At 66.6% G+C, this 86,648-nt stretch carries 68 protein-coding genes and 2 pseudogenes (1 of these 70 running past the window's edge); 33 read left to right on the top strand and 37 right to left on the bottom strand.

What is annotated here, in order from left to right; translation table 11 throughout:
* Positions 1-1,578, bottom strand: a 1,578-nt coding sequence (locus tag ACFUPX_RS08400; protein ID WP_383318041.1) for an MFS transporter, incomplete at its 3' end; no start/stop codon positions are given.
* 141 nt (positions 1,579-1,719) lie between these two features.
* Positions 1,720-2,142 (bottom strand): secondary thiamine-phosphate synthase enzyme YjbQ, encoded by a 423-nt coding sequence (locus tag ACFUPX_RS08395; RefSeq protein WP_383318023.1) that lies wholly within the window; start codon positions 2,140-2,142, stop codon positions 1,720-1,722.
* 101 nt (positions 2,143-2,243) lie between these two features.
* On the opposite strand from ACFUPX_RS08395, the gene ACFUPX_RS08390 reads away from it, so the two are divergent.
* The 6 genes from ACFUPX_RS08390 to ACFUPX_RS08365 all read left to right on the top strand — a co-directional run bounded on the left by ACFUPX_RS08390 (position 2,244) and on the right by ACFUPX_RS08365 (position 7,627).
* On the top strand, positions 2,244-2,327 hold the full coding sequence (locus tag ACFUPX_RS08390; RefSeq protein WP_349817350.1) for a putative leader peptide: 84 nt from the start codon (positions 2,244-2,246) through the stop codon (positions 2,325-2,327).
* 120 nt (positions 2,328-2,447) lie between these two features.
* Complete coding sequence (locus tag ACFUPX_RS08385) at positions 2,448-3,374, top strand: ABC transporter permease (protein ID WP_383318020.1); 927 nt, start codon at positions 2,448-2,450, stop codon at positions 3,372-3,374.
* Complete coding sequence (locus ACFUPX_RS08380; RefSeq protein ID WP_383318017.1) at positions 3,347-4,147, top strand: ABC transporter ATP-binding protein; 801 nt, start codon at positions 3,347-3,349, stop codon at positions 4,145-4,147. Before ACFUPX_RS08385 ends, ACFUPX_RS08380 begins: the two co-directional genes overlap by 28 nt.
* 55 nt (positions 4,148-4,202) lie before the next feature.
* Positions 4,203-5,246: an ABC transporter substrate-binding protein gene (locus tag ACFUPX_RS08375; protein WP_383318014.1), complete on the top strand. Its 1,044-nt coding sequence runs from the start codon at positions 4,203-4,205 to the stop codon at positions 5,244-5,246.
* A gap of 2 nt (positions 5,247-5,248) precedes the next feature.
* Positions 5,249-6,457 (top strand): LLM class flavin-dependent oxidoreductase, encoded by a 1,209-nt coding sequence (locus ACFUPX_RS08370; protein ID WP_383318011.1) that lies wholly within the window; start codon positions 5,249-5,251, stop codon positions 6,455-6,457.
* A gap of 60 nt (positions 6,458-6,517) precedes the next feature.
* On the top strand, positions 6,518-7,627 hold the full coding sequence (locus ACFUPX_RS08365) for an NAD(P)-binding domain-containing protein (protein WP_383318008.1): 1,110 nt from the start codon (positions 6,518-6,520) through the stop codon (positions 7,625-7,627).
* A gap of 58 nt (positions 7,628-7,685) precedes the next feature.
* Here the strand turns inward: ACFUPX_RS08365 and mltG are convergent, their stop codons facing one another.
* Together mltG and ACFUPX_RS08355 are read right to left on the bottom strand one after the other, a co-directional pair.
* Positions 7,686-8,543 (bottom strand): endolytic transglycosylase MltG, encoded by an 858-nt coding sequence (gene mltG / locus ACFUPX_RS08360; protein ID WP_383318038.1) that lies wholly within the window; start codon positions 8,541-8,543, stop codon positions 7,686-7,688.
* A gap of 46 nt (positions 8,544-8,589) precedes the next feature.
* The gene (locus ACFUPX_RS08355; protein WP_383318005.1) at positions 8,590-10,407 is read right to left on the bottom strand and encodes an ABC transporter ATP-binding protein; all 1,818 of its coding nucleotides are present in this window, start codon (positions 10,405-10,407) and stop codon (positions 8,590-8,592) included.
* A 136-nt stretch (positions 10,408-10,543) separates the two neighbouring features.
* Here ACFUPX_RS08355 and ACFUPX_RS08350 point away from each other — a divergent pair, with 136 nt between their 5' ends.
* The 3 genes from ACFUPX_RS08350 (at position 10,544) to ACFUPX_RS08340 (ending at position 15,594) form a co-directional block, all read left to right on the top strand.
* The gene (locus tag ACFUPX_RS08350; RefSeq protein ID WP_383318002.1) at positions 10,544-10,987 is read left to right on the top strand and encodes a MarR family winged helix-turn-helix transcriptional regulator; all 444 of its coding nucleotides are present in this window, start codon (positions 10,544-10,546) and stop codon (positions 10,985-10,987) included.
* 74 nt (positions 10,988-11,061) lie between these two features.
* Positions 11,062-13,980, top strand: coding sequence for an FAD-binding and (Fe-S)-binding domain-containing protein (locus tag ACFUPX_RS08345; protein WP_383318000.1), 2,919 nt, complete (start codon positions 11,062-11,064; stop codon positions 13,978-13,980).
* A 144-nt stretch (positions 13,981-14,124) separates the two neighbouring features.
* A complete protein-coding gene (locus tag ACFUPX_RS08340; RefSeq protein WP_383317997.1) occupies positions 14,125-15,594 on the top strand; it encodes a Gfo/Idh/MocA family protein in 1,470 nt (489 codons plus the stop codon).
* Here the strand turns inward: ACFUPX_RS08340 and ACFUPX_RS08335 are convergent.
* A complete protein-coding gene (locus tag ACFUPX_RS08335) occupies positions 15,533-16,960 on the bottom strand; it encodes a cation:dicarboxylate symporter family transporter (RefSeq protein WP_383317994.1) in 1,428 nt (475 codons plus the stop codon). The genes ACFUPX_RS08340 and ACFUPX_RS08335 overlap by 62 nt on opposite strands.
* Positions 16,961-17,119: 159 nt before the next feature.
* Positions 17,120-17,905 (bottom strand): annotated as a pseudogene (locus tag ACFUPX_RS08330) (peptide-N4-asparagine amidase); the annotation flags it as partial.
* Between the two features lie 223 nt (positions 17,906-18,128).
* Here ACFUPX_RS08330 and ACFUPX_RS08325 point away from each other — a divergent pair.
* Positions 18,129-18,302, top strand: coding sequence for a hypothetical protein (locus tag ACFUPX_RS08325; protein WP_383317992.1), 174 nt, complete (start codon positions 18,129-18,131; stop codon positions 18,300-18,302).
* 108 nt (positions 18,303-18,410) lie between these two features.
* Here ACFUPX_RS08325 and ACFUPX_RS08320 read toward each other — a convergent pair whose 3' ends face one another.
* On the bottom strand, positions 18,411-18,572 hold the full coding sequence (locus ACFUPX_RS08320) for a hypothetical protein (protein WP_383317990.1): 162 nt from the start codon (positions 18,570-18,572) through the stop codon (positions 18,411-18,413).
* Between the two features lie 673 nt (positions 18,573-19,245).
* Entirely contained in the window at positions 19,246-19,857 is a 612-nt protein-coding gene (locus ACFUPX_RS08315; protein WP_383317987.1) for a helix-turn-helix domain-containing protein, read from the bottom strand.
* A gap of 321 nt (positions 19,858-20,178) precedes the next feature.
* Between ACFUPX_RS08315 and ACFUPX_RS08310 the strand changes: the two genes are divergently transcribed.
* The 20 genes from ACFUPX_RS08310 to ACFUPX_RS08215 all read left to right on the top strand — a co-directional run bounded on the left by ACFUPX_RS08310 (position 20,179) and on the right by ACFUPX_RS08215 (position 52,378).
* Complete coding sequence (locus ACFUPX_RS08310) at positions 20,179-20,571, top strand: hypothetical protein (protein ID WP_383317985.1); 393 nt, start codon at positions 20,179-20,181, stop codon at positions 20,569-20,571.
* 138 nt (positions 20,572-20,709) lie between these two features.
* Entirely contained in the window at positions 20,710-22,014 is a 1,305-nt protein-coding gene (locus tag ACFUPX_RS08305; RefSeq protein ID WP_383317982.1) for a hypothetical protein, read from the top strand.
* Between the two features lie 58 nt (positions 22,015-22,072).
* Positions 22,073-24,190 (top strand): phage tail tip lysozyme, encoded by a 2,118-nt coding sequence (locus ACFUPX_RS08300; RefSeq protein ID WP_383317979.1) that lies wholly within the window; start codon positions 22,073-22,075, stop codon positions 24,188-24,190.
* Positions 24,191-24,386: 196 nt separating this feature from the next.
* Complete coding sequence (locus ACFUPX_RS08295) at positions 24,387-25,370, top strand: hypothetical protein (RefSeq protein WP_383317976.1); 984 nt, start codon at positions 24,387-24,389, stop codon at positions 25,368-25,370.
* Positions 25,367-26,068, top strand: a complete 702-nt coding sequence (locus ACFUPX_RS08290) for a hypothetical protein (protein ID WP_383317973.1) — start codon at positions 25,367-25,369, stop codon at positions 26,066-26,068. The genes ACFUPX_RS08295 and ACFUPX_RS08290 overlap by 4 nt, the downstream gene beginning before the upstream one ends.
* A gap of 113 nt (positions 26,069-26,181) precedes the next feature.
* Positions 26,182-26,931, top strand: coding sequence for a hypothetical protein (locus ACFUPX_RS08285; RefSeq protein WP_383317970.1), 750 nt, complete (start codon positions 26,182-26,184; stop codon positions 26,929-26,931).
* A complete protein-coding gene (locus ACFUPX_RS08280) occupies positions 26,928-27,638 on the top strand; it encodes a hypothetical protein (protein ID WP_383317967.1) in 711 nt (236 codons plus the stop codon). Before ACFUPX_RS08285 ends, ACFUPX_RS08280 begins: the two co-directional genes overlap by 4 nt.
* 63 nt (positions 27,639-27,701) lie before the next feature.
* Positions 27,702-28,226 carry a hypothetical protein gene (locus ACFUPX_RS08275; RefSeq protein ID WP_383317964.1) on the top strand — a complete coding sequence of 175 codons (525 nt, stop codon included), beginning with the start codon at positions 27,702-27,704 and terminating at the stop codon, positions 28,224-28,226.
* On the top strand, positions 28,226-29,272 hold the full coding sequence (locus ACFUPX_RS08270; protein ID WP_383317961.1) for a hypothetical protein: 1,047 nt from the start codon (positions 28,226-28,228) through the stop codon (positions 29,270-29,272). Before ACFUPX_RS08275 ends, ACFUPX_RS08270 begins: the two co-directional genes overlap by 1 nt.
* A gap of 94 nt (positions 29,273-29,366) precedes the next feature.
* Positions 29,367-31,655 carry a relaxase MobL gene (gene mobL / locus ACFUPX_RS08265; RefSeq protein WP_383317958.1) on the top strand — a complete coding sequence of 763 codons (2,289 nt, stop codon included), beginning with the start codon at positions 29,367-29,369 and terminating at the stop codon, positions 31,653-31,655.
* 139 nt (positions 31,656-31,794) lie between these two features.
* Positions 31,795-32,343 carry a hypothetical protein gene (locus tag ACFUPX_RS08260; RefSeq protein ID WP_383317955.1) on the top strand — a complete coding sequence of 183 codons (549 nt, stop codon included), beginning with the start codon at positions 31,795-31,797 and terminating at the stop codon, positions 32,341-32,343.
* Between the two features lie 217 nt (positions 32,344-32,560).
* Positions 32,561-32,707 (top strand): hypothetical protein, encoded by a 147-nt coding sequence (locus ACFUPX_RS08255; protein ID WP_383317952.1) that lies wholly within the window; start codon positions 32,561-32,563, stop codon positions 32,705-32,707.
* A 477-nt stretch (positions 32,708-33,184) separates the two neighbouring features.
* Complete coding sequence (locus tag ACFUPX_RS08250; RefSeq protein ID WP_383317949.1) at positions 33,185-34,423, top strand: acetyl-CoA carboxylase biotin carboxylase subunit family protein; 1,239 nt, start codon at positions 33,185-33,187, stop codon at positions 34,421-34,423.
* 269 nt (positions 34,424-34,692) lie between these two features.
* Positions 34,693-37,602: an AAA family ATPase gene (locus ACFUPX_RS08245; protein ID WP_383317946.1), complete on the top strand. Its 2,910-nt coding sequence runs from the start codon at positions 34,693-34,695 to the stop codon at positions 37,600-37,602.
* A gap of 143 nt (positions 37,603-37,745) precedes the next feature.
* Complete coding sequence (locus tag ACFUPX_RS08240) at positions 37,746-39,803, top strand: hypothetical protein (RefSeq protein ID WP_383317944.1); 2,058 nt, start codon at positions 37,746-37,748, stop codon at positions 39,801-39,803.
* A 136-nt stretch (positions 39,804-39,939) separates the two neighbouring features.
* Positions 39,940-43,980: a type IV secretory system conjugative DNA transfer family protein gene (locus ACFUPX_RS08235; protein WP_383317941.1), complete on the top strand. Its 4,041-nt coding sequence runs from the start codon at positions 39,940-39,942 to the stop codon at positions 43,978-43,980.
* Between the two features lie 177 nt (positions 43,981-44,157).
* Positions 44,158-49,710: a hypothetical protein gene (locus ACFUPX_RS08230; protein WP_383317938.1), complete on the top strand. Its 5,553-nt coding sequence runs from the start codon at positions 44,158-44,160 to the stop codon at positions 49,708-49,710.
* Position 49,711: 1 nt separating this feature from the next.
* The gene (locus ACFUPX_RS08225; RefSeq protein WP_383317935.1) at positions 49,712-51,454 is read left to right on the top strand and encodes a hypothetical protein; all 1,743 of its coding nucleotides are present in this window, start codon (positions 49,712-49,714) and stop codon (positions 51,452-51,454) included.
* Between the two features lie 41 nt (positions 51,455-51,495).
* On the top strand, positions 51,496-51,861 hold the full coding sequence (locus ACFUPX_RS08220) for a hypothetical protein (protein WP_383317932.1): 366 nt from the start codon (positions 51,496-51,498) through the stop codon (positions 51,859-51,861).
* Between the two features lie 133 nt (positions 51,862-51,994).
* A complete protein-coding gene (locus tag ACFUPX_RS08215) occupies positions 51,995-52,378 on the top strand; it encodes an HU family DNA-binding protein (protein ID WP_383317929.1) in 384 nt (127 codons plus the stop codon).
* Between the two features lie 91 nt (positions 52,379-52,469).
* On the opposite strand, the gene ACFUPX_RS08210 is transcribed toward ACFUPX_RS08215, so the two are convergent.
* The 3 genes from ACFUPX_RS08210 to ACFUPX_RS08200 form a co-directional block, all read right to left on the bottom strand.
* Entirely contained in the window at positions 52,470-52,712 is a 243-nt protein-coding gene (locus ACFUPX_RS08210; protein WP_383317927.1) for a hypothetical protein, read from the bottom strand.
* A 169-nt stretch (positions 52,713-52,881) separates the two neighbouring features.
* Positions 52,882-53,394 carry a hypothetical protein gene (locus ACFUPX_RS08205; protein ID WP_383317924.1) on the bottom strand — a complete coding sequence of 171 codons (513 nt, stop codon included), beginning with the start codon at positions 53,392-53,394 and terminating at the stop codon, positions 52,882-52,884.
* Positions 53,387-53,794 carry a hypothetical protein gene (locus tag ACFUPX_RS08200; protein WP_383317921.1) on the bottom strand — a complete coding sequence of 136 codons (408 nt, stop codon included), beginning with the start codon at positions 53,792-53,794 and terminating at the stop codon, positions 53,387-53,389. The genes ACFUPX_RS08205 and ACFUPX_RS08200 overlap by 8 nt, the downstream gene beginning before the upstream one ends.
* Before the next feature lie 229 nt (positions 53,795-54,023).
* On the opposite strand from ACFUPX_RS08200, the gene ACFUPX_RS08195 reads away from it, so the two are divergent.
* The gene (locus tag ACFUPX_RS08195; RefSeq protein ID WP_383317919.1) at positions 54,024-55,145 is read left to right on the top strand and encodes a hypothetical protein; all 1,122 of its coding nucleotides are present in this window, start codon (positions 54,024-54,026) and stop codon (positions 55,143-55,145) included.
* Positions 55,146-55,270: 125 nt separating this feature from the next.
* Here ACFUPX_RS08195 and ACFUPX_RS08190 read toward each other — a convergent pair whose 3' ends face one another.
* The 24 genes and pseudogenes from ACFUPX_RS08190 to ACFUPX_RS08075 all read right to left on the bottom strand — a co-directional run bounded on the left by ACFUPX_RS08190 (position 55,271) and on the right by ACFUPX_RS08075 (position 82,269).
* Positions 55,271-56,581: a PH domain-containing protein gene (locus ACFUPX_RS08190; protein ID WP_383317916.1), complete on the bottom strand. Its 1,311-nt coding sequence runs from the start codon at positions 56,579-56,581 to the stop codon at positions 55,271-55,273.
* Positions 56,578-57,084 (bottom strand): PH domain-containing protein, encoded by a 507-nt coding sequence (locus tag ACFUPX_RS08185; RefSeq protein ID WP_383317913.1) that lies wholly within the window; start codon positions 57,082-57,084, stop codon positions 56,578-56,580. The genes ACFUPX_RS08190 and ACFUPX_RS08185 overlap by 4 nt, the downstream gene beginning before the upstream one ends.
* 456 nt (positions 57,085-57,540) lie before the next feature.
* Positions 57,541-57,858, bottom strand: coding sequence for a hypothetical protein (locus tag ACFUPX_RS08180; RefSeq protein ID WP_383317910.1), 318 nt, complete (start codon positions 57,856-57,858; stop codon positions 57,541-57,543).
* Positions 57,851-58,561, bottom strand: a complete 711-nt coding sequence (locus tag ACFUPX_RS08175; RefSeq protein WP_383317907.1) for a hypothetical protein — start codon at positions 58,559-58,561, stop codon at positions 57,851-57,853. Before ACFUPX_RS08175 ends, ACFUPX_RS08180 begins: the two co-directional genes overlap by 8 nt.
* A gap of 345 nt (positions 58,562-58,906) precedes the next feature.
* A pseudogene (locus ACFUPX_RS08170) lies at positions 58,907-59,131 on the bottom strand (helix-turn-helix transcriptional regulator); the annotation flags it as partial.
* A gap of 697 nt (positions 59,132-59,828) precedes the next feature.
* Positions 59,829-60,296 (bottom strand): cell envelope biogenesis protein OmpA, encoded by a 468-nt coding sequence (locus ACFUPX_RS08165; RefSeq protein ID WP_383317904.1) that lies wholly within the window; start codon positions 60,294-60,296, stop codon positions 59,829-59,831.
* 330 nt (positions 60,297-60,626) lie between these two features.
* Positions 60,627-61,349 (bottom strand): hypothetical protein, encoded by a 723-nt coding sequence (locus tag ACFUPX_RS08160; protein WP_383317902.1) that lies wholly within the window; start codon positions 61,347-61,349, stop codon positions 60,627-60,629.
* Positions 61,350-61,391: 42 nt separating this feature from the next.
* Complete coding sequence (locus tag ACFUPX_RS08155; protein ID WP_383317899.1) at positions 61,392-61,544, bottom strand: hypothetical protein; 153 nt, start codon at positions 61,542-61,544, stop codon at positions 61,392-61,394.
* A 113-nt stretch (positions 61,545-61,657) separates the two neighbouring features.
* Positions 61,658-62,746, bottom strand: a complete 1,089-nt coding sequence (locus ACFUPX_RS08150; RefSeq protein WP_383317896.1) for a LacI family DNA-binding transcriptional regulator — start codon at positions 62,744-62,746, stop codon at positions 61,658-61,660.
* 145 nt (positions 62,747-62,891) lie between these two features.
* Positions 62,892-63,236 (bottom strand): HNH endonuclease, encoded by a 345-nt coding sequence (locus tag ACFUPX_RS08145; RefSeq protein ID WP_383318035.1) that lies wholly within the window; start codon positions 63,234-63,236, stop codon positions 62,892-62,894.
* 23 nt (positions 63,237-63,259) lie between these two features.
* Positions 63,260-63,448 (bottom strand): hypothetical protein, encoded by a 189-nt coding sequence (locus tag ACFUPX_RS08140; protein ID WP_383317893.1) that lies wholly within the window; start codon positions 63,446-63,448, stop codon positions 63,260-63,262.
* Positions 63,449-63,543: 95 nt separating this feature from the next.
* The gene (locus ACFUPX_RS08135) at positions 63,544-64,626 is read right to left on the bottom strand and encodes an AAA family ATPase (RefSeq protein ID WP_383317891.1); all 1,083 of its coding nucleotides are present in this window, start codon (positions 64,624-64,626) and stop codon (positions 63,544-63,546) included.
* Positions 64,627-65,030: 404 nt separating this feature from the next.
* The gene (locus ACFUPX_RS08130) at positions 65,031-65,444 is read right to left on the bottom strand and encodes an SsgA family sporulation/cell division regulator (protein WP_383317888.1); all 414 of its coding nucleotides are present in this window, start codon (positions 65,442-65,444) and stop codon (positions 65,031-65,033) included.
* Positions 65,420-65,692 carry a hypothetical protein gene (locus tag ACFUPX_RS08125; protein WP_383317885.1) on the bottom strand — a complete coding sequence of 91 codons (273 nt, stop codon included), beginning with the start codon at positions 65,690-65,692 and terminating at the stop codon, positions 65,420-65,422. The genes ACFUPX_RS08130 and ACFUPX_RS08125 overlap by 25 nt, the downstream gene beginning before the upstream one ends.
* A 100-nt stretch (positions 65,693-65,792) precedes the next feature.
* Positions 65,793-68,591 (bottom strand): UvrD-helicase domain-containing protein, encoded by a 2,799-nt coding sequence (locus ACFUPX_RS08120; protein ID WP_383317882.1) that lies wholly within the window; start codon positions 68,589-68,591, stop codon positions 65,793-65,795.
* A 314-nt stretch (positions 68,592-68,905) separates the two neighbouring features.
* The gene (locus tag ACFUPX_RS08115) at positions 68,906-69,157 is read right to left on the bottom strand and encodes a hypothetical protein (protein ID WP_383317880.1); all 252 of its coding nucleotides are present in this window, start codon (positions 69,155-69,157) and stop codon (positions 68,906-68,908) included.
* 297 nt (positions 69,158-69,454) lie between these two features.
* Positions 69,455-69,850, bottom strand: a complete 396-nt coding sequence (locus ACFUPX_RS08110) for a hypothetical protein (protein ID WP_383317877.1) — start codon at positions 69,848-69,850, stop codon at positions 69,455-69,457.
* 94 nt (positions 69,851-69,944) lie between these two features.
* The gene (locus ACFUPX_RS08105; protein WP_383317874.1) at positions 69,945-71,852 is read right to left on the bottom strand and encodes an AAA family ATPase; all 1,908 of its coding nucleotides are present in this window, start codon (positions 71,850-71,852) and stop codon (positions 69,945-69,947) included.
* A 172-nt stretch (positions 71,853-72,024) separates the two neighbouring features.
* Positions 72,025-73,713: a hypothetical protein gene (locus ACFUPX_RS08100; protein WP_383317871.1), complete on the bottom strand. Its 1,689-nt coding sequence runs from the start codon at positions 73,711-73,713 to the stop codon at positions 72,025-72,027.
* Between the two features lie 111 nt (positions 73,714-73,824).
* Positions 73,825-75,066: an AAA family ATPase gene (locus ACFUPX_RS08095; RefSeq protein WP_383317868.1), complete on the bottom strand. Its 1,242-nt coding sequence runs from the start codon at positions 75,064-75,066 to the stop codon at positions 73,825-73,827.
* A 332-nt stretch (positions 75,067-75,398) separates the two neighbouring features.
* A complete protein-coding gene (locus ACFUPX_RS08090) occupies positions 75,399-76,457 on the bottom strand; it encodes a hypothetical protein (protein WP_383317866.1) in 1,059 nt (352 codons plus the stop codon).
* 94 nt (positions 76,458-76,551) lie between these two features.
* The gene (locus ACFUPX_RS08085) at positions 76,552-77,502 is read right to left on the bottom strand and encodes a hypothetical protein (protein ID WP_383317863.1); all 951 of its coding nucleotides are present in this window, start codon (positions 77,500-77,502) and stop codon (positions 76,552-76,554) included.
* A 1,185-nt stretch (positions 77,503-78,687) separates the two neighbouring features.
* On the bottom strand, positions 78,688-79,206 hold the full coding sequence (locus tag ACFUPX_RS08080) for a hypothetical protein (protein WP_383317861.1): 519 nt from the start codon (positions 79,204-79,206) through the stop codon (positions 78,688-78,690).
* Between the two features lie 1,149 nt (positions 79,207-80,355).
* Positions 80,356-82,269, bottom strand: coding sequence for a helix-turn-helix domain-containing protein (locus ACFUPX_RS08075; protein WP_383317858.1), 1,914 nt, complete (start codon positions 82,267-82,269; stop codon positions 80,356-80,358).
* Positions 82,270-83,076: 807 nt separating this feature from the next.
* On the opposite strand from ACFUPX_RS08075, the gene ACFUPX_RS08070 reads away from it, so the two are divergent.
* Positions 83,077-83,538: a hypothetical protein gene (locus tag ACFUPX_RS08070; RefSeq protein WP_383318032.1), complete on the top strand. Its 462-nt coding sequence runs from the start codon at positions 83,077-83,079 to the stop codon at positions 83,536-83,538.
* A 75-nt stretch (positions 83,539-83,613) separates the two neighbouring features.
* On the top strand, positions 83,614-84,303 hold the full coding sequence (locus ACFUPX_RS08065; RefSeq protein WP_383317855.1) for a hypothetical protein: 690 nt from the start codon (positions 83,614-83,616) through the stop codon (positions 84,301-84,303).
* 49 nt (positions 84,304-84,352) lie between these two features.
* Here ACFUPX_RS08065 and ACFUPX_RS08060 read toward each other — a convergent pair whose 3' ends face one another.
* Complete coding sequence (locus tag ACFUPX_RS08060) at positions 84,353-85,543, bottom strand: cytochrome P450 (protein WP_383317852.1); 1,191 nt, start codon at positions 85,541-85,543, stop codon at positions 84,353-84,355.
* A gap of 523 nt (positions 85,544-86,066) precedes the next feature.
* Positions 86,067-86,648: the 3' portion of a hypothetical protein gene (locus ACFUPX_RS08055; protein ID WP_383317849.1), read on the bottom strand. Its footprint extends 15 nt past the window's final position; 582 of the gene's 597 nt are visible here — the last part of the coding sequence; its start codon lies beyond the right edge, outside the window — the gene reads right to left on this strand; the stop codon is at positions 86,067-86,069.

The raw sequence follows: 86,648 nt of genomic DNA, 5'->3' as shown, positions 1-86,648 counted from the left end.
ATCGGTGGAGTTCGTCGTGGCCGGGCTCTCGCCGACCGTGGTCTCGCCCCTGGCGCTCTCGTGCAGGTCGCGCGTGCGGATGAAGGCGAATCCCACGACCGCGCCGACGGCGGCGACGATCGCGCACACGAGCATCACGTCGGTCAGTCCGTCCACGAAGGCGGTGCGGGCCGCCGTTTCGAGTGCGGGGGCCAGCTCCGACGGCGCCCGGCCGGCGGCTTCCGCGCCGCCGCCCGCCGCCACCGCCTCGCCGAATTCGTGCGCACCCGCGCCCAGTTGGCGTCCGGCAGCGGACTGCACAAAGAGGTCACTCACCCGTCCCTGGAACGCAGCACCGAATCCGGCGATACCGATGGCGACACCCACCTGCTGGAACGTCTCGTTGATCCCCGATGCCATGCCCGCCTTGGACGGTTCCACGACGGCGATGGACAGCGAGGCGCGCGGCGGGTTGAACAGGCCCATGCCCAGGCCGATCCCGAACATGCTCGGCAGCAGCGCGGTCCAGGACGTGTCCGGGCCGGTGAGCGCGACGAGAAAGAGACCGATCGCGATGAGCGCGAGGGAGGTTCCCATCAGCAGCCGCTGCGGCACCCGCGTGGTCAGCGATCCCGATATCGCCGCGGCGACGAACAGCGTCCCGGTCAGCGGAAGGAATCGCAGGCCGGTCTCCCACGGCGAGTACGCGAGGACGTTCTGCACGTACGACACCAGAAGGAAGATCGCGGACATCGTCGCGGCGGCGCACAGCAGCGTCACGACCGACACCCCGTTGAACGTCCTGTTCCTGAACAACGACAGCTGGAACATGGCCCGTTCACCCAGACGCTTCTCCACGAGGCCGAACGCCCCGAGGAGCAGCACGGACGCCACGAACATGCCGACGATGGGCGCACTGCCCCATCCCTCGGCCTCTCCTCGCAGCAGCCCGAGGACGAGCAGGGTCAGCGCGCCGGTGAAGAGCACCAGTCCCCACCAGTCGACGGCGGGGGCCGACTCCGCACGGGACTCGCGCATCTTGAGCGCGCTCACGGCCATGGCGAGCAGTCCGACCGGAACGTTCACCAGGAAGATCCAGCGCCAGCTCAGACCGTCGGTGAGCGCGCCCCCGATGAGTGGTCCGAAGGCGATGGAAAGCCCGACGACACCGCCGAAGATCCCGAAGGCCTTGCCGCGGTCCTTGCCCTGGTACTCCTGCCCGATCAGCGCGGGCCCGACGGCGAACAGGACCGCTCCCCCGAGTCCTTGGACCCCGCGGGCCACGGACAGCACGGCGGCGTCGTTGGCGAGGCCACAGGCCAGTGAAGCCACCAGGAACACGACGAAGCCGACGTTGAAGACACGCTTGCGCCCCAGGCGGTCCGCCAGTGACCCGGCGGTCAGCAGAACGGCGGCGAGCCCGAGGGCGTACGCGTCGAGCACCCACTGCAGCGAGGTGAAACTCGCGTCGAAGGCGTCCCTGATGTCGGGCAGCGCCACATTCACCACGGTCAGATCGAGCAGGAGCATGAACGTGGCCACACAGACCACGGCCAGGGTCCACCCTCGTCCACCCGTCGATGTCGTTCGTCCGGACATCATTCCCCCGAATCCAGAATGATCGAGTACTCAAATCATCGATATTTCCAACGATTCGAGAAGCTACGAAGACACCGGACCCCTGTCAACGGCCCCCCTCGCGTCTCGGCCATGATCCGACCGGAAACCGCCGGGCGCCCCTCACCCGAGGAAGGACAGCCGGACCTCGCGCCGCGGGTTGTCCCGGTTCGTGTCCACCAGGCACACCGACTGCCAGGTCCCCAACTCCAGCCGGCCGCCCAGCACCGGCAGCGTCGCGTGCGGCGGCACCAGCGCGGGCAGGACGTGGTCGCGGCCGTGGCCGGGGCTGCCGTGGCGGTGCTGCCAGCGGTCGTCGGCCGGGAGCAGGGTGTGCAGCGCGGCCAGCAGGTCGTTGTCGCTGCCCGCGCCGGTCTCCAGGATCGCGATGCCCGCGGTCGCATGGGGAACGAAGATGTTGAGCAGGCCGTCGCGGCCTCCGGCCGCCTCCCGCAAGAAGCTCTCGCAGTCGTCGGTGAGGTCGAAGACCCGCTCGGCCGAGCCGGTGGTGATGTTCAGGACACGTGTGGTGAAAGCGTCGGACATGGGTCCATCCTCCCTCACGTCGCTCCCATGTACTGATACGTGACGTCCGCCTTTCGAGACGGCATTGACCGTACGCGGACGATCTGGCTACGTTCAGCGGCATGTTGCGTTCAGCTCTGCTCACCACGCGCGGTCACATCGACCTGCTGCGGGTGGCTTCTGCTGCGTGTCGTCGCGGCTGCTGACCCTCTCTCAGCCCGCTTTTCCCCCTTCGCTCCTCTCTGCCCCGCTGCCCGCGCGCGGTTGATCCCACCGCCTCGCGCGTAGGCCTTTCGGGCATCCCTCCCTCCTGCCGTGGAGCCCCCATGAGCATCAGCCATGCCCCGCCGGACTCCGCGTCCGACATTTCGGGTATATCCAAGTCCGGCGACCCCGCCCAGGGCGCCACGGACACCGATGGCGTCAAGGACGCCGAACGGGCGGCACCCGCCGAACTCGTCCCCATCGTCCCCTCCTCCACCCGCCGCACCCGCGTCCCCCGCTGGCTGCGCCGCACCTCCGGCCCCCTCGCACTGCTCGCCCTGTGGCAACTCCTCAGCTCCACAGGGGTGTTGACCAAAGACATCCTCGCCTCGCCGGGGACCATCGCCGGTGTCGCCCGTGACCTCCTCAGCGACGGTTCACTGACCTCCGCCATGGGGGTCTCCCTGCAGCGGGTCGCGGTGGGGCTGCTGCTCGGCACCGTCGTCGGAACGGCGCTCGCGCTCGTCTCGGGGCTCTTCCGCGTCGGCGAGGACCTCGTCGACGCCAGCGTCCAGATGCTGCGCACCGTGCCGTTCGTCGGGCTCATCCCGCTGTTCATCATCTGGTTCGGCATCGGCGAGGCGCCCAAGGTCGCCATCATCACGCTGGGCGTCTCGTTCCCGCTCTATCTGAACGTGTACGCGGGCATCCGCGGGGTCGACTCGCAGCTCATCGAGGCCGGGGAGTCCCTCGGGCTCTCCCGGTGGGGCCTCGTGCGGCACGTCATCCTGCCGGGCGCGCTGCCGGGCGCCATGACCGGCCTTCGATACTCCCTCGGCATCGCCTGGCTCGCCCTCGTCTTCGCCGAGCAGATCAACGCGGACTCCGGGATCGGCTTCCTGATGGTCCAGGCGCGTGACTTCCTGCGGACCGACGTGATCGTCGTCTGCCTGATCGTCTACGCCTTCCTCGGCCTCATCGCCGACTTCATCGTCCGCACCCTCGAAAGGCTGCTGCTGCAATGGCGACCGACGTTCACCGGCCGGTGACCCCCGACGCTCTCACGGCCAACGCCCCGACGAAGCGGCCCACTTCGGCCGTACGTGTCGAGGGGCTGACCCGCTCCTTCGACGGGCGCGCCGTCATCGACCGGCTCGATCTCGACGTCAAGCCGGGCGAGTTCGTGGCGCTGCTCGGTCGCAGCGGCTGCGGCAAGTCGACCCTGCTGCGCATCCTGGCCGGGCTCGACCGGGACATCGAGGGAACGGTCCTCGTGCCCCGCCGCAAGGCCGTCGCGTTCCAGGCACCGCGGCTCATGCCCTGGAAGCGCGTGTGGCGCAACGTACTGCTCGGGCTGAAGGGAAAGCCCGAACGAAGCGTCGCCGAGCGGGCGTTGGAGGAGGTCGGCCTGAAGCACCGTACGAACGCCTGGCCCAAGACGCTCTCCGGCGGAGAGGCCCAGCGCGCCTCGCTGGCCCGCGCCCTGGTGCGCGAGCCGGATCTGCTGCTGCTCGACGAGCCGTTCGGCGCGCTCGACGCGCTCACCCGCATCAAGGCACAGCGACTCGTCGACGAGCTGTGGCAGCGGCGCGGCTGCGCCGTCCTGCTCGTCACGCACGACGTCGAGGAAGCCGTGCTCCTCGCCGACCGGGTGCTCGTCATGGACGACGGGGTCATCGCGTACGAGACCCAGATCGATCTGGACCGGCCGCGCGGCATCTCCGATCCGCGCTTCGCCGAGCTGCGCGCCGAGCTTCTGCAGCGCCTGGGCGTCGACGCGGACCACGCCTCGCCGGAAACCGCTGCCGCTGCCGCTGCCTGAACCACCCGCACTCCCCCTCCCCGTGCACGGCACGAAGACACCGAACGGACTCACCATGCGACGACACCTCGCCGCCCCCGCCCTGCTCGTCCCCCTGGCCCTGCTGCTCGCCGCCTGCTCCGGCTCGTCCTCCGCCAACACCTCATCGGCCGGCTCGGGCGGCGGGACCGACGGCAAGGGCTCGCTCACCCTCAACGTCGGTGACCAGAAGGGCGGTTCGGAGGCCGTGCTGCGCGCGGCCGGCGAGCTGGACGACCTGAAGTACAAGATCCGCTGGTCCACCTTCACCTCGGGGCCGCCCCTCCTGGAGGCCGTCAACGCCAAGGCCGTGGACATCGGCGCCGTCGGCAACACGCCGCCCGTCTTCGCCGCCGGAGCGAACTCCAAGATCTCCGTGGTGGCCGCGACCCACGGCACCGCATCGGGTGAGGCCATCCTCGTGCCCGACGACTCGCCCCTGAAGAAGCCTCAGGACCTCAAGGGCAAGTCCGTCGCCGTGGCGCAGGGTTCGTCGGCGCACTACCAGCTGATCGCGTCCCTGAAGAAGGCCGGGCTCGGCCTCGAGGACGTCAAGGTCAAGTATCTCCAGCCTGCCGACGCGCTGGCCGCGTTCACCAGCGGGAAGGTGGACGCCTGGTCGGTCTGGGACCCGTACACCTCGCAGGTTCTGGAGGGCAAGCAGGGCCGCGTCCTGACCGACGGCGACGGCCTGGTCAACGGCCTCAACTTCCAGGTGGCGGCGCCCGACGCGCTGCAGGACAAGAAGAAGGCCGCGGCGGTCGACGACTACCTCAGGCGGCTGCGCAAGGCCCAGGCCTGGGTCTACGACCACCCGGAGGCATGGGCGAAGGTCTGGGCGAAGGACACCGGCCTGCCGTACGAGGTGGCGCTCGCGGCGGTCAAGCGCAGCAACGGCACGCGGGTCCCGGTGGCCGTGGACAAGAACGTGGTCACCTCCGAGCAGGAGATCGCGGACACCTTCACCGACCAGAAGCTCATTCCCCGCCGCATCGACTTCGGTGACTTCGTCGACACCCGGTTCAACGGCAGCCTGCCGCCCTCGACCAGCAAGCCGCGCACGTACAACAAGGAGTCCTGACGATGACCGTCCACCTCAACTGGTTCCTGCCGACCGGCGGCGACGGCCGCACCCTCGTCGACCGGCACGCCTACACCGACGGCGGCGTCAAGCGCTCCCGTGTCACCCCCGTCAGCGGGGTCCGCGCCCCCGACATCGACTATCTGATCCAGATCGCCAAGGCGGCCGAGCAGTTGGGCTTCGAGGCCGTGCTGACCCCGACGGGCACCTGGTGCGAGGACGCCTGGCTGACGACGGTCGCGCTGGCCCAGCACACGGAGCGGCTCAAATTCCTGGTGGCGTTCCGGCCCGGCGTCATCTCCCCCGTGCTGGCCGCGCAGATGGCGTCCACGTATCAGCGCATCACGCGCGGTCGGTTGCTCCTGAACGTCGTCACTGGCGGTGACTCGACCGAGCAGAAGCGCTTCGGCGATCACCTCGACCACGATCGGCGCTACTCCCGCACGGACGAGTTCCTGTCCGTCGTACGGGGGGTGTGGGGCGGTAAGCCCTTCGACTTCAACGGCGAGCACTACGACGTGGAGGGCGGGCTCACCGCGCTGCCGCCGGACCCGCTGCCCGAGGTCTTCTTCGGTGGTTCGTCGGCGGCTGCCGGTCCTGTGGCGGCGCGCCACGCGGACGTCTATCTGACGTGGGGCGAGCCGCCGGAGCAGGTCAAGCAGAAGATCGACTGGATTCGTGGGCTCGCCGAGGAGCAGGGGCGCACGGTCCGGTTCGGGATCCGGCTGCACACCATCTCGCGTGACTCCGCCGCCGAGGCGTGGACCACCGCGAACCGGCTGCTGGACGATCTCGACCCGGACACCATCGCCGCCGCCCAGCAGGCGCTGGGCCGCAGCGAGTCCGTCGGCCAGCAGCGGATGCTGGCGCTGCACGGAGGTTCGCGCGACGACCTGGAGATCTCGCCGAACCTGTGGGCGGGCGTCGGTCTCGTACGGGGTGGCGCGGGCACCGCGCTCGTCGGCAGCCATGCGGACGTCGCCGACCGGATCGAGGAGTATCACGCGCTCGGCGTCGAGCACTTCGTCCTTTCGGGCTATCCGCACCTGGAGGAGGCGTACTGGTTCGGCGAGGGCGTGATCCCCGATCTGGCGGCGCGCGGGCTGCTGCCCCGGATTCCGGCGTCGCAGCTGACCGGCGCCCCCGCGGCGAACGGGCGTCCGGCCTCCGCTCCGGGCGGCGCGCCGCTCCTGGTGGCGGGCGGGCGCTGATACCGCCGGGACGGACACCGAGGCGGGAAGATCCCGGGCCCCGATGGAGTTAGTAGAAGCGTGAACGACATCGGGGCACGGGACGCGGCCGCACACGAGGCGGCACAAGAAGTGGACGCAGTCGTCATCGGCGCCGGGCAGGCGGGCCTGTCCAGCGCCCATCACCTGCGCAGGGTCGGCTTCGAGCCGGACCGGGACTTCGTGGTCCTGGATCACTCGCCGCGCCCAGGCGGGGCCTGGCAGTTCCGCTGGCCCTCGCTCACCTACGGCAAAGTGCACGGGATGCACTCGCTGCCCGGCATGGAACTCACCGGCGCCGATCCCGCGCGGCCCTCGTCGGAGGTCATCCGGGAGTACTTCGAGGAGTACGAGCGGCGCTTCGACCTGCGGGTGCACCGGCCCGTCGACGTGGACCGGGTGCGGGAGGGCGAGGGCGGGCGGCTGCTGGTCGAGACGTCGGCGGGAACCTGGGCGACGCGCACGCTGATCAACGCCACGGGCACCTGGGACCGGCCGTTCTGGCCGCGCTATCCGGGGCAGGACACCTTCCGCGGGCGGCAGTTGCACACGGCCGTCTATCCGGGGCCCGAGGCGTTCAAGGGGCAGCGGGTGATCGTCGTGGGCGGCGGGGCCTCGGGTACCCAGCATCTGATGGAGATCGCTCCGTACGCCGCCGGGACCACCTGGGTCACCCGGCGCGAGCCCGTCTTCCGCGAGGGGCCGTTCGACGAGAACTGGGGGCGTTCGGCCGTCGCCATGGTCGAGGAGCGGGTGCGCCAGGGGCTCGCGCCGCAGAGCGTGGTCTCCGTGACCGGCCTGCCCGTCAACGACGCCATCCGGCAGGCGCGGGCCGACGGGGTGCTCGACCGGCTCCCGATGTTCGACCGCATCACGCCGAGCGGGGTGGAGTGGGACGACGGGCGGCGCGTCGATGCCGACGTCATTCTCTGGGCCACCGGATTCCGGGCGGCGATCGAACACCTGGCGCCGCTGCGGCTGCGCGAGACGGGCGGCGGCATCCGGATCGAGGGCACCCGCGCCGTCGCCGATCCGCGCGTCCATCTCGTCGGCTACGGCCCCTCGGCCAGCACGATCGGCGCGAACCGCGCGGGGCGGTCCGCGGTGCGGGACATCCAGCGGCTGCTGGAGCAGGCGCCGGTCGCGGTGTGATTCCGGGGCTGCCGCACGGTGCGGCGCGGGGCACACGGCCCCGCGCCGCCGCGGGCCGCTAGCCGTCCTGCTTGTTCTCGGCCTTGCCCTCGTCCTTGTTCTTGCTCTGGTTCTTGTTGAACTCCGCCACGTTCTTCTGCTGTTCCTCGAAGCTCGACGTGAAGCGGGTGTCCCCCGGCTTCACCGTCACGAAGTACAGCCAGCCGCCCGGTGTCGGGCTCGTCGCCGCGCGCATCGCCTCGTCGCCGGGGTTGCCGATCGGGGTGGGGGGCAGACCCATGCGCGTGTAGGTGTTGTAGGGGCTGTTGATCTTTGTGTCGCGGTCGCGGGTGTTCAGCGTCGAGCGGTTCAGGGCGTAGTTGATCGTCGAGTCCATCTGCAGCGGCATGCCCTGCTCGAGGCGGTTGTAGATGACCCGGGCCACCTTGCCCATGTCCGCCTTGGAGCCTGCCTCGGCCTCGATCATGCTGGCGATGGTGATCGTCTGGTAGACGTTCACCGCGTTGCGGTCGGCGCCCGCCGTGACCTGGCCGACGCCGAACTTCTTGGTGGCCGTGTTCACCATGTACGAGAGCACGGACGCGGGAGTCGACTTGTCGTCAAGGGGATAGGTCGCCGGGAAGAGATAACCCTCCGGGTTGCCGGCCGCGTCCTTGGGAAGTCTGAGAGCGGCCTTGGGAATGGCCTTCTTCGTGGTGCCTTCCTGCACGCCGAGGGCTTTGTCGACGGCCCCGTACACCTGGCTCGAGCGCCAGCCTTCCGGGATGGTCAGCGACTCGGGGCGTCCACTGTCGTCCGGGAGCAGCAGCGGCACCGTCACGGCGGTGACCGCCGCGACGGCTCCGGTCGCGATCAGGGCGATCCGCCCCCGACGCGTCAGTCGAATCGTGCCCCGGCGCGGAGTCTTGGTCTGCAGCATGCGGGCACATTATCTCGCAAATGCCGACATTCCGTGCATATCTTCATCTTGCTGGCTCCAGTTGGGCGTCTCTGCGCACCAGGGCGGCGTAACGGCCGTCCCTCTCCAGGAGCTCCTCGTGGGTGCCGCGCTCGGTGGTCCGGCCCGCGTCCAGGACCACGATCTGGTCGGCGCCGCGGACCGTGGAGAGCCGGTGGGCGATCGTGAGCGTCGTCCGGTCGGCGGACAGGGCGTCGATGGCTTCCTGCACCGCGTGCTCGGTGTGCGTGTCCAGGGCGCTGGTCGCCTCGTCCAGGATGAGCACGGGCGGATCGCGCAGGATCGTGCGCGCGATGGCCAGGCGCTGCTTCTCGCCTCCGGAGAAGCGGTGGCCGCGCTCGCCGACCACCGTGTCGTATCCGTCGGGCAGGGACGCGATGTGGTCGTGGATCTGGGCGGCACCGGCGGCCGCGATCAGCTCCTCGTCCGTGGCGTCGGGCTTGGCGAAGCGCAGGTTCTCGGCGACCGAGGCGTGGAAGAGGTACGTCTCCTGGGAGACGACGCCGACCGCGCGGGCCAGCGTGTCGAAGTCCAGGTCGCGCACGTCGACGCCGTCGATCGTCACGCGGCCGCCCGTCACGTCGTACAGCCGCGGCACCAGATAGCTGAGGGTCGACTTTCCCGAGCCGGTGGGGCCGACGACGGCCAGGCTGCCGCCGGCGGGGACGGTGATGTCGATGCCGTCCAGGATCGCGCGGCTCCGGTCGTCGTCGCCGTCGTAGCGGAACTCGACACCTTCGAAGCGGACCTCGCCCTTGATCTTGTCCAGGCGCACCGGGCTCCGGGGCTCGGTGATGTCGATGGGCAGGTCCAGATACTCGAAGATGCGCTGGAAGAGCGCGAGCGAGGTCTGGATCTGCACGCCGGTGGAGAGCAGGCTCACGGTGGGCCGGAACAGGCCCTGCTGGAGCGAGACGAAGGCGACGAGCGTGCCGATCGAGACCGTCGGGCCGCCCATCTGGAAGGCGAGTCCCGCGGTCCAGTAGATGACGGCGGGCATGGCGGCCATGACGATCGAGATGACGGCCATGCGCCAGCGCCCCGCCATGTTCGACCGGACCTCGAGGTCGACCAGCTGCTCGGACTCCTCGGCGAAGGACTTGGTGAGCGAGTCCGAGCGGCCCATCGTGCGGCCGAGCAGGATGCCGCTGACGGAGAGCGACTCGGTGACCGTCGCCGCCATCGCCGCCATCTGCTTCTGCCGCTGCGTGGCTATCTTCTTGCGTTCGCGGCCGACCCGGCGGCTGATCCACACGAAGACGGGCAGCAGGAGCAGCGAGACGACCGTGAGGCGCCAGTCGAGGGCGAGCATCGCGACGATGGTGGCGATCACGCTGGTGAGGTTCGAGACCAGGGAGGTGGCGGTGGAGGTGACCGTCGCCTGCATGCCGCCGATGTCGCTGGCGATGCGGGACTGGACCTCACCGGTGCGGGTCCTGGTGAAGAAGGCGAGCGACATGCTCTGCAGGCGGCCGTAGACCGCGGTGCGCAGGTCGTGCATGACGCGCTGGCCGACCGTCGTACTGATCAGGGTCTGCAGGACGCCGAAGACGCTGGTGACGACCGCGCTGAGGATCATTCCGAGGGCGAGCAGGCTCAGCAGGCCCGTCCGTCCCTGGGGGATGGCGGTGTCGAGGATTTCCTTCAGCAGGAAGGGGGTGGCGACCGAGACCAGGGAGGCGGCGCCGACCAGCAGGCCGACGATCGCGAGGCGGGCGCGGTAAGGGCGGAAGAGGCGCAGGATGCGGCGGATCTGCCGCGGCTGTTCCTCTTGGCCGGGGGCCAGGGGCTGCGGTGTCCACTTGGGTTCGTCGGGACGCATGGGCTCCTTCGGGAGGGGGACGCCGGTCCGCGCGCGGACCGGCGATGGCGGTCGGCGGACGGCCGACGACGATTGAGGGAGCATAGCTCACTGTTACCTATACTCACAATGCACTAGGTCCTGATAATGTTCCCGCATGAACACCCCGGACGCCGACGGACTGCTCGCCGAACAGCTGCTGCGGCTGACCCGCAGGCTGCACCGCATCCAGAAGCACCATCTGGTGCCGATCGACATCACCCCGGCCCAGTCGCGCCTGCTGCGCACCCTCGCGCACTACGACACGCCGCCGCGCATGGCCGATCTCGCCCAGCGCCTCGAAGTGGTCCCGCGCGCCGTGACGAGCCTGGTCGACGGCCTGGAGGCCAGTGATCTCGTGCGTCGCGTCCCCGATCCCACCAACCGCCGGGTGATCCGCATCGAGCTCACGGACGCGGGAGGCAAGGCGCTCAAGCAGCTGCGCAGCGCGCGCCGGGCCGCCGCGGAGGACATCCTGGCTCCACTGGACGCCGAGCAGCGCGAGCAGCTGGGCGGCCTGCTGACCGCGCTGCTCGACGTGCCGGACGTCCGCCGCTGCTGACCCCGGCGACCGTCCGAGCCGCTCGACCGCACGCCCGAAGCCGCTCGACCGTCCGACCTCGCCGAGGAGAGCTCATGCCGCTGCTGGAGCCCACGCCGGAAGCCCTGCGCCCCGCCGCGCGCCCCGAGGGCCCGGCCCACGACCGGGTGCCGGACCGGCAGGCCACCGGCACCCCCGAGCCGCTGCGCTCCGAGCTGACCGCGCTGCTCGGCGCCGACAAGGTCCTGACGAAGATCTCCGACCTCGTGCGGTACGCCTCCGACGCGAGCCCCTATCGCTTCGTGCCGCAGGTCGTGGTCGTCGCCGAGGACATCGACGACATCTCCGCCGTCCTGTCGTACGCGCACGGCAGGAGCCGCGAGGTCGTCTTCCGCGCGGCGGGCACCTCGCTCAACGGCCAGGCCCAGGGCGAGGACATCCTGGTCGACGTGCGCAAGCACTGGGCGGGCGTCGAGGTCATCGGCGACGGCGAGAGGGCGCGGATCGGCCCCGGCACGACCGTCCTGCGGGCCAACGCCACGCTCTCCCGGCACGGCCGGGTGCTGGGCCCCGACCCGGCGAGCGCCATCGCCTGCACGATCGGCGGGGTCGTCGCGAACAACGCGTCGGGGATGACGGCGGGCACCACCCGCAACTCGTACCGCACGGTGGCCTCACTCACCTTCGTCCTGCCGACGGGCACGGTCGTCGACACGGCGGACCCGGACGCCGACGAAGAGCTGGCCCACGCCGAACCGGCCCTGTGCGAGGGCCTGCTGGCGATCAAGCGGGAGATCGAGGCGGACCAGGAGCTCACGGCCCGCATCCGCGCCAAGTACGAGATCAAGAACACGAACGGCTACCGCCTGGACGCGTTCCTGGACGGCGCGACGCCCGTCGAGATCCTGCGCGGCCTGATGGTCGGCTCCGAGGGCACCTTCGGGTTCATCTCGGAGGTCGTCTTCGACACCCTTCCGCTGGACCGGCGGATCACCACGGGCCTGCTGTTCTTCCCCTCGCTGCCGGCCGCCGCGGCGGCCGTCCCGCTGTTCAACGAGGCGGGCGCACTGGCCGTCGAGCTGATGGACGGCAACACGCTGCGCGCCTCGACCAGCGTCGCGGGGATACCCGCCGACTGGGCGCGGCTCCCGAAGTCGACCGCGGCTCTCCTGGTGGAGTTCCGCGCACCGGACGAGGCGCGCCAGGAGGCGTACGAAGCAACGGCCGCCAAGGTCGTCGAGGGGCTCGAACTCGTCGCGCCGGTCGACTCGGTGACCAACGCCTTCACGCGTGACGCCAAGACGATCGGGGGCTACTGGAAGGCCCGCAAGGCGTTCGTGACGGCGGTCGGCGGCTCGCGGCCCTCCGGCACGACGCTGATCACCGAGGACTTCGCGGTCCCGCCGTCCCGGCTGGCCGAGGCCTGCCAGACCCTGCTCGAACTCCAGACCCGGCACGGCTTCGACGCGGCCGTCGCGGGACACGCGGCGCACGGCAACCTGCACTTCCTGCTCGCCTTCGACGCGGGCCTGCCGGCCGACGTGGAGCGCTATGCCGCGTTCATGGACGAGTTCTGCACGCTCACGGTCGAGCGCTTCGACGGCTCGCTCAAGGCCGAGCACGCGACGGGGCGCAACATCGCGCCGTTCCTGGAGCTCGAATGGGGCCCCAAGGCCACGGAGTTGATGTGGCGCACGAAGCAGGTCATCGACCCGGACTGCGTGCTCGCGCCGCGCATCGTCCTCGACCGGGACCCGAAGGCCCACCTCCGCGGCCTGAAGACGATCCCCAAGGTGGAGCTGATCGCGGACCCCTGCATCGAGTGCGGATTCTGCGAACCGACCTGCCCCAGCGAGGACTTGACGACGACCCCGCGCCAGCGGATCGTGCTGCGCCGCGAGATGATGCGCCAGGCACCCGGTTCCCCGGTCGAGGACCGCCTGGTCGAGGCGTACGGATACGACGCCGTGGACACCTGCGCCGGTGACTCGACCTGCAAGCTGGCCTGCCCGGTGGGTATCGACACGGGCGCGCTGATGAAGGACTTCCGCCACGCACGGCACTCGCCGCGCGAGGAGCGTGCGGCCGCCGTCGCCGCCAGGAACTTCAAGGCGGTCGAGGCCGCCGCACGGCTCGCGGTGGCCGCCTCCAGCCGGATCAGCGACCGGCTCCTGACCGGCGTGACACGCGCCGCGCGCAAGGCCGTGCGCCCCGACCTGGTCCCCGAGTGGCTGCCGGACATCCCGGGAGCGGCCGCCCGCAAGCTGCCGCGCACCCCACGCGTGGGCGCGAGCGCCGTCTACTACCCGGCGTGCGTCAACCGCATCTTCGGCAGCCCCGGTGACCGCTCTCTGCCGCAGGCCGTGGCCGCCGTCTCCGCCCGCGCGGGGCGGCCGGTCTGGATCCCGGACGACGTGGCGGGGACGTGCTGCGCGACGATCTGGCACTCCAAGGGGTACGACGAGGGCAACGCGGTGATGGCCAACCGCATCGTCGAGGCGGCCTGGGGCTGGACGGCCGGCGGCAGGCTGCCCCTGGTGGTGGACGCCTCTTCCTGCACGCTCGGCATCGCGCACGAGGTCGTGCCCTACCTCACCGCCGACAACCGCACGTTGCACCAGGAGCTGACGGTCGTCGACTCCCTCGTCTGGGCCGCGGACGAGCTGCTCCCCCACCTGACCGTGCACCGCACGGTCGGCTCCGCCGTCCTGCACCCCACCTGTTCCATGAGCCACCTCGGTGACGAGGCCCAGCTGCGCGCCCTCGCCGAGGCCTGCGCGGACGAGGTGGTGGTCCCGGACGACGCGGGCTGCTGCGCCTTCGCCGGTGACCGCGGGATGCTGCACAAGGAGCTGACGGAGTCGGCCACCCGCAAGGAGGCCGCCGAGGTCACCGCCCGCCCCTTCGACGCGCATCTCTCGGCGAACCGCATGTGCGAGGTGGGCATGGACCACGCCACAGGACGCGCCTACTACTCCGTACTTCTGGAGCTGGAGCGCGCCACGCGTCCGTGAGCTCCGGCGCCCCGCGAAAGACCCTCCCGACCCGGGGCGCGAAATAAATCCAACTCCCTGGCCACTTCGGTCCCTTGCGCCACGCCCGTCCCCCCATCAGGGTGGCATCCGTTCCAGCGCAGGCATCCAAGCCACGGAGGTCCGATGCACGACGAGCACGCCCTACCGAACCCTGACGGGTCCGCGACCCCTGACGACTTCGCCGACGGCGCCTCACGCCGCGCCGTGCTCCGCACCGCGGGCCTCGCCGGCGCCGGGCTCGGCCTCGGCGCCCTCGCCGGGGGCACGGCCCACGCCGACGCCCCGCAAGGCCCGTCCGCAGCGCCCGACGCGGCGGCGACGGCCGCCGAGGCACCGCCCCGCAAGGGCAAGACCATGATCGGCGTACCGTTCGAGCGGCGCTCCACCGTGCGGGTCGGCATCGTCGGGCTCGGCAATCGCGGCGGCAGCATGATCGACCTGTTCCTGGCGATCCCGGGGGTGAAGGTCGTCGCGCTCTGCGACCCGGTCAAGGACAAGACGGCGGCCGCCTCGAAGAAGGTCACCGACGCGGGTCAGCCCGCCCCGGCGACGTACACCAAGGGCGATCACGACTTCGAGAACCTGTGCAAGCGCGGTGACGTCGACTTCGTGTACGTGGCGACGCCCTGGGACTGGCACTTCGACATGGCCAAGACGGCGATGCTGAACGGCAAGCACGTCGGCGTGGAGTGTCCCATCTCCCTGCGGCTCGACCAGATCTGGGAACTGGTCGACCTCTCCGAGCGGACCCGCAGACACTGCATGCAGTTGGAGAACTGCTGTTACGGCAAGAACGAGATGCGTGTCCTGCGGATGGCCCATGCGGGCAAGTTCGGTGATCTGCTGCACGGGGCGGGCGCGTACAACCACGATCTGCGCGGCCTGATGTTCGACCCGGACTACTACGAAGGCCCGTGGCGGCGCCTGTGGCACACGCGGCTGCGCGGTGACCTCTACCCCAACCACGGCTTCGGCCCGGTCTCCAACTACATGGACGTCAACCGCGGCGACCGCGTCACGCACATCTCCAGCTTCGGCACGCCCGCCCTCGGTCTGGCCGAGTACCGCAAGGCGCACATGCCCGCGGGCGACCCGAGCTGGAAGGAGACGTACATCGAGAGCGACCGCACGATCAGTCTCGTCCAGACGGCGAAGGGGCGGGTGATCCGCCTTGAGCACGACGTTTCCACGCCCCACCCCTACAGCCGGATCAACAGCCTCGGCGGCACCAAGGGCGTCTTCGAGGACTACCCCGAGCGCATCTACATCGAGCCGGACCACACGAACGACGAGTGGGGCGACTTCGGCAAGTACGCCGCTGACTTCGACCACTGGCTGTGGAAGGAGCACTCCAACCCGCCTGGCGGGCACGGCGGCATGGACTACATCATGATCTTCCGTCTGATGCAGACCATGCAGCTCGGCCTCGTGCCCGACTTCGACGTCTACGACGCCGCGGTCTGGACGTCGCCCGTCCCCCTGAGCCATCTGTCGATCAAGGCGAAGGGCGCGCCGCAGGCGATCCCGGACTTCACTCGCGGGCTGTGGAAGAAGGCTCGGCCGGGAGTGGACTCGCAGAAGCCGAAGGCGTAAGGGACTTGGGCCCGGCGGTGCCCACATCGGCGCTGCCGGGCTCCTTCGCCCGCTCCGCCTGTTCCGGTATGAAGGCGATCTCTCCGGAGAGGACCTTCTTGGCCCGTGCTGTGTCGAGGGCGCCTTCCCAGCGCGAGACCACGAACACGGCGACGCAGTTGCCGAGCAGGTTCGTGGCGACGCGCATGGCGTCCATGATGCGGTCCACGCCGAGCAGCAGGGCCACCGCACCCGCCGGGATGACCCCGAGCGCGGAGGCGGTCGCGGACAGGGCGAGGAACGCCGAACCGGGCACGCCCGCCATGCCCTTGCTGGTCAGCATGAGGACGAGGACGACCGTGATCTGCTGGCCCAGGCTCAGGTCCACGCCCACGGCCTGCGCGATGAACAACGTACCGACGGAGAGGTAGATCGAGGCGCCGTCGAGGTTGAACGAGTATCCCGTCGGCAGGACAAGGCCCACCGCGTCGTCGCGGCAGCCCGCCTGGCGCAGCTTCTGCATCATGCGCGGCATGACGGCCTCGCTGGAGGCCGTGCCGAGAGCGAGGAGCATCTCCTCGCGCGTGTAGCGGACGAACTTCCACAGGCTCAGCCCCGTCAGGGCCTTCAGGGCGACGGCGAGCAGGACGAGGAAGATCAGAGCCACCGCGTAGCAGACACCGATGAGCTTGCCGTACGTCGACAGTGCGCCGAGGCCGTACTCCCCCACCAGATGCGCGGTCGCGCCGAACACGGCGAGCGGCGCCAGCCTCATGATGAAGCCGACGATCGCGAAGACGACCTCCTGGCCCTGCTCGATGGCGGGCAGGATCGCGGGGACCTTCGAGTTGCCCAGGTGCAGCAGCGCCGCGCCCACCAGGCAGGACAGGACGAGGACTTGGAGCAGTGAGTTCTCGGCGAAGGCGCCGATCGCGCTGTCGGGCAGCGAGTGCAGGAGGAACTCGCTGGTCGAGGGCAGTTCACCGCCGCCGGTCTTCGCGTCCACGGCGGACGCGTCGAGCGTGGCGGGGTCCACGTTCATTCCGGCGCCGGGGCTGACGAGGTTCCCGGCGAGCAGGCCGACGACGAGGGCGACGGTGGTCGCGACCTCGAACCAGATGAGGGCCTTGACCCCGATGCGCCCGAAGGCCTTGAGGTCTCCGGCCTTGGTGATTCCGGCGACGACCACGCAGAAGACGAGCGGGGCGATCATCGCCTTGATGAGACGCACGAAGCCGTCGCCGAGCGGTTGGACGGCGGTGCCCGCTTGGGGCCACAGCCGTCCGACGAGGACTCCGAGCACCAACGCGCAGGCGACCTGCGCGAAGAGTGAGGTTCGCAATGTGCGTGCTACGCGTCGCGGTAGGGACGGTACGGACTGCGGCACGGGCACTCCTGTGGTGAGGGTTCAACTTACTTCTGCCATACGGAATTTTCTTTCCGCGAGGCGCCACTATGGCGGAGTGCCCGCTTCCGCAAAAGACCTACAGATCACATCGGCGTAAATCTTGGATCTTGCTCCAATCGCCGCGGTGGAACGAGGGGATCAGCAGCGCAGCCGGTCCACCGTGAGGGCCCCCTGCTCGGTGGCCAGGGTGCGGTCGTGGCAGATGCCGTCGCCGTACACGCGGTAGCGCTCACGGGAGCTGCCGACGGCGTGCCGGTCCTCGCGCGGGACGTTGGCGGTGTACGTCGCATCGCCCTCGTAGCGGTCGTCGGTCACCGAACGGGCTGTGCGGCGCCCGTCGTTCGAGACAGCGGTCTCCGCGCGGTCGCCCAGAGCGATCTCGGTACGCAGCCGGTCGCCCGCGCCGAGTGTCGTCGTGCCGTCCATCGTGTACGTCCGCTCCGTGCGGGTCGCGCCGCCGTTCCGGGTGACCGTCTCGCGGTCGGTCCAGGTGGACTTGAGCGCATCGGTGGACTCGCCCTCGGTCCAGCGGTGGACCGAGGTGTTGGCGAGCGCGCGGGTGACGGTTGTCGCGACGCGGCCGTGGGAGGTGTCGACGTACCCCGAGACGCTGAGCCGGTGGCCGCCCCGGGTTTCGAGGCGGTGCTCCGGCGAACCCGGCGTGTACGTCGCCTCGTTGGCGAGGTCGCCCGCCTTGTGACGGGTCAGCTTGCCGGTGACGTGTTCGCGCTTCTCGTCCTGCCAGAGCAGGACGTTGGTCGGGGTGTGCCAGCCGCTCGTCGCCTCCGGTCTGCCCGCCACGGACACCTCGACCTGGTGCGGGCGGCCGTCGTTGAGCAGCCCGGCGAAAGGTGTCAGGTCGTACTCGATGGGCTTGATGTCGAAGGCGCGGGGGCCGGGGATCACGTACCACAGGAAGGGGTTGGGTAAATGTAAGGGAGAACGTCTGACCTGCGGTTTCACAGTGCCCCCTCGGGAAATCACCAGACTTGGTGTGCCCGGAGTAGCCCCAGGTCACCCCGTGGATTCCCCCCTCTCGCACACCGCCAGGTGCCCGGGAGTGCCCGAACTCTGACGGTGCGTCAGAACCAAGGGGCGCGTCCTCATGCCGCCCTGATGGGGCGGTGCGGGCCCGTACGATTCATCCATGTCCTCGCCCTCCCGGCCTCACGGCGAACTGCGCCCTGCTGCTGCGCGGATCAACGTGGCCATCCGCCGACTCATGGAGGAGCCCGACACCCCCAGCCGCGCGGCGGAGTACCAACGACTCCTGGTCGAGTGGGAGAAAGCGACCCGCGCCAACTTGGTCAAGGCCGCGTGACGCACAAGCGACCAATGCCTTCCGGCGGGGCGCTCGCTCATCCTCCGTACCGAGCGACATCAGCATGGGATGCGGCGACCATATGCCGTTGTCGTGTGTGTACTGCGGTCAGCGCAGGCCTTCTGAGTCGTCGTGCTCTTCTCCCACCGGGAGTGGCCGACGGTCAACCCCCGGGACCTCGCTGTAGATGACTGCGGAGACCAGGCCGTCGTAGGCATCGCTGAGGCCGTTGCCGCTTGTGTCGAGCATGTTCTCCCAGTCGAATCCCATACCTACGAGCCTAGCTGTACCGATCGAGAATCTCGGCGACGTGGGGGTTGCCCTCGTCCACCCAAGCGAAGATCGCAGCTTCCGCTTCAAGGGCGGTGCGCCCCTCAGTCCGCGATCGCCCGTACAAGAGCGGCGCGGAACCGACCATTCCCCACCTCGGCCGGGTCAACGACCGCTGGCCGTCGCCATGCCGCATCTGCGGCCAGCCTCGACCCCCAGCTCGCCGCGCTTCTCGCCGGCCATTCCCAGTGCATCTCCTGCGTCCGAACCGGGCGCGTGCCCGGCAACCGTGGAGGCGATCGCCCGACTACTGCCACCTGAGGGGGAACGTTCGGAGGACTCTCCAGGTACTCACACGCTGCGGCGGTGGACCTGCACATGCCGCGACATGAAGGTTATCCGGACATTGAAGGACGCCCAGGCCTTGAAGTCCGTCTGGCGCCGCTGCGCCATCACGCGCCGCGCCCAGACCCATCACTTCCCTCCGGCGGCAGCCGTCCAGGGGCTCCAGGCCACCGAGCTCGATCCGGCCAGAGACTAGGCAGACGGCTAGCGCGGTCGCGATCCGGTGCCGATCCCGTGGCCGCGAGTTCAGCCAGAGGCATCCTGTGGCGGAAGCCCGAGACGGTGAACGTCTACGACCGTGAGTTCAACCCTGCCGTCCGCAACAGCGTCATGCGCCTGAGCCTGTGACCTCTCCGGCCGACTTGTTGCGGACATCACGCATCCGGGCGTCGAGAGCGGCCTGGGTCTCAGGGTCGAGCTCGTAGTGGTCGGCGGTTTCAGGGTTGACATCCAGCGCGTGAGAGCGGAAGGCCTCCCGCTCGGCGGAGAGTTGCTGGATGGTCTGGGTGATCCGGTGGATCTTCCGGCGCAGCCTCTCCCATTCCTGCTCGGTGAGGGCGAGCTCGGCGAGCTGGTTCTGGATCTCAGCCTCGTTCTCCTGGGCGTAGTTGTCGCTGACCAGTGTGACCAGAGGGACCCCGAGAGCCTCGGCAGCGGTGACCGCCTCGTCGAGCCTGACCGCGCGGGTCTGCTGCTCGATGCGCGTGATGGCGGTGGAGTCAACGTTCGTACCGAGCAGTGCGGCCATACGGCGCGCTAGCTCCGCCTGGCTGATGCCGAGGCGTTCGCGTTCCTGACGAAGTCGGCGGGCGAAGAGGTCCCCGGGCAGTGCGTTCATGGCGGTTTGGTACTTCCTGGTCGAGATCGCGATCGACGGGGCGAGGGGGTGGCCTGCCTCGAAATCGAGCAGGTCGGCGCCGCAGCGGTGCTGGAGCGGCACATTACACATCTCGCACTGCGGATTCCACAGGCGTCCGCCACGGCCCTGCGGTCGCGCGCCGCGACGCCGATTCGTCTCGTTTCCGAGCACCTTTCGACTCTTTATCGATAGACCCTTTCACGCCTCTGCCGCCCGGCGATTGAGTGGGGTAGATTAGTCACTACAGATGCGCACTTATACGACCCTGCGGGGGGAGTCGATAGCATGTCGACGACCACCCCGGGCTTCTATCGCCGCCAATCCAAGTGGATGAGCTGCGCTTGTCGCCTTGTGACTCACCGTCATGCCAACCAATGACTCGAAAGGCGAGAGGAAAGAACCGTGCCGAAGATCCACGAGGCAGCCGTCCTCACACAGACCTCCCTGCCGAGCGCAGCCTGGGACCTCACGAGCTTCCTGGAGAACGCCAAGTCACAGATCCAGCTCTGGGGCGGTCTTCTGCTCATGCTGCTCGGTGCTGTCGGCCTGGTCTGGGGCGGCGTGCTCCTGATCAAGAAGTTGATGGCCAACCCACAGTCCGCGGGCCAGCAGCAGGGCTGGGGCACGATCGCGCTTCTGATTCTCGTCGGTGGAGCCCTGGGCACTGGCGGGTGGTCGCTGATCTCGACGGTCGGTTCCGGCGGCCAGCAGACCATCACGGACCTCGGCGGCGGCACGGTGATCATCCAGAGCACCGATCAGTTCAGCGGGTTCCTGAGCCGCCCTTCCAAGTAAGAGGTCGTCACAGACCGTGCACGCGATCGGAGACAACGGCGTCGAGCGAACCGGGTCGGTTGAGGTGCAAGGCCTCCTACGGCCCGGTTCGCCATATCCGGGCCCACAGCACGGTGCAGGCACGAAAGCGAGCAGAACATGGGGATCAAGGACAAGGCACTGGCCTTCAGCTGGAAGTTCAAGCTCGACTCGCACCACGCGATCGAGCGTTTTGGGGTGTTCTTCGGCATCTTCGCGGTCACGGGCGCGATCGTGATCAGCGCATCGGGTGCTTCGGCGTACCAGGCGGAGCGGGACTCGCTGTCGCAGACGGCGCTGTACACCAGCGACTTCAAGACCTCGAAGACGAATCTCGACGGCACCGTCGACGGGATCTACACCAACGAGAGCGGCAACAAGGCGCTCGTGATGATGCACTTCAGTCCGACCGCCCAGATCTCGCACAACGCCGCGGACTACAGGGCGTTCCTGCTCGGGTCGGACACCTCGCTGAACAGCGAGCCGGTCAGCACCAACGGGATCAAGGGCTCCTTCTACGCCTTCGGTTCGACCGGCTACATCGGGGTCCTCCTGAACGCCGACCGACCCTTCGACCGTCAGGTGCTGAACCTGACGGTTCGTGCGAATGCGGAACTCACCACGCCCGGAGCCGAGCAGACGCAGAGCAGCGGCAAACTGGCCGGCGACGAGACCTTCTCCAAGTACGACCAGTGGCGGGTCTTCTTCAACCCCGGCGCATCCGGGGTCCAGAAGATCGCGGCGCTCGACGCCCTGGCCTTCGACCCGGCGCAGGCCTACTACGAGGTCGCGCTCAAGGAGAAGGAGGCCGAGGCCAGGGATGCCCTGGACCAGAAGCTCGTCGAGATGCGCACGAATCTGACGCAGGTTCAGTCGCACACCTCCGACCTGCAGACGACGAAGATCGACGGCCTGTTCCTGCGTCCGCCGACCGTGCCGGTCTCGATCGCCACCGACAAGATCACGGGCGTCTCCGCGGCCGAGGCCAAGGACGGCGTCTCGACGCTGGCGCTGCAGACCAAGCACGTCACCCCGGGCGGCTTCGACCTCAACTGGCGTGAAGGCAACGTCTACGACGGCTACCTCGATGCCCTGGTGCCGGCCGGTCAGAGCTACGCCCAGTTCTTCACCAAGAAGCGTGACGAAGGCTCGGATACGACGAGCCAGCAGATCTCGGACATGCAGTGGCCCCTCTCGGACGGCACCAGCCTCACCAAGGACTACCAGTCCTCTGACGTGACGATGCGCCCTCTCATGAACATCATGAACAACCTTTCACAGGCGTATCAGGACTACTCCCGGAACAAGTCGCAGTACGAGTCGGATCTGTCGCTCGACTTGCTTCGACTGGACACGAGTCTGCGGGACGTGCAGGCAAACAGCACCATTCGAGACGACAAGATGTTCCTCACGACCCTCCATTGAGTGCGGAAATGAGGTGACGCATCCCGTTACCTGGCATTGAGACGGAAAGGAAAGCGACATGGCCACCGACAAGCCGAATCGGAGTCTCAAGAAGGGGACCACGAGGGGTCAGTCGAGCAGGTCGGTGAGTCAGGGGATACCCCGGCAGGGTCGCGGGACCAAGAGCTTCGGCCTCAAGAAGGGCGTCGAGAAGCCTTCCAAGGGCAAGGCCAGCGTGCCCAAGCAGCGCAAGGCGGCCGGTGCCGCGAATGCCGGGTCGAAGAGAAGGCAGGGCATCAACGCCGTCGCCGGGAACATTGCCGGAGGCGCGGCCCAGAGGGCGATCGGGGGAGACGGCAGCAGCGCGACCCGCCGTAGTGCCGGACGTTACGCAGGAGCTGCCGTCTCCGGTGCCGTGACCGGCGCACAGGCTGGCGGGCTTCCGGGAGCCGTTGTTGGCGCAGCGAAGAACGTCGGCGTCGAGGGGACCCAGGACGCGGTCAAGGGCGTGTCCAAGCTCATCGGTGGCAGCCCGGACGCCAAGCCGGCCGACCAGCGCGAGCTGGGGGCCGGCGGCACGGGCTACGAACGCGGTGCGTCGAACGACGACGAGGGCCTGGGCTCGAAGGCGGCCAAGGGCGCCGCCGTCGGCGGTGGCGCGGCTGCCGCTCCGCCGGCCATGGGGGTGGTCATGGCTATGGCCTTACTGAACTGGCTGAAGTCCATGTTCTTTGCGGCCATGGCGATGGCCGTCAACGCCGGGAAGCTGCTGTGGACGCTGATCGTCAACATCGTCAAGGCGGTTGGTCATGCGATTGCTGCACCGTTCACGGCGCTCGGCGGCCTGATGGCCAAAGGGGTCGGCTTCATAGCCAAGGGGGTCGGCACGGTCCTGGGCGTCACAGTCACGGCGACGATGCCCCCTGCAGCGGCAGCCATCTCGGGTGCGGTCGCGATGACCGCCACCGCGGCCCTGCTGGGCACGGTCTTGACCGGCGTCCTCAACTCGACGGCGCTGACCGAAGGCGGCACCAACGCGAACGGCACGGCGTGTGTCGTCAACGCGGGTAGCGTTGGCAACGGTTCCGGGGCCACCGTCCCGGCGGACGTGGAGAAGAACGCCAAGGAGATCTACTCGGTACTCAGCAGCTGGGGGATGCCGAAGGAGAACATCGCGGGCATCCTCGGCAACTGGTCGCAGGAGTCCGGGATCGACCCGACGAGCGTGCAGAACTTCCCCACGGGGACGTATGCCATGACCGCCGGGAAGGCCAGCGCCGCGCAGAACACAGACAACGGCATCGGTCTCGGGCAGTGGACGTTCGGCCGCAACACGTTGCTGCGCCAGTACGCGAAGAGCAAGGGCGTCGACTGGTTCACGGTCAAGGCCCAGCTGGCCTTCATGGCCGATGGTGACAACCCGGGCGATGTCACGGTCTTCAAGGACATCCTCAAGAAGTCGCAGGGCTCGCCACGTGCGGCGGCACTGGCCTTCCACGAGAACTGGGAGCGCTCCTCTGACGGCGCGGCCGGGCTCACCGCACGAGGCGACAACGCCGAGATGTGGTTCGGCAAGATGAGCGGCTGGTCGGTCGACAGCTCGATCGTGGGCGGCGTCGATAACATCGTCGGCGGGATCATCGAGAACATCGGGAACGGGATCAATACGATCCTGGGCAACTGCACCTCCAAGGGCACTAGTTCCGTCTCGCTGAAGGACGGCGGGATGACGCAGGAGGAGGCCCAGGACCTCGTCGACCTCTTCAACAAGGAGGGCGGGAAGTTCCTGGATGACCGGTACGGTCCGGGCGGTGGCCCGGGTTCTTGCAACGGCAACCACGCGATGAACTGCGTGTCGTTCTCGACCTACTTCGTGAACAAGTACACGACGTTCCAGACCTACCCGGCCGGTGACGGCAAGGAGACGGCGTACGCGATTGCGAGGGAGACCGGCAAGCAGATGTCCTCGACCCCGACGGCGTACTCAGTGGGCTCCGGCCCGAGCCGCGGCCCCGCCGGCCACACTCTCGTGGTGCTCGGCGTCCAGGGCGACAAAATCATCCTCGGCGAGGCCGGCTACTGCGCTTTCATGGGTCGGGTTCGCGTCGACAGCGCGGCGCGGATGGCGGCCGAGGGCTGGAAGTTCGTGGACATGTCGGATTCGATGCTCCCCTCCGACAAGATCAAGACGGTCTGATGCGCCGTATCTGATCTGGGAGTGAGAAGCCGGTGCCGGGTGATCCGGGCACCGGCTTCTTCATGTCCGGTGCAGGTCCTGCGTGTCGGCTTCGCTTTTCAGACTCCTTATCGAATCGTTTCAAAGTCGGTCACAAACGCCTTTCCCGATAGACTCGAATCGTTTATGAGAGCAACATGGAGTGAGGAGTGCGTCCGTGACGACTGTCCATGCTGAGTCCGAGAGCACGGACCCCGAGCAGGAGACCTGGTCAATGCCCGAGGAGAGGCCGGTGGCACCGAAGACGTGCAAGAAGGTCACCGGAGCTGAGCTCGAAGAGCGCTTCGCGGGCTGGACGATGCGCCGGCGCGAGAAGGCCCAGGTGCGCCCCCCTGAGGACAATGCACGTCTGATCAGGCGCGGCGTCACCGCAGTGATGGGCGTCGGGATTCTTGCCCTGGTCGTCGCCACGGGCGTGGCCGGCGAGAGCTTCAAGGCGAGCACGGCGGACAACAAGGCCCGGATCGTCCAGCTCAAGGGGCAGCTGGATGACGCCCAGTCCACGCCCGTGACCGCGGACCCCGCCGCGGATCTGTCCAAGCTCACCGAGGCGGCAGCTGCCGATGCGAAGAAGGTCGCGACCGGGGAGCAGGCCTTCGCCACGTTGTTCCACCAGGCCAGCGTCCAGCCCAGCGCGAACAACGGGGCCCCGAACAAGGCCACGCTGGAGATCATCCAACACCGCCGGGACATGGCCCCGCTGTTCAGCAAGGACTCTTTCCTGGCCAGTGACAAGGAGGCGTACAGCACCTCGTCGCTGACGCCGTTCGACGCGACCACCGAGATCGATCCGCGCTACGCCTGGTACATCCGCTACGACGGCCAGAACGCAGCTGCCCCGAGCACGTACGCGTGGAAGGTCGAAACGGTGATGCCCGACCTGAGCATAAAGAACGTCTCGGGCATGACAAACCAGGCGAAGGTCGTCTGGCTGTGCCGGGACACGAAAGGCGGCGAGGTGCTCGCCTGGGCGAGCGCGCGCTACGTGCACAACGGCACGACGGGGGCCTTCGACCACTTGGCGCTCGTGGTGACCGCCGCTGGGGCCCAGTACGAGAACCCCGCAATCAAGATGCCGGCCCGGTCCGGAGTCCCCGAACCCAGCGGCACGGGCGGACAGAAGAAGGGCGGGAAGCGATGACGGAGCAGACGTCAGCACCCACACGGCGGGGATTCTTCCGGCGCAACCTCTCGGCCTTGGTGACGACAGCGGTCCTCGCGGTTGTCGCGACGGTCGCCAGCGCGACCTGGAGCAGCCTGCACGCGGCCCTGGCTGAGCAGGAAACCCAGATCAACGGCGTCGAGGGACATCTGGCAGGCATCCAGAAGAAGAACGCCGAGCAGGTGAACGGGGATGTAATGGCGGCCCTGGGGGTCAGCCAGAACCGGCTGAGCACCGACGGCGAGCGCATCAAGTCGCTGCTTTCGATGGCCTTCACGTGGGACTCGGAACAGAGCTACGAGGCGGCGCGCGCGAGCCTGAAGAGCCAGTTCGGCCTCGCCGAGAACGAGACGTTCCTGAAGTCGTTCATGCCTCCGTCGAGGTTCAACAAGGACTCCCAGGGGCGGCGCTACTCCTACATCGACACGGTCGGCCTGAATTCGGCGCTGGGCGAGGATCCGGACATCGAGGTTGTCGATGTCCAGGCGGGTGTCTACACCTACGCCATCCTGGCCGACGTCGAGGTCACCTCCGACGCGGTGTCCCAGAACAAGGCGAGCAAAGCCGGTGTCACGGCGCACCGGCGCGCGCTGCTGTTCGTCACGGTCGACGCCCAGGGCAAGGTCTCGAATCTCTCCGGCGCTCCGGCAAGTGGCGAGACTCACTATTCTGGATGACTCATACAGCCTTTGGACTCGCCTTATTGATAGAGTATCCCTGGTATTCGAGTGAAAGCGCGAGTTGAGGGCAAATGGCATCGACACAGACCGATGAGTCGGATAGAGGCGCAATGCGCAAGACGCGCTTCGGCGAGACATCCGCGTCCTCGCAGGAGGGCGCGGACACGCCTGAGCAGACGGAGCCCGCAGGCGGCCTGCGCAGGCGCACCCTCGTGGTAGGCGTGAGCATGGGTCTGGGCGCACTGCTGTGCTTCGTACTCTCTGCGGGGTTCTCCGGCGGTCAGAGCGCGGTGAGTGATCCGGCTGCGCCGGAGATCTCCTCTCTGCAGGAGCAAATCAGGATCACCGAGGCGAAGACGGCGGCGCTGCCGAAGGCCGACGACGCCGAGCGTGGTCTGACCGCGGCCCTGACGGCGGCTGGTCAGGTCGCGAAGCTGCAGAACGACCACCGCTACCTGACGCCCAGCGTGGCGGCAGACGGCGGCACGCTCGACATGGCGGCGTCTCAGTCGACGCTACGCAACCTCATCCCCTACTTCGCCCCTTCGGTGCACCAGGCGGACCTGGGGCCGTGGTACCTGCTCGCCAGTGACAAGGACGCGTCGGCCGGCGTCGGGATCCCGATGAGCTTCAACTCTGGCTTTGAGTGGGTCGCCCAGGTGCCCTACCTGGTCAACGCCGACAGCACCATCACGTTGACCTGGCTGGCGATGGAGACCAGGACGGGTGCGGGCGAGAGGCCGGCGGTGCTGGCCTGGGCCCGCGCCGATTACGACCAGGTCCGCAAGGCGTTCGTGAACATCCAGACCGGCACGACGGCCACGGGCGAGGCCCTGAAGCAGGAGGTGCAGGCACCGTGAAGGAGGAGATCAAGGACAAGCTGCGCCAGCACGCCGGGAAGATCCTGCTCGGCGGCACCGGGGCGCTGCTCGCGCTCTCGGTGGTCACGCTCGGAGCCAGCCTGCTCAGCGACGGTCCGGCCGCGTCAGACACCCAGGCCGATGCGGTTGTTCACAAGCTCGAAGGCAACCTCGGCGACGCCCGGGCCAAGCTCGCAACGCAGCACACGGCGCTGCTGGTTCAGCTGCCGGGCATGGACATCGAGCGGGTGAACCGTGACAGGACGACGGGCCGGTCCCTTCTGCTCAGCCTCACCGACAGCTCGGCATCGACCCGGACCGTCAAGGAGCAGCAGGTACTGCTCGATGCGCGCTACGCCTTCCTCGACCACGAGTCCCGGGCGCTCACCGAGTTCGTGCCGCAGTGGATGACGGCGACCGGAGCCACGAAGGGCGCTGGGACGACATACACGCTCGCTGATCTGGACATCGATGTGAGTCGGGTGAAGGGCCTGAACTACTCCTACACGGGGGTGGCCCGGCTCGATCCGGTCCGCGTCGGACCGGATCAGAACAGCGCTGCCAAGAGCGAGTTCGTGGTCTTCACCTACGCCACCTCCCAGGACGGCACGGTGACGTCGCTGGACGCCTATCGGGCCTCTGGCGAGACCCGCGACGCCCTCGCTGCCGCCAGCGAGGAACAGCCCACCCCCAAGCCGACCGGGTGAGCGAAGCGCCCACCGCTTCAGCACGCACGAGAGAAGACCCCGACGAGACGTAAGGACACGAACATGTCGACCCAGACCCTGGAGAAGACCGAGAGGACCGCCACGACGAGCACGACCGCGACGGCGAAGAAGACCACGGCGAAGCCCGTGAAGGAACAGAAGGACTCAAAGCTGCGCACTGGATGGCGGCGTCTGGCCCCGAAGAAGGAGACCGGCAGGTTCTCCGTCGTGGTGTGGGCGGGGTTCTTCCGGGCCATCGTCCTGCTCACCGACTACCTGCTGGCGTTCATCACAGCCATGGTCATCATCCCGCTGCTGGGCGCATGGCTGCACCAGCAGTCGGGCGCATCCCGGGGTGCGCTCAGTGCGGACAAAAGTATCGCCATGTGGCTGATGCCGCTCCTCTTCCTGGTCGCACTGCTCGCTGCGGGCGAGATCGTCGTGATGCGCGGCATGTGGCGCTGGGCAACGCGGGTGATCGCGAAGATCCGGGACGCTCGGCGAGAGGCGACCGGGGCCGACGTCACACCGAAGTCCCCGACCAGGGCCACCAACCAGAGCAAGACCAACCGCAAGAGGAGCAAGTGATGCGCATCGCAGGACTGACGATGAACGACGTATGGGCCCACCGTGTCCTACGTGAACGAGGAGTGGAGACATACCGGCTGGCCGGGGTGACCGCCGAGCTCGGCGTCATGGTCGAATCGCTCGACCTCAAGCACCGGGGCAAGGAGGAGAATTACCGCCCGTATCTGCACCTGACGGGCGAGCTGCGCTCGGTCACCCCGGCCAAGGCACTGCCGTTCGGCATTTCCCAGGTGACCTACTCCCCCGGCCAGGGCGAGAAGCTTGACGCCTTCTACGAGTTCGACGACCAGCAGCTGGTCGTGCTCGCCAGCAAGGGCTACTTCACGAGCGGCTTCGCCGTGCCCGAGCAGGTCACCGGGATCGAGTGGGAGCTACCGGCCACGGCGGACATGCTCGTGCTCGCTCCGTCGGGGACACAGACCGAAGACGATACGGCCGTGGTCTTCACCCAGATCCACGACATCGGGGGCTTGGAGATCGATCTCGAGTCCAGCGGCTACGACCTCGCCGACTACTTCGCCGAGCACTCCAAGGACGGCGTCCCACGGGCTGAGGCTGTGGTCAATGCGCGCGGGCTGAAGGCGCGCTCGGACGCGATCAACTCGCTGTTCACCGAGGACGAGCTGGGCCTGGGAACCGAGGTCAAGCAAGTCGTCGGAGCGCCCGTGCCTGAGGCAGCGCCGGTCGCTGACGGCATGAGCGCGCGTCTGCAGCAGATCGAAGCGGAGATCGCCGCCGAACAGGAGGAGTACCAGACCGAGCGCGCGAGCACCGAAGGCACCACGGAGAACCTCTACCGGGAGCGCGTGGCTGGGGCCCTGCACCGAGCCGAGGAGCAGGAGGCGTTCGCTCCCCCGGTTCCGGATCGTGAGGCACAGCGCGACCTGAATCTGGATCTCGACCTGGAGCTGGAGGAGCAGGAACAGGAGACCCGGCGACATGAGGTCAAGCCCGCTCCGAGTCTGGACGAGCGCAAGCTCCAGGTGGCCCAGCGTGCGGCCGATCTGGACTTCGGCGAGAACGGCGAGCAGAGCCTGGGGTCTTGAGGACGGATCAGGCATGACGAGCGCGGCCCCGGTTGCTGGTGGACAGCAGCCGGGGCCGTAGTGCATCGGTACCGAGACAGGAAGGAGAGCAACGATGGGCCTGAAGCAGGACATCATCCTGGTCAACGAATTCAGCGTGCCTCTGCCCGACGGCAAGGGATCACGCGGTGCGACGCCGGGCGACTACGTCACCCGGTACATGGCCCGCGAGCAGGCGACCGAGTCGCTGGCTCCCATCCAGCGCCTGCGCACCGACGACTTCATCATGCGCTACATGGCACGGGAGTCTGCCGTTGAGCGCGCCGGCATCTCGCGGAGTGCGGCGAAGCATGAGATGCGCCAGGCCCAGGGCAACGGCGGCGTGGCCTTCGGCTACAGCTCGGTCTCACTCTCCGACGAGCAGCTGCGCGCGGCCGCCAACGACATCCAGCAGCACTTCGAGAACGGCAAGACCGTGCTCAAGACGGTGCTGTCCTTCGACGAGGAGTACCTGCGGAAGCACAAGATCGTCGACGAGGACTTCCACTGCGAAGCCCGCGGCGACTACCGCGGCCACATCGACCAGATGAAGCTACGCATGGCGATCATGCACGGCCTGGAACGAATGAGCTCGGGCACCAGCGGCTTCGACGACCTGCGCTACGTCGGGGTCATCCAGGTCGATACCGAGCACGTGCACTGCCACCTGGCCATGGTCGACGGCGGCCGGGGCCATGTGACGAAGAACGGTACGCAGCGCGGCAAGCTCCTGGACCGGCACAAGTCCAGGCTGCGCCGCGGTGTTGACGCCTGGCTCGATGAGAAGCAGGCGGTGGCTCATCTCTCCAGCGCCGTCGGCTACGAGCGGCGCAACGTCACCACCTTCATCAAGCGGTGGGCGCACGAGCGGATCCGCGCCGAGTCCCTGCCGCAGTTCCTGCTCGCCTGCCTGCCGGCAGACCGAACGTTGTGGCGCGCCGGCTCGAATGACGCCCGTATGCGCAAGGCGAACCAACTGGTGACCGAGGTCGTGAAAGAGCAACTCGACCGTGCCGGGTCCCCGATGCCGGAGGCCATGGAACGCATCGTCGACTACGCCAACGACCGCCGCGTGAAGGAGTCTCTGAGCACGGAGGAATGGCAGAAGCTGGTCGAGCAGGGACGTACGCAGATCATGGAGCGCACCGTCAACGGCGTCTACCAGATGCTGCGGGCCATCCCGGAGTCGGAGCTGCGGGTGCGCACGCCGATGCTCGAAGTCATGGGGATGGACTACCAGCAGATGGCGGTGATCGCCGCGGACCGGCAGGGCGAAGACGAGAATACTGAGGCCGACTTGGTCTCCTTCGGCTTCCGACTGCGCAGCTACGCCTCACGCCTGCAGCACCACCGGGAGAAGGCCGGGGTCTACCGCGACCTCGCGCTCCAGTGGGAACAGGCCGAGAAGGCCGACGTCGCCGCCGAGGACTCGCGCCCGCTCTACGACTTCTACCGCTTCGAGGAGAACTACCACCGGCGGCTGATGCGCAAGTACCGGCACTTCCTGCCCTTCCCCGGGGACGCAGACCAGTGGTACGGGCAGCAGCAGGACGTGGCGGCCTACGGCCAGCGGCTGCTCTCGCTCATGGCGCTGCGTGCGGATGCCTCTTTGCAGCGAATGAAGGACCCGAAGGCGGCCGAGAACCTGGGCCGGACGATCTACGATCAGCCCGGCGGCAGGCTCCTGACCGAGGGCAAGCGCGGCCGAGCGGTGCTGGACGCGCGCATTCGGACGATGAAGCAGTCCTATGACCAGAAGCTGGACAACCTGCGGGCCGATCTCGCTTCCTCCGACCTGGTACTGCGCGTGGGGTCGAGCGCCGAGGATCAGGCGAGTACGGAGACCGACGCGGTCAGCACGAACCTCAAGATCGTCGCCGGTGCCGCGTACGACTTCGACGAGGTCAAGGCCCTGGACTTGCACCACCTGGAATACGACTTTGTCACCGACGTCGAGATCGGGCCGCACGCACACCAGACCTTCGTCGAGACGACCAGGGACCGTCGGCGGCTGCTGCTGGCGTCGATGGAGTACCTGGACCAGTCCGGCCAGGCCGAGGCAATTCCCGATCTGCCGGTGGACGATGTCGCGGCGATGACACGGGTCTCCCGGGAGCTGGCACTTCAGCAGACAGACGAGGACTCCGGCACTCTCGTTTTGCGCTCCCGGATAGCGGAGCTGCGCGCCGGGAGCGAGCAGGCCGAGCGGATGCGGCGGTCCAAGGCTTCGTCACTGGACGTCGACCTCGTCGTGCGAGTCCAGGCTCAGGTCGATCAGGCTGTGACCACAGCGAACGCAGGAATGGCATCCGATTCGCAGTCATCTCCCATCTCGACCGACTCTGAACGTGAGCAGAAAGACTAGTCGGCGGCCTTGTCGAGTGATCTATGAGAGCATTAGCGTGAAGAGCGTTAGACCGGGTTTCAATGTCTTGTCCGGACGGCGTGAACTGATCTATGCCGACTTGTCAGAGGGCAGTCGAAACGAGTGGAAGGAAGAGATCATGGCAATTCTCAAGGGCAAGGGCGCGATGACCGGAGTCAACCTCATCGCGAAGGTCTACAAGAACGGCGCCACCAAGGACGGCAAGTCCCAGTACGCCGACGTCCAGCTCGACGCTCGAGATCCACGCGGTCCGGAGCAGACGAACCTGCATCTGAAGTCCGATCGAGTTCAGGGTGAGGGCGGCAAGGTCCGCTACAACAACGGCGCTCCGTACTCCACCGGCCAGATGGAGGAGATCGTCAAGGCTGCGGGTCCGGACACCGAGCCGATCCTGGACAAGGACGGCACCGAGGTCGGAACCATCTACGGCTTCAAGGGCAACGTGATGCCCGCGACGCGCGGCACTGGCCTGGTGGTTAACACCAAATCCGTCGAGGCCTCCGAATTCAAGGTCGACGACAAGACGCTGGACCACCAGTTCGCGTCCATGCGCGCCGCCCGCCAGGCACGGGCGGCAGCCAAGGAGTCGCAGGCTCAGGCCTCGGCCCCCGAGACCAAGCAGGAGCAGGCAGCCGAGGGCGAGGCCGAGGAGCCGGCGGTCGGCTGAGACCGAGACCGGGTCAAGCCGAAAGGCCCCTGGATGTCACTCGGCGAACTCGCCGTCGTCGCAAGCGGAATGCCTCGACGCACTCGCGGCGCCGCTCCTGTCAGGGCGAGCAGCCCTCTCCGCAGGGCTGCCCCACAGACAAACCGGCGCATCTCGTGTGCTGGTGGGGAGCCCGAGCAGCCAGCCCCGTCATCCCGAACCCCGACTGAGCAACGACATGAACCACAGCGTGATAGGCCCCAACCTGGAATGGCCGGCCATCCGTACCGGCCCGGGTGTGGCCTACGAGAAGAAGGGGCAGCTCGACTCGGCTGGCGAGTTCTACGTGCTCTGCTCCGCCAAGAACCGCTACGGCAACCGCTGATACTACGGCGAATCCTTCTCCAGTGGCTCGTACGGCATGAAGGGCTGGGTCGCCGCCAGCTGGTTCTAGCACCACCGTGCGCCGCCGTCGCGACGCGCCCCCAGCCCCCCCACTCGGAGCGATGGGGCCGATGCACCGTTCCCTAATCACGGCCGGGCCCACCTTCAACGCCTCGACGACGCCGGTGCCCGACGTCGCGTTCATCGCCTGACCACCGAGCTCTCGCAGCGGTGACCATCGCCGTCCTGATGGCTGGTGAAGGCGCGCTGACCGTCGCCCTGCGCACCCTGCGCGCCCGTCTCATCCCGGCCACCCTCTTCGGCAGCACGCTCAGCATGACCATCGTGCTGGTCGTGATGCCGATGCCCGTGGCCGGCGCACTGGTCGCCGCCCTCCCCGCCGACGCCCTGCCACGGCCGACACGCCGCGCGCTGTGTGATCCCGGTCCAACCAGACCTAATCTCAAGGGAGTTCACTGTGTCCCACTCCACGCTGCTCGTGATCGGCTCCGGCCCGCGCCCCATGCAGAGCTACCTGCTGGAGCAGACCGCGGCCCACTACCCGCTGCTGCTGATCAACGACACACCCGCGACCTGGCAGAAGCCCTATGTCATCGACCACGAGGTGGCCGATCTGAGCGACCCGATCGCGGTCAACGCCGCTGCCGCGTCGCTCGCCGTCCGCAGGCCTATCGCTGGCGTCGTGACCTGGGACGAGTACTACCTGATGACCGTGGCCCGCGTTGCCCAGAGCCTCGGCGGCCGCCCCGGCAACACCCTCGCGGCCGTCGCCGCCGCCCGCGACAAGGCCACCTCCCGCCAGCGCTTCGCCGCTGCCGGCGTCCCCTCCGCCGCCTCCACCTGGGTGCACACCCTGGACGCCGCGGCCTCCGCGGCCGAACGCGTCGACTACCCGGTCGTCCTCAAACCCGCTGCCCACGCCGGCGGCATTGGTGTCGTCCGAGTCGGCACGCTCACCGACTTGCCCACTGCCTGGTCCATCGCCTCCGCCGGCGCCGCCCACCAGGGCCCCGAGGGAGACGGCGTGCTCGTGGAGGAGTACCTCGACGGACCCGAGGTCTCCGTGGAGACCGTCACCCACCGCGGTGTCACCAGCGCCGTGGCCGTCACCCGCAAGTCGGTCGGCTTCGACCCCTACTTCATGGAGACCGCGCACAGCGTCACTGCCGACGACCCCCTCCTGTACGAGGTCTCGCCCGTCGCCGCAGCCGCTCTGGAGGCTGTGGGCATCACCCACGGAGTCAGCCACGTTGAGATCCGCCTCACCAAGGACGGACCGAGGGTCATCGAAATCAACGCGCGCCTGGGCGGCGACCTCATCGGCGAACTCGTGCGCCTGGCCACTGGGATCTCCCTGCCCCTGGCCTCCGCCGCTCTCGCCTGCGGCGAGATCCCCGACCTGCGCCCCACTCGGCAGCGAAGCGCCGCCATTGGCATGATCTACCCGCCGACCGCAGGTCTTGTCACCCACCGCGATCTGCTCCCTGGCAACGACCATCACCTGGAGCACTTTCAGTGGCTGTGCGACGTCGGCGACGTCGCCACGCTCACCCCGTCCAGCACCACGCCGAACAACATCCGCTGCGGCTTCGCGGTCGTCAGTGGCGACAGTGCGCATGACACCCAGCAGCACCTCGACGAGGTCCTCGGCCGTGTCGTCGTGGAGGTCACCTCCGAGGCACAGCGCGCCGCATGACCACGCCATAAGGCCGGCACGGAGGGGAGCAACGAGGCCCCGCCAGCGAGCGCTTCAACCTCCAGTTCGAGAAGCCCCAGACGCCGGAGGGCACCGAGTCCGAATCAGCGGGTGAGCGACCGCAACGAACGCACGGAACGAAAGGCCCCGGAGTGGGCCCCGAAGCCTTTCGAGTTCTCTATCCGAAGCCCTGTCGAATACGACTCGTGATAGGATTTTGACTGATTTTCCAGTTGAATCCTCAGTTCAGTCGAGAGGTCTTGTCCGGCATGTTCCACGAGGCACAGCTCAATGAGCGCTACCCACTCCTGTCTAAGCTCTCGGAGCCGCTGAACAAGGCTGAGCGCGACATCGTCGGCCGTGAGCACGAGACGATGCAGCTCTTGGCCTCGATGAGCCGTCCCGAGCTGTGTAACGCGCTTCTACTGGCCGAGGCCGGAACGGGTAAGACCGCATTGGTCCAGGCAACGATGCTCGTGGATCCGGATCGCCTCTATCTCGAAGTGGACCCGGCTCGCATGATCTCCGAGGCGGGCAACGCCGAGAACATGGCCGCGATACTCAAGGGCTTCTTCGACGAGGCCGAGGACTTCGTCAAGGACGAGAAGCACGAACTGGTGCTCTTCATCGACGAGTTCCACCAGATCATCCAGCTCTCCGACGCCGCCGTCGAGGCGATCAAGCCGGTCCTCGCGGCCTCGGGAACCCGAGGCATCAGGATCATCGCGGCGACGACCTACGAGGAGTTCCACAAGCACGTCTCACCGAACCAGCCGCTCGTCGAGCGCCTGCAGCGCATCAACGTCAACCCGCCGGACCAGGCAACGACCATCAAGATCCTGCAGGGCATGGCCGAACGGTACGGCGTGGCCGACGAATTCTACGACGACCACATCTTCCGGCAGATCTACGAGTACACCCAGCGCTACATGCCGGCCAACGCCCAGCCGCGCAAGTCGATCCTCGTGCTCGACTCCATGGTCGGCTGGCATCGCCTGACGCACAGGCTGATGAACCGGGACCTGCTCTCGGACGTACTCATGGAGTCCCTGAATGTGAACGTCGCATTCCGGGTCGACGGCGCAAAGATCAAGAAGCAGCTGGACGCCCAGGTGTTCAGCCAGGACTGGGCGACCAGCGCGGTGGCGCGCCGTCTGCAGTTGTCGGTGGCGGACCTCAACGACAAGGGAAAGCCGATGGCGAGCCTGCTGTTCACGGGCTCCACCGGTGTGGGGAAATTCTGCATCGACTCGACGCAGGTGCCGGTCTACTCGAGCGACGGCGAGACCACCTGGAAGCTGCACGGCGACCTGGTCCCGGGCGACAGAGTGTTCGGTCGCCAAGGTCGCCCGGTCGAGGTGCTCGGACACTTCCCGAAGGGCATGCAGGACGTCTACCGGGTCACGCTATGGGACGGTCGGACTCTCGACGTTGGAGGACCGCACTTGTGGACGGTCTACACAGCCAAGCAGCGGTCGAAGAAGCATGCGGGCAAGGACGTCGCGCCGATGGTCCTGAGCACGCAGGAAATGGTCGAGCGTGGCGTCCTGCGGACCTGCCCCGGCGACTCTCGGGGGGGTCTGCAGTTCTTCATCCCGGCGAACGGACCGGTGCACTGGCCGGAGCAGGACTTCGACGTCGACCCGTACGTCTTGGGTGTCCTCATCGGCAACGGGTGCCTCACTGAGAGGCAGCTGACGCTCTCGTCCGACGGGGACGACGCCGACCACACCGTGTGGATGGTGGGCGAGTGGCTGGGGTCGGCACCGAAGTCGTACGGACGCAACTACAGCTGGGTCTTCCCTGTCGGTGTTGGCCCGGTGGAGGACCGCCGCGATTCGCTGTACCAGACGAAGGACGTGCTCGCCTCGGTTCCCGGTCTGATCGGTGCGCGCTCGGCGGAGCGCCGTATCCCGGAGAGGTACAAACACGGATCGGTACAGCAGCGGTGGGCGCTGGTGCAGGGCCTTTTCGACACCGACGGATCCATCCGCGGCTCGAATGACCGCTTCAACGTCTCGTACTCGACGTTCTCCAAGGGGCTCGCGGAGGACCTCAGGGAGGTGCTGTTCTCGCTCGGCGTCTCGAACACGGTCAACTCGTGGACACGCACGAAGGAGGGCGGGCGCGAACTGGCCGAGTACGACGTGCACGTGAAGGTCGGCAACGAGGGCAAGACCCGGTTCTTCTCCCTCCCCCGCAAGCACGAGATCGCACGGCGCGCGGCCATTGAGACCTCGGGTCGTAAGCGCGTGAAGAAGTTCGACATGGTCGGCATCGCGTCGATCGAGAAGCTGCCGGAGCAACAGAGCTCGTCGTGCATCTACGTCCACGACGAGGAGCACCTCTACCAGGCTGGTCAGTTCGTGGTCACGCACAACACGGAGCTCACGAAGCAGCTGGCGCGACTGCTGTTCGGCGATGACCAGCGGCACCTCATCCGGTTCGACATGACGGAGTACGCCGAGGACTCGTCGTTCGCGGCGTTCCGTTCCGAGCTCACCAAGCGCGTGTGGGACCTCTCCCACGCTGTACTGCTTTTCGACGAGGTCGAGAAGGCCTCGGCGATGGTCACGCGCGTACTCCTGCAGGTGCTCGACGACGGCCGACTCAACGACGACAACAACCGCGAGGTGAGCTTCCTCAACACGTACATCGTGCTGACGACGAACGCGGGCTCGGAGATCTACAAGGACATCTCGCAGTACGCGGCGGACGACACAGGGTCAGGCAAGCAGCTGATGGAGTACGAGAAACTCATCCGTCGCTCTATCTCCTCGACGACGGGTGACAACCGGTTTCCGCCCGAGCTGCTGGGCCGTATCGACGCGATCGTGCCTTTCCAGCCGCTGTCGCTGCCGACGCAGCAAAAAATCGTGCGGAAGAAGCTGCGCCAGATGGTGGAGGAGGTGTTCGTCAAGCACAACATGCGGGTCGACGTCGATGCGAGGGTCCTGCAGTACCTCATCGAGGACAAGGGAGACACCGACTCTGATGCCGGTGGTGCGCGTGCGGCTGTGGCGAAGCTGACCGAAGAGGTCACCACCGCGGTGGCGACCTTCCTCAACGAGCACCCCTCGGAGCGGGAGATCCGCATCGACGTCGTCGGTGACCTGGTCAGCGACGACAAGAACCTGCTGAGTTCCGACGCCTATGTCGAGGTCAGCGCGGTGCGATGAGCCGGTTCGAGGACGGCGGGAACTAGTCGACTCATGAGTCAATAGCACCTACGTGCCTCACGATCGCCTACATCGATAGGGTGACAATAAGAAAATATTAAACCAAATGAATCGTGTTCTTTTAGCGAAGGGATCGCGCATCAATGGGCATTCTGGGGACGGCAGCGGTCAGCCAGAAGAAGGCACGCAAGAAGAAGCCCGACGCGCTACTGGCCTCCGTGGTGAGAGAGACAGCAATCCCGGCGGCGGTCGAGCTGCTGCGGTCGAACAGGCAGTTCGTCTTTCCCAGCGGTACGGCCTGGGTGATGCTCGTGCTTGCAGCCGACGAAATCGGCGGCTTGAGCAGGCGGCACGGGCGGGACGAGGCGAAGGGCTCGATCATCGAGCTCATCAGCTCCGACCAGATCCGCACGGTGGCCACGGCGGAGATGATCGAAGAGGAGGTCTTCGGCATCATCCCCACCGATGAGACTCTCGCGCGCATGGAGGAGTACTCGCTACTCACCGGTGCCACCTACGCCTGGGCCGTCGTGTGGCAGAAGTCCAGCGGTGATCTGCTCGTCGATCTGGGGAACGATGCGACCTTCGCGCAGGCGCGCTCTGTCGCTGTAGGTACCACGAGCCTCGAAGAAGCCGTGGGCAAGAAGGCATGGGAAGAGCACAGCGGCCTGGTCGCCGAGGCTGGAGCCACTACCTCCGCCCCTGCGGTCCTCGGGGAGGACGAGGGGGATGCGATCTTCGACGGGATCCCCGGTGTCGAGGGGGCTGACGAGGGCCTGGACGACGAGCCGCTCTTCAGCGACGTCGTCGACGAGGATGAAGGGGCGGACGCACCCATGTTCGACGAGGACGACGCGGGCACCGTCCCGGTCGAGTCGGAGCCAGACCACGACGGCCACGAGGTGGCCGACTACGAGGGTTTCGACGAGACCGACGCCGGCTACGGCGTCGACGGCGAATACCAGGAGGCCGGCGACATTGTGCTGCTGGCCGATCAGGCCCAGGTGCGCGACGTCATCGCCCGCCGGTTCCTCTCCGAGGATCTGGACCTCGACGTCCGGCTCGATGAGTTCAACGCGACCTTCGCCATCGGCGCGCCGGTCGTGCAGATCGCTGTGCCCGAGGGTGCGACGGAGTGGCTCGGGGACCAGGTCGCCCAGCTCAACCGGCAGTCCAACGCAGACCTGACGCAGCTCCGTTCCGCGCACGAGGATGAGCTGCGTGCGCTCTACGTCAACCTCATGTCGGCGCACACCGAGCAGGTCATCCGCGATGTGGCCACCGACCGCGCGGGCTCCCGGTACAAGCTGCTGAAGGACGCCGCCGAGGCCGAGCACCAGCAGCGGCAGACGGAGAAGGATGAGAAGATCCGGGCCTGCCGGGCGGAGATCGCCAAGGACTACGAGTCGCAGGCCTCCAAGGTGGCCCAGCAGGCGGCGCTCTCGGCGGAACTGCAGTACAAGGAGCGCAACCGCTCGAAGATGGAGCGCAAACAGATCGACTCCGTCGCCGAGATCGAGCGGCACATCGAAGATACCCACGCCCACAACCGGCAGGAGATTCTGCGGGTCCGGCGTTCGGACGCGACGCTGAAGATGCAGACCGGGCAGACACAGATCTTCGAGGTGCTGGCCGAACGGCAGGCGGAGTACCTGGCGGCCGAGGAAGAGCGCCTGAACCAGTGGAAGTCCGAGATCCAGCGGATCGTCGACGACAACCGCAAGGCCGACATCGCCCAGTCCGAGGCGCTGGCCGAGCACCTGCGGACCACGGACGAGATCGGCGTCCTGCGCCGGGAGCAGCAGGACCTCCTGGATTCGGTGCGCTCTGAGCACGCCGACCGGATTCGCCGGATGGAAGACGAGCTGGAAAGCCACCGTAAGGGCTCGATCATGCAGATGACGACGCGGGACGTCGAATGGCAGCACAGCCTCGACCTGGAGAAAGCGCAGACCAACGCCCAGATGGCGCGGGTCACCGATCTGCTCGAGCAGCTGTCCACGGTCGAGAATTCGGCGGCCAAGCGGTATGAGGTGCGCCAGACGGAGATGCAGGCCGAGAAGGAGTTCTACGCCAACGAGCTGGCTCGGGCCTCCGAGGCGCAGAGCAGTTCGGACAAGATCCTCGTGGTCATGATCGTAACGCTCTTGCTCCTGTTGGGCGTGGTCGTGTTCATCGGCGGGGTGGCCTTGACCCGTTGAGCGGAACGGTCATGAGCGACGGAGTGATCTGACGGCGCATGGGTCGCGTCTCCCATTCACCGTCGTCGTCTGCGCAGGCGGGCGCCTTGGGCAGCAGGACAGCAGAGCGAGCGAGGCTCGAGAGCAAGGGATCACGATGGTCACGAACAGGCGGAAGGCAACGCGGCCGAAGGCGAGCAGCTGGGACAAGATTTCGGCGCGGACGCCAGGCGAGACGCTGACGAACCGAGACGTCTACGACAGCCAGCAGCTGGACCGCAGCACGTTCGGGACCCTGAGGTCGACCAGACCGGGCATCGTCGCCGCGGTGATTGCCGGTGTGCTGGTGGCGATCGTCGCCTGGGTCTTGTACTCGCTCATCGCCATGGCGGTGCTGTCGGCGGGCACGTCGGTGGGTTCGGGCGCACCCAGCAGCGGCAAGCCGAGCGCATACTACGTCCAGGACACCACGACGGGTGCGGGCGGCTCGGTCGTGAAGTGCTACCGGCCGCTGACCAAGGACGGCAACCCGGACGTGAAAGCGAAGTGCTACACGAGCACTGAGGCTGTTCCGGTCCCCAGCTGGTACACCGCGGCGAAAGGCGGCAAGCCCAGCGCCGAGAAGCTGGCTGAGCCCAAGAAGAGCGCGGCGACGGTCGGCGGGCAGCTGGCTGGCGTCTCGGGGTTCAAGCTCTTCATCACCCTCGGCTCGGGTCTGATGGTCGCCCTCATCATCGGTACGTGGTTCTCGCGGAAGGTCGCCGCAGCGAACCTGATGAACACCACGAGCGACATCAACCAGTACCAGAACGACCAGCACATCGCTCTGCCGGAAGAGATCCAGCAGAACTACGACTGGTTCCCCGACGCCGGTGCCCACTCGAGCGTGCAGGTCAGTTCGATGCTCAGCCACATGATGCTCAAGAAGAAGGGCCTGGGCACCGTCGAGGTCGCCCAGCGCGCCACGAAGGACGTCATCGATGAGGAGGGGAACCTCGTCTACTATGCCGGCGAGGTCATGGACGACGACGAGGGCGATCCGCTGACGCAGACCCTGCCGATCATCGACGAAGACTTCGGCGACGCGCTGTTCGAGGCATCCGGGCTCCCTGATAACAAGACGCTGCGACAGAAGTACGAGACGGCTCGGATCCCGTACAACCCTGACGGCAAGAACCGGGACAAGCTCGGCTTCGGAGCGGACACGTACAAGACCGTCGCTGACCTGATCAAGAAGGACTGGGAGTTCCCGGCGTACGAGGTGCAGCGCCCGGCCGGGGCGTACGTGGTCGATACCGCGCCGGTGAATACCATGGTGCTGGCCATCACCCGCGCCGGTAAGGGCCAGACGTATATCGAGCCGATCATCGACATGTGGTCGCGGGAGAAGAAGCCCTCGAACATGGTCATCAACGACCCCAAGGGCGAATTGTTGGTGAAGAATTACGTGCCCCTGGTCACACGCGGGTTCGAGCCGGTGCAGTTCAACCTGATCAACTCCATGAAGACCGACATCTACAACCCCCTGGGACTGGCGGCCGACGCGGCGCGTGAGGGCGACTTCACCAAGTGCGCGCTGTACGTGGAGAACATCGCCGGGATCTTCTATCCGCTCGACGGCGGCGAGGACCCGGTCTGGCCCAACGCCGCCAACAACGCCTTCAAGCGCGCGGCCTACGGACTCATCGACTTCTACCTTGAGGAGGAGCGGGAGCTGCGCAGCGCCGCAGCCGTACTGAATATGGACCCGGCGCTGCGGGAGCAGAAGCTCGATGACCTCTGGGGCAAGGCCACGCTCTACAACTGCTACCAGCTCTTCGTGCAGATGAGCTCGAAGAAGATCAAGAACCCTGAGGCCGAGCTGGAGAAGCGGGTCAAGGTTGGCGAGTTCGAGAACAACGAGGACGCCCTGGCCGAGGAGCAGGAGAAGGCTGCGGCCCAGGCCTTCATGTGGGAGGGCAAGGCCGATCAGGACATGCTCAGCCTGTACTTCAACGCGAGCGAGGAGCTGCCCCGCAACAACATGCGCACGCTGGTGGGCAACGCCCACAACGCGCTGCGCTCGATGGCCGGGGCGGAGAAGATGCTGGCCTCGGTGTACGGAATCGCGATCACCGCCATGTCGTTCTTCACCGACCCCACGATCTCGACGCTGACCTCGGGCAAGCCCTCGCAGAACACCGACCTGGCCGGCCTGAGCTTCCCGCGTCGCCTCGGCGTGCGCTTCGCGCCGAACTACGTCAAGCGCGACCACCTCGTCGGTCAGCAAGCCGTATGGTCGGCCTACGCGGATCCGATGTTCACCGAGAACCTGGGTGAGGACTTCGAGCACGAGGAGATCGTCGGCCGCGAGGGTTGGGCCCGGTACAACTTCAAGGGCAAGTTCCCCGGCGACGAGGCCTGGCTCAAGCTGGAGCTGGTCAACCCGCAGACGAAGATGCTGGTGCGCACCTTCTCCTTCAGCTTCACGAAGAACTACCAGGTCTCGCTCAATGGCCGGCACTACGTGGTCGAGCCGGTGACGGGCAAGAAGATCGTGAAGAACGGCGTGATGCGTGAGCTGAAGCCGGTGCGTGAGGGCGGCACCCGGGACGGGAAGATCCTTTCCTTCCAGCCCGGGGACACGCTCTACTCAGACACGCGACTCGACTTCTCCGGCGTCGGCAACCCGGAGAAGGTCTCGTACCAGGCACGGGCGATCACGCAGACGCTGTCGCGCTACTCGGAGTCCCCCAAGGCGCTGTTCCTGGTGACTCCACCCCACCTGATGAAGTACGCGAAGCTGATCCTGATCCTGGTCAAGCAGCTGTTCGACGTGAGCGCCGACCAGGCGTACATGACGAAGTCGAACCAGAAGCCGCTCTATCGCACGCGGTTCATGCTCGACGAGCTTGGCAACCTGCAGTCCGAGGGCAAAGGCATCGACGGCTTCGAGACGATGCTCTCCATCGGCCTGGGCCAGGAGCAGCAGTTCACGCTCATCCTGCAGACCCTGCAGCAGCTGCGCGACGTCTACGGCGAGAGCGTCGACAAGATCGTGCAGGGCAACACCTCGAACATCGTCTTCTTGAAGTCCACGGACGATTCGATGATCGAGACGCTGGAGAAGATGAGCGGCAAGACACACCGGTCGTACCGTGACAGCAAGCAGATCAGCCAGGATCTCGACAAGGTCATCGGCGGCAAGACCGAGGGCCGGGTCTCCTACACGATGAACACCAAGGAAGAGCCGCTGATCAGCTACAACGACATGGCATTCCTCTCGCCGCGCAACTCGATCGTCTTCCGGGCCGGCGACGCGCCGATCTGGAACCGCAACCAGACGATCCTGCCGATGTCGTTCCGGCTGCTGGGCAACACGATCAAGCACCCGGGGCACACGTACTCGCTGCAGACGATCCCGACGCTGTCGAGTGCCATGGACTTCGACGTGCGGATGAACCAGCCGGACTTCGTGAAGATGCTGGAGAAGCGCATGAGGCAGGCAGTCAAAGCCGCAGACGCGAAGGCGCAGTACAAGGAGATCTACGGCTACCAAGAGGTCGACATCGAGCGCCTGGATCCCGATGTCTACGCCGACGAGGTCATGGAGGTCATCACGACGATGACCACGGTCGACGAGGGCCAGGACCCCAACGCTCCGGTGGTCGTCGACCCCGACGCGTACGAGGGGATGAGCATGTTCGACGAGGACCAGTTCATCGAGAACGTCGAGGTCGGGGTTGCGGTCGCCGAAAGTCAGGCGGTCAGCGTCGAGCGGCAGCGTCTGCTCTACGCCGAGGGGACGATCAGCAAGGAGACGCTGGTCAACCCCGACGGCTCGGCGAAGGTCAAGAGCCTGGACATCGAGATCGGTGAGGCCTACAAGTCGGCGCAGACCGAGTTGGAACTGGATCGCGAGCACTTCTCGGTCGGCGGTGACGGCGAGCTGCGCAGCGCGGATGGGTCTCAGACGTACATCAGCCAGATCCGCTCGGACGCGTACGCCCATGCGGCCCGCCGGATCAACGGCCACGTGAACGACGAGGACTCGCGGGTATTCGCCGAGGAGGACGTCACCGAGGAGGACCTGAAGTCGCTGGCGACAGTGAAGGTCCACTCGGCCTTCTACCAGTACCTGGCCTCACTGCCGAGCTGGGAGGTGCTGGCCGATGGCCGGTTCGACCGGGCCATGGCCATCGAGATGAACTCGAAGTAGCCGGCGGCCACTTGGGGGCCAGCCATGGATCACGACCAGTGCCGAGGTCGTCTCTCGATCGATGGGGACCGCTTCGGCACTGGCCTTTTCGTATGACCTCTCATCTCCTTTGGATAAGCGGGATAGGCTCTATGCATGCTTATGTAAACCCGAGCCTCCACAGGAAGCTGATTGGCCATGAAGAAGGCACACGGACTGCGCAGGTACTTCTACGAGTACGTCTACTACAAGGCAGTCGAGCAGGCCCGGGATCAGACCGGACAGGTCATTCCGATCTCTCAGGCCAAGGCGATCCGCGCCCGGGTCGACGAGATCCTCGGCCAGTGGGGCGCCACGCTGGCTGACCCGCGTCTGGGCGTCACGGACTGCCTCTCCGCCATCGACCAGGCATTCGGTGAGCGGGTGTCCGACTACGAGCCGCAGTTCGGTGACCATTCCCCGCAGAACGAGCGCTATCAGCAGTCACAGCGGGAGTTCACCCGTGCCACCGGCGTCGGTGCCCAGGTCGACCCGAAGTCGGCCCGGCTGCCGATCAGCCCTTACGACCCCGGCTGGTCCGAACGCGCGACCGTGAAGCGCGCCGGGACCGCGCTGGTGTACCTGCCGGACGCGACGATCGGACGCGTTGCCAACGGCGAGGTGGAGACCCTGGTCGACCCGCGGCGCGGGAACATAGTGCTCTGGCGCATCGACGACGAAGGCAAGCCTTTCGAGGCGGGCCGAGCGATGACGAACGATGATGCCGCTGGGCTCACCGCGCTGATGGACAAGATGGGCCAGCAGGAATACGACCAGGTCCGCGAGTGGGCCATCGACGGCGGCCGGGACCCCCAGACGAACCGTGTCGACCGCAACCGCTTCATGTCCCAGCACGCCGTGGCACGCTCGGCAGCACTGCTCGAAGAGCTGAAGGCTCAGGGCGTGTCCTACGAGGTGATGCGCGACCGCGAGCCCGGTCAGATCAAGGCGAAGATCGCCGGAACCGGCATGGAGATCCGTCTCACCGACACGCGCCAGGAGGAGTACGCCGGAGCCCGGATCTATGACAACGGCACCGTGCTGCGCTACTCGACGAACTACCGGGTCCCCGGCGGCATGGCGGTCTGCTCCCCCTCGCCGGTGGAGGCCGTTCAGCTGCTGCGCTTCGCCCAGGGCCATCGCATCGAGCGCACGGATCTGCCGGGGCACGCCGTCGGCGAGACTGGCACGACGCACCAGGAGCGCGACCGTGGCCGCACGGTGGTGGATGTGCCCGACAGCTACCACGTCGACCGGGAGTCGATGTTCGTGGTCGGCGACTACGTGGCCCCCGGCGAATCCGGTCCTCGGCCCGGGGCGAAGGTAATGCTGCGCCAGGACGCAAAGAACCGCTCCCTGCCAGCCTTCTTCGTCGGCGTCGAGCCCGCTGAGGCCTATGCAAAGGCCGCCGTCGAGAGCGCGCGGGAGAATCTGCAGGCAGCTCTTGGCGTCGAAGACCTGGTCGCTCGTGCTGAGGCCGAGCTGGAGCGAACCGGCGGACAGCTGGATGCGATCGAGCCGCCGGAGTACTCGGCTGACTCTGAGGTCGCTGCGATCCAGCGCTCCTACTGGGACGTGCTCACCGGCGCGGACAGCGATCTGCTGCGCCCAGGTGCGACCGAGGAGATGTACCAGGAACGACTGGAGGAGATCGGCGAGTTGCAGGTCGACGGGGTGCCCGAGATGGGCAACCTCGTCTATGGCGGTACTGCCGTCGAGAAGGTGCGGGAGCACGCCGAGGACGTCCCCTTCGAGCTCATCGGGACCTGGGAGGCGGAGCCTCACGACATCGACGGCGAGTGGGTCGATCAGCGCTTCAACCCGGACCGGGTGGCGCGGTACATGACCAGCCCCACCGGGCAGTGGTCGAACCTCGACAACCTCGCCTCGGCGCTGCGTCGTTGCGGGATCTCCCCCGATGAGATGATGGGCTCGACCTTCCAGACGACCCGCTTCAAGGACCGGCTCGTCTGCTTCAGCGACGAGCGCTCCGTGCCGATCGCCGATCACGAATCTGCGTTCATGCGGCGCATCGGGGCCACCGTGCGCGAGAGCATCGAGCGCAACGCGGCGACTGTTTCCGAGATCCTGCTCGACGAGCAGGGCGTCATCCGCTGGAGCGGCGAGAAGCTGCGCCGTGACGGCAAGGGGACTCCGATCTCGGGTGAGATCGGCCAGGTTTTCGATGTCGGCGAGTACGGCGAGATCGCCACCGCCTTCGCCAGCGGTGAGAACGCTCTGGTCGTGCCGGGCTACGAGGCCACGATCACGGCCCAAACTCCGGGCGAGGCTCCGACCTCGGTCGAGGATCGCACGCGCCTGCGCGGCTACGAGCAGCTCATGCACGAGCGCATCCAGTACCAGATCGCCGGCGACCTCATCGCCGGGCGCAGCGAGACCGGCGAGCCCTCCTCGCTCAACACGGTCTACTCACAGCTGTACGGCACGAAGCACCCGATCGACTTCATCGAGCGAGCCACAACGCACCAGCTCGACGAGTCCACCGGCGAGATCAAAGAGCGCCTGGACAAGTGGACGGCCGCGATCCTGCAGACCGAGGCGTGCCGTGTGCGCTACTCCAACGAGATCAAGGTCGGCTCGACGATCTACGCCGAGTACCGGTCCCAGCGCGACCGGACTGACCCGGCTGACGACAACCGTTTCGACGCCTGGCGGCTCACCGGCGGGCGGAACATGACGGTGCTCACCGGCACGGACAGGAACAACGTCGCTGCGCCCAGCGGCTACTTCGACCCGGTGATGACCGGAGGCGCGACCAACCAGGGAATCGTGCGGTACCTGACCACTCAGGCCCAGGTCGACGCCGACGGTCGGATCGTGCCGGGCGACGAGAGCGTGGCCGGGCAGCGTGCGCCGCTCATGGCTCTCCCCGAGCTCGAGACGCTGCGGTACGACCCGTTCGACCGCCAGCAGATGACAGCCTCGACGATCATGCAGTCTTCTGAGGTCACCGCGCCGGCGAAGACGTCGCTGATGACCTTCGGCGGCTGGACGGCTGATGACCCGATCGTGGTGTCGAAGGAGTTCGCCGAGCGCCACCGCATCCGCGGGGCCGGTGGCCAGGAGCGCGATCTCGTTGTGGGCGACAAGATCTCGGATCTGCACGGCAACAAGGGTGTGATCTCGCTGATCGTCGACCGGGACATGCCGCTGCAGGACGCGCAGGAGCAAGATGTCGTCGAAGAGGTTAACTGGTTCCGGGCCAACCCGGACCTGGACGTGGTGATGAGCCCGTTCAGCCTGATCTCCCGGCGTAACGCGGGCTCGGCGCGCGAGCTGATGAGCGGGAACGTCTCCGACCTGCGCTCCCCCAACGGAGAACTGCGGCCGCGTGCCCTGGGCGAGATGCGCTTCGTGGTCACCCACATGGCCGTCGACGAGAAGACGAAGATCTACGACGACGAGCAGGTGCGTGTCGGCAAGGGCCGTAAGGCCTCCTCGCAGCTGGCCTGGGCGCTGCAGTCTCAGGACTGCCCGGCGATTATGCGCGAGTTCTACGGCCACAACAGCGGGGCCGAGTCGAACCTGCGCGAGTACCTGCTGGTGACCGGCATGGACATGGAGGCTGACGGCACGTTGCGGGTGGTCGGCCACGCCGAGGGCCTCGACGAGCGCCCCGAGCGCCGGTTCATCCCGATGCCCGCGTTGCTGCGCACTCAGCCGCGCAAGGAGGGGCAGCTCCCGGGACTGAACACTACGGCGATGCGCAAGTCCTTCGGCGGTCTCATCGGCGACCGCGGCGGCGACATGGAGATCCCGTTCCCGCTTACGTATCCGACCGGTGAGCAGACCGAGACGGTGAGCGCGAGCTCGTGGAAGCTGCCGGTGGTGTCCTCACATGTGCGCAGTGGCCAGGAGTTCGAGGACGGGTCCTCCGTCACACACGACTACACCCGCAGCTACCAGGACGTCTTCGTCGAGGCCTGCCGCTACCGCTACATGGCCGAGCAGCTGGACGGCAAGGGTCTGTCCGCGGAGAAGCGCTCCGAGGTGCGTCGCGGCATGAGCGAATCGGTCTCGCGCGCTCAGCGCGCCTTCGAGGCGATCACGACCAACGTGCAGAACCGGGTGCTCACGGGCAAGAACAACATCTTCAAGACAGGGCTGATGGCCTCGCGGCTCACCGACTCGGCGACGATGGTGTGGACCGCGGACCCGCGCCTGGACGTCGACCAGATTGCGCTCAGCTCAGTCAAGGCAGATCAGCTGGGGCTGAGCGAGGGCGACCACGCACTGGTGTGGCGTGACCCGGTGCTCCGTGACGCCGGCGTGCGCTACATGCGGGTAGCGATCGACGACCGGCTCACCGGTGCCGCGATCAACCCTGTGATGGACGCCTGCTTCGACGGCGACTTCGACGGCGACGCCGTCGCTGTGGTGAAGCTGCACAGCGAGGCCGCCAAGGCGGAAGCCCTGGCGAAGCTCTCGGTGCCGGCCAACCTGTTGGACACCGGCGTGGTCAAGAGCGACGGCTCGCACCCGCTGGCCTTGCAGGTCTCGCTGGACACCCAGGTCGCGCTCTCCAAGAACGCCGGACTGGCCGAGGAACTGGAGAGCTTGCGGAGCGAGGCGAACCGGCTCCACCTCCGGGCGCAAGCGCTCACGGACGCAGAGTCGCCGGAGGACATCAAGCTCGACCAGCAGGTCGTGACGGAGGAGCTGAGCGCGCTGTACCGCCAGGCGCAGCGCGGCGAGTTCGGCGCGGCACTGACGTTCTCGGACTGCGCGGCGCACCTGCGGAGCGTGCGCGAGGTCTGCGTCGAGACCGGCGCCAAGGGCAGCGAGAAGAAGCTCATCGACTACGCCCGGAACCTGGGCGATGCACAAGGCACGCCCGGCATCACGCAGGCCGACCAGGAAGCCTCGATGTTCGCCACGGCGATCAAGGCCCACGGCACCGGCCTGGGCGGCTCGTTCAGCCAGCGCGCCGTGCGCGCGCTGCGCGGCGAAGATCTCAAGGCCGTCCTGGAGGTCACGTACCCGGTGACCCAGTCGATCCTGCAGGCCAAGCACGATGCCGCCGAGGCCCGGCATAAGTACGCGATGCTCCAGGGCCCCGGCCGCGAGCTCTGGAGGGGCCGCAGCATCGAACACATCGGCCCCGGTCAGTGGCGCACGGCATTCCTCGACGGTGAGCCCGTCCAGGCCACGGCCGCGGAGTGGGAGAAGCAGTTCATCGAGTTCTACGAGTCCAAGGAGGGCTTCGGTGTCACGGTCAACCCGGACTACGTGGCCCGTGTGGCCAGTTCGCTGCAGGACCCGAAAACCGGGCTCATCCGCAACCTCGAAGAGGACCCGTCGCTGGCCGGCACCGTGATGGACCGGATGGCCTACGGCGGTGGCTTCGAGACGCTCGTGCAGGCGGCCAAGAACCGCGAGAGCGTCTACGACGGCGAGAAGAACGAGCAATTCGCGTCCTCGGGGACCCGGAAGGCCCGGGCTGAGATGTCCCGGCAGCTCGATCAGCTGGGCTCCGCTGAAGCGCACAGCCTGGACAGCGCTGCGATTGCCGTCGATGACTCGGTGGTCAAGCGTGACGTGATCTCTCAGGACTCGGGGACATCCCGCACCCGCGGCTCGCATCGCCGCTCTGCGCATGCCGTGGGCGTGGGCGCGTCGCGCCCGGTCTACACGCCGAGCATCGAGATCGATCAGCCGCAGGACAAAGACGATTATGGGATGGGGCACTGAGATGGCACAGCACAAGGAACTGGAGACGGGCCCTGCGGGCCGCCGGCGCGCGACCAAGGAGCTTCCGATGGACGACGACTGGCAGCAGGCCGAGGAGCCGCAGGGCAACGCGTACGCCTCCTGGGACTCGCGCTCGGACGAGCCGATCGACGCCGAGGTGATCGACGGGCCGGGACCGGAGGACGCAGACGGTTCGCGCGCCTGGCGCGAACGGCTCCGGGACCGTTCCCGCGGGTTCTTTGGCGCGAAGACCCGAGAGCGGATGGCCGACCGCGAGCGCGTGCACTTGATCGATGTCGACCGGGCCGAGGACGAGACCGAGGGCCTGGACCAGCGCGAGCAGTTGCTCAAGCTCCGGGCGGAGACGCGGCTGGCCGGCGAGAAGTACATGGTCTCGCTGCGGGACTCGAAGCTGCTGGTGCCCGGCTTCAACGACGCGGAGCGGACGCAGGAGCTCGGCGTCATGCACCACGTCTACATGCAGATGATGATGCAGTCGTGTCTCAAGCCGCTCTCGCGCGGAGTGAATGCCAACTCGGTCATCCAGGCCGTCGGCATGGTGATGACGATGCGGATGCTCTCCCCGGACTTCAAGACGGAGATGGACAGCTACCTCCAACCACTCAAAGACAAGATCCAGGAGCGCATCGACACCAGGGCCCGCGGCATGATCGCCTCTGCCGAGAGCGGTATCACGCACCGGCAGAGGATCTTCAAGACGGACGTGCCGAACGGCGCCCGGCGCGAGCGCCTCATCGGCAGCACTGATCCGCGTGACCACCTGCCGACGAAGTGGCGCAAGCGCTTCGACGCCATGCAGCACCGTGAGCGGGGCCATCGAGAGATGTTCACTTCGGACTCGGCAGCCATGACCGAGGTCGCGCTCATGGAGAACGCCTTCTGGAAGATGCGTGAGCCGGGCGCGGACGCCGGCCTGATCCGCGACAGTTACCGGGCGCTTCGCAAGCGGCTGCACGAGCAGATGAGTGAAGACGGCCTGGAGCGCCAGGAGGTCGTCCAGCGCGCGCGAATTATCATCGGCGAGCGAATGGAGTACGAGCCCGAGCTGCGCACGATGTTCAATGGCGTGGCCCACGGCCGGATCGTCAAGGCTCCCGCGCACGAGGAGCGGATCGCGGGCTCGGACAGAGTCCGCACGGTCTGGAGCGGGGAGTTCGAGGACCAGCTGGGCCATCGTCTGCCTGGGGACGGGATGTTTACGCTGCGCCGACCCATGGACGCGGACGCCCACCAAGTCCAGCTCGCCGAGACGATGAAGACCTCGATGCTCGACGCGCTGGGCCGCGGCGACCAAGAGGGCTACGGGGGCAACATGCTGGGCTACCTGGTCGGCTTCGCGGCGCAGAAGCAGGGTCTGGACACCAGCGGGCTGCCCGACATGCTCCAGCACCGCCTGGACCAGTCCGAGGTGATGATCGCGAGCATGGACATCGACGGCCTGCCCCCCGAGGAGCAGCAGCGGGTTTACTCCAACGCCTACCTCGACGCGATGGAGGCAGTGAACGAGAAGTATCCGGATCTTGAGGCCGAGCTGAAGCGGAGCCTCGGAGAGAACTGGCAGCAGACGCTGCAGACGGCGGTCGACGACCCGGGTGTCTTCTTCGAGGAGCAGCGGCTCAAGCCACGGTCGCGCCCTACAGGGCCGTCGGCCGAGCAGAAGGCCGGTCCACAGAACGAGAGCCCGAACGCTGAGGCCGATGCGGAGGACTACCAGCCCTCCTGAGGGCGATCCGAGAACACGAACAAGGAACAGGAGGAAGGGTCATGAACCAGGAACAGAATGAGGGACAGCAGACCGGCTTCGGATCGCGTTTCGCGCGGATGTTCGGCTATGTCACGCCGGAGGACAGGAGCCGATGGGAGCAGATGCGGGCGCAAAACAAGCCGAGCGTCAGCGCGATGAAGCAGGGCACGAAATCATTGCTGGGCTCGATGATGGAGTTCGGGGAGCGCAACGTCGGCGCGAAGCTCGATGCGGCCCACCGTGTGGCGGCGCAGCAGCGGTTCGAGGAGTCCCACGACAAGGTCGTGAACCAGCGCCGCGATCCGAACACGCGGAACATCATCGAGTCGGTCGACTACGAGCCAAAGGACGACCGGGAGGAGATCGAACCGGATCTGGAGCTCTAGGTGAATGAGTCACGACAAGCGTAGCGAGAGGCATTCAATAGGCCCAATCCTTCTTCTCGTATCGACATAATCTTCGATAGACTGGTTTCTAAGCGAAACCGCGGCATGAAGGACGACAGGACAGGGTGTGGGTATGGAGACGACGACGAATCCGCGTGTCAGTAAGCGCGAGTTCATCTCTCGGGTCGCGACTCGCAGCGGGTTGCCGGTCCGAGTGGTGAACAAGGTGTACGAGTCGCTGCTCGGTGAACTCACGGGCGCGGTCAGCTGCGGGGAGGCGGTTGTGCTCACGAGCTTCGGCCGCTTCTACCGACAGGACCACAAGGGCCACAAAGTGCGCTTCGGCAAGCGCAGCGTCGACGACTACGTGGTGCTGAAGTTCTCCGCGTCGAGCAGCTTCAACCGCCGGCTCGGCGGCGACGAGGACGAGATCTCACCGGAGACCTACGGAATGATCGAGGATGCCGACGAGTTCGAGAACGTCATTGAGGATCGTGAGCTACGGGCCGCATCGTAGGCAACGAGGAGCCAGCAGAAAAAGAGAACCCCCGTGATGCACAGGCATCACGGGGGTTCTCTTCATGGCGAGACGGTCCAAGTTGCGAGGCTCAGCCGTCGGCGATGGCAAGGATGAGCACGAACACAATGACCGGGACGCTGAGCACGCCAGCCCCGGCGAGAACGTGCTCCCACCCCAGCGGCGAGTTGATCCAGCCCATGAAGTCGTTCCACAGGTCGACGCCGATGCTCGCGATCGAGGCGAAGAAACCGGTACCCCATCCGATGATGACCGCCAGACTGACGCCGCCGATCAGACCGAGAACGATGATGGCACGAGCGCTCTTGAGCATGGCACCCCGTCCTACTTCCGGTCCTCGAAGAGCAGGTAGTGCAGCCCTATGTGCGGGATGACGAAGGCCGCCAGCGCGATCCAGGCCCGCCCCGGGTTCCCGACCACCCAGCCGATGAAGTCTTTTACGAGAAGCCATCAATGGTCAGCAGGAATAGCGGGATTACAGGTCACTCGAACTGGAGGTCCGGCTCATGCACGGATGGCATGCCGAAGCTGCCGATCGAGCGCTGTTGGGGTCGTGAGGGACTCGCGATCGGCTCGCGCTGCACGGCCAGCTCGGCGAGAGTGAAGCCCACGGGGCGCCCGAGGCGCTGGCCGGCCATGTAGTAGGCCTGACCGTTCGCGCGTTCACCCAGGGCGATGACCTCGCGGGTGACGGGCCCGTCCGGGCGCAGGGGCGCGCGCTCCCGCCAGACGATCCGGTGCGAGGGCTTCGCGCTTGGGTCCGCGCCGACGTAGGTCGTCTCGCAATCAGAGAGATCGGGATAACTGGCCATGTACTCCAGCGGGTGCGTGCTCGACGCGCCCTGCTGGATCCGGCCTAACTGGTTGAGGGTCACGCGCAGGAGCCTGTCCTCCGGCCCACGAGGGTGCACCACTGCGGCGTCGTGGAGCGCCTGGAGGTCCTGCTTGAGACCGGCCGTCGGCAGGAGGCGGATGGGAGGCTGACGCTCACTCATCACGCTTCTCCTGTTGGACAGCACGATGCTCATCGGCCCACTGCTGACCGAACGGGCCGAGACTCTCGGCGAGCTCTTCGATGGTCATGCCCGCCTCGCCGGAGGCGCCGGACTCCTGGATGCGGCGGGAGAGCTCGGCCTGGAAAGGAGCCTCAGCGTGGACGTGGGCCGCGTGGTCGTACTTCATGAGGCGCACGAACGCGGCGAAGGGGATGATCGCGGCCTCGGGCTTGTTGCCGTCCCCGAAGATCAGCGGCGTGACCTCGCCGCGGCGATAGAGGTTCAGCATCGCGCCGAGGTCCTCGCACCTGAGTTTGTTGGTCGGGACGACATTGACGGAGAACTTCGGGAGTTCGGCGTCGGGAGTACCGTTGTCGTGAGCGTTGCTGTTGTGAGCCATAGCTTCAGCCTAACCAGTCGGGAATAGCTTGTCATCGACTCGCATACGACTTCGTTCGCCGAGTCAATAAGGGCATCGAGTGGTGGCCCGCACCGCCTCTGAGAGGCGGTGCGGTGAGGAGGAAGAAGAGACCCGTGCCCCAGTCCCGCACGATGCGGAGCGCCGACCTGTAGGCAGACGATGCCGAGCAAGCGCCACAGGGCCACCACTCGGTCACGGCCACTGGGCGGTGGCGATTGACGCCGACGGCGAGACGCTGTTCTCGACGAAGGTGATCAACGACGCGGCCCAGGTCCTGGCGCTGATCGGCACGGTCCGGGAACCGATGCAGTCGGCGGGCTCAAGCGGGTCAGGGTGCGCAGTCGGAGAGCAGCGGAAGTCACAGAACGTCCCGTCGTCGAGGCTCGGTTGGGGTGTACGAACGCTCTTGGGTGCGGCCCTAGGAGGAGCAGGAGGGGTGGTCACTGCTCTACTCGGGGCCACTATGGGTGAGGATTGCCGGGAGGACGCCGACCACCGCACCCCGGACGTGCAAGCCAGGCGGTGGGATGGAGGGGGCGCCACCTTGTTCCCCGGACGGGTTCAGTCCGTCTGGGGGGGCGATGTCGAGGATGTCGTCACCCGCCTCGGCGGGGGTAGGGCCGTTGCAGTCGAGCCTGCTCAGGAGTGCACAAGCTTCTTCGGTACCTGCCTGCTGGCAGAGGTGGCAGGCGTGCGTGAACGAACCGCATGTGTCGGCGTCGGGGGCGCTGGTGTGGTGGCGCCAGTAGAAGGGGTGGCAGCGGGTGCACATCGTTTCGCGGGCGTGCTCGATGCCGAGTGTCAGTGCGGTGAGGGCGTGTGCGGCCTGATCGGTGTCGATCCCGTAGCAGCCGAGTTCGGCCGTGCGGTCCCCGGCGACGGTCAGTGTGTCCTCGGCGTCGCGTTCCTCGCACTGCCCGTGGTACTCGCCCGGTTCGGCGCGGATGAGGTCGAGGGGCTCGTCCTCGAGGTTGGTGAAGTGTCCACCTCGGGGGAAGAGCGCATCGTGGAGATCGGTCCAGGCCTCGCGGACGAGACCGGCGGCGTGGATGGTGACCTGGAATGTGTCGTTGACCAGGAGATGACCTCTGGCGTATCCGGGGAGGTCGAACTCCAGACGGTCATACCGCTGTTGTCCGTCTGGCCCGGTGGTCGGCTTGGGGTGGGGGAAGGCGGTGGTGAGGTAGAGGGCCGCCTGCCGGGCGGCGCGCGCCAGGGGTGTCTTTCCACGCGTTGCGCACGTCGTTCCGGGGGGGACCGGTGGGGAAGATCGGTTCGCTGTCCACGGCGGGGATCCTTCACTGCATATAGCGGAATGCGTAGGGGTTGAGGTGGGCTTCGGGCCAGGCGTGGGCACCGTCGGGGGCAGCAAGCGACCCGTAGGGGTCGAGGTGGGCCGTGGAGTTTGCCGTTCGGGTCGTCGTCACCTTCGTCCCTCGGAGGTGGCCATGGTGTTCAACGACACTCAAGATGCCTATGTGCGTGGTGAGTTGAGGGAATGCTGTGAGGTGTCTCGGCTTCATCCATCGACGTCCGATAGAGGCGAGTCGTGAGGTCGGCGGCCTCACTCGTGGTGCGGTGGGCGGCGGGTAGGCTGCCGCCGCCGGGCAGATGGGCGTAGACGCTTGCGAGGCCGAGCCTGCGCTGCCAAGGTCCTTGGCCGGTGCTGACGGACTGTACGCGATGGACGGGGCAGACCGTGGTCACGTTGCGGAGGAAGAACCCGCTCCACACGGTGAAGTATCCGCTGCTGAGGCGGTAGCCGAGGGCTTTGTGGAACGGCGTGGCTTTGCGGGCAGCGGGCGGGGCGGGCAAGGGGTCGTTCAGGTCGGATACGGCACCGGGGCCTAGAAGGTGCAGGACCATCTTCTCTGCGACAGTGCGGGGGCAGACAGGAATCAGGATGCCGGGCGTGGCTGCCCCGGCGACGGCTGCTTGCACCTCGACCCAGTCGAAGCGGCGCCATAGGAGGGGCTGGTGAAGTGCGATGAAGGTGATCCGTGAGTCCCGGTAGGTGTACTGCCGGGTGTCGAACATGCCGTAGTCGGTGCGGTAGGTGCCGTCGGCGGTGCGGGTGACGGACCAGCCGCTGTAGACGAAGAGCCGCTTGCCCGTCAGTCTCCAGATTCTGGGTGCGAACACAATCAGGGTCGAGAGCGTCAGCGGTTCGCCGGAGAAGACGTAGGGAAGGACGGCTACGGCGACCATGGCGAGCGACCAGAGGTTCGTGCTGAGGTCGAGGAGCAGAGCGAGGACCAGATCCTTGGTCTTGACCTGGTAGAGCCGGTCTTCAGCTGTGTCCTCGGCAAGGATGCGGGCTTTGAGGGCGCGCGCCTGGTTGAGCGTGAGGTAGGAGAGGGTCATCGTCGTGCCCGGCATGACGACGCGGAGCGTGCAGACGCCGATGAGTCGGCCGAGAAAGGGCCGCAGGATGTCGACGCTTTGGACGTGGTCGAGTTCGCAGTGACGGTGGACCTTGAACAGCAGGCCGCTGCGATACCCGAGGACGCTTCCGTCGAGGATGTAGTGGCTGTGCCGCCATGCCGCAGTGAACAGCCCGACGGTCCCCGAGACGATCAGCGCAGCGGCGGTACAGGCTGTCCATAAAGGCAGCGTGATGGTATGCGCGCTGGCTTCGGGATTCGGGCGGAAGCTGAAGAGGTCGCGCTGTTGGTAGGCAAGGGTCGCGAGTGCGACGAGGACGGCCCAGCTCCGCCGTAGCGGGGTGACCGGGTGGAGCCGGCCTTCGATGGCGGGCTGGCTCATACCGGCAACCTCCGCTCCCGCGCGAGTTCGGTGAGCCGGTCGCGCAGGTGCTGTGCGGTCTGGGGGTCGACGTCGGTGATGTCGTCGCTTCCGGCGGCCGTTTTGATCGTCACCGTGGCGAGTTCATAGCGGCGCTGGATGGGACCGGTGACCACGTTCACCTCCTGGATCCGTGCGTACGCCAGGACAGCGATCCTGCGGGTGAGCAGCCCGGTGCGGAGGTAGAGCTCTTCCGGTCCCAGGTGGTATCCGCGAAAGTGCCAGGCGACCTTGATGCGGTTGCAGCGCCAGGCGTAGAGGGCCATCGGGAGGAGAGCGAGGGAGGCCATGGCCGGGTGCCACCAGTTCAGCAGCTCGTGCCAGTCGCGGGTACGGGTGAGGATGAGATGGACAAGGGTGGTGATCAGCGCGGTCAGTGTCCCGAGCAAGGCGGTCACGCTCAGGATGCTGAGCGCGGCTGCGATGCGGTTGACGCGGACGGCCCGCTCGGGATGGCGGGTCATCGCCACCCCGTCCAGGGTGAATGGCGGTTCTGGTCTGATGTAGCGGGGCATTCCTCTAAACCTGATTTCTTGTGGTTTCGGATCATTAGGCTGATGAGGGCACGGTGGTGCTTGAGCTGGTTAGCGCCGCAGCCCGGTCACCGCGGGTGTTCGGCGGTGCCTTTTCGGCAGGGGTGGCAGCCAGGACTCCCCCGGTCCGCGCGTCCGGGGCAAGACCCGGGACCATGGCGGGTGTTGTCAGGCGCAGAGCGCGGCGGGCGCGAGGTGGACCGCGTCCCGCAGGGGCGGCGGGACACGGGGCCGGACGTCGGCGGATGGCTGTGCCGGAGTGGACGGCGCGTACGCAGACCCGGTGCGGCGGGACGGCGTCTCTGCGCGCAGCTCAGACCGTGTACGGCGTCCCCGTGGTCGTGAGTGCGTTCATGGCTGGTGTCCCTCCGTGTCGTGGCTGGTGCTTCAGTCGGCCTGCGGCGGAGAGCCAGGGAACTCGCGCACGACGGAGATCAGGAGCGTCACGAGGGTGTCGAACGGTCCAGCTGCGTGCTGTTTCCCGTGTGGGGAGTCACTGCCGAAGAGAGCAGCAGGGTGCTTCGGTAGGGTTCCGGACTCGCCGCACTTGGGGCACGCCCAGGTCCAGCCGACAACGGGAGCGTGGATGAGCTGGCCATCCCGGATGATCCAGTCGAAGCGGTCGGGGTCGGCGGCCAGCCTGTGCTCGTCGGCGGCGACAAAATCGGCGTTGAACAGCTCGTCAGGCACGGTGAGTTCAGACATCGGTGGGCTCCTCTCGGCTGGTAGTGGACCCCGGCAGCGCCGGGGCATCGAATGACGAGGCTTCGATGGAGGGCTCGGTACCCGTCAGCCGGATGACCTCCAGGACGTGGGCCTCGATGTCGGCGCGGGCCTGGGCGACGACCTGCTCGCCGGCCTCCACGAGCGAGTCGACGGTGAACTGGGCGTTGGTACCTGCGCCGGCGACGGCACGCTCCAGTGCGTTGAGCGCCTCCTTGGTGGCCCTCACACCCTTCTTCTCGTGGATCGCCTCGTGCAGCGCCGCGGTGGCGGCTCTGACTTCGGCGTACATCCGGTCGGTGACCTCGCGGACCTCCCGCAGGCTTTCGGCCGTACGAGGCTGATGAGGGATCTCGGGTACGAAGGCGTTGTGCTCGGTACGCCGGATGGTCACCGGCACGCCGCTGCCGAGCCCCATGGAGGACACGAGCGAGCCCCACTGCGCGAGGCTCATCTCGATCTCCACAAGCTCTCGGCCCGGATGGACCCAGTCGTGGTTGAGGTCGCGCCTGCGCGTGGCCACGCGGATTGAGAGCGAGATGGTCTCGTTGTGCAGCAGGTCGGACTGGAACAGCGAACGACCTCCGCCGCTCCTCCGCGTCACGACCGCGACGCCGAAGGCGGGGTGGATCTCACCGCCGTGCTCCGCGTCGATCGCTGGATCCTGGGTTGGACGGCGGCTCATACTGGCACCGCCTCAGGGGTCTCAGCCTGCTGGGCCTGGTGCTCGCGGTATAGCCGAACAGCCAGGCCGATGAAGTAGCAGGCGCAAGCGTGGTCGTAGGGGTTGGTCGGCCTGGTCATGATGAGTGTGCTGCGCCTTCTGACGTGTGGTGGAATGGTGTGAGGGAGACGGCGAGCACGACGGCATGACGCAGCCGGGGTCTCCCTCGGACGGAGATCCCCGCTTGTCGTACGGGGCTCAGCTGACCAGCACGCTCTGCTTCTTCTGGACCTGGAGCGTCGCGAGGACGGCGTCGGGCGCATCCTTCGCGGGGTGTCGAGCGGCATCTCGCGCGGGAGAGGGGCGTCAATGGTCGTCGTCCAGGGGCTCCAGGACGTCGGCCGCCGTGATGTCGCCCCGGATCAGCAAGAGGGCGACAGCGTGGGCCCGGTCATGTGCGCCGATCTTCTTGAAGAGGCGGCGCGCGTGGGTCTTGACCGTGTCCTCCGAGATGAACAGCTCCAGCCCGATGGCCGCGTTGGACAGCCCCCGCGCCATCCTGAGGCCGACCTGCTTCTCACGCTCGGAGAGGGGGACGTTCAGGTTGGGGACCGTCAGGCCCTGGGCGCGCAGGCGGCCGAGCCTGCCGCGGTGGAAAGCAGCCTCCAGGTGGGGCTTTACCGCTTGGAGGAAGGTGGAGACGACGGTGCGCTTCGTCAGCCACCCTTCCCGTGTCTTGTCGGCGGCGTCGCCCAGGTCGTGGATCAGCTCCTCGTACTCCGTACGGGGGCGCGTCTCGGTGGTTGGGGTTAAGGACATGTCAGCGCTCCTTGCGCTTACGGATCTTCGAGAATTGCTGGCCGCGTGAGCATCGGTTCGGCCAGGGCTTGGGCCGCCTCGGGGCGGCAGTTGGGACACGGGCGCGTCGTCTCGTGGGTGACGGGCTGGCTGTCCCGGGTACGGGGTCGGCCGTCGGTGCCCCGCTCGGGCTCCTGCTCGTCGGTGTCGATCCAGCCCGCCACGCACGGAGGCTCGTGCGTGCACCTGCACTCGGCCCACGGGCACGGTGCCCGGCCAGCCGAAATGGTGCTCTGCGGGCGGCGGGGCCGCTGGAGGCCGGGGCCGCGGACGTAGTCGGGGACGTCGCTCATCACCGGACTTCGTCCACTCCGCGGTCGTTGACCGAGGTGCTGGGGTCGTCGACCTGCGCGGCTGCCGCTCGAACGTCGGCGGCACTTCCAGCTTCTACCGCAAGGTGCCGAGCGTCATGGGCTTGCCCACCTCGGCGTTAGGGCTGCAGGCCCAGCAGGTCGCGCAACGCGGCGAGGAGGGCTTCTGCCTTCTCGGGGAGTGCCGCTTCGCGCAGCAGCCGCCGGCGCAGAATGGGCACGTCCAGAGCGATGCCGAGCGGCACAGTCGGGTCGTCGTTGTCCAGGACGAGCTGGTAGGAGTCCAGGGCGATCATCCACGCCTCATAGCGGTCGACGAGTTGCCCAAGGCGCGCTGCCTGGTCTGCTCCCGGCAGGATCTTGTCCGGGTATGGACAGCTCGAGTCACCGCACGGCCTGAAGGCGGGGTGTGTGGCCAGGACGGAGCGGTCTCGGTAGCGCCGCGTGGTGCCGTTCAAGACGGGGCACTCGTCCTTGGTGTAAGCGAAGCACTCCGGGTGGAGAGCGCCCTCTGGTGTATAGCCGTGCTCCTCATCGGCCGGGCGGACGATGAGGTACAACCGCTCGGTCAGCGGCCGCTCACACACCTGACATATCCGGCCCAGCAGGACGCGCCGTAGGCGTCGGCTATCAAGGGAGCCGAAAACTGCATGCCCGTCATGGACGATGGATACAGCCGGAACGACGAGCCCACCACTGGTGGGTCGGTACGCACAACGCACGGGTATCGAAGTCATGTCTCCCCTCCTGAGCTGAAGTTCCGGGTCATCGCACACCGCCTGCCCGTACCGGAAGGTGCCCTTGGCGGTGGGCTCCCTGGTCCGCTTCAGGTATCCGAACTCCTCCAACGGTGGTCTTCTAGGTGGTGGTTGAGCTGGTTGACCAAGTGCTGCAGGTTATGGATCGTGCGAGCGCTGTCAGGCCTCGCTCTCCTCTTCGTCGGCCTTGCCGATCTCTTCGACGATGTACGCCGAGAGGAACTTGCTCGACAGAGGGTCGAAGCCGTACCGCTCTGACCAGCGCTTGAGGTACTCGACGGGCTCAGCGTTGCCGGGTTCGTCACGCACCTTGCCGATGGCCTCGGCGATCCACTTGAGGGTGTCCGTGCCGGGCCACTCCGGCGAGGCGCCCAGGCCGAGCGCGATCGCGTCGACCACGTCGGTGTCGGTGAGGGGCATGTGGTCCCCGCTGCCGTTCGCGCGGGAGAGAGGCAACTCGTAGTCCGGGATGAAGCCCATGGCCAGGAGCACCCTCTCGGGCAGCTTGTAGGCGTCCCAGATCGCGCCGGTCGCGTCCGTGGGGCTGCCGCCGCTGGAGAGTCCTCCGGAGATGTAGAGCCTGTAGTCGGCGACCGTGAGGAAGTTCGTCTCCCGGGAGTCGAGGGCCTCTTCGAGGTTGTCGATGATGACGAGACCGGCACGCCGGGCGTACTCGATGAGCACTTCGCCGTTCTCGTCGACGAGGTCGGACTCGCCGTCCAGGTCCGGCAGCAGCTCTTCCAGTTCAGCCTCAGGCTCGTCGAAGGTGAAGAGCGAGGCGTCTGTGATCTCTTCGAGCAGCTGACGGCCCCAGTCGAAGTTCGGCGGCTCGGTGCTTTCGGCAGCGAAAGCGATGGTGGCGGTGAGCATGCTCGCGCCCATGATGATCTACTCCTTCGGTGGTGGGGGAAGCTGCGGGTCGGATCAGTCCTGGATCCAGCCGAGGACGTCATCGACGTCCTGGTCGCAGCTGGCCTCGATCGCCTGGCGCAGTCGCGCCGGGGTTCTCGAGGTAGTGCAGCGCGGCGCTGTCGATGAGGTTGGCCGCGTCGTGTTCTCGAGCGCGAGATCGCTCACGTCGTTGACTGCTTGGCTCACGGCGTTCGCTGATGCCCTCCTGGAAGAAGGCCTTCGTGCTGGCTGAGCCGTCGAGGCCGTCGCTGAGGGACCATCCGGCGACCGCCCGTGCCCTACCCCTCCTCCGGCGACCGCGGCGGGCTGACTGTCGTGCGCGGCGCACGTCGCTGGGACGAGGTACGCACGATCAGCTCGGTCGGTATCACCTGCTCGACCGGGTGATCAGAGTCCAGCCCTTCGATGGCGTCGATGAGGAGCTGGACCACCGCCGTGCCGATCCGGCGCGGCTTGAGGGAGAGCGTGGTGACGGACGGCTCGGTGCTGGCGTACACGGTGGACTCGCTGCAGCAGACGATCAGCAGGTCGTCGGGGACGCGCAGGCCATAGCGGCGGGCGGCGGCGAGCAGGTCGGTGCCGTTCGGGTCGAACAGCCCGTAGACCGCGTCGGGCCGGTCGGACCGGGCCAGCAGCCGGTCGGCGGCGACGGCGCCCGCGCACGGGTCGTGCGCGGGGTAGGACTCGTAGACCGGATCCTGGCCGACGCGCTCGCACCAGCGCAGGTACGCGGTCATGGACAGGTGGGTGTACGTGTCCGTCGTGGTCCCGGTCAGGAGGCCGATGCGGCGGGCGCCGGCGTCGGCCAGGTGGTCGAGGATCTCGAGGACCGCCGCCTCGTGGTCGTTGTCGACCCACGCGGTGACCGGGAGCGAGCCGGCCGGGCGGCCGTCGGAGACGACGGGTAATCCCTGCCGGATCAGCTCGCTGACCGATGGATCCTGGTCGGACGGGTCGATGACCACGGTGCCGTCGAGAGCCACGTTGGACCACACGTCGTACCGTGAGGTGGCGGGCAGGATGACGAGGGCGTAGCCGCGGGCCAGTGCGGCCGAGGTGGCGGCTCTGACCATCTCCGCGAAGTACGCGAATTCGGTGAAGGTGAAAGGTTCATCCCCGTAGGTCGTCACGGTCAGGCCGATGAGGCCCGACTTGCCGGTACGGAGCGTTCGGGCCGCCGCGGAGGGGCGATAGCCCAGCCGTTCGGCGACCTCGCGGACATGGCGTCGGGTGGCGTCCGGGAGCCGGCCCTTGCCGTTGAGGGCGTCGGAGACGGTCGTGATGGAGACTCCGGCGGCGGCGGCCACGTCCCTGATGCCCGCCCGGCCCGACCGGCTGCCTCGACGTGAGGTTTCCGCGCGGCTCACCTGGTGCTTCCCTGCGTGCGGGTCGTCCGCAGAGCGCTATCGTCGGTGGTCGGGGAGGTGTAGCGACTGGAAGTGTCGTGCTTCGCGCCGCAGTTCGGGCACATGATCCAGGCCATGAGTTTGCTCCTGATATGTGTCGGGGTGGTCAGTACTTCTCGCGCCGGCGCGCGAGACGCCAGGGGTAGAGGGGGCCCGGGACGCGGTTGGATTTCCGCCGGTTGTGTCGGCGGCAGAGCAGCTGGCCGTTCCACAGCTCAGTCGCCCCGCCGCGGCTCCAGGGGTGTATGTGATCTGCCTCGGTTCCCGGTGCCGGGCACCGGAACCAGAGGGGCGGTTTGTGCTCGCACCGGCCGTTGGCCTGGCGGATGAGCTGCTGCTTCTGGGACCAGCTGAAAAGCCGAGTGGGGTCCCGCCAGCGCCGCTTACGGCCAACGCCAGCGGCGAGGCACAGGATGCCGAGCGCAGCAACGGCCAGGCTGGCGAGCAGCACAGTCGGATCTGGCTGCACGGCGCTCAGTGCAGGTCGTTGCCGAAGGAGATCAGCTCACGCCTGGTCGCCCAGAACAGGTCTTCGGGGTCGATGACCGTGACGAGACGGGCCTTGCCGAGGCAAAGGTTGGCCCTTCGAGGCTCACGATGCTCTGCGCCGGGCTCGGGCTCGGGCTCGGGCTCGGGCTCGGAGACGATGCAGTACTTGGGCATGGTCGAAGGCTGCTTTCTGTACAGGACCGCGTGAGCCGGACAGCGAACCGCCGAGGAGACCGGAGTGGCTCCTCGGCGGTTCGGATGGGGCGTCCTCAGAAGTCGATGGAGAACTTCGGGGGACGGCGCAGGATCACCGCGGCGGCACGCAGGTCCTTCTCGTCGTTGGGCGACCTGTCGTCCTCTTCACGGAGGTCGGTGAGCGTGAAGGCACCATCCGGGAGCTGGTAGCCGCCCTCGGACGGGACGGCGTCGCGCATGCGGAACTGCAGCCCGACGCCGCTGTCCCAGTCGTTGATGGTCTGCAGGCTGTCGCTGTTGAACAGATCGACACGGCCATCGAAGACGTCGGTGTCGCCGTTCTTCCAGGTGATGTGGGCCTCGATCCGCGAGCCGTCGTACTCACTGCGCTTGATGTTTAGGTCACCGATCACCTCGGCGAACGACTCTCCCAGGCGCAGCTCGAAGGCAATCGCCCGCAGGTGGTCGAAGTTGATGTCGTACTTCCGGGAGAAGTCGACGATCTCGGCCACCTGCTTCTCGGCCACTCCGGGCACCTGGGCACGCAGGTAGGTGGCTACCGTCTCGGGCTCGGGATAGGCGAAGCGCATGTGGTAGTGGAAGCGGCCGGGGCGGTTGAGCATGTAGTCGTTGACGTGGAGCAGCTCGTTGACCGACAGGACGTAGAGGCGCTTCGTCGTGCTCAGCCCGTCGAACAGACTCAGGAACTGGTTCTGCGACTCGTCGTCCTCGTTGGAGAAGATTTTCTCGAACTCGTCGAAGACGACGACGACTTCGCCCAGTTCGTCGAGGAAGGCGGCCAGCCCCGGTGTGTCGTGCTGTACGAGCACGGTGGGCAGGTGGTGTTCATCGCGCATCCGCTCGGCGAGAAGGCGGAGCATGAGACTCTTGCCCATGCCCTTGTCGCCGGAGAGGATGACGCCGAGCGAGCGGTCCATGGCGGAGTAGCCGGTGACGATCCGCCGTACTCGGGAGGCGTGGCTGCCGTAGACAGGCTCTTCGGCGGATGCCAGCGGCTCCGTCTGGCGCAGGCTGTAGCCGGTCATCCGGGAGAAAGCGATCGTGTAGGTGGCCACGGGTAGGTCAGCGAAGGTCTGCACGGAGTTCCCGTAGAGGCGGAACTCTCCGCCGGAGGCGACGATCGTAGATGCGGGCATGAAGCTTCTCGCTTTCGCGGGAGTATGTGGATGGTGGTGGCAGCACACCGGTGCTCAACGGACGGGCAGCACGCTGATGTCCAGGCAGTAGACGCCTTTCCCGTCATCGGGCACGGACTCGGTGAGGGTGACGGTGGCCGGCATCAGGCGTGTTGGCGGCGCTGCGCCAGGTTCGCGGCGGGGTTGAGTGTCACTGGTCTCCGCGGCCGCGTGGTCGTAGGGTCCTGCGTCATGCCGCGAGTCGACGCAGGCCCGGCCATACCCTTGGGTCGTTCAGTTCAGAAGCGGTCGCCGATGTCGACGCTGTCGTACTCCTCACGCGTGACGGTCTCCCAGTCGGTCGCATTGCCGTCCTTCAGCCGCAGCTCCCACTTTGCGGGTGTCTTGTATCCCAGTTTTCGCCGTCAGCGGGTCAGAAGTTCGTCGAGGAAGCTGTCGATGTCGACGGCTTTGGATTCCTGGCCTGCAGCAACGGCCGTGTAGGTTTTGGCGAGCCATGCCTTCACGGAAGCTGCCGGCCCTTCAAGGCGCGAGTATCCGCCGGGGGATTCCAATTCAATGCTGAAGCCGCAGTGTCGGTGAGGGCCGATCGGAGTGATCTTCACGTCGCCGATACCAGCGGGTGCGGTGAGGCCCTGGTCGAGCAGTTCCCGAGCGAACGTCCACCGGACTACGGTGTCGGGCGTGAAGTCGAAGGAGAAGTGCACCGCATAGGGGTCCGTGTTCTTGTAATACAGCCGCACTGGGACGAAGACACGCGCGTCCGGGCCTGCCACGAGCGTCATGCGGATCTTCAGTTCCAGGCCGGGAAAGTCCATGGGTGGATTCCTGTTCTTCGGCAGAAAAGCGTGGTGGAGGCCGGCGGCAACGCCCTGCGAAGCTCGAACACCGCCGTCCCGCCGAGGTGATAAAGGGGACATGGCGGTGGGGCTTGCTGCACCTGGCGTTCTGCCAGGGCGTTGCTGGCGAAGAGGGTCTCGCCGTGGATGGCCCATTGGTCGAGGTAGTTCCAGGCTTCGGCGTGGCTCTCGGCGAGCGGTTCGTCGTACGCCTTTGTTCCGGGCACGAAGTGAGGTCATTCAGGTTTATGCAATGTGGAAGACCGCAGGGCGGGTGTCTCGCTGGTCGAGAACACCCGCCCTGCGGCCTGGGGTGGCGGCGGTTGGTCAGACGGCCGCAGTGATCGCAGAGCGATCTTCGGTGTTGCCGGGGGCAGCGCTGTCGTTGTCGTCCAGGAGGTCCGGATCGATGCCGAGGGCGCGAGCGGCGTTCTTCTTGTCGCGCTCGGCCAGAGCCGTCACGATCTGCTCGTAACTACTCTGGATCGGCGGGTTCTTCACGGTGCCGTAGCCGAGTACGTACTGGCTGTTCATGGCACGGGTGAAGGCGACGTAGAACATCCGCTTGACGTCTTGGCTCATCTTCGTGTCCTCCCTGTAGAGGACTACGGCGTTGTCGAATTCAAGACCCTTGGCACCGTGGATCGTCGAAACGACCAGGTCGGCCTTGGACTCGAGGTTCTTCCGCTTGCGCTCCTGGTTCTTCTGTTTGTTGATGTTCAGCTTCTGCTGGTTCCGCCGAATCTCGAAGGAGAGCAGGTTGTCGCGCAGCCGATCGAAGAACGCCACGTGCGTGAGCGTGCCCTGGTGGCAGAGCGTGACCCAGCCGTTGATGGTCGCGCTGTTCTCGATCCACCACTCGGAGATCGTGCGCAGGATCGCCTTCTCAACGTTGGCGTTGGCAGCGTTCTTTGTCAGCTTGCCCATGTTGTCCTTGATCCCCTGGGAGACCACGAACGCGGCGTTGGCCGACGGTGCCTGCAGTACGTCGTTCCAGAAGAGCTTGATGTACTTCGAGAATATGTCCGTGGCGTAGACCCGATCGCTGACCAGAGAGGCGACGTGGCGGTTGGGGTAGCGCTTTTCGAGCACATCCTGGATCAAGGACACCTCGCGGCGCGAGTAGGCCAGGAACGCCACCTGCTCACCCCGGTCCAGGCACTTGTCCACGAAGTCGGGGATGACCGTGTTGCGCACGATCGCCTGCAGGTCCTGGGTGACGAACCCGGTGAGTCTGGCCACCTCGCGGTACTCCAGGGTGACCTTCTCCTGGAACGAGTCGGCCGTAGGCATGGCGAGCGAGTTCGCCTGCAGCTGGATGTTGGCGAACTGGTTGGTCTCCAGGCCGCCGAGCACGACGTTCGCGAAGTCCAGGATCTCCTGGTTACTCCGGTAGTTCGTCGTGAGCTTGAAGGTCGCGAAGACCCCTGAGCCCTCCAGCGTGTTGAGCGCGCGCGGGTTCGCCGAACGGAACTCGTACAGCGTCTGCGAGGCATCGCCGACGATGAACAGGGACTGAGCGTGCTTGGTGATGTACTTCAGCACGTAGATGAACTCGAACACGCTGTTGTCCTGCACCTCGTCGATGATGAGGTACTTCGACTGCACGTGGGCCGGCTCGGCCATGTGGTCGATTTTCTGGTAGCAAATGATGATCTGCAGCTCCAGCGACGTCTGCTCGATGCGGTCGAGCAGGGCGATCACCTCGTCGAAGTTGCTCTCGACGAAGGTGTTGAGAGCCGTGAAGGCACCGGTCCTGTTCTGGTCGACCTCCAGCAGGCGGTGGCGGAACGTCGCCGCGAACTGGCTGTTCGGGTAGAAGATGTCGATCGAGTTGATGATGGTGTCGATCGCCGAGACCTTGTGCCTCGGGTGGTTCATCGAGTAGATGTCGATGATCATCTTGGCGATCGTCATCGAGCCGACGTCCGGGTTCTTCTCCGTGATGTTGTCGGCAGCGGCGTTGGTGAACGAGAGCACCGTGATGTCCGAGGCGGGGACGCCGCAGGCTTCGAGGTACTTGATCCGTTCGAGGATCACGGTCGACTTGCCGGTGCCGGCTCCCGCCTGCGTCATCACCAGCGGCTCGTGCGTGGTGAGCGCATCGAGCTGCTGCTTGGACAGGTGGGGCGGCAGATTCGGAGGGGTGGCCGGCCGTGCTGGCACGATCAGCTGAGGCTTCATCTGCTCCAGGTGGTCGAGCGTGTGGTTCATGAGCAGGCTGAGGTTCTGCTTCGATAGCTTCGTGGCGATCTGGTCGGAGAAGGTCGCACCCAGCTGCTTGTGGATCTGGCGGTAGGCCTCCAGCGGAACGTTGTAGTTTTCCAGGTAGCGCAGCTGGACGGCGAGCATATTCAGCTGCTGCTCTGTCGGGCCCGCGGGCATGTCATGGATGTAGCGGCAGACCTCGTCGGCAATCGCCTCGGAGTCCCAGATCTGGGCCAAGCGCGTGATGCGCTCGTAGATCGAGTACTGGCGCATCCACTCGTCAAACTCATCGCCGAGGTTGGAGGCCGTCAGGCCGGCGGATGTGAACACGTCCTGGACGTAGTCACGGGCGTTCTCCAGCGGGCTGGTGTCCCACTGCAGGGAGACGGCGGCGTCGTGGTTGCCGTAGCCGGCCGAGCGCGAGACGGCGGTCGCGTACTCCGGGTTGGGCAGCCCCTTCTTGAAGAGGTACAGCTCCATCCGGTACTGGATGACGAGGTCGCGCGTGGACTTGCCGCCGGACTTGTCCTCGTAGAACACGAGCGCCTGCGGGGTCATGTCGAAGGCGACGTCCCAGGCGTCGAATCGACTGGACGCGGTGTCGATGGCGAAGCGGTCGTCGGCGTGCGGGCTCGGCAAGGTGAAGGACCCTCCGGCGTTCAGAGCGCGGCGCGTGATCGGCGCGAGCGGGATCGCTGTCGTGGTGATGTCGTGCTGCGTCGAGCTCTGCTTGACCTCGATATCGGTGGCCATGGCGTAGGCGGTGTTGGTGGCAGTGTTGATCGGCAGCAAGGACTCGTTGAGCAGGCCGATCTTCTTGCCGTTGCCGGTGAGCTTCGAGGAGAAGAACTTCGGGTCGACGGCCTTCTGAGCAACGGCATTGGCCGAGAGGTCGAGGTCATCAAGCAGGACAGGCATGTCGCTGCCTTTCTCCAGTGGGTCGATAGGCGGATCGAGAGATGCCAATAACTATGTCGCATAACAGTGCCAATAAGCCTTGAATAGTCAGTCAAATGCTCGAACGTGAGCGAAGAGCGCAGCAACAGGGCTGTGCCATGGGCGCAGGTACGAACACGGGCGGGGCCCTCGTCAGCCGACGAGCCCCGCCCGTGTTTCTCTCAACCCACCCGTCAGGGGCCGTTAGGCCCCTGAATCCGGGGTAGATGGCGAAGCCACGCCCCGGACACCGTGCGCTACCCAGGCGCGCGGTCGTTCATCAGCGGCAGCTCAGCTCACTTCGAGGTCGAGTCCGAGCGCTGGTCGGAACCATCGACGGCAGCATCGCCGGCATCGAGATCCCAGGGACAGGCCGCGACGAGGGATCCTTCGGAATCGACCTCGATCAGGCCGAGCATCAGGCCCAGCTCACGGCGTTCATCGGCGCTCCGGACATAGGTGGTGAGGTTCGCTCGGGCCGCGGCGGAGAGTTCGATGGCTCGCTTTCGGTGCTCTTGGAGCAGGGGCTCGGGGAGCATGGTGGACATGGTTGTTCTCCCTTACTAGGAGGGTGCGCACGCGGAGGGCGTAGATGAACCGGGACTCAATCCCGGATCAAAACCGGGTGGAGAAGGCGCGGGCTGGTGGCACGACCGACGCCGTGGCGATGCGGGGGAATGAACGCTCCGTCACTCAGGGCGGGTTAGAAGCCAAGCAAGTGGTTTTGAGCCAGGAGCGCTCGGCGCGGGAGTCGAACTCGTCGCCCACGGGGCTCAAAGGAGGTCACGTCGGCCTCGGCCGGCGGCTCCGTGGGTGCAGCCGCCTCCGGACACCCCTACGGCCCCTCAGGCAGGCGGGTCTTCATCGGGCTCTGGCTCCGCCATGCGTTTGATTTCGATTGAGAAGCTCTTCAGCCTTCCGCCGCACAGGTCAGTGGACGCTTCTGGCTTCAGCTCATCCACCCGCGACTCGATCCATTGTTTGACCGACTCGATGTGATGGGTTCGACAGTCGCCGTGCGTACGGCAGCGCACGCTGATCGGGTCCAGCGCGCACGAGCCGATACCGAAGTCTTCCGTGCCGGAGATCACGACTCCGGGATGGTCGGTCAGGAACGAGACGACATATCCTGCGACGCCGTCCGGCCACTCGAACTCAGCTTTCTCAGAACTGAGTTGGCGGCTCGTGGTCTTGCCCTTGACCGTTCGCCACTGTTCCCACGTGGTGGTGACGATGAACATCCCAGCCTCCTTCAGGGATTGAGTAGATCGCGAAGATTCACCGGGCGGCTCAGTGCACTCGTGATGCCGTTCTCAGAGGGGGGGAGGGCCGCTGTCAGTCGTCCGAGGGAGATGCCGGGGCTGTTCCGCCGGTCTGAGGGGCGAGCAGACAGTCTTCGATCCAGGAGCGCACCGCCTTACGAGCCGGCCGCGCGCCCTGGGAGTCCGCGTAGGTGTTCTCTTCGATGGCGCGCAGTTCGTCGTCGGGCATCGACACGGGCAGCGCCTGGGCCAGCCGCGGCTTGGCCTCGACGATCCGCTCACGCTGCCGCTCGTAGTGAGTGGCCATGATCTGCCGGTAGGTCTGCCGGTCGATGGGGTTGAACCCCACGACCAGTGAGAACCGGCCCAGCAGCTCGGCGTCGAAAAACTGCTCCAGTGTCCTGTTGAGGCTCTGGTTCGAGATGGTCTTCGGGTTGTTGCCGAAGCCGATCATTTTGCCGTCGAGCGAATCACGGGCGGCGTTGGTCGTGCAGATGACCAGGGCCTTGGAGAAGTCCAGCATCTTGCCATGGGCGTTGCGGATGTAGCCTTCGTCGAACGCCGAGAGAAACAGGCGCTGCACGGCCTTGTCGGCCTTCTCGAACTCGTCGAGCAGGATCACCCGGTGGGGGTTGGACTCCAGCGTGTCGAACGGAAGCTCCTGGTTGGAGTCTGATCCGACATAGCCGGGAGGTGCGCCGATGATCTTCGACGTCGACCATTCGCTGTGGAATTCGGTCATGTTGAGGATGATCGGCTCGGTGCCGGTCGTCTCCTCAGCGATGATCTTGGCTGTCTCGGTCTTACCCACACCCGAGGCCCCGGCGAACAGCCACGTCGTGGGCGTCTTCGTGGGGAACAGGTCGAGCTCTTCGCGGGCCAGACGGTCCGTGAGCTTGGCGAGCACGTCGTCCTGGCCTTGCAGGCGACTGGTGAGCGTGGCGCTCAGCGCGGCAACGTCGAGGTCCTTGCGCTGGGCGTTTCCGGTCATCAGGCGCTTGGCCACATCGAGCACACGGGTGCTCGTCAGCGGTACCTGCGGGATGGACCGCAAGGTCTGCGCGAGCGCCGGGTCACCAGCGACCTCGGCCTGGACGATGAGCTTCTTCTGCTCCAGGACCCGGTCAGCCATCGCCCGGTCGAGCAGCGTGATGGCGTTGTCCGGACGGTGCTGGCCAGCCCGGGAGTTCGCTTCGGCGATCTGTACCACCGAGGCCAGGACGTCGTCGGAGACCCCGATCTGGTGACGGTAGTGCGCCATCATGCCGGGCCGGACCGTGGTCATCACGGCCAGCGTCTGCTCCATGCTCAGCTCGTCGACGATGAGCCGGGTGAAGCGACGGGCGAAGGCCGGGTCCTCATCGAAGGCACGAGACTCGTTGCTGGTGGTCGCACCGATGACGGACATGTCGCCGCGGGCCAAGGCCGGCTTGAGGATCTGCGAGATCTTGCGGCCGACGGCGTCGCCATGGCTGCCGGTCCCTCCCGTGATCTGGTGGATCTCGTCCATGAACAGGATGGCCTTGTTCTTGGGGTCAGAGGCGAACTCGACGATCGCCTGGACCTTCTCCTCCAGCGAGCCGACCATGCCGGTCCCGGCGATGATGTTGGTGATGGGTAGCTCGTAGATCGTATGGTCCTTGAGCTGGTCCGGGATGAGGGTGTCACCGAGCGCGATGCGCCGTGCAATGTCCTCGACGATCTTCGTCTTGCCGACGCCGGCGGAACCGACCAGCAGAGCGTTGGGCTTGGTCTTGCTGATGACGACCGAGAGGACCTGCCCGATGAGCGTGTCACGGAACATGGTCGGATCGGCGTTCTTGAACTTCTCGTTGTAGTCGACGAGGAGCTCCTTGACGTCATCGGCGCTGCCACCGCTGGACGGCAAGGCCGCGGACGGGAACTGCGGAGGGAAGCTGCCCCCACCGCCATTGCCCTTGTCGTCGTCGGAGCCGCCAGGTGTGAAGTTGCTGAGACCCACCGGGTCCTCCTTCGGTGCGGGCCGCTCGGCGTGGTGGCGCGCTGGGTGGACGCGCCACGGTGTCCCGAGCAGGGATATGGATGAGCGAGAGGGAAAGTCAGGGGTCGCCGCAAGCGGTGCCGGCCCGGGGAGTTGGACAGCACCGCTCTTGGCGGCTCTTGGGACAGCAGGGTCAGACGACCATGCCGAGGAGCTTCTGCCGGATGCTCGGATCGATGTGCTTCATCGAGTCGGCGTAGCGTTTTGCCAGGTCAACCATCGACGACCAGTTCATGGCGGAGCATGGTGCGTAGTACAGGTTCTTCGGGTGGTCCTGGCGCGTGGACGGCGGCAGCCAGTCGAAGTCGGTGACCATGAGCGAGAGCCTGTGCTGGCGCACGCGGCTGGTGTTGATGTACTGCCAGATCTGCGTGTACTCCGTTCCGCCCGACACCTTCGGGATCCGGCGGAACTCTTTCCAGATCTGAGTCGTCGACTTGTTCTCCGTGCGCAGCATCACCTCCTGGGACAGGAAGTGGCTGAACGAGTTGAAGTACAGGTTGATGTTGAGCTTCTTGGCGATCCGGATGAGCATCATGACCGCCTCCTGGTAGTTCTCCTCGGAGATCGAACCGGAGGTGTCGATGTAGATGTGCAGGTCGGGCATGTACTGCACCGAGGTGATCCGGGCGGGCTTGTTGAAGTCGTCCGGGTTCCGGCGGTTGGCCTTGAGGAAGGTCGCCTTCGTTGTGCGGAAGATGTTCTGTGACTTGTTGACCTTGCCCATCCGGCGCAGCACCCGGGTGATGTCCTTGAACAGGTCGAGCTTGCTCGGCGGTTGCTTGCGGAAGGCCACCTGGGCGCTACGGCTGCCGGGCTGGCCCGGTTGCTGGTTGGCTCCCAGGGCGGCGGCCCGGGCGGCGGCCCGTGGCAGCGACGTGAGCTTGGACAGCGACGTGTTCGAGACGACCTTCACCGGCGAAGCCAGCGACTGGTTGATGAGGTTCCACTCCCCCGCGATCTTCGCCGCGGTGGCCCGGGCGTGGGCCTCGACGTTGACCAGGACGAGGGAGCGCGGGCAGAACAGCTCCCCGACCGTGAACGGCAGAACGCCGGTGGCCAGGGCAGTGTTCTGCTGGCTGGCCTGGGCCCGCGGCTGCTGCTCGGCGTAGTTCATGAGCATGTGCACGAGCACGCGGGCGAAGGAGTGCTCATCGTTGGCGTCAGAGTCGTCCTTGCGCACCAGCAGCGACTCGGTGAGCCCCTTCAGGGACAGGGCCGTGAAGTCGTTGAGCAGCTTGGTGGTGGCCGGCGGCAACGCACTGGCCATCGTCTGTGTCTGCTGGGACAGCCAGATCTTGAAGTCGTCGAAGGCCGCGGAGGACTGGAACCAGAACCCGAGGGTGTCGGGGTGGAAGGTGTAGGCGATCGAGGCGAAGAAGGCGCTCTCGTTACTGGTCCCCGCCAGCAGAGCCTTCGCCGCCGGGAGGACATCAGCCTGCGCGGTGTAGAGCACCCGCGGGGAGGGCGCGGGCATCTTGTTCTGCTGTCCGGCCTGGACGGCGAAGAGCTCGGCGACCGGCAGCGGTGTGCCCTGGTCGAAATTGATCAGGGTCTGCCCGAGCAGCTCCTTGACGGTCTGCTCGCTGGCCACGTTCAGCGTGTCTTCGAGGCAGCTCAGGATCAGATCCGGGATGCCGCCCGTCAGATCAGCGCCCTGGGCGTCGGTGATGCTCGCCGGGGTGTTGGGGTTCAACGGCTCCAGCAGCGGGTCGATGAGGGTCTGCTGGATTGCCGGCATCGGGTCGTAATCACCGATGCACGAGATGGTGTGCAGTGCGTCGAGTACGGCCGGCTTCTGGTTCGTGACGGTGATCGTCATGGGTCGTGGGTCTCCTTCTGAGGACAAGGCAGCGGCAGAGCGCCGCTGGTGATGGAGAGTTGCAGCAAGGACGGCAACCCGCCGCAGTCCCCACCACCAATGAGCGAGCGATCAGAGGAAGGCCGAGAGGATCGGCTTGGCCTGGTTGACGATCGGAGCGTCGATCTCCATGAAGCCCTCCAGGTTCTGGCGGTCGATCTGCTGGCTGGTCACCATCTCGATGAGCGTGCGGGTGTGCTCCGGCTCGATCTGGGCGATGGCCTGGGCCAACTGCTCGATGAGGCGCGCGTTGTCCTTGCTCTCCTTGAGCGCGTACAGCAGCGACCCGGACTTCTCGTTGTCGGTCAGCGTCGCGATGACCGCCGACATGTCAGTCATGGTCGCTGCGGTCTGCAGGCTCTGGTAGCAGTTCGGCTTCGGGACGTTCACCCGGTTCTGCTGTACGCTGCCGGCGTTGTTCGCCAGGTCCTGGGCAATGGTGGCCACGAGCTGCGTGGTGAACAGGGTGCCTCCAACGTAGGCCTCGATGGCCTCGTTCAGCAGCGTGGTCTCGCGGTCACCGATCTGGATCGGGGTGGCCAGGTACTGCGCCAACTGCTGCGGGTCGGCCGCGTTGAGCCACTTCGACAGGTTGTCGATGGTGCGCGGCGTGGTGAGCTGGTTCATCTCCTCGCCGCCGTCGAACAGATCGGCCATCGTGACGTTGCCGTTGTCGTCGTCGTCCTGGCCGTCGGCGACGATGGCCTCGGGTGTCGACTTCTGGAAGATGAGCCCGGGGTACTGCGTGAGCACCGTCTTCACCCAGGGGTTCATGTTGTCGCCGAGAACGGACATGAGGGTGGCGGCGTCGGGCTCGACGTGGAAGATCGCGAAGCGGGACAGGCTTGCCTCGTCGAGCGAGGTGACGTTGCCCCTGTCGTTGCCGGCCACGACGATGCGGACGTTCTTGGGCAGCTCGACATACCCCATGCGGCGCAGCGTGACCAGGGTCAGCGCGCCGGAAGTGACGTCGGAGGTGGTGCGGTTGATCTCGTCGAGGAAGAGGATCGGCCACTCGCGCGTGTTCTTCTCGGCGTAGTCGATGCACTCCTGGATCACCTGGTGCGGGTAGAAGACCTGCTTGTAGCTCTGAGTGCCGTCGTCCTTGGTGTACAGCACCAGACGCGCACCGGTGAGGTCGGCCTTGTCGGCGAGCTGGTTGCACGGCAGCGTGAAAGCTCGCGTGCCCATGGAATAGGCCAGGTCCTCGACGAAGCTGGACTTGCCGATGCCCGGCTCGCCCATGAGAGCGGGCGTCGCGCCGACTTCAAGTGACTGCTTGATGAGGGTCGTCAGGATGTCGTTGAACTTCATGTCGATGTCTTTTCTGTGCGCGGACGAGGAAGAGAGAGAAAGACAAGAGATGTCGGAGCACGGCGCTCCTGCTCTCGGCGTCGCCGAGGCTGCATCGGCCGTGAACGGTCCTGTGGCGCGGGCCGCGCCGTCGGAACTCGGCGGAAACCTGCACTCCCGGCATTGGTGGCGATGGATCCCCGCTGCACATCGCCACCCGATCGCGCTCCGCGCGATCCAGCACGGTCCCCGACCTGTGCTCGGCCCCGCCGCAGCACCCTTCACCCACCCCACCCACTGTTGGAGGCAGCAGATGAACCAGGAGCAGAAGCAGCAGGAACAGGTACAGAGCGTCAGTTGGTCGACGAGGAACAGGCCTCTCGGTCGGCCACGAGCGCAGCCGCCCGGTCGAGGAGGAAGGGCCGACCGTTGCGCCGCTCGCTGTGCTTGGGGCGTGCAGGGATGACGTCCAGCGCCGCCTTGTAGAGCAACCACGTGGTGTCGCCCGTCGAGTACGCGACGCCGAGGGCGCTGTAGGCGCGCAGTTGCGTCCGCATCCAGCCATAGAGCGACGCGAGAACCGAGAACTCCCAGCGGGACATGTCGTGGTTGAAGTCGCCGGGATCCCGGAGCTGATGGTGTGCACTGACCAGGGTCTGCTCGATGATCGCCTGCGAGTACGGGATGTCGGGCATGTCCTCGGCGGTGTCGACAGCTGATGCTGAAGCACCGGAGTTCTCTCTGGCGTTCACGGCCAGCTGCGCGTAGAGGTCCTCGATGGAGGCGAAGGCCGGCGCGCTAGTTGCTGCGTTGACATGAGCGACGATGCGATCGGGCACCGGCTGACGGGTGAAGGTCGACCAGTGGTCCAGCAGCAGCTCGTACCAGCCGTGTTCCTCACGCAGGACGCGCTTGCCGGCGGCCACGGGGAAGTCGTGGAAGTTCGTCGGCAGCGGCATGACGAGATGGAAGCCCTGGCCGGACATCGACAGCTCCGAGTAGAGGATGCCCGGCAGCCGCAGTAGGTCTGTGGCCACACCTGACGGGCAGTCGGCCTCGATGTCGAGGACGAGCAACCCGTCAGTCTGGGCTTGGAGGTAGAAGGCGGTGTTCGCGGCCTTCGGTATCGCCGCGGTGAGTTCGTCGAGAGTGAGCAGACAGGTCTCGTCCAGGGTGAAGGCTCCGCGTAGTGGGCCAGCGTGCTGACAGCTGGAGGTGCAGCCGGCGAGCAGGTGCCGTACGTCGATCGGGGCCTTGCGCTTAGGCGGCTTGGTGGAGACGTCAGGGGTCTCTTCCCCGATCTGTCCGGAGATGGTCCACCGACATGCACTGGCGAGGGTGCGGATCGCGGGGTTGCCGTAGAACTGCGGGAACCAGGCATGGGGGTCGGCTGGAGTCATCGTGGGACTCACGCTTTCGATCAGAGGCGTCAGGAGGAGAGAGAAAGACAGGACCCCCGTACGGCACAGATGCGAGTACGGGGGTCTCATCGATGATCAGCGTGGATCAGCCCTGGTAGGTGATCCCCGCCTGCTGGGCCTGGTCGGAGCCGTTCCAGGGGCCGGTGGCCACCGGCGCGCCTACGGGCGAACCGTTGTCCTTGAGGGAGGCGTTCTCGGCCTCCAGGCGCGCGAGCTTCTCCTCCAGGGTCAACTGCTGGGCAGGAGCCGGAGCGGGAGCTGTGGCCGGAACAGCAACCGGAGCAGCAACAGCAGCGACGGGCGCAGCCACGGCGGTCGCCGGGTCCTGAGCCTGAACTGGAGCCTGCGCGGCCACGGCCACAGGTGCGGACGCCGGCTGCGGGGTCGGGAAGGACAGGCCGCCCTCCACTTCGGTCGCCACTGGGACAGCGGCGGCAGGGGCAGAACTGGCAGGAGTGGCCTGAACGGGGCGCGGCGTGCCGTTGAGCACGATGCCACGCGCAGCCAGCTCGGCCTGGTCGATGCCGCCGGCATTGTAGTAGCGCGGCGCCTCGTGGACGATCACCTGTTCGAGGGCCAGGCCGCGGTTGTTGAAGTTCTTCGGCTTGTAGGTGCGCAGCACGAGCGTGACGTCGAGGCCCTGCGCGAGCTCCCGGCCGGACTCGTCCTGGTCGTAGGTGCCGTCGCCTTTCGAAGAAGGGATCGCGATGACCGGCAGAGTGCTGCCCTTGGAGTCGATGGAGTAGTTGGATCCGGTTTCGGGCCGCTTCGGAGAGTCGTAGCGACGCTCGGAGACGAACTGCTCTTCGAGGGTGGGGTTGTCCGGGTCGGCGAACTGGACCTCGGCGTGAATGATCGTCGCGGTGGTGTGCGGCTTGCCGACAGGGTTCATGCCGTTCTTCGTCTTGCGCTGGTCGCTGGCGACGAGCTGCGCGCCCTCGATGAGGCGGGCGAGTACGGCGAAGCCGAGCTTCCCGCGGATGAAGACGTTCTTGCCCTCGGCGATCTGGCCGGCGGAGATGGAGTAGCTGGTCATAATGCTGCGGTTCCTTCGCTCGGTCTGGCGGTCGGCGGTTCGGGGGCCATTGGGGAGCTATCAGACAGGGTTCAGACTGCCATCCGATCTCTTATTATATCAACTTCTGTTCGGCTATGAGTAGAATGTCGATAGAGGGCACGAATGGTTGTACGTGCCATTCGCGGAGGGGCGGAACAGGGATGACGACTACGAGTCAGAGGCCAGTGGGGAAGGCGTTGAAGCCGTCGGCGCAGACGAGAGCATCTGCGGGGAGTCACGTCGGCCCGATGAGCTTCGGTAACGGACGCGTCATCGCCGCCAGCATCATGGTGGGCGGAGCGGCGCTCTTCGCCGGATGGGGCCTGACGTAGCTCGCGATGTTCGACGGCGGCCTCATCCGGGCGCTGCAGGGCAATCACGCCCCGGTCGGGGCACCGGGGAATCCCGGCGAGAAGAACGCCGGAGGCAGCAGCGCCCAGCAGCCGAGCGAGGGCGGCATGGGGAAGCAGGACGAGAACGGGGCGAGTCAGGATCCGACGCCGGGTCGCGGCGACGAGGACAAGCCCAACGGATCAGGTGCACCGGTCGAGGCGAAGCCCGCGCCGAAGGCGAAGCCTTACACCATCAAGCCAGGCGACACGCTCACCGCGATGTCAGGGACAACGGGGGTGTCGATCCGCATCCTGGTTGAGACGAACAAGATCCGAATCCGGATCTCATCTACGTGGGGGCTTCGCTGCTCATCCCGCCGGTGTGACGACCCGGCAGGGTGGCACTGCCGAGTGCCGAGCTTGATTCGATGCCCCCATCGCGCTGAAGCGGCCATGGCATCGTCGTCTTCTCAGGCAGAGGACTCTGCTACCGCGGGCCCGCAGGTACATCAGTCGCGTGCACAGGGGCAGCTGCTCGAACTCGTCCCTCATGGACCGGATGCCATCCGGCACGTAGTCCTGCGGGTACTCGAGCTTGTACTGGCGAACTGCGTGGCCGCGTATGGCTCACCGCGAGGGGTCATCCGGGACCGGCGTGAGCCGGTCCACGGTATGTCTCCCTGCAAGGCACTCGGCTCGGGTTCGACGCCCGGATCAGCTGTGCTGATCCCCCCCTCTTGCAAGAATGCAGCACTGAAACAGCGTCAGAGATCAGAAAACCCTGCCGTCCAGGCTGCCGACGGGGTCATCTGAGGTACGAGGTCATGGTCTCTCACGCCGCATCAGTGCCGTCGGACTCACCCCGGCCAAACAGGAATCCGCGGACGTCACCGTTCTTCATCATGTCCTGCAGGTGCGCCAGGAACACCGCGCGCTGCGTGGCCCGGCGATCGGCTAAAGGGTCGTACTCGCGCAGTACCTTCAGGTCGACGACCCAGCCGTTCTCCCGAGATATGGCCTGGTCAAGCCGAGAGTCCGGCACGACGTCCATGCCGGTGAAGGCGTGGTCGAACTCGGGCGTGATGTCGAGGTGTTGATTCGGCTCATCAATGTAGAGCGTGTCGATGCCGACCTGCTGGCCGGCCTTGTCGAATGCCACGAGGAACACACGGTCTGCCCTGGTGGTGTTGTCGACGTGGACCGCTGCAACGTTCGTGTCACCCATGAAGCTCGTCTGCTCGAACCGCTCGTACATGCGAGCCCGAGCGTCATGGCACCACATGATGCGTCGGGCTTCGTTGAAGCCCTTGAACTCGTCAGAGTTGGACGCTCCTGGGTGGGGGTGGATCATCGGTGCGCTCCTTCATATGTGAGATCCGGGAGGTTTGCGATGCCAGGGGGCGTATTGGCTACGACACATACCTCGAAGCAGCGCGCCTCAGGCGATCTTCACTGCGGCACGGCAGGAGCAGATGCTGGGAGCCCGCCCGGCACCTCCCGCTGGTGGATTCGGCTTGCGCCTCACTCGTCCGATGGGCGGGCCGGGCTTGCATCAGCAACGCTAGGCATATGCGAGACGCGATGCCATTTCGCCGGTGCACAATCTGACCGTTGGCACCTGTCGGCTCTGCACCAGTCGGCCGCATGCCAGCGCGGAAGTGCACCTTCCTCATGACGGTTGCGTCGGGGGTGCACACGTCCTGGTTCCCAGCATTGCTCAGCTAACACTCAGCAAACCTTGTGCCACATCATCAACACGCCACTCAGGGCCGGTAGTTGATTGGCGGAACAATATTTCGCGGGTGGGCTTTCATGATCTTGGGGTGATGAGTTTACCCCCTCCTGGTGAGCCTTTCGTCGTGTCCTCCTTGGATCGGCAAGGTGGCGTGTGATAGCCCTCGTTGTGATCGACCTTCCCACCGCGCCGATGCTTGCGACGCCCGTCGAGACGTTTGCACTTTCCTTGAATTGGTTTGCCGAACCAGAGTGGGACGGCATCCCGGCCCTTCGCGGGACGGGATGCCGATGGTGCTTTGGTACTGCGCTCACGAGGGGGCAGCGACCTGGCTGCGGCCTTCCAGAGATCACCGACGCCATCGGGCCGGTGCGGTCACCGGAGCACCGAGCCGTGCAAGGAGTTTGCTACTCGGCCGGCTCGATTCAGAGGGACGCCTGCGATAAACGGGACGCACAAGTGCCTTGCTGGCCGCCCAGACCCGCAGCGCGGGCGGCCTCTTGCGCCGGGTGCAGACGGCTCACCCGTGGCCAGGCGGTCCCTTCTTCGCCGGCTGGGGATCGCAGGAGAAGCTGAAGGTATCGCTGGTTGTTCCGGAGACGGCCGTGGAGGTCAGTGCGGATATCTCTCGGGATGCTCGAGGCCGTCTGCGCCACCCTGTTCGGTTCGTGCGGGTGCGAGCGGACCTGGCTGTCGAGGACGTGCCGCCTTTCGGGGCCCGCAGGCAGGAGGAAGGAGGGAGATGAGAGCCGCAGCTCGCGGCGGTCAGCCGGCGACTACCGTCAGTTCTGGCCGATATGAGCGGAGGTCAGGCTGACCGGTGACGACGTGCAACGAGAACTGGAGATCGCGTACGCCGATGAGGGTGGCCAGGTCGCGCTGCATGTGGCCTTCCAGGGCGCGCAGGTGGGAACGGACCGTGACCTCGGAGAGGCCGAGCGCGCGGGCCGCGGGCGCGACGTGGGTGTCGAACGTGAGCCAGGCGAGTGCCGTGGACACCAGGGCACGTCTGTCCGCCTGGACCGGCCGGACCAGAGTCTGTGCCCAGGCGCGCACTCGTGGAGTGCCCACCAGCCGCGCCAGGGAAGGCGGTTCCGAACCCGTCAGCCGCGGCGAAGCGGACACCTCCCGCTGCGTGACCAGTTCCATGGCCAGGGCGACGGCGATGCGGTCATTGATGGAGGCAAAGTCCATGCGCAGGAGTTCGGCAGCTCGTGAGGCGCGACGCATGACGGTGTTGCGGTGCAGGCGCAGCCGACAGGCGGCCACCGTGTACGGGTAGGCGAGGGCGGCCGGAAGGGTCTCCCGCATGGACTCCCACTGTGTCTCGTCGCGCATCAGCGGGTTCAGCAGTCGGCGGGCCCACTGCTGGGCTTCTACCTGTGGCAGGAGGCTGACGAGGTCGGAGCCGTGCACGGACAGGGCCACGGAGTCCGGCTGGAAGGCGGCGAACCTCTGCGCGGTGATGGCCTCGTTGAGCGCGTCGGCGAGCAGCGTCATGGAGTAGACGCCGCTGCCGCCCAGGGACGAGGGGGGCCCCAGGGCACCTACCAGGCGGGTGAGTTCGGCGGAGACCTCCGTTCCGGTGTCGTCGGAGGAGCGGATCGGATGCACGATGAGTATCCGCCGGTCGCTCCTCGGGGCGGGCACGACTAGGGCCTGCTGTCCGACGGATGAGGTGCAGCTGCGCGCAGCCAGGTCCCGGCGTGCCTGAGGGGTCTCCACAACGAAGACGCGGGCGGTCTCGGGTTCCAGAAGCCCGGGCGCCAGATTGGCCATGACGCGACGCGCCTTTTCGACCTCACCGGCCAGTAGAAGCTCGAACGCTGCACTGCGCGCCGCATGGGAGGCACCGGAGGCTGCCCGGTACTCGCGGTGCGCCTGGTCCACGAGGCCCAGGAGTTTCGCCGCATGACGCAGCAGCCGCAGGTCCGCCTCATCGAAAGGGGTTTTGCGGGCCACCGCGAGTACGGTGTCCGCAGCCGAGGCCGGGGCCAGCGAGATGAGCTGAGTGTGAGGTCCGGACAGCGTCTCGGGGAGAACTCCGTCGACGGACTGGCGGATGATAGCCCGGGCCAACTGCTCTGCGGCCGTGGCCGGTGAGGCAGCGAGGACGCGCTCTGGTTCGCTGACCAGAACCTGGCAGTCGAGGACTCGGGCGAGCCAGTCCGCGATGCGCTGCATAGCCCGGGAGTCGGCCAGCTGAGCTGGCAACTCCTGTACAAGTGAGCTGAGTTGAGCAGCACGGCGCTCAGCGAACATCAAACGGGATCGCTGGATCTCCTCATGCACACCTTCCCAGCACTCGGTGGGAGCAGACGTGCTGAGCAGGGCGATGCCCAGCCCGCAGGCCCGGTCCACGATGGCCGGGGGAAACGGTTGGCGCGCTCCAGGGGCTGCACTGACGGCCAAACCTACGCCGCCGTCCCGGCTCATCCGCTGCACCAACAGATCGAGCACCGTCGCGATACGGCCGCGGAGGCGGAAGGGAGACATTCCGGTGATCAGGACGAGCGAGCCATCAGGCAGAGCCGACGGGATGCCGTCTTCCAGCAGCTGTTCCGGTGTCACCGTCACCACGCCGGTGACCTCGGCGGACTGGGTACGCGGGGAACCGCTCGCTACGAATGTCAGTTCGAGTTCAAGCCGGTCAGTGGGCAGCGAGCCCAGGGTCAGCATGGTGTGCTCCTCGGGAGTCGGGACGAGATCGTGAAATCCCTCCGGCATCGGCTGGCCGACGCTGGCACGCGGTCGATCACGACCTCATGGCTCCGCTCCCGTCGACCCGCACCGCTGGCCCTGCAGGCTTGACCCTGCCGTTCCGCGCTTCAGCGAGGAGAAGTCGGGGGCGCGGAAGCACCACCCGCTCGAGATGGCGTCCAGCCCGAGGCGCCGTGGTTTGCGCGAGGACCTCGGCCCGGCGCCACTTTCGGACGCAGGCCTCCTGTACCCGGCAGGGCGTCACATGAAGGCAAGTGCCAGCCGGCACCCCTCCCCCGGAACTGACTCCCGATCGAGAGCGGTGGCGTCCACGAAGAGCACACGGCATAGCGGACACTCCGCCATGCTCTTCCCGCCCAGCATGGTCACTGCTGCTGGATGCCAGCTCCATCCTCAACCCATCCCCCTGTCGGTGCAGCGCCCAATCTGCAGGCGCAGGCCGCAGTCACCAACACCGTATTCACCGCCGCCGTGTCCAACTCTTCGGTCCACTGGGAGTCCAGGGCCCAGGAGTCCAGCCCTGCAACCCGACAGTCACTGACAGTAGTCACGCTGCGACGCAGGGTCCCATTCTCCCTATTGCGATCCTGCCTTGCGCCCCCGATGATGTCAACTAAAGTACACAGGAACGAATCCCGACCGAGTGAGAGATCGATACGTGGTGGTGTGCAGTCTGCAGTGGGCCAACTCCCGGCCCCTGTCCGGCAATCCCTGCCTGTGCTGAGGCGCGGCCGCCGCCCTCTGGCGGAGAGACTTAGCGCGTTGATGGCCGCCCGCCGGGATGCCAAAGGCCGCGCGTTCTCGTCGCGCACGCTGTCTGCCGCCGTCGACGCACTGCCGGGCGAACACCCATCGGTGTCTCACGCCGCTATTGCCAAATTGGCCAAGGGTTCCCAGGACAACCCGACGGTGGGCACCATCCTGGCGCTGTGCGAAGCTCTGGGCGGCGTCCCACCCGCACATCTTCTGCCGCACAACACCTATGGCAATCTCAAGGCCCTGGAGGCCTTCGAGGATCCTCAGGTACGCCGAGCTCTCGCACTGTTGAATGGCATGCCGCCCGGCGAGGTGCAGAACTTCATCGCGGATCTTGAACAGCGCCGGGATGATCTCGGTCTGAAGCCGGTGCCGGACGACGAGGCTGACACGTCGCCCGACAAGCCTCAACGACGCCGGAGTATGGACGACGCCGCACGCTATGCGGCAGATGCATTGGAGGGTTTGTAAGTGGTCGACGGCATAGTCTTCGGGACGTGCACCGCAGCCGGATTAGTGGTCACAGCGCTCTGCACACGGAGGGCAGTGGGCAATCCGCGGGTGTCCACCTGGGCGATCGCCCTCGCCTTCGGGGTGTGCACGCTGGGCGTCCTGTGCGCCGTCCCCTCGGTGGCCGATTCGTTGGAGGACATCACAGGCCTGCACAACGTCGGCAAGCTGGTGGCTCACATCTGTGCGGTCCTGTGGTGTGCCTTCCTTCAGATCACGATGGTGGACCTGGCCTACCGGCCCGAGTACCTGAAGGCCGCGATGTTCCAGCGCGGCTTCGCCGCCGCGCTGGAACTGATGATCCTGGTGCCCCTCTTCCTGGCCACGAACCGGACCGGTCTCGAGTTCACGACCGAGTTCGCCGACGACCCGAAGGTCGCCGCGTATCTGCTGATCTATCTCTCTTACGTCCTGGTCACCTGTGCTGAACTGGCATTCATGTGCGGCAGGACGGCACGCCGCAGCTGGGGCATCAGACCGTGGAGCGGCGCCGGCTTCGCCTTGTCCTCCGTGTCGGCGACCCTCGGCCTGGCTTACGCGTTCTCCAAGGGCTCGTACATCATCTTCCACACCCTCGACAATCCCTGGCCTCTGAAGGCCGAGGAGGTCGTGAGTCCCACGCTGAGCGGACTGGCGGTACTGTTCCTCTTCTGCGGTCTGACGCTCCCCATGGTCGGTGCCCTGCGTGGGCGCCTTCGCGACAAGAAGGCACTGGTCGGCGACTAGCTTCCCCGCCCACGCCGGACAGGGCAGCGGCGTCTGCGACGTGCCTCGGTCAGGACGAGGATTCGGTGCCTGCGTAGCGCACCGGCAGTTCGAGGAGTCCTCGAGCGCGCAGCGAAGGCCGCCACCGCGGTTCGTTCCCGGTGAGCTCAAGGTCCGCGAACCGCTCCAGGAGCGCGGTCAGGGCGATCTCTGTCTCGGCTCGTGCCAAGGGTGCGCCCAGGCAGTAGTGGATGCCGTGGCCGAGCGCCAGGTGGCCGCCGGCATCGCGGCCGAGGTCCAGGCGGCCCGGGTCCGGGAAGCGATCCGGGTCGCGGTTGGCGGCGGACAGGGACAGCAGTACCGTTTCGCCCGCCGGAATCCGGACGTCGCCGATCGTCACGTCCTCGATCGCGAAACGCCGAATGGCAAGCAAGGCCGGGCCCTCGAAACGGGCGAACTCCTCTACTGCGGCAGGAATTCGGGACGGGTTCTGCCGCAGCAGCATCATCTGGTCCGGATGCTGCAACAGGGCCAGGATTGCGTTGCCGATCAGCTGGACGGTGTTCTCATAGCCGGCGAAGAGGATGAGGAAGGCCAAGGACATCAGTTCGTCCTCGGTGAGCCGGTCGCCCTCCGTGTCCCGTACGGCGATCAGGTCGCAAAGGAGATCGTCGGCTGGCTCGCGCCGCTTGTGGGCCATGAGCTCCGTGAAGAAGCCCAGCATGGCCACGATGGCTTCCTTGGCTTCGTGGGGGCGGGCCGGGTCCGGGGCGATCAGCGCTGTCGTCCAGGAGCGGAAGTCCCTGCGGTGGCTTGCCGGGACGCCGAGGAGATCGCAGATCACGGTGATCGGCAGCGGGGCCGCATAGACGGTGATCAGGTCTGTGGTGCCGTCCGCGCCCAGGACGTCCAGGAGTTGGTCGGCGGTGGCGCGGATCGGCGCGCGCAGCTGCTCGACCCGGCGCTGGGTGAAGGCCTTCCCAACGAGGCGGCGCAGACGTGTGTGGTCGGGAGGATCCATATTTAGGAGGTTGGCGTCCAGAGCCGGAGGCAGGGACAGCCCCCGGTAATTACCCTCACGCGCATGCGTCTTGTCCAGCGACAGCAGCGGATCGGCAAGGCCTGCGCGAACGTCGTCGAACCGGGTGACGAGCCAGGCAGGTCGCCCATCCGTTCCTGTGATGCGGTGTACCGGAGAGGCGGTCCGCAGCCCCCCGTATACGTCGTACGGGCGGGTGATCAAATCGTCCGCAAGATCCATGTGTCCACCCTAGGGGTTCGTTCTCCGACGCCAGTTCTGAACTCGGCATTTGGGGCGTCGACGGGCCAGGACTGTGATCTGAACGTGTGCTCCCTTTTGGTTCTGGGCGGATCGGGGTCTCGGACAGCCCATGCGCTTGACGTTGAAGGCGTGCACCCGATCGTCGGCCGCCACCCACACGGATGCAGGTGGTCGAAGTGGGCGCCGAGTGTGAGGCGGGTCCAGCCGTTGCACTTTGGACCTCCTGGTCCATAGGCGGGCTGCTCTAGAGATGCCAGCACGGAAGGTACCTTCAAGTCCGCAATCATGAAGGTGAAGTGGAATCTGAGGTCGAGCGGGCCCGTCCACTCGCGCTGGCGTTCCCTGCTCATAGCGAGGAGCACAGCGTGATCGTCAGTGTTCTCAGGGGGGCCGGTGGGCGAAGGGGTTGCACATTCCTGGGTGTCCAACGCCGGATTGTAGTCGAACGGGATCGGGCGGCAACCGGCCGCGGGGCGCAGACACGGGGGCTCATGGCGTGTGCCTACGGCAGTACGGCGCGAAGCCCGTTGGTGAGCAGGGCCACGGCCGCAGACACCTCGCGGGGCGTGGTCAGCGCACCCAACTGAGCGGCCGCAGCCGAACTGCTCTGCCCAGCAGCGGCATTGAGTGCCGCTTGAACGGCGTGGCGGACGGTTTCCGTGACGCGTATCTGGACTTCGGTGTCCTCCAAGTCGGCAGCTGTGACCTGCCCGCGCCCCGTGAGGCGGTTGGTCTTGGAGGCGACGTCGAGGGTGGTGAGCGCGTCGTCGTCCGCCGCGGGGGCGAGAGCGGAGAGGTTCGCACTGCCGAAGGCAGTACGGAAGCGTGACGGGCAGTGGGTATGCAGGTTCATAGCAAGCTCGGCGGCGAGACCGCAGACGGCTACCAGACCAAAGCTGTTGGCCAGTTGCGTCATGTGTCCGAGCGCCGCGTGAAGATCCCCCCGCCTGAGGGCTATTAGGTAAGCGTCGGTGACGGTACGTATGAGCTTGTCGGGAAGCGCGGTACCGGACACGGCGCTTTCCCTGTTCGGGTGTTCGGGTGGCTGGGCGCCGACGAACTCGCAGGTGATGGGGTTGTCCCA

It is taken from the genome of Streptomyces sp. NPDC057302 (assembly GCF_042667685.1).
Taxonomy (GTDB): Bacteria; Actinomycetota; Actinomycetes; order Streptomycetales; family Streptomycetaceae; genus Streptomyces.
This window is presented reverse-complemented; position numbering and strand designations above follow the sequence as displayed.

Bases quoted from the DNA above. Each gene is read 5' to 3' on its own strand.
- ACFUPX_RS08395 (WP_383318023.1), bottom strand. From the start codon at position 2,142: ATGTCCGACGCTTTCACCACACGTGTCCTGAACATCACCACCGGCTCG.
- ACFUPX_RS08390 (WP_349817350.1), top strand. From the start codon at position 2,244: ATGTTGCGTTCAGCTCTGCTCACCACGCGCGGTCACATCGACCTGCTG.
- ACFUPX_RS08385 (WP_383318020.1), top strand. From the start codon at position 2,448: ATGAGCATCAGCCATGCCCCGCCGGACTCCGCGTCCGACATTTCGGGT.
- ACFUPX_RS08380 (WP_383318017.1), top strand. From the start codon at position 3,347: ATGGCGACCGACGTTCACCGGCCGGTGACCCCCGACGCTCTCACGGCC.
- ACFUPX_RS08375 (WP_383318014.1), top strand. From the start codon at position 4,203: ATGCGACGACACCTCGCCGCCCCCGCCCTGCTCGTCCCCCTGGCCCTG.
- ACFUPX_RS08370 (WP_383318011.1), top strand. From the start codon at position 5,249: ATGACCGTCCACCTCAACTGGTTCCTGCCGACCGGCGGCGACGGCCGC.
- ACFUPX_RS08355 (WP_383318005.1), bottom strand. From the start codon at position 10,407: ATGCGTCCCGACGAACCCAAGTGGACACCGCAGCCCCTGGCCCCCGGC.
- ACFUPX_RS08350 (WP_383318002.1), top strand. From the start codon at position 10,544: ATGAACACCCCGGACGCCGACGGACTGCTCGCCGAACAGCTGCTGCGG.
- ACFUPX_RS08345 (WP_383318000.1), top strand. From the start codon at position 11,062: ATGCCGCTGCTGGAGCCCACGCCGGAAGCCCTGCGCCCCGCCGCGCGC.
- ACFUPX_RS08340 (WP_383317997.1), top strand. From the start codon at position 14,125: ATGCACGACGAGCACGCCCTACCGAACCCTGACGGGTCCGCGACCCCT.
- ACFUPX_RS08325 (WP_383317992.1), top strand. From the start codon at position 18,129: ATGTCCTCGCCCTCCCGGCCTCACGGCGAACTGCGCCCTGCTGCTGCG.
- ACFUPX_RS08320 (WP_383317990.1), bottom strand. From the start codon at position 18,572: ATGGGATTCGACTGGGAGAACATGCTCGACACAAGCGGCAACGGCCTC.
- ACFUPX_RS08305 (WP_383317982.1), top strand. From the start codon at position 20,710: ATGGGGATCAAGGACAAGGCACTGGCCTTCAGCTGGAAGTTCAAGCTC.
- ACFUPX_RS08300 (WP_383317979.1), top strand. From the start codon at position 22,073: ATGGCCACCGACAAGCCGAATCGGAGTCTCAAGAAGGGGACCACGAGG.
- ACFUPX_RS08290 (WP_383317973.1), top strand. From the start codon at position 25,367: ATGACGGAGCAGACGTCAGCACCCACACGGCGGGGATTCTTCCGGCGC.
- ACFUPX_RS08285 (WP_383317970.1), top strand. From the start codon at position 26,182: ATGCGCAAGACGCGCTTCGGCGAGACATCCGCGTCCTCGCAGGAGGGC.
- ACFUPX_RS08275 (WP_383317964.1), top strand. From the start codon at position 27,702: ATGTCGACCCAGACCCTGGAGAAGACCGAGAGGACCGCCACGACGAGC.
- ACFUPX_RS08270 (WP_383317961.1), top strand. From the start codon at position 28,226: ATGCGCATCGCAGGACTGACGATGAACGACGTATGGGCCCACCGTGTC.
- mobL (WP_383317958.1), top strand. From the start codon at position 29,367: ATGGGCCTGAAGCAGGACATCATCCTGGTCAACGAATTCAGCGTGCCT.
- ACFUPX_RS08260 (WP_383317955.1), top strand. From the start codon at position 31,795: ATGGCAATTCTCAAGGGCAAGGGCGCGATGACCGGAGTCAACCTCATC.
- ACFUPX_RS08255 (WP_383317952.1), top strand. From the start codon at position 32,561: ATGAACCACAGCGTGATAGGCCCCAACCTGGAATGGCCGGCCATCCGT.
- ACFUPX_RS08245 (WP_383317946.1), top strand. From the start codon at position 34,693: ATGTTCCACGAGGCACAGCTCAATGAGCGCTACCCACTCCTGTCTAAG.
- ACFUPX_RS08240 (WP_383317944.1), top strand. From the start codon at position 37,746: ATGGGCATTCTGGGGACGGCAGCGGTCAGCCAGAAGAAGGCACGCAAG.
- ACFUPX_RS08235 (WP_383317941.1), top strand. From the start codon at position 39,940: ATGGTCACGAACAGGCGGAAGGCAACGCGGCCGAAGGCGAGCAGCTGG.
- ACFUPX_RS08230 (WP_383317938.1), top strand. From the start codon at position 44,158: ATGAAGAAGGCACACGGACTGCGCAGGTACTTCTACGAGTACGTCTAC.
- ACFUPX_RS08225 (WP_383317935.1), top strand. From the start codon at position 49,712: ATGGCACAGCACAAGGAACTGGAGACGGGCCCTGCGGGCCGCCGGCGC.
- ACFUPX_RS08220 (WP_383317932.1), top strand. From the start codon at position 51,496: ATGAACCAGGAACAGAATGAGGGACAGCAGACCGGCTTCGGATCGCGT.
- ACFUPX_RS08215 (WP_383317929.1), top strand. From the start codon at position 51,995: ATGGAGACGACGACGAATCCGCGTGTCAGTAAGCGCGAGTTCATCTCT.
- ACFUPX_RS08210 (WP_383317927.1), bottom strand. From the start codon at position 52,712: ATGCTCAAGAGCGCTCGTGCCATCATCGTTCTCGGTCTGATCGGCGGC.
- ACFUPX_RS08205 (WP_383317924.1), bottom strand. From the start codon at position 53,394: ATGAGTGAGCGTCAGCCTCCCATCCGCCTCCTGCCGACGGCCGGTCTC.
- ACFUPX_RS08200 (WP_383317921.1), bottom strand. From the start codon at position 53,794: ATGGCTCACAACAGCAACGCTCACGACAACGGTACTCCCGACGCCGAA.
- ACFUPX_RS08190 (WP_383317916.1), bottom strand. From the start codon at position 56,581: ATGAGCCAGCCCGCCATCGAAGGCCGGCTCCACCCGGTCACCCCGCTA.
- ACFUPX_RS08185 (WP_383317913.1), bottom strand. From the start codon at position 57,084: ATGACCCGCCATCCCGAGCGGGCCGTCCGCGTCAACCGCATCGCAGCC.
- ACFUPX_RS08180 (WP_383317910.1), bottom strand. From the start codon at position 57,858: ATGTCTGAACTCACCGTGCCTGACGAGCTGTTCAACGCCGATTTTGTC.
- ACFUPX_RS08175 (WP_383317907.1), bottom strand. From the start codon at position 58,561: ATGAGCCGCCGTCCAACCCAGGATCCAGCGATCGACGCGGAGCACGGC.
- ACFUPX_RS08160 (WP_383317902.1), bottom strand. From the start codon at position 61,349: ATGGGCGCGAGCATGCTCACCGCCACCATCGCTTTCGCTGCCGAAAGC.
- ACFUPX_RS08140 (WP_383317893.1), bottom strand. From the start codon at position 63,448: ATGCCCAAGTACTGCATCGTCTCCGAGCCCGAGCCCGAGCCCGAGCCC.
- ACFUPX_RS08135 (WP_383317891.1), bottom strand. From the start codon at position 64,626: ATGCCCGCATCTACGATCGTCGCCTCCGGCGGAGAGTTCCGCCTCTAC.
- ACFUPX_RS08130 (WP_383317888.1), bottom strand. From the start codon at position 65,444: ATGGACTTTCCCGGCCTGGAACTGAAGATCCGCATGACGCTCGTGGCA.
- ACFUPX_RS08120 (WP_383317882.1), bottom strand. From the start codon at position 68,591: ATGCCTGTCCTGCTTGATGACCTCGACCTCTCGGCCAATGCCGTTGCT.
- ACFUPX_RS08115 (WP_383317880.1), bottom strand. From the start codon at position 69,157: ATGTCCACCATGCTCCCCGAGCCCCTGCTCCAAGAGCACCGAAAGCGA.
- ACFUPX_RS08110 (WP_383317877.1), bottom strand. From the start codon at position 69,850: ATGTTCATCGTCACCACCACGTGGGAACAGTGGCGAACGGTCAAGGGC.
- ACFUPX_RS08100 (WP_383317871.1), bottom strand. From the start codon at position 73,713: ATGACGATCACCGTCACGAACCAGAAGCCGGCCGTACTCGACGCACTG.
- ACFUPX_RS08095 (WP_383317868.1), bottom strand. From the start codon at position 75,066: ATGAAGTTCAACGACATCCTGACGACCCTCATCAAGCAGTCACTTGAA.
- ACFUPX_RS08085 (WP_383317863.1), bottom strand. From the start codon at position 77,502: ATGACCAGCTACTCCATCTCCGCCGGCCAGATCGCCGAGGGCAAGAAC.
- ACFUPX_RS08080 (WP_383317861.1), bottom strand. From the start codon at position 79,206: ATGATCCACCCCCACCCAGGAGCGTCCAACTCTGACGAGTTCAAGGGC.
- ACFUPX_RS08075 (WP_383317858.1), bottom strand. From the start codon at position 82,269: ATGCTGACCCTGGGCTCGCTGCCCACTGACCGGCTTGAACTCGAACTG.
- ACFUPX_RS08070 (WP_383318032.1), top strand. From the start codon at position 83,077: ATGGCCGCCCGCCGGGATGCCAAAGGCCGCGCGTTCTCGTCGCGCACG.
- ACFUPX_RS08060 (WP_383317852.1), bottom strand. From the start codon at position 85,543: ATGGATCTTGCGGACGATTTGATCACCCGCCCGTACGACGTATACGGG.